This is a genomic window from Actinoplanes sp. NPDC051405, assembly GCF_055586185.1.
The window spans coordinates 113,814-224,027 of sequence record NZ_JBVJIR010000010.1 but is presented as its reverse complement, the minus strand read 5'-3'; the positions used below and the strand labels follow the sequence as shown (position 1 = coordinate 224,027).

The 110,214-nt window shown below is 72.0% G+C and carries 103 protein-coding genes, 1 tRNA gene and 3 pseudogenes (2 of these 107 running past the window's edge); 58 read left to right on the top strand and 49 right to left on the bottom strand.

All coding sequences use genetic code 11. The features are described from left to right. A protein-coding gene (locus tag ACZ6S4_RS22665) for a diguanylate cyclase domain-containing protein (RefSeq protein WP_465476826.1) crosses the window boundary here: on the top strand, nucleotides 1-1,222 show its 3' portion. The gene continues 629 nt to the left of window position 1, outside the view; 1,222 of the gene's 1,851 nt are visible here — the last part of the coding sequence; the start codon falls outside the window, past its left edge; its stop codon occupies nucleotides 1,220-1,222. Here ACZ6S4_RS22665 and ACZ6S4_RS22660 read toward each other — a convergent pair. Next, nucleotides 1,197-2,003, bottom strand: a complete 807-nt coding sequence (locus tag ACZ6S4_RS22660; protein WP_465476825.1) for an S-methyl-5'-thioadenosine phosphorylase — start codon at nucleotides 2,001-2,003, stop codon at nucleotides 1,197-1,199. The two genes, ACZ6S4_RS22665 and ACZ6S4_RS22660, sit on opposite strands and share 26 nt — an antisense overlap. A gap of 125 nt (nucleotides 2,004-2,128) precedes the next feature. On the opposite strand from ACZ6S4_RS22660, the gene ACZ6S4_RS22655 reads away from it, so the two are divergent. The 3 genes from ACZ6S4_RS22655 (at nucleotide 2,129) to ACZ6S4_RS22645 (ending at nucleotide 3,610) form a co-directional block, all read left to right on the top strand. Next, on the top strand, nucleotides 2,129-2,686 hold the full coding sequence (locus ACZ6S4_RS22655) for a YqgE/AlgH family protein (protein ID WP_212992554.1): 558 nt from the start codon (nucleotides 2,129-2,131) through the stop codon (nucleotides 2,684-2,686). A gap of 84 nt (nucleotides 2,687-2,770) precedes the next feature. Next, a tRNA-Ala gene (locus tag ACZ6S4_RS22650) sits at nucleotides 2,771-2,843 on the top strand. Nucleotides 2,844-3,148: 305 nt separating this feature from the next. Next, the gene (locus tag ACZ6S4_RS22645) at nucleotides 3,149-3,610 is read left to right on the top strand and encodes a DUF6232 family protein (protein ID WP_465476824.1); all 462 of its coding nucleotides are present in this window, start codon (nucleotides 3,149-3,151) and stop codon (nucleotides 3,608-3,610) included. A gap of 20 nt (nucleotides 3,611-3,630) precedes the next feature. Here ACZ6S4_RS22645 and ACZ6S4_RS22640 read toward each other — a convergent pair whose 3' ends face one another. Next, nucleotides 3,631-4,506, bottom strand: a complete 876-nt coding sequence (locus ACZ6S4_RS22640; protein ID WP_465476823.1) for a helix-turn-helix domain-containing protein — start codon at nucleotides 4,504-4,506, stop codon at nucleotides 3,631-3,633. A 176-nt stretch (nucleotides 4,507-4,682) separates the two neighbouring features. On the opposite strand from ACZ6S4_RS22640, the gene ACZ6S4_RS22635 reads away from it, so the two are divergent. Continuing rightward, on the top strand, nucleotides 4,683-5,045 hold the full coding sequence (locus ACZ6S4_RS22635) for a DUF397 domain-containing protein (protein ID WP_465476822.1): 363 nt from the start codon (nucleotides 4,683-4,685) through the stop codon (nucleotides 5,043-5,045). Here the strand turns inward: ACZ6S4_RS22635 and ACZ6S4_RS22630 are convergent. The 4 genes from ACZ6S4_RS22630 to ACZ6S4_RS22615 form a co-directional block, all read right to left on the bottom strand. Then, a complete protein-coding gene (locus tag ACZ6S4_RS22630) occupies nucleotides 5,042-5,653 on the bottom strand; it encodes a Scr1 family TA system antitoxin-like transcriptional regulator (protein WP_465476821.1) in 612 nt (203 codons plus the stop codon). The genes ACZ6S4_RS22635 and ACZ6S4_RS22630 overlap by 4 nt on opposite strands. 198 nt (nucleotides 5,654-5,851) lie before the next feature. Beyond that, on the bottom strand, nucleotides 5,852-6,346 hold the full coding sequence (locus ACZ6S4_RS22625; protein WP_465476820.1) for a GNAT family N-acetyltransferase: 495 nt from the start codon (nucleotides 6,344-6,346) through the stop codon (nucleotides 5,852-5,854). Next, nucleotides 6,346-7,305 (bottom strand): helix-turn-helix domain-containing protein, encoded by a 960-nt coding sequence (locus ACZ6S4_RS22620; RefSeq protein WP_465476819.1) that lies wholly within the window; start codon nucleotides 7,303-7,305, stop codon nucleotides 6,346-6,348. The genes ACZ6S4_RS22625 and ACZ6S4_RS22620 overlap by 1 nt, the downstream gene beginning before the upstream one ends. A 9-nt stretch (nucleotides 7,306-7,314) precedes the next feature. Beyond that, on the bottom strand, nucleotides 7,315-8,295 hold the full coding sequence (locus ACZ6S4_RS22615) for an alpha/beta hydrolase (protein WP_465476818.1): 981 nt from the start codon (nucleotides 8,293-8,295) through the stop codon (nucleotides 7,315-7,317). A 182-nt stretch (nucleotides 8,296-8,477) separates the two neighbouring features. On the opposite strand from ACZ6S4_RS22615, the gene ACZ6S4_RS22610 reads away from it, so the two are divergent. Beyond that, nucleotides 8,478-9,383, top strand: coding sequence for an LLM class flavin-dependent oxidoreductase (locus ACZ6S4_RS22610; protein ID WP_465476817.1), 906 nt, complete (start codon nucleotides 8,478-8,480; stop codon nucleotides 9,381-9,383). Nucleotides 9,384-9,385: 2 nt separating this feature from the next. On the opposite strand, the gene ACZ6S4_RS22605 is transcribed toward ACZ6S4_RS22610, so the two are convergent. Next, nucleotides 9,386-10,036 (bottom strand): GntR family transcriptional regulator, encoded by a 651-nt coding sequence (locus ACZ6S4_RS22605; protein WP_465476816.1) that lies wholly within the window; start codon nucleotides 10,034-10,036, stop codon nucleotides 9,386-9,388. Between the two features lie 74 nt (nucleotides 10,037-10,110). On the opposite strand from ACZ6S4_RS22605, the gene ACZ6S4_RS22600 reads away from it, so the two are divergent. Then, complete coding sequence (locus tag ACZ6S4_RS22600) at nucleotides 10,111-11,406, top strand: PQQ-binding-like beta-propeller repeat protein (RefSeq protein ID WP_465476815.1); 1,296 nt, start codon at nucleotides 10,111-10,113, stop codon at nucleotides 11,404-11,406. Nucleotides 11,407-11,452: 46 nt separating this feature from the next. After that, on the top strand, nucleotides 11,453-12,022 hold the full coding sequence (locus ACZ6S4_RS22595; RefSeq protein WP_465476814.1) for a MerR family transcriptional regulator: 570 nt from the start codon (nucleotides 11,453-11,455) through the stop codon (nucleotides 12,020-12,022). 57 nt (nucleotides 12,023-12,079) lie between these two features. Here the strand turns inward: ACZ6S4_RS22595 and ACZ6S4_RS22590 are convergent, their stop codons facing one another. From ACZ6S4_RS22590 to ACZ6S4_RS22540, 11 genes are all read right to left on the bottom strand, one after another. Then, nucleotides 12,080-12,706 (bottom strand): PulJ/GspJ family protein, encoded by a 627-nt coding sequence (locus tag ACZ6S4_RS22590; RefSeq protein WP_465476813.1) that lies wholly within the window; start codon nucleotides 12,704-12,706, stop codon nucleotides 12,080-12,082. Beyond that, nucleotides 12,703-13,131 (bottom strand): type IV pilus modification PilV family protein, encoded by a 429-nt coding sequence (locus ACZ6S4_RS22585; protein ID WP_465476812.1) that lies wholly within the window; start codon nucleotides 13,129-13,131, stop codon nucleotides 12,703-12,705. The genes ACZ6S4_RS22590 and ACZ6S4_RS22585 overlap by 4 nt, the downstream gene beginning before the upstream one ends. A 12-nt stretch (nucleotides 13,132-13,143) precedes the next feature. Next, nucleotides 13,144-13,752, bottom strand: a complete 609-nt coding sequence (gene pilO / locus ACZ6S4_RS22580) for a type 4a pilus biogenesis protein PilO (RefSeq protein ID WP_465476811.1) — start codon at nucleotides 13,750-13,752, stop codon at nucleotides 13,144-13,146. Beyond that, nucleotides 13,752-14,453 carry a hypothetical protein gene (locus ACZ6S4_RS22575; RefSeq protein WP_465476810.1) on the bottom strand — a complete coding sequence of 234 codons (702 nt, stop codon included), beginning with the start codon at nucleotides 14,451-14,453 and terminating at the stop codon, nucleotides 13,752-13,754. Before ACZ6S4_RS22575 ends, pilO begins: the two co-directional genes overlap by 1 nt. Continuing rightward, a complete protein-coding gene (gene pilM, locus ACZ6S4_RS22570) occupies nucleotides 14,453-15,478 on the bottom strand; it encodes a type IV pilus assembly protein PilM (protein WP_465476809.1) in 1,026 nt (341 codons plus the stop codon). Before pilM ends, ACZ6S4_RS22575 begins: the two co-directional genes overlap by 1 nt. 16 nt (nucleotides 15,479-15,494) lie before the next feature. Continuing rightward, entirely contained in the window at nucleotides 15,495-16,277 is a 783-nt protein-coding gene (locus ACZ6S4_RS22565; RefSeq protein ID WP_465476808.1) for a prepilin peptidase, read from the bottom strand. 87 nt (nucleotides 16,278-16,364) lie between these two features. Further along, entirely contained in the window at nucleotides 16,365-16,814 is a 450-nt protein-coding gene (locus ACZ6S4_RS22560; RefSeq protein ID WP_465476807.1) for a type II secretion system protein, read from the bottom strand. Nucleotides 16,815-16,941: 127 nt separating this feature from the next. Next, entirely contained in the window at nucleotides 16,942-18,174 is a 1,233-nt protein-coding gene (locus ACZ6S4_RS22555; RefSeq protein WP_465476806.1) for a type II secretion system F family protein, read from the bottom strand. Between the two features lies 1 nt (nucleotide 18,175). Continuing rightward, nucleotides 18,176-19,312, bottom strand: a complete 1,137-nt coding sequence (locus ACZ6S4_RS22550; RefSeq protein WP_465476930.1) for a type IV pilus twitching motility protein PilT — start codon at nucleotides 19,310-19,312, stop codon at nucleotides 18,176-18,178. A gap of 131 nt (nucleotides 19,313-19,443) precedes the next feature. Further along, complete coding sequence (locus ACZ6S4_RS22545) at nucleotides 19,444-21,108, bottom strand: GspE/PulE family protein (RefSeq protein ID WP_465476805.1); 1,665 nt, start codon at nucleotides 21,106-21,108, stop codon at nucleotides 19,444-19,446. 76 nt (nucleotides 21,109-21,184) lie between these two features. After that, nucleotides 21,185-22,150, bottom strand: coding sequence for a GlxA family transcriptional regulator (locus ACZ6S4_RS22540; RefSeq protein WP_465476804.1), 966 nt, complete (start codon nucleotides 22,148-22,150; stop codon nucleotides 21,185-21,187). A 70-nt stretch (nucleotides 22,151-22,220) separates the two neighbouring features. Between ACZ6S4_RS22540 and ACZ6S4_RS22535 the strand changes: the two genes are divergently transcribed. The 4 genes and pseudogenes from ACZ6S4_RS22535 to ACZ6S4_RS22520 all read left to right on the top strand — a co-directional run. Next, complete coding sequence (locus tag ACZ6S4_RS22535; RefSeq protein ID WP_465476803.1) at nucleotides 22,221-23,546, top strand: MFS transporter; 1,326 nt, start codon at nucleotides 22,221-22,223, stop codon at nucleotides 23,544-23,546. A gap of 109 nt (nucleotides 23,547-23,655) precedes the next feature. Then, nucleotides 23,656-24,195 carry a snapalysin family zinc-dependent metalloprotease gene (locus ACZ6S4_RS22530; RefSeq protein ID WP_465476802.1) on the top strand — a complete coding sequence of 180 codons (540 nt, stop codon included), beginning with the start codon at nucleotides 23,656-23,658 and terminating at the stop codon, nucleotides 24,193-24,195. Nucleotides 24,196-24,397: 202 nt separating this feature from the next. Further along, on the top strand, nucleotides 24,398-24,709 hold the full coding sequence (locus ACZ6S4_RS22525) for a transposase (RefSeq protein ID WP_465476929.1): 312 nt from the start codon (nucleotides 24,398-24,400) through the stop codon (nucleotides 24,707-24,709). Next, nucleotides 24,666-25,171 (top strand): annotated as a pseudogene (locus tag ACZ6S4_RS22520) (IS30 family transposase); the annotation flags it as partial. The gene ACZ6S4_RS22525 and the pseudogene ACZ6S4_RS22520, both read left to right, overlap by 44 nt. 219 nt (nucleotides 25,172-25,390) lie before the next feature. Here the strand turns inward: ACZ6S4_RS22520 and ACZ6S4_RS22515 are convergent. Continuing rightward, the gene (locus tag ACZ6S4_RS22515; protein WP_451910909.1) at nucleotides 25,391-25,708 is read right to left on the bottom strand and encodes an STAS domain-containing protein; all 318 of its coding nucleotides are present in this window, start codon (nucleotides 25,706-25,708) and stop codon (nucleotides 25,391-25,393) included. A 104-nt stretch (nucleotides 25,709-25,812) separates the two neighbouring features. On the opposite strand from ACZ6S4_RS22515, the gene fxsT reads away from it, so the two are divergent. Then, a complete protein-coding gene (fxsT, locus tag ACZ6S4_RS22510) occupies nucleotides 25,813-28,233 on the top strand; it encodes an FxSxx-COOH system tetratricopeptide repeat protein (protein WP_465476801.1) in 2,421 nt (806 codons plus the stop codon). 3 nt (nucleotides 28,234-28,236) lie between these two features. On the opposite strand, the gene ACZ6S4_RS22505 is transcribed toward fxsT, so the two are convergent. From ACZ6S4_RS22505 to fxsA, 3 genes are all read right to left on the bottom strand, one after another. Continuing rightward, on the bottom strand, nucleotides 28,237-29,895 hold the full coding sequence (locus ACZ6S4_RS22505) for a putative bifunctional diguanylate cyclase/phosphodiesterase (RefSeq protein ID WP_465476800.1): 1,659 nt from the start codon (nucleotides 29,893-29,895) through the stop codon (nucleotides 28,237-28,239). A gap of 76 nt (nucleotides 29,896-29,971) precedes the next feature. Then, nucleotides 29,972-31,444 (bottom strand): aKG-HExxH-type peptide beta-hydroxylase, encoded by a 1,473-nt coding sequence (locus ACZ6S4_RS22500; RefSeq protein WP_465476799.1) that lies wholly within the window; start codon nucleotides 31,442-31,444, stop codon nucleotides 29,972-29,974. Between the two features lie 4 nt (nucleotides 31,445-31,448). Beyond that, nucleotides 31,449-31,661 (bottom strand): FxSxx-COOH cyclophane-containing RiPP peptide, encoded by a 213-nt coding sequence (fxsA, locus tag ACZ6S4_RS22495; RefSeq protein WP_465476798.1) that lies wholly within the window; start codon nucleotides 31,659-31,661, stop codon nucleotides 31,449-31,451. A gap of 184 nt (nucleotides 31,662-31,845) precedes the next feature. Between fxsA and ACZ6S4_RS22490 the strand changes: the two genes are divergently transcribed. The 3 genes from ACZ6S4_RS22490 to ACZ6S4_RS22480 all read left to right on the top strand — a co-directional run bounded on the left by ACZ6S4_RS22490 (nucleotide 31,846) and on the right by ACZ6S4_RS22480 (nucleotide 33,543). Further along, nucleotides 31,846-32,070 (top strand): hypothetical protein, encoded by a 225-nt coding sequence (locus ACZ6S4_RS22490; RefSeq protein WP_465476797.1) that lies wholly within the window; start codon nucleotides 31,846-31,848, stop codon nucleotides 32,068-32,070. Next, entirely contained in the window at nucleotides 32,060-32,455 is a 396-nt protein-coding gene (locus ACZ6S4_RS22485; RefSeq protein ID WP_360831411.1) for a hypothetical protein, read from the top strand. Before ACZ6S4_RS22490 ends, ACZ6S4_RS22485 begins: the two co-directional genes overlap by 11 nt. Nucleotides 32,456-32,571: 116 nt before the next feature. Beyond that, nucleotides 32,572-33,543: an IS481 family transposase gene (locus tag ACZ6S4_RS22480; protein WP_465476928.1), complete on the top strand. Its 972-nt coding sequence runs from the start codon at nucleotides 32,572-32,574 to the stop codon at nucleotides 33,541-33,543. A gap of 41 nt (nucleotides 33,544-33,584) precedes the next feature. Here the strand turns inward: ACZ6S4_RS22480 and ACZ6S4_RS22475 are convergent, their stop codons facing one another. Continuing rightward, entirely contained in the window at nucleotides 33,585-33,869 is a 285-nt protein-coding gene (locus ACZ6S4_RS22475; protein WP_360555289.1) for a DUF427 domain-containing protein, read from the bottom strand. Nucleotides 33,870-34,021: 152 nt separating this feature from the next. Between ACZ6S4_RS22475 and ACZ6S4_RS22470 the strand changes: the two genes are divergently transcribed. The 3 genes from ACZ6S4_RS22470 to ACZ6S4_RS22460 are packed head-to-tail and all read left to right on the top strand — an operon-like array spanning nucleotide 34,022 to nucleotide 37,133. Further along, complete coding sequence (locus ACZ6S4_RS22470) at nucleotides 34,022-34,606, top strand: hypothetical protein (RefSeq protein ID WP_465476796.1); 585 nt, start codon at nucleotides 34,022-34,024, stop codon at nucleotides 34,604-34,606. Beyond that, nucleotides 34,603-35,664: a hypothetical protein gene (locus tag ACZ6S4_RS22465; RefSeq protein ID WP_465476795.1), complete on the top strand. Its 1,062-nt coding sequence runs from the start codon at nucleotides 34,603-34,605 to the stop codon at nucleotides 35,662-35,664. Before ACZ6S4_RS22470 ends, ACZ6S4_RS22465 begins: the two co-directional genes overlap by 4 nt. Beyond that, nucleotides 35,661-37,133, top strand: coding sequence for a hypothetical protein (locus tag ACZ6S4_RS22460; protein WP_465476794.1), 1,473 nt, complete (start codon nucleotides 35,661-35,663; stop codon nucleotides 37,131-37,133). The genes ACZ6S4_RS22465 and ACZ6S4_RS22460 overlap by 4 nt, the downstream gene beginning before the upstream one ends. Here ACZ6S4_RS22460 and ACZ6S4_RS22455 read toward each other — a convergent pair. Both ACZ6S4_RS22455 and ACZ6S4_RS22450 read right to left on the bottom strand, forming a co-directional pair. Then, on the bottom strand, nucleotides 37,110-38,915 hold the full coding sequence (locus ACZ6S4_RS22455) for a SpoIIE family protein phosphatase (protein ID WP_465476793.1): 1,806 nt from the start codon (nucleotides 38,913-38,915) through the stop codon (nucleotides 37,110-37,112). The genes ACZ6S4_RS22460 and ACZ6S4_RS22455 overlap by 24 nt on opposite strands. Nucleotides 38,916-39,004: 89 nt before the next feature. Further along, nucleotides 39,005-39,862, bottom strand: a complete 858-nt coding sequence (locus tag ACZ6S4_RS22450; protein WP_465476792.1) for a bifunctional DNA primase/polymerase — start codon at nucleotides 39,860-39,862, stop codon at nucleotides 39,005-39,007. A 98-nt stretch (nucleotides 39,863-39,960) separates the two neighbouring features. Here ACZ6S4_RS22450 and ACZ6S4_RS22445 point away from each other — a divergent pair, with 98 nt between their 5' ends. After that, nucleotides 39,961-40,704, top strand: a complete 744-nt coding sequence (locus ACZ6S4_RS22445) for a hypothetical protein (protein WP_465476791.1) — start codon at nucleotides 39,961-39,963, stop codon at nucleotides 40,702-40,704. 8 nt (nucleotides 40,705-40,712) lie between these two features. Here ACZ6S4_RS22445 and ACZ6S4_RS22440 read toward each other — a convergent pair whose 3' ends face one another. After that, nucleotides 40,713-41,726 (bottom strand): beta family protein, encoded by a 1,014-nt coding sequence (locus ACZ6S4_RS22440; protein WP_465476790.1) that lies wholly within the window; start codon nucleotides 41,724-41,726, stop codon nucleotides 40,713-40,715. Nucleotides 41,727-41,835: 109 nt separating this feature from the next. On the opposite strand from ACZ6S4_RS22440, the gene ACZ6S4_RS22435 reads away from it, so the two are divergent. Continuing rightward, nucleotides 41,836-43,137 (top strand): AAA family ATPase, encoded by a 1,302-nt coding sequence (locus ACZ6S4_RS22435; RefSeq protein WP_465476927.1) that lies wholly within the window; start codon nucleotides 41,836-41,838, stop codon nucleotides 43,135-43,137. Here the strand turns inward: ACZ6S4_RS22435 and ACZ6S4_RS22430 are convergent. Beyond that, nucleotides 43,134-43,538, bottom strand: coding sequence for a nucleotide pyrophosphohydrolase (locus tag ACZ6S4_RS22430; RefSeq protein ID WP_465476926.1), 405 nt, complete (start codon nucleotides 43,536-43,538; stop codon nucleotides 43,134-43,136). The two genes, ACZ6S4_RS22435 and ACZ6S4_RS22430, sit on opposite strands and share 4 nt — an antisense overlap. A 63-nt stretch (nucleotides 43,539-43,601) precedes the next feature. On the opposite strand from ACZ6S4_RS22430, the gene ACZ6S4_RS22425 reads away from it, so the two are divergent. The 13 genes from ACZ6S4_RS22425 to ACZ6S4_RS22365 all read left to right on the top strand — a co-directional run bounded on the left by ACZ6S4_RS22425 (nucleotide 43,602) and on the right by ACZ6S4_RS22365 (nucleotide 55,748). After that, complete coding sequence (locus ACZ6S4_RS22425) at nucleotides 43,602-43,961, top strand: YbaB/EbfC family nucleoid-associated protein (protein WP_465476789.1); 360 nt, start codon at nucleotides 43,602-43,604, stop codon at nucleotides 43,959-43,961. After that, nucleotides 43,958-44,272 (top strand): type VII secretion target, encoded by a 315-nt coding sequence (locus ACZ6S4_RS22420; RefSeq protein WP_465476788.1) that lies wholly within the window; start codon nucleotides 43,958-43,960, stop codon nucleotides 44,270-44,272. Before ACZ6S4_RS22425 ends, ACZ6S4_RS22420 begins: the two co-directional genes overlap by 4 nt. A gap of 211 nt (nucleotides 44,273-44,483) precedes the next feature. Next, the gene (locus ACZ6S4_RS22415; RefSeq protein ID WP_465476787.1) at nucleotides 44,484-44,903 is read left to right on the top strand and encodes a hypothetical protein; all 420 of its coding nucleotides are present in this window, start codon (nucleotides 44,484-44,486) and stop codon (nucleotides 44,901-44,903) included. Further along, nucleotides 44,900-46,147, top strand: coding sequence for a WXG100 family type VII secretion target (locus ACZ6S4_RS22410; RefSeq protein ID WP_465476786.1), 1,248 nt, complete (start codon nucleotides 44,900-44,902; stop codon nucleotides 46,145-46,147). The genes ACZ6S4_RS22415 and ACZ6S4_RS22410 overlap by 4 nt, the downstream gene beginning before the upstream one ends. Further along, on the top strand, nucleotides 46,144-47,232 hold the full coding sequence (locus ACZ6S4_RS22405) for a S8 family serine peptidase (RefSeq protein ID WP_465476785.1): 1,089 nt from the start codon (nucleotides 46,144-46,146) through the stop codon (nucleotides 47,230-47,232). The genes ACZ6S4_RS22410 and ACZ6S4_RS22405 overlap by 4 nt, the downstream gene beginning before the upstream one ends. Nucleotides 47,233-48,218: 986 nt before the next feature. Continuing rightward, the gene (locus ACZ6S4_RS22400; RefSeq protein ID WP_360819712.1) at nucleotides 48,219-48,887 is read left to right on the top strand and encodes a hypothetical protein; all 669 of its coding nucleotides are present in this window, start codon (nucleotides 48,219-48,221) and stop codon (nucleotides 48,885-48,887) included. A gap of 137 nt (nucleotides 48,888-49,024) precedes the next feature. Then, on the top strand, nucleotides 49,025-49,750 hold the full coding sequence (locus ACZ6S4_RS22395; RefSeq protein ID WP_465476784.1) for a GntR family transcriptional regulator: 726 nt from the start codon (nucleotides 49,025-49,027) through the stop codon (nucleotides 49,748-49,750). A gap of 81 nt (nucleotides 49,751-49,831) precedes the next feature. Then, nucleotides 49,832-51,361: an NCS1 family nucleobase:cation symporter-1 gene (locus ACZ6S4_RS22390; RefSeq protein ID WP_465476783.1), complete on the top strand. Its 1,530-nt coding sequence runs from the start codon at nucleotides 49,832-49,834 to the stop codon at nucleotides 51,359-51,361. 2 nt (nucleotides 51,362-51,363) lie between these two features. Further along, the gene (locus ACZ6S4_RS22385) at nucleotides 51,364-52,125 is read left to right on the top strand and encodes an aspartate/glutamate racemase family protein (RefSeq protein ID WP_465476782.1); all 762 of its coding nucleotides are present in this window, start codon (nucleotides 51,364-51,366) and stop codon (nucleotides 52,123-52,125) included. Between the two features lie 9 nt (nucleotides 52,126-52,134). Next, a complete protein-coding gene (locus tag ACZ6S4_RS22380) occupies nucleotides 52,135-53,145 on the top strand; it encodes a 1-aminocyclopropane-1-carboxylate deaminase (RefSeq protein WP_465476781.1) in 1,011 nt (336 codons plus the stop codon). Nucleotides 53,146-53,190: 45 nt separating this feature from the next. After that, nucleotides 53,191-54,099 carry a hypothetical protein gene (locus ACZ6S4_RS22375; protein ID WP_465476780.1) on the top strand — a complete coding sequence of 303 codons (909 nt, stop codon included), beginning with the start codon at nucleotides 53,191-53,193 and terminating at the stop codon, nucleotides 54,097-54,099. 172 nt (nucleotides 54,100-54,271) lie between these two features. After that, a complete protein-coding gene (locus ACZ6S4_RS22370) occupies nucleotides 54,272-54,976 on the top strand; it encodes a hypothetical protein (protein WP_465476779.1) in 705 nt (234 codons plus the stop codon). A 4-nt stretch (nucleotides 54,977-54,980) separates the two neighbouring features. Beyond that, entirely contained in the window at nucleotides 54,981-55,748 is a 768-nt protein-coding gene (locus ACZ6S4_RS22365) for an SDR family NAD(P)-dependent oxidoreductase (RefSeq protein WP_465476778.1), read from the top strand. Here the strand turns inward: ACZ6S4_RS22365 and ACZ6S4_RS22360 are convergent, their stop codons facing one another. Next, the gene (locus ACZ6S4_RS22360; RefSeq protein ID WP_465476777.1) at nucleotides 55,749-56,681 is read right to left on the bottom strand and encodes a hypothetical protein; all 933 of its coding nucleotides are present in this window, start codon (nucleotides 56,679-56,681) and stop codon (nucleotides 55,749-55,751) included. A gap of 99 nt (nucleotides 56,682-56,780) precedes the next feature. On the opposite strand from ACZ6S4_RS22360, the gene ACZ6S4_RS22355 reads away from it, so the two are divergent. Continuing rightward, entirely contained in the window at nucleotides 56,781-61,073 is a 4,293-nt protein-coding gene (locus ACZ6S4_RS22355) for an AAA domain-containing protein (protein ID WP_465476776.1), read from the top strand. Here ACZ6S4_RS22355 and ACZ6S4_RS22350 read toward each other — a convergent pair. Beyond that, nucleotides 60,991-61,959: a GlxA family transcriptional regulator gene (locus ACZ6S4_RS22350; protein ID WP_465476775.1), complete on the bottom strand. Its 969-nt coding sequence runs from the start codon at nucleotides 61,957-61,959 to the stop codon at nucleotides 60,991-60,993. The genes ACZ6S4_RS22355 and ACZ6S4_RS22350 overlap by 83 nt on opposite strands. A gap of 52 nt (nucleotides 61,960-62,011) precedes the next feature. On the opposite strand from ACZ6S4_RS22350, the gene ACZ6S4_RS22345 reads away from it, so the two are divergent. Beyond that, the gene (locus ACZ6S4_RS22345; protein ID WP_465476774.1) at nucleotides 62,012-62,395 is read left to right on the top strand and encodes a cupin domain-containing protein; all 384 of its coding nucleotides are present in this window, start codon (nucleotides 62,012-62,014) and stop codon (nucleotides 62,393-62,395) included. On the opposite strand, the gene ACZ6S4_RS22340 is transcribed toward ACZ6S4_RS22345, so the two are convergent. Continuing rightward, complete coding sequence (locus ACZ6S4_RS22340) at nucleotides 62,392-63,975, bottom strand: restriction endonuclease (RefSeq protein ID WP_465476773.1); 1,584 nt, start codon at nucleotides 63,973-63,975, stop codon at nucleotides 62,392-62,394. The genes ACZ6S4_RS22345 and ACZ6S4_RS22340 overlap by 4 nt on opposite strands. A 379-nt stretch (nucleotides 63,976-64,354) precedes the next feature. On the opposite strand from ACZ6S4_RS22340, the gene ACZ6S4_RS22335 reads away from it, so the two are divergent. From ACZ6S4_RS22335 to ACZ6S4_RS22325, 3 genes are all read left to right on the top strand, one after another. After that, on the top strand, nucleotides 64,355-66,121 hold the full coding sequence (locus tag ACZ6S4_RS22335; RefSeq protein WP_465476772.1) for a GGDEF domain-containing phosphodiesterase: 1,767 nt from the start codon (nucleotides 64,355-64,357) through the stop codon (nucleotides 66,119-66,121). A gap of 18 nt (nucleotides 66,122-66,139) precedes the next feature. Then, a complete protein-coding gene (locus ACZ6S4_RS22330) occupies nucleotides 66,140-66,529 on the top strand; it encodes a cupin domain-containing protein (RefSeq protein ID WP_465476771.1) in 390 nt (129 codons plus the stop codon). Between the two features lie 554 nt (nucleotides 66,530-67,083). Then, nucleotides 67,084-67,557 (top strand): MarR family winged helix-turn-helix transcriptional regulator, encoded by a 474-nt coding sequence (locus tag ACZ6S4_RS22325; protein WP_465476770.1) that lies wholly within the window; start codon nucleotides 67,084-67,086, stop codon nucleotides 67,555-67,557. Between the two features lie 291 nt (nucleotides 67,558-67,848). On the opposite strand, the gene ACZ6S4_RS22320 is transcribed toward ACZ6S4_RS22325, so the two are convergent. Next, nucleotides 67,849-69,867, bottom strand: coding sequence for a TPM domain-containing protein (locus tag ACZ6S4_RS22320; RefSeq protein WP_465476769.1), 2,019 nt, complete (start codon nucleotides 69,865-69,867; stop codon nucleotides 67,849-67,851). 65 nt (nucleotides 69,868-69,932) lie between these two features. Here ACZ6S4_RS22320 and ACZ6S4_RS22315 point away from each other — a divergent pair, with 65 nt between their 5' ends. Both ACZ6S4_RS22315 and ACZ6S4_RS22310 read left to right on the top strand, forming a co-directional pair. Continuing rightward, complete coding sequence (locus tag ACZ6S4_RS22315) at nucleotides 69,933-71,021, top strand: S-(hydroxymethyl)mycothiol dehydrogenase (protein ID WP_465476768.1); 1,089 nt, start codon at nucleotides 69,933-69,935, stop codon at nucleotides 71,019-71,021. Then, nucleotides 71,018-71,611 carry an MBL fold metallo-hydrolase gene (locus ACZ6S4_RS22310; RefSeq protein WP_465476767.1) on the top strand — a complete coding sequence of 198 codons (594 nt, stop codon included), beginning with the start codon at nucleotides 71,018-71,020 and terminating at the stop codon, nucleotides 71,609-71,611. Before ACZ6S4_RS22315 ends, ACZ6S4_RS22310 begins: the two co-directional genes overlap by 4 nt. Before the next feature lie 4 nt (nucleotides 71,612-71,615). Here ACZ6S4_RS22310 and ACZ6S4_RS22305 read toward each other — a convergent pair whose 3' ends face one another. Together ACZ6S4_RS22305 and ACZ6S4_RS22300 are read right to left on the bottom strand one after the other, a co-directional pair. Next, nucleotides 71,616-72,962, bottom strand: a complete 1,347-nt coding sequence (locus ACZ6S4_RS22305; RefSeq protein ID WP_465476766.1) for an MGH1-like glycoside hydrolase domain-containing protein — start codon at nucleotides 72,960-72,962, stop codon at nucleotides 71,616-71,618. 131 nt (nucleotides 72,963-73,093) lie between these two features. Next, nucleotides 73,094-74,164, bottom strand: a complete 1,071-nt coding sequence (locus ACZ6S4_RS22300; protein ID WP_465476765.1) for a DNA polymerase ligase N-terminal domain-containing protein — start codon at nucleotides 74,162-74,164, stop codon at nucleotides 73,094-73,096. A 74-nt stretch (nucleotides 74,165-74,238) separates the two neighbouring features. Here ACZ6S4_RS22300 and ACZ6S4_RS22295 point away from each other — a divergent pair, with 74 nt between their 5' ends. The 3 genes from ACZ6S4_RS22295 to ctaD all read left to right on the top strand — a co-directional run bounded on the left by ACZ6S4_RS22295 (nucleotide 74,239) and on the right by ctaD (nucleotide 78,024). Then, nucleotides 74,239-74,904, top strand: a complete 666-nt coding sequence (locus ACZ6S4_RS22295; protein WP_465476764.1) for a helix-turn-helix transcriptional regulator — start codon at nucleotides 74,239-74,241, stop codon at nucleotides 74,902-74,904. A gap of 132 nt (nucleotides 74,905-75,036) precedes the next feature. Then, nucleotides 75,037-76,146, top strand: a complete 1,110-nt coding sequence (locus ACZ6S4_RS22290; protein ID WP_465476763.1) for an FAD-dependent monooxygenase — start codon at nucleotides 75,037-75,039, stop codon at nucleotides 76,144-76,146. Nucleotides 76,147-76,269: 123 nt separating this feature from the next. Continuing rightward, entirely contained in the window at nucleotides 76,270-78,024 is a 1,755-nt protein-coding gene (gene ctaD, locus ACZ6S4_RS22285) for an aa3-type cytochrome oxidase subunit I (protein WP_465476762.1), read from the top strand. A 1,484-nt stretch (nucleotides 78,025-79,508) separates the two neighbouring features. Here the strand turns inward: ctaD and ACZ6S4_RS22280 are convergent. The 4 genes from ACZ6S4_RS22280 to ACZ6S4_RS22265 all read right to left on the bottom strand — a co-directional run bounded on the left by ACZ6S4_RS22280 (nucleotide 79,509) and on the right by ACZ6S4_RS22265 (nucleotide 85,403). Beyond that, the gene (locus tag ACZ6S4_RS22280) at nucleotides 79,509-80,807 is read right to left on the bottom strand and encodes an MFS transporter (protein WP_465476761.1); all 1,299 of its coding nucleotides are present in this window, start codon (nucleotides 80,805-80,807) and stop codon (nucleotides 79,509-79,511) included. Nucleotides 80,808-80,875: 68 nt separating this feature from the next. Next, entirely contained in the window at nucleotides 80,876-81,445 is a 570-nt protein-coding gene (locus tag ACZ6S4_RS22275) for an isochorismatase family protein (RefSeq protein ID WP_465476760.1), read from the bottom strand. 11 nt (nucleotides 81,446-81,456) lie between these two features. Continuing rightward, entirely contained in the window at nucleotides 81,457-82,743 is a 1,287-nt protein-coding gene (locus ACZ6S4_RS22270; protein WP_465476759.1) for a nicotinate phosphoribosyltransferase, read from the bottom strand. A 68-nt stretch (nucleotides 82,744-82,811) separates the two neighbouring features. Next, complete coding sequence (locus ACZ6S4_RS22265) at nucleotides 82,812-85,403, bottom strand: LuxR C-terminal-related transcriptional regulator (RefSeq protein ID WP_465476758.1); 2,592 nt, start codon at nucleotides 85,401-85,403, stop codon at nucleotides 82,812-82,814. A gap of 328 nt (nucleotides 85,404-85,731) precedes the next feature. On the opposite strand from ACZ6S4_RS22265, the gene clpS reads away from it, so the two are divergent. Both clpS and ACZ6S4_RS22255 read left to right on the top strand, forming a co-directional pair. Further along, on the top strand, nucleotides 85,732-86,022 hold the full coding sequence (clpS, locus tag ACZ6S4_RS22260) for an ATP-dependent Clp protease adapter ClpS (RefSeq protein WP_212992473.1): 291 nt from the start codon (nucleotides 85,732-85,734) through the stop codon (nucleotides 86,020-86,022). A gap of 20 nt (nucleotides 86,023-86,042) precedes the next feature. Then, the gene (locus ACZ6S4_RS22255) at nucleotides 86,043-86,552 is read left to right on the top strand and encodes a DUF2017 domain-containing protein (protein ID WP_451910864.1); all 510 of its coding nucleotides are present in this window, start codon (nucleotides 86,043-86,045) and stop codon (nucleotides 86,550-86,552) included. Here ACZ6S4_RS22255 and ACZ6S4_RS22250 read toward each other — a convergent pair. Continuing rightward, nucleotides 86,549-87,351: pseudogene (locus tag ACZ6S4_RS22250) on the bottom strand (aldo/keto reductase). The gene ACZ6S4_RS22255 and the pseudogene ACZ6S4_RS22250 overlap by 4 nt on opposite strands. 148 nt (nucleotides 87,352-87,499) lie before the next feature. On the opposite strand from ACZ6S4_RS22250, the pseudogene ACZ6S4_RS22245 reads away from it, so the two are divergent. The 3 genes and pseudogenes from ACZ6S4_RS22245 (at nucleotide 87,500) to ACZ6S4_RS22235 (ending at nucleotide 89,355) form a co-directional block, all read left to right on the top strand. Then, nucleotides 87,500-88,002: pseudogene (locus tag ACZ6S4_RS22245) on the top strand (M67 family metallopeptidase). A gap of 67 nt (nucleotides 88,003-88,069) precedes the next feature. Further along, nucleotides 88,070-88,384 (top strand): MoaD/ThiS family protein, encoded by a 315-nt coding sequence (locus ACZ6S4_RS22240; RefSeq protein WP_360828883.1) that lies wholly within the window; start codon nucleotides 88,070-88,072, stop codon nucleotides 88,382-88,384. A 5-nt stretch (nucleotides 88,385-88,389) separates the two neighbouring features. Next, nucleotides 88,390-89,355, top strand: coding sequence for a PLP-dependent cysteine synthase family protein (locus tag ACZ6S4_RS22235; RefSeq protein WP_360555206.1), 966 nt, complete (start codon nucleotides 88,390-88,392; stop codon nucleotides 89,353-89,355). Nucleotides 89,356-89,475: 120 nt separating this feature from the next. Here the strand turns inward: ACZ6S4_RS22235 and ACZ6S4_RS22230 are convergent, their stop codons facing one another. Further along, nucleotides 89,476-89,865, bottom strand: a complete 390-nt coding sequence (locus tag ACZ6S4_RS22230) for a hypothetical protein (protein ID WP_465476757.1) — start codon at nucleotides 89,863-89,865, stop codon at nucleotides 89,476-89,478. 333 nt (nucleotides 89,866-90,198) lie between these two features. On the opposite strand from ACZ6S4_RS22230, the gene ACZ6S4_RS22225 reads away from it, so the two are divergent. The 5 genes from ACZ6S4_RS22225 (at nucleotide 90,199) to ACZ6S4_RS22205 (ending at nucleotide 94,973) form a co-directional block, all read left to right on the top strand. Then, nucleotides 90,199-90,945, top strand: a complete 747-nt coding sequence (locus ACZ6S4_RS22225; RefSeq protein WP_360555203.1) for an MBL fold metallo-hydrolase — start codon at nucleotides 90,199-90,201, stop codon at nucleotides 90,943-90,945. Nucleotides 90,946-91,006: 61 nt separating this feature from the next. Next, nucleotides 91,007-92,263, top strand: a complete 1,257-nt coding sequence (locus ACZ6S4_RS22220) for a glycosyltransferase (protein ID WP_465476756.1) — start codon at nucleotides 91,007-91,009, stop codon at nucleotides 92,261-92,263. Between the two features lie 24 nt (nucleotides 92,264-92,287). Beyond that, nucleotides 92,288-93,016, top strand: coding sequence for a ribonuclease PH (rph, locus tag ACZ6S4_RS22215; RefSeq protein ID WP_465476755.1), 729 nt, complete (start codon nucleotides 92,288-92,290; stop codon nucleotides 93,014-93,016). Further along, the gene (rdgB, locus tag ACZ6S4_RS22210; protein ID WP_465476754.1) at nucleotides 93,013-93,627 is read left to right on the top strand and encodes an RdgB/HAM1 family non-canonical purine NTP pyrophosphatase; all 615 of its coding nucleotides are present in this window, start codon (nucleotides 93,013-93,015) and stop codon (nucleotides 93,625-93,627) included. Before rph ends, rdgB begins: the two co-directional genes overlap by 4 nt. A gap of 86 nt (nucleotides 93,628-93,713) precedes the next feature. Further along, on the top strand, nucleotides 93,714-94,973 hold the full coding sequence (locus ACZ6S4_RS22205) for an NHL repeat-containing protein (protein ID WP_465476753.1): 1,260 nt from the start codon (nucleotides 93,714-93,716) through the stop codon (nucleotides 94,971-94,973). On the opposite strand, the gene ACZ6S4_RS22200 is transcribed toward ACZ6S4_RS22205, so the two are convergent. From ACZ6S4_RS22200 to ACZ6S4_RS22160, 9 genes are all read right to left on the bottom strand, one after another. Continuing rightward, complete coding sequence (locus tag ACZ6S4_RS22200) at nucleotides 94,970-96,283, bottom strand: FAD-dependent oxidoreductase (protein ID WP_465476752.1); 1,314 nt, start codon at nucleotides 96,281-96,283, stop codon at nucleotides 94,970-94,972. The genes ACZ6S4_RS22205 and ACZ6S4_RS22200 overlap by 4 nt on opposite strands. 10 nt (nucleotides 96,284-96,293) lie before the next feature. After that, nucleotides 96,294-97,829 (bottom strand): histidine ammonia-lyase, encoded by a 1,536-nt coding sequence (gene hutH, locus ACZ6S4_RS22195; RefSeq protein WP_465476751.1) that lies wholly within the window; start codon nucleotides 97,827-97,829, stop codon nucleotides 96,294-96,296. Next, nucleotides 97,826-98,974 carry an imidazolonepropionase gene (gene hutI, locus ACZ6S4_RS22190; protein WP_465476925.1) on the bottom strand — a complete coding sequence of 383 codons (1,149 nt, stop codon included), beginning with the start codon at nucleotides 98,972-98,974 and terminating at the stop codon, nucleotides 97,826-97,828. The genes hutH and hutI overlap by 4 nt, the downstream gene beginning before the upstream one ends. A gap of 44 nt (nucleotides 98,975-99,018) precedes the next feature. Further along, nucleotides 99,019-100,302: a formimidoylglutamate deiminase gene (locus ACZ6S4_RS22185; protein WP_465476750.1), complete on the bottom strand. Its 1,284-nt coding sequence runs from the start codon at nucleotides 100,300-100,302 to the stop codon at nucleotides 99,019-99,021. Then, nucleotides 100,299-101,477: an allantoate amidohydrolase gene (locus tag ACZ6S4_RS22180; protein WP_465476749.1), complete on the bottom strand. Its 1,179-nt coding sequence runs from the start codon at nucleotides 101,475-101,477 to the stop codon at nucleotides 100,299-100,301. Before ACZ6S4_RS22180 ends, ACZ6S4_RS22185 begins: the two co-directional genes overlap by 4 nt. Continuing rightward, a complete protein-coding gene (hutU, locus tag ACZ6S4_RS22175) occupies nucleotides 101,474-103,153 on the bottom strand; it encodes a urocanate hydratase (RefSeq protein ID WP_465476748.1) in 1,680 nt (559 codons plus the stop codon). Before hutU ends, ACZ6S4_RS22180 begins: the two co-directional genes overlap by 4 nt. Nucleotides 103,154-103,164: 11 nt before the next feature. After that, nucleotides 103,165-104,013: a MurR/RpiR family transcriptional regulator gene (locus ACZ6S4_RS22170; protein ID WP_465476747.1), complete on the bottom strand. Its 849-nt coding sequence runs from the start codon at nucleotides 104,011-104,013 to the stop codon at nucleotides 103,165-103,167. An 82-nt stretch (nucleotides 104,014-104,095) separates the two neighbouring features. Beyond that, nucleotides 104,096-104,725 carry a hypothetical protein gene (locus ACZ6S4_RS22165; RefSeq protein WP_465476746.1) on the bottom strand — a complete coding sequence of 210 codons (630 nt, stop codon included), beginning with the start codon at nucleotides 104,723-104,725 and terminating at the stop codon, nucleotides 104,096-104,098. Nucleotides 104,726-104,892: 167 nt separating this feature from the next. Then, nucleotides 104,893-105,528 (bottom strand): outer membrane protein assembly factor BamB family protein, encoded by a 636-nt coding sequence (locus tag ACZ6S4_RS22160; RefSeq protein ID WP_465476745.1) that lies wholly within the window; start codon nucleotides 105,526-105,528, stop codon nucleotides 104,893-104,895. Nucleotides 105,529-105,563: 35 nt separating this feature from the next. On the opposite strand from ACZ6S4_RS22160, the gene ACZ6S4_RS22155 reads away from it, so the two are divergent. After that, nucleotides 105,564-106,394, top strand: a complete 831-nt coding sequence (locus ACZ6S4_RS22155; RefSeq protein ID WP_465476744.1) for an AAA family ATPase — start codon at nucleotides 105,564-105,566, stop codon at nucleotides 106,392-106,394. Here the strand turns inward: ACZ6S4_RS22155 and ACZ6S4_RS22150 are convergent. Further along, nucleotides 106,382-107,794 carry an aminotransferase-like domain-containing protein gene (locus ACZ6S4_RS22150; protein WP_465476743.1) on the bottom strand — a complete coding sequence of 471 codons (1,413 nt, stop codon included), beginning with the start codon at nucleotides 107,792-107,794 and terminating at the stop codon, nucleotides 106,382-106,384. The genes ACZ6S4_RS22155 and ACZ6S4_RS22150 overlap by 13 nt on opposite strands. On the opposite strand from ACZ6S4_RS22150, the gene ACZ6S4_RS22145 reads away from it, so the two are divergent. The 3 genes in view from ACZ6S4_RS22145 to ACZ6S4_RS22135 are tightly spaced (at most 43 nt apart) and all read left to right on the top strand, a layout consistent with a single transcriptional unit that may run on beyond the window. After that, the gene (locus ACZ6S4_RS22145) at nucleotides 107,793-108,698 is read left to right on the top strand and encodes a DMT family transporter (RefSeq protein ID WP_465476742.1); all 906 of its coding nucleotides are present in this window, start codon (nucleotides 107,793-107,795) and stop codon (nucleotides 108,696-108,698) included. The genes ACZ6S4_RS22150 and ACZ6S4_RS22145 overlap by 2 nt on opposite strands. Nucleotides 108,699-108,737: 39 nt before the next feature. Continuing rightward, on the top strand, nucleotides 108,738-109,541 hold the full coding sequence (locus ACZ6S4_RS22140) for an MOSC domain-containing protein (protein ID WP_465476741.1): 804 nt from the start codon (nucleotides 108,738-108,740) through the stop codon (nucleotides 109,539-109,541). Nucleotides 109,542-109,584: 43 nt separating this feature from the next. Continuing rightward, a protein-coding gene (locus ACZ6S4_RS22135) for an expansin EXLX1 family cellulose-binding protein (protein ID WP_465476740.1) crosses the window boundary here: on the top strand, nucleotides 109,585-110,214 show its 5' portion. 306 nt of this gene lie beyond the right edge of the window; the window shows 630 of its 936 coding nt (coding positions 1-630); its start codon is at nucleotides 109,585-109,587; its stop codon lies beyond the right edge, outside the window.

The window sequence follows — 110,214 nt, the reverse complement described above, 5'->3', positions numbered from 1 at the left end:
GGCCGGCATCCAGGGGCTCGCCACCGCCGTCCTGCCCGGCACCGGCCCGTCCGGGTCGCTGTCGTGGCAGCTCATCCTGCTCGTGACGCCGGCGATCCTGTTCATGGTCGGGCCGCGGATCCAGGCCCGGCAGGTGCAGCGTGACCCCGGGATGTTCCAGCGGCCCGGGTCACGCCGCTACAGCGTCCTGCCGTACTCGGCCACCCTGGTGACCTTCGTCGCGCTGATCGCGGTGCTGCTCGACAGCGGCCTGGGCTACCAGGCCTGGGGAGCGCTGGCCGGGCTGGTGCTCAACGTCGCGCTGGTTGTCGTACGGCAGGTGCTCGCCCTCGCCGAGAACGCCGTCCTGCTGGACAAGCTCGACGAGAGCCTGCTGGAGATCACCCTGCGCGAGCGCCGGCTGGACTCGCTGGTCCGGCACTCGTCCGACATCACCTCGATCACGGACCGGGCCGGGCGCCTGGCGTACGCGAGCCCGGCCCTGCACCGGACGCTGGGCTACGACGTGGCGGACATCCTCGGCCGGCCCATGATCGCCTTTCTGCACCCGGACGACCTGCACGAGATCCGCCCGCGGCTCAGCCACCTGCTGGCCACCACCGGCGCCACGCTGACGTACCAGACCCGCTTCGCGCACGCCGACGGCTCCTGGCGCTGGCTCGAGGTGATCGCCACCAACCTGGTCGGCGAACCCGGTATCGACGGGGTGGTGGCCAACGCCCGCGACGTCACCGAGACGCGCGAGCTGCACGAACAGCTGCGCCACCAGGCCGGCCACGACCCGCTGACCGGGCTGGCCAACCGGCGGCTGTTCGCGGAACGGATGCGCGACGCGCCCGACTGCCGGGCGGCGGTGCTGCTCATCGACCTGGACGGCTTCAAGGCGGTCAACGACACGTACGGGCACCACACCGGCGACGAGGTGCTCCACTTCGTCGCCGCGCGGCTGCGGGAGGCGGCCGGTGCGGACGATCTCGTGGCGCGGCTCGGTGGCGACGAGTTCGCCGTACTCGTGGCGGCCGGTGACGAACTCGCGGCCCGCCGCTTCGCGGACCGCTTCCTCGACCTGATCGCGCAGCCCGCGCTCATCGACGGCCGGATGATCGCGGTACGCGCCAGCGTCGGCCTGGTCGCCGGCAACGCCGCCGACGACCTCATCCACGCGGCCGACCTCAAGATGTACGAGGCCAAGCGGCTCAGGGCAGCGCGAAGGGAAGCTTGATCCCGTCCAGGGCGCTGCCGCAGGCGCAGGTGCGCTCGGTGGGGAGCGCCTGCACCGCGTCGAGCAGCACCTCGCGCAGCCGCGCCGTGTTCTCGGCGAAGACGGAGAAGACCTCCTCCTGGGTGACCCCGTGGTCGCCTTCCACCCCGGCGTCCAGATCCGTCACCAGCGCGATCGCCGTGTAGCAGAGGGCCAGCTCGCGGGCCAGCACCGCCTCCGGATGCCCGGTCATGTTGACCACCGTGCCGCCGATCGCGGTGAACCAGCGCGACTCCGCCCGGGTCGAGAACCGCGGCCCCTCGACCACGACCATCGTGCCGCCGTCGATCGGATCGATCCGCGCGCCGGCCCGCAAGACGGCCTGCCGGCCGTCGGGGCAGTACGGATCGGCGAACGACACGTGCACCGCGCCGGAGTCGTAGAACGTCTGCGCGCGGCCGCTGGTCCGGTCGATGAGCTGGTCAGGGACCACAAAGGTGCCGGGACCGAGCTCCGGCCGCAGCCCGCCGACGGCACAGGGCGCGATGATCTGGCGTACGCCCAGCGACCGCAACGCCCACAGATTGGCCCGGTAGGGGATCTTGTGCGGCGGGAACCGGTGATCCCGGCCGTGCCGCGGCAGGAACGCCACCCGGCGCCCGCCGACCTCGGCCACGGTGACCGGATCCGACGGCGGACCGTAGGGCGTGGACACCTGATGCTCGGTCGCGCCGTCGAGGAGGGCGTAGAGGCCCGATCCGCCGATGACGCCGATCTCCGCCTCCGCGGGTGGCTCGTTCATGCGCCAGACCTTATCGGTGGCCGGAAACGCAGGCTAATGTCCAAGCATGGCGTTGACCGAAGGCCTCCTGGGGCGAAGGTGGGGCTGCCGTGTTCAGTGAAGAGCAGCGCATCGGAGGTCGCTCGATGGAGTCGATGACCGGTCAGCTTCTGGTCGCGACCCCGACCCTGAAAGACCCGAACTTCGACCGCACCGTGGTGCTGCTGGTGGCCCACGAGACCGGCGGCGCGCTGGGCGTGGTGCTGAACAGGGCGACCGAGGTCCCGGTGGCAGACGTGCTGGGCAACTGGGGCGAGTTGGCCGGTGACCCGGCAGTGCTGTTCGAGGGCGGCCCGGTGCAGCCCGAATCGGCGATCTGCCTGGCCCGCACCCGCCCCCAGGTGAAGAAGCGGGTGTCCGGCTTCCACCAGGTGGCCGGCGCGCTCGGCACGGTGGACCTGTCGGCGGACCCGGATCGCCTGCGCGAGAGCGTGGCGGGCATCCGGGTCTTCGCGGGCTACTCGGGCTGGTCCCCGGGCCAGCTGGAGGAGGAGATCGCGGCGGGCTCCTGGTTCGTCTTCGACGCCCTCCCGGGAGACCCGTTCGTCAGCCGCCCGGACGACCTGTGGGCCATGGTCCTGCGCCGCCAGGGCGACATCCTGGCCGCGGTGGCCCACTTCCCGCCGGACGTCTCACTGAACTGACACGCATGCCGCCCCCTCCGCACGAGGGGGCCCGGGAGGTGTGTACTATTCCGTGAGTGCCCGGGGGATCCCGGGGACAGGCAAGGGGCTGTGGCGCAGCTGGTAGCGCACCACACTGGCAGTGTGGGGGTCAGGGGTTCGAGTCCCCTCAGCTCCACCCTTGCGTAAGGCCCGGACTGACGTCCGGGCCTTTTTGTTGATCGGCCGACGCTCCCTCGCAGTTGCACCTTAGTGCTCGTTCAGTCGTTAAAAAGGATATTTCCAGCACTCCGGACTTAACGCTTGGTCAATAAGTGCGGTTGGCGAAGAAAACCGCGATTCTTATGATGTGAGACCTCGCAAAGCCCTCATAACTTCTAATCTGCAGTCTGCAGACGGCGGTTCGCCGTCCGCAGTCGGACACCAGCGCTTGCCATAGAAGGCTCCTCCCGCGACCATCGATTCAGAGGGTTGGAGGCAGTCATGGCAGTCGACCGAGGGCTACACACCCCGGATCAGAGCGGTGGTTGGGCGGTTTTCTACCCGGGTCCCGGGATCGTGGTGACCACCTGGTGGGTGGACACAGCCGAAGGTCGTTACCCGGTAGCTCAGCTCTCGGACGTCACCCGGATCGAGGTGCACAGGCATCCGGCCACGGCTGCCGCGGCCTACACCGCCGCCGTAGAACTGCTGATCGCTCTTCCGTTCGCCGTTTTCGGAGGATCCGCACTCATGGTCTTGGCCGGCCTTCTGGCGGCAGTCGGTGTCGGTCTCGGAGTGCTCGTGGACAGTCGCCGAAATCCGCGCTGGATGGCGCTTCGAGCGATACACCACGGCCGCGAGGTCGAGCTCTTCAGTACCACTCAGCGTGCGAAATTCGAACGGGTCCGCCTGGCGGTGACCCGCGCGGTGGAGGCCGGCCGGGACCTCCGGCCGTATCGCTGACTCGGCGGACCGGCGAGACCTCAGGCCGCGAACGAAGTGCGGATGCCCCTGATCAGGTCGAGTGCCGCCTCGCCGGTCAGGGACACGTCGAGCAGTTCGGCCATGACGTCCCGGAAGAACCTGGTCGTCACTCTGTCCCGCCGAAGATCGTCCGTCGAAGCCGCGGCCTCGACGAACAGCACGTCCGGGTGAGTCCCATCGAACTGCAGCAGCTCGAACGTGCCGGCCAGTCCGGGGTTGCGAGCCAGTCCGAGCGGCATCACCGCGATTGTGTTCGCCGTGGTGTCCTTGCCCGCCTCGAGGAGGTGGTCGAGCTGCCGGACGAAAATGTCCGAGCCGCCGATCGGCCGGCGTAGCGCCGACTCGTCGATCACAGCGATCAGCCGGGGAGGCGCCGCTCCGCGCTGGCGCTTCAGTAAAGCGCGCTGCCGATCGAGCCGGAGGTCCACGCGGGCCTCCACGTCTTCGTGGTCGGGACTTTTCCTGGTGGCCAGTGAGCTGGCGGCGCGCGCGTATTCCGGGGTCTGGAGCAGGCCTGGGATGAACAATACCTGCCAGATATTGATGCGCGATGCCTCGGCCTCGAATGCAACATATTTCTGATAGTCGCCATTGAGTTTGTGGCGGCTGTACCACTGCCGGGTCCGCGAGGTGCGAGCCAGATCGACGAGCGACTCCACTTCGGAACCGTCATGGACGCCATAGAATGCCAGCAATGCCCGTACCTCGAGCGGCTGTACCGTGACGTCGCTCTTCTCGATTCTGCTCAGCTTTGAGGGCGACCACTCCATGGCGGTCGCGACGTCGCTCGTGCTCAAGCCGCTGTCGGCGCGGAGCTGCTGCAAACGCAGACTGAGACGTTCGCGCGCGACGATCGGCCCGATCTGCTCAGCCATCATCCTCAGCTCGCACTATCGATCGCGCCGGGGCGCATTGCCCGGTTTGTAGAGTATGTGAAGTTGATCTGCGATTTGCAGGTAGCAGAAGTCCACCAGCAAGAGCCTACCCGATATTGCTGCCAAGAGTATGTCCCGCCAGTTGGTGAGGCATCGCAAATCAACTTCTCGGGTCCATGCAGGACGTTGGATCTCAGGTACATTGTGATCCGATCGGCCCCGATGAAGCGGCAGTTTCAGCACCGGCACAACCGCGTAGCGGTTGGTGCCACCTATCGACGATGAGCGGGGTCGAAGGCGGGCAAACTTCGCTCGCCCGAGGCCGCACGGGAGGCACAATGGCCGGCCGGAACGACCTTGTCTGGCGCAAGAGCGTCAGAAGTAGTTCAGGAAACTGCGTCGAGATAGCCGTCGAGCCGGGCACCAGGACGGTCCTGATGCGCGACTCCCATGACCCGGATGGCCCAATGCTCGCGTTCGAGCCGGAGGTCTTCGACGAGTTCCTGCATTGGGTGAAGGGCGAGCGGTCCCGGGCTTAGTCCTCGAATTGCGCGAGCGCCTTGTCGTCCACCCGGTAAGCGGTCAACAGCGACGTCGCCTGGTCCCGGTACTTGCGGCCGACCGCTGGATCGGTGGTGATCTCGTCAGCTGAATCGGGGGACTCGAAGAAGGTTGCCGTGCTCGAGTCCTGCCGCTCGAAGACCTCGCACGTCCGTGTCTCGACATAGCCCGCCTCGCGCAGTGAGGTCACTGCCACCTGCAGAGACGGATGAGCGATGAGAACCTGTCGCAGGTGAGTGATCTGCGCACGCACGACGTTCTTGTCCGGCAAGGTGAGAGCTTTCCGGTCCAGGACGACCCCGAAAGCAGGAGGGCTCGCGGACTCCAGGCGCCGGCGGAAAGCCTCTGCCCGGACCATCCTCAGCTTGACGCGCTCCTCCACGTCCGGATCGTCAGGCTTTTTGCCGGAGAGCGCGGCCAGCGTTGCCGCGGCGTACTCAGGGACCTGCAGGACGCCCGGCACGTGCCACGGCTGAATCTGCAGTATGTGGGGTGCCGTCTGCTCGAGCTCCAGGACCTCTGCGAACGCCTCGGAGACCGTGAAGTGCCGCATCTGTTCGACGGCCGTCTTGACGGACCCCAGCATCGCGTACCTCCGTGGTTCGCTGATTTGATCTTAAGTCGTGTGGAAAACGCCATCAGCTGAATGCAGATTCCTGGAGCAGGCTACACGCGTCAGTACGGCAGCGGATCGGCGACAGGCAGTGAGATGTCAGCCATGCGGACGGTGTCCGGCCGGACGCCCGGAGTCCCGAGGCCCGCGCGGACGGCAGCCACGCCGCAGTTACGGACCCGGTGAGGGCCGCAGATCGAGCACGTGGCGGATGCCGGAGCGGCCGGGCAACGACACCTCGCCGACCGGCCGGAAACCGGTACGGTGCAGCACTTTCAGTGACCCGGCATTGTCTCGCGCCGCGTCCGCGATCAGCCTGCTCAGGCCGTACTCGCCGGCCGCCAGCTCACAGATCCGGCGCACCCCGTCCGTGGCCACACCGCGCCCCGCGACCCGCTGCGCCACCCGGAAGCCCAGCTCCGCGACCCCGTCCACCGCGTCCACCAGGTTGAACCGGCCGACCACAGCCCCCTCCTGGTCCACCGCAACGTGGAAGTGGCACAGCCCGGTCGCCAGTTCCGCCAGCAGCGCCGCGTGGCGGGCCGGGAACTCCGTGAAGTAGTCGTCGCCGCGGTCCGAGATCGAGCGGGTGAACCATTCCCTGTTCTCCCGCTCGAAGCGCAGCAGCTCAGCCTCGTGCCGCTCGGTCAGGCGCTGGAGCTCCATCACGGGTGCCTGTGCAATCGCCGCAGGGCCAGCGCCAGCTGGAGGCGCAGGCGGCCTTGCGGGGAGCGGACGTTCCAGCCCAGCAGGTGCTCCGCGTGGGTGATTCTGTCCTGCAGCGTCGAGTGGTGCAGCCGCAGTGTCGTCGCCGCCGCGCGCAGGCTGACGCTTGTCGCCATGGTGTGCAGGGTGGTCAGCATCCAGGGCGCCGCCGCGGCCGCGTGGTCCAGCGCTCGTACGTCCGGGGTGTTCGACTGGTCGCCCACCTCCGCCAGCAGGGCCAGGGCGCCCAGTTCCTCGGCGTGGACCACCTGGGAGCCCGGGTCCTCGTCGGTGCCTTCCGCGGCGAAGCGCAGGGCCACCTTCGCCGCTGCCCAGGACGCCGGGAGGTCCAGGATCGTCGTCGCCGGGCCGATTCCGGTCCGGCCCGGCAGGTTCGGCAAGGGTCCGGACCGCACCTCGATCTCTGCCGGCCGGGCGATCGCGTACGCCGGTTCCGTCAGCCCCAGGCGGCGGGCGGCTTGCCGGCGTACGTCCGCCGGAGCCGACGCGTCCACGATCAGCTCGGCCGACGCCGGGTCGGCCGCCGGTGCGCGGCCCCGGGTCCGGTCCAGGACCGCCCGGGCCGCGCCCGCCGCCCGTTCCAGGATCATCGCCTCCACCGGGCCCGGCGGGCCGGCGCGTTCCAACCAAAGCGTCGCCGAGCCCGCCCCGGTGGTCATCCAGTCCGGCGCCGGGGGATCGTCCTGCCAGGCGTTCACGCCGGCCGCGGTGACTCGGATCCGCACCCGGCGTTCGTCGTCGCGCAGGCGGGCCGGGCAGTCGGCCAGCACCGCCGCGCCCCGCACGATCGACTGGAGGCCGGCGCGGGACTCCACCAGGCTGTCGAAGTACGAGATGACCCGCAGCGCCGCGCCCGCGTCGGCGTCGAGCGCGGCCAGCCGGACGGCGAGGTCCTTCATGCTCCGAGGCTAGACGTCCAGCAGACGGTGCAGCCAGCGCACTCTTGCGGCGCGGGCCTCCTGGGAGATGCCGGCCTGCGGCACCGTCGCGTCGAAGCCGTGGAAGGCGCCCGGCCAGACGTGCAGCTCGGCGCGGCCGCCGGCCTGCCAGATGCGGTTGGCGTAGGCCACGTCCTCGTCGCGGAACGTCTCGGCCGAGCCCACGTCGATGAAGGCCGGCGGCAGGTTGGACAGGTCCGTCTCCCGGGCCGGTGCCGCGTACGGGGACACGTCCGGCCCGCCCCGCGCCGAGCCGAGCAGAGCCGTCCAGCCGGTGTCGTTGGCAGTGCTGTCCCAGATGCCGCGGCCGGCCATCTGGCGCGACGAGTACGTGTCGTTGCGGTCGTCCAGCATCGGGTAGATCAGCATCTGGCCGGCCAGCGCCGGTCCGCCCTTGTCCCGGGCCATCAGGGCCAGCGCCGCGGCCAGCCCGCCGCCCGCGCTGCCGCCCGCCACGATCAGCCGGCCGGGCTCGTAGCCCAGCTCGTCGGCGTGGTCGGCGGTCCAGGTGAGGCCGGCGTAGCAGTCGTTGATCGGGCCCGGGTGCGGCGTCTCGGGGGCCAGCCGGTATTCCACCGACACCACGACCAGGCCGAACTCCTCGGCCCAGTCCAGGGCCTCGAGCACGCCGGTGCGGTTGTCGCCGATGATCATGCCGCCGCCGTGGGTGAAGTAGACGCAGCCCAGGGTGTCGGTGGCGGCGGTCGGGCGCAGGATGAGCAGCGAGATGTCCGGGTCGCCGTCGAGGCCCGGGACCGTGCGCTCCGCGAGGGTGAACTTGCCGTCGCGGCGCAGGTCGTCGTCGGTCGGGGCGCCCAGGGGACCGCCGCTCCGCATAGCGGGGATCAGGTCCGCGGTCAGCGCGGCGGGCATCATCTCGGTGATGGCCGGCAGGGCCGCGCCGAGCTCCGGGTCGAACGGTGGTGGCGTCATCTCCACGGACAGCGTCATGAGCAGGCCTCCTGGTTTCGAGGAGATCACAAGCGTGTGATCGCTGTCCTCAGCTTGGGTGGTCCCGGCCGCGGCGACGGGCGCCAACTGGCGGAAAGTCCCCGCCATCCGGCGGGTACGCCGACAGCGAAACCGGCGGCCGCGGGCGGGCACCGCGGCCCGGGCGGGACCAGAATCGCGCCATGGCCGACTTCGCGCTCCAGGCTCAGCCCACCGACGCCGCCGACTGGCTCGACCTCGCCCGCCGCGCGGAGGCGGCCGGTTTCGACACCCTGCTCGCCGCCGACCACCCCGGCTCCTGCGCGGCGCCGTTCGTGGCGCTGGCCGCGGCGGCCGCCGTCACCACGACCCTCAAGCTGGGGTCGTACGTCTCCAACGCCGCGGTCCGGGAGCCGATCCTGCTGGCGACCGACGTGGCGACGCTGGACGTGGTCTCCGGCGGGCGCGCGCTGCTCGGCCTCGGCGCCGGGCACACGCCGGCCGAGTGGGACGCGATCGGCCAGATCCGCCCGGACGTGCGCGGCCGCGTCGACCGGTGCATCGCCGTCGCCGAGGCGACCACCCGGCTGCTGGCGGGGGAGAAGGTCACCGTGGACACGCCCGGGCTGACCATGCTCAACGCGCTGCTGGAGCAGCCGCGCCCGGTGCAGGACCGGATCCCGCTGCTGATCGGCACAGCCAATTCGCGGCTGCTGCGCTGGGCCGGCGAGCACGCCGACATCGTCGGCCTGACCGGTTTCGGCCGCACCAAGCCCGACGGGCACCAGCACGAGGCCCGCTGGCGGCCGGCCGACATCGACGCGCAGGTGGCGCTGGCGCGGGCGGGCGGCCACGCCGCGCTGGAGGCGCTCGTGCAGCTGGTCGAGGTCACCGACGACGCGGCGGGCTTCCTCGCCGAGCACGCCGAGCGGCTGGCGATGAGCGTCGACGAGCTGCGTCAGGTGCCGTTCCTGCTGGTGGGCACGGCCGAGGAGATCGTCGCGGCGGTGCGGTCGCACCGCGAGCGGTGGGGGATCACCCGCTATGCCGTACGCCGGGCCGGCCTGGACGTGCTCGGCCCGCTGCTGCCTCAGCTGGCCCAGGCGTAGCCCTACTCCGAGAAGAGGACCTGCTCGACCTTGGCGCGGTACTCGACGTATATGTGGCGGTAGCGCGCCAGGGCCGCCGCGGAGTCGCCGGCCTCCAGGTGTTGCAGGATCTCCTCGTGGCCGGCGATCCAGACGTCCCAGAGGTTGCTCTCCGCACCCATCGCCAGGATGCGCAGCGTGCGCGCCACCACCAGGTCGACCATGGACTGGAGCTCACGGTTTCCACTGGCCAGGATCACGATGGTGCTGAAGTCGGCGCCCGCGGCCCCGGCGGCCAGCACGTTGCCGGTGCGCAGTCCCTCGACGAACTCCTTCTGCCGCTGGCGCATCAGGTCGATATGGGTGCTGGTCAGGTTTTCCACGCCCCACTCGAAGCCCGCGCAGGCCAGCACGCCCATCACATCGATGAGCTCGAGCGCGTTCTTCTGCGTCATCTTGGTGACGTGCCGGGTGCGGTTCGGGGCGATGTCGATCAGGCCCTCGACCGAGAGCTGGGCGATGGCCTCGCGCACCGGCGTGATGCTGACGCCGAGCCGGGCGGCCAGCTCGGCGTCCTTGATGAGCGTCCCGGGCGGTAACTCACCGGTGACGATCTCGTTACGGAGCTGTTGGACGACCGCGGCCGTGCGGGTCGGCGGCACCGTGTAAGACATACCGGCAGCCTACCCACAGTGATGAGTGACAGCGGACCGTACCCATGGTCGCTTCTTCCCGTCATGCTGAACGCGTGGCTGACGCCGTACCGCTCATAGATCTCGACGTGTCTCCGCGCGCCGAGCCCGGCACGGCCGCACCACGTCCCCGGCTCAGCGCGCCGCGCCCGGTCCTGATCCTCGTGGTGCTGGTCGCCGCGCTGCTCACACTGACCGCGGCGGCACCGCCGGCGCGGACCATGCAGCCGATCCTGGCGGCCGGGGGTACGGCGGCCGCCGCGTTCACCCTCGGCCCGGACGCGCTCTACACCGCCACTTTCGGCGCGAACCCCAACAGCGAGTCGGGCATCCGCCGGTACGCCCTGCCCGGCGGCGAGCAGTTGTGGGCGACCTCGCTGCCGCAGAACGTGCAGAACCTGACGCTCGACGGCAGCGTGCTGCTGGCCCGCTCGGGCAGCGCCCCGCGGATGTCGTTCCTCGACGCCACCGAGGGCAAGGTGCTGTGGACCCTGACCGAGCCGAACGCCACGGTGGTCACCCTGAGCGGCGGGCGCGCGCTGCTGCGCATCGACACCGACGACGGGGGTACGGAGCTCCGGCTCGCCTCCGCGCGTACCGGTGCGACGATCTGGAGCCGGATGGTCGCCGGGGTCGGCGAGATCCTCAACGACGACCTGTTCGCCGACCGCCCCGACCGGATCGTGGTGCTCGGGATCGACGGGCAGGTCACCACGCTGCAGTTCGCCGACGGGTCGGTGCTCGGCCAGGGTGAGCTGGGCGTACGGCTGCCGGCGGAGTCGGACGGCACGCTGTCGGCCGACTTCGTCGGTGTCACGGTGTCCGGTGACCAGTTGTACCTGTCGCGGCGTGAGCAGGGGCGGGCTTCGCTGGCCGCGTACCGGTTGCCGCAACTGACCCGGCGGTGGCGCACCGAGGGCGGCCCGACCGGGTTCGTGCACGACTGCGGGCCGGTGCTGTGCATCGCGGACACCGGCCGGGTGAGCGGGCTGGACCCCAGCGACGGCTCGGTGCGCTGGTCGGACCCGGCCTGGCGGAACGCGTTCCGGCTCGGCGAGGGCACTCTGCTCGCGTACGACCAGCAGGAGAGCCCGGAGTCGGCGGTCCTCGACGCGCGCACCGGGGCGGTGCGGCGCGAGCTCGGCCGTACGCTCTCGGTCGGCGGCCTGGAGCTGCGCGAGGACAGCAGGCTCGCGGGCCGGACCTGGGTGGCGGTCGCGGACGGCGGCGACGGCACCGTGCACACCGTCGGCTCGATGCAGACCGCGGCGCCGTACGGCTGCATGGTCCGCCGCCCGTACCTGGCCTGCCCGACCTCCGCCGGGCCGACCACCGTCTGGCAGATCCCGTGACCGCGGGCTTGCTCCTCACGTAACGGAAGGACCTAGCGTCTCCGCCATGGGCACCTGGAGCGTCGGCGAGCTGGCCACAGCCACCGGCCTCACCGTGCGCACCCTGCACCACTACGACGAGATCGGCCTGGCCCGGCCCTCCCTGCGCAGCCCGGCCGGGCATCGGCGGTACACCGACGCCGATGTCCGCCGGCTGCACCGGATCGTCGCGTTGCGCGGCTTCGGCTTCGCCCTGGCCGAGATCGGGGCGCTGCTGGACGGCTCCGGGCCCGAGGCCCGCGAGCTGGTGCGCAGCCAGCTGGACCAGGTCCGCGACCGGATCGCCCGGGCGACGCGGCTGCGGGACCGGCTCGAGGTGGTGCTGGGACAGTTCGACGCCGCGGGCACCCCGTCCGCGGCGGTCCTGGTGACGTTGATCGAGGAGATGACCGCGGTGGAACACACCTACACACCCGAGGAGCTGCGGGAGCTGGCGGCACGGCGGCAGGCGCTGGCCGCCCAGCTCAGCCCGGAGGAGCTGGCCGAGATGTCGGAACGCCGGCGGCGGGCGTGCGAGAGCATGACCCCGGAGCAACTGGCCGAGCTGCACCGCAGCCGTCCGCCCCTGCCGCACTGACGGGCAGCCGGAGCCGGCCGTCGACCTGGTGGTCGCTCGGCCGGCCCGGGCGGCGGGTCAGTGCGTGCAGGGCCGGTTGTAGTTGGCGCGCGACAGGGTGTTCATCGCGGTGAACTGCAGGTCGTACTCGCGCAGGCCCTGTTTGGTCTTGTCCGCCCCGACCACGCTGTTGACCTTGACGTTCAGCCGGTCCAGGTCGCTGCCGCCGTCGCCGCTGGCCTCGAGGACGAACGGGTTGATCATCTGCTTCGGCGTGCCGTTGTCCAGCCGGGCCGAGATCAGGTTGTTGGCGACCGCGGTGGCCGGTCCGGAGATGGCGTCCGGCCACGGCCACTGCCGGCGCTTGAGGGTGCCGCCGGCGCGGGGCAGGCTCAGTTGCACGCACTGGTTGTTGCCGGCGTCGTCGATGAAGACGTAGTCGATGTACCAGTTCGTGGTGTCGGAGTAGCTCTCGTTGACCCGGTAGGCGTACCGGACCTCGCGGTCCAGCTTGTTGAACGCCGCCTGCAGCTCGACCTGGGCCGTCGCCGAGGCCTCGGCCGTGTCCGTGGTGTGGAACATCCCGTAGAAGCCGGTGCTGGCGATGGCCATGACGACGGACATCACCGCCATGCTGACCAGCACCTCGGCCATCGAGAAGCCGGCGTCGCCGGCGGCCCGGAGCCGGTCGCCGAGGCGGGTCATGAGCCGGTCGCCGAGTTGAAGAGCGGCTCGAGCGCGGACGTGCTGATCTGGGTGCTGGTCGCGTACGAGCAGCCGGCGGCGGGGCAGGTGCGGCCCTTCCAGACGATCTTGATCGTGACGTTGAGCAGGGCGCTGACGGTGACCGAGGACGTCCACTGCCGGGTGTAGCGGATGGAGTTGACCACGACCTCCGGGGTGCCGGACTGGGTACCGAGCCAGGTGGTCACGTCCGCGGCCGGCACCTGGCGCAGCTGCTCCATCGAGTCGGCGGCGACCTGGATCGCCGCCTGCCGGGCCCCCTGCACGTCGATCGTCACCATCGAGCGCACGAAGAACGTGGTGACCGCGCTCAGCACGACGCCGATGACGGCGAGCGAGGTCAGCACCTCCACCAGGGTGAAGCCGTCGTCTTTGCTTGCTGCCATGGCCACTTCCGCTCAGTCCGTGGTGACGGTCGGCGCGCCGGAGCCGACCGGCGGGGCCACGAAGGCCTTGACCGCGAGGCTGACGCTCATCTTGTCCGCCTTATCGGTGCTGGACTCGCTGACTTGAGCGGAAGTGAGGTTGGCCGACTCGATCAGCACCGCGCGCTTCTGGCCGGTGCCCTGCAGCTCCTGCATGAAGGTGCTCAGGTTCTTGGCCGAGCCCTCGGCGGTGAGCTGGATCGGCAGCGCCCAGACGCCGGGCAGGTTCTCGACCTCGGACGGGGTGTTCACGGTCACGCCGCTCACGTCCACATCCAGGTCGGTGCCCGCGGCCTGCAACTGGCGCAGGAAGGCCGGCACGCCGGAGTCGGCGGGCAGCGCGTCCTGGTAGCCGGCCAGCGTGGCCTTGAGCTGGGCCAGGTTCGCCTTCTGCTTCTTGAGCGTGACGATGCGCTTGCGCATGTCCACGGCCTGGGTGCGCGCGGTCTCGGTCTGGTCCCGGAAATCGGCCGCCTCGGTCTTTTGCGGGTTGATCAGCAGGAACCAGCTCACGACCGCGAGCAGGACGACGACGGCGGCACCGGCGACCATCCAGAGCCGGTCGGCGTGACGGGCACCCATCACTTGCCTCCCGTCTCGCACTTGTCGCCGAAGCGGCCGCAGAGGGCGGCGCTGGTGATGTCGACCCGCAGGGTCCAGCTCACGGCGTTCTCCTCCGTGGTCACGTTGGTCACGTACGCGTTGGCCAGCACCGACTGCTTGCCGAGGGCGTCGACGTAGGCCGCGACGGCCCGCTTGTCCGGCCCGGTGCCGGTGACGACGGCCGAGCCGATCGGCGCCGACGTGGTGGTGCTGGGCAGAGAGTTGCCGGACGAGGAGCTGCCGGCATCCTGCAGAGCGCCGTTGATCCCGACCACGGTCACCCCGGCCGACTCGCCGACGCTGCGCAGCTGGTCCAGCAGCGACGCCCAGTCGAGGTCGTTGGCCATGGCCGTCTTGAGCTGCTTGGACAGCGTCGTCGTGTCGTTCTGCACGTCGACCACGTCGCCGTACGCCCGCTGCGAGCGCTGCAGGTCGGTGACCTCGGTGTTGGCCGCGTTGAGCTCGTCCTCGGCGGCCCGGGTCTCCTGGCGTTCCAGGACGAACCAGCCGGTGAGCAGGCAGGCCACGAGGATGACGAAGACGATCACCCAGCCACGGGTACGGCGGGCCCGCCGCCCGGCGATGATCTCCTCGGGCAGCAGGCTCGCCGAGATGGTCAGCAGCCGGGTCACCCGCTGCGGGGAGACCGCGGGGTCCAGGGGCATGAGGGTGGTGGCCATCAGGCTGCCGCTCCCAGGGTCAGGCCGATCGACACCGCGGCCGACGGCAGGAAACTGTCGAAGCCGCGCTGGCGGGCCCGGCGGGTGTCGCGCAGCCGGCCGGCGCTGTCGGCGTACATCACCTGGACGCCGAGGTGCTGCTGGATGTGCTCGGCCAGGCCGGGCATCAGCGCACTGCCGCCGCACAGCGAGACGCGGGTGACCTGCTTCTGCCGTTCGCCCGAGGCGAGATAGGTGAACGAGCTGCGCAGCTCGTTGATCAGCGGGCGGATCGCGTCGGCGGCGGCGGTGTCACCGTCCGGGCGGCCGTCGCCGTGCAGGCCGTACCGGCACTTGAGTGCTTCCGCCTCGGGGGCGGTGATGCCCAGCCGGGTGGCGATGCTCTCGGTGATCTCGGCGCCGCCGCGGGGGACGGTCCGGACGATCAGCGGCTCGCCGTCGGCGTGCACGACCACGCTGGTGACCTCGGCACCGATGTCGACGATGGCCTCCACCTGGGCGTCCAGCCGGGACGCGGCGCGCAGCAGAGCGAAGGAGGCCAGGTCGACGTTGACGACGTGCAGGCCGGCCTTCTCGACCGCCTGGACGAGCGCCATGACGGCGTCCTTGGGCATGGCGATCAGCAGGCCGCGCACGGTCGGGTTGTCACCGGGCTCCTCGAGCGGGCGGAAGTCGAGCAGCGAGCGGTCCACCGCCAGCGGCAGCATGTCGCGCACCTGGAACGGCAGCGACTTGCGCATCTCCTTGGCGGGCAGGTTGGAGACGGCCATCTCGCGGACCACGAGCTGCGGGTTGGTGACCCCGAGCAGCACCTGCTTGGTGTCGAACTTGCAGGCGGCCCAGAGCTGCTTGAGCGCCGAGGTGACCGCCACCGGCTCGGTGAGGATGCCGGCCTGGACGGTGCCGGGCGGCAGCGGCACCTGACCGAAGTTGGTCAAGGTGTACTCGTCCTTCGCGCGGCGCACTTCCACGGCGCGAATGGACGACGAGCCGATGTCCAGCCCGATCGGATTGACGCTAGCCATCGGTTTCCTTCCTCGATCAGGCGGTGGGGATGAGCAGGGCGGTGTACCAGTCGGCGATCGGCGCCGCGGCGAAGACCGCCAGGAAGGCGCCGGCCAGCAGGTACGGGCCGAACGGGATCCGGGTCTTGCGACGGGCCACCCGCAGCGCGATGAGAACCACGCCGACGAGCCCGCCGAGCAGGAACGCCGCGAACATGCCGACCGCGACCCAGCTCCAGCCGAGCCAGCCGAGGTAGAGGCCGAGCAGCGGGGCGAGCTTGACGTCGCCGCGGCCCATCCCGAACCGGCTGATGACCTCGAACAGGACCCAGAGCACGCCGGCGGCGAGCAGGGCCCGGGCGGCGGTGTCCCAGTCGCCCCGGGCGATCACCGCGGGGACGAACAGGGCCGCTGTCACGACGTACGACGGCAGGACGATTTGGTCGGGTAGGCGCAGCACGTCCAGGTCGATCGCGGCGAGCGCGATCGCGACGGCCGCGAGATACAGGTACGCGGGCAGCTCCCAGGTCCAGCCGAACCGGGCGGCCACGGCGACGAAGAGCACCGCGGTGCCGGCCTCGACCAGTGGGTACCGCGCGCTGATCGGCGCCCGGCAGTCGGCGCACCGGCCGCGCAGCAGCAGCCAGCCGAACACCGGGATGTTGTGCCGGTTGCGGACCTCGTTACCGCAGTGCGGGCAGTGCGAGCCCGGGTGCACCAGCGACTCGCCGCGGGGAACCCGGTGGATCACGACGTTCAGGAACGATCCGACGGCGAGACCGAGCAGGCCGACGATGCTGAGCAGCAGCGGCTGCGGCATGGCGGGTCCTCCTCGATCTCGTCGGCGGGGTGGGAGCGGGTGGTGCCGCCGTCGGCGACACCACCCGGGTCGGAGCTGGGCAACGCGTCAGGGCTTGCAGGTCTCGATCTTGACCGCCGGCGTCGGCACACTGACCGAGCCGCCCTTGGTGCTGTCGTACAGGTAGACCTTGCCGCTGCCGCCGGTGTTGGTCGCGCAGACCAGGTACGAGCTGGCGGTACCCACGTACGTCATCTCCGTCTTGTCGGAGAGGGTGACGAGGTTGGTCGCGCTGTTGGTGGCAGTGGCCGAGCCGAGGTTGAAGCTGTCGGTCTGCTTCGCCGAGGGCAGCGTGGCGTACGCGTTGCCGTTGTCGGTGTAGTACTGCTCGATCGCGCTGACGGCGCCGCGCACGTCGGACTGGGCCGACTTGTCGGCCGCGCCCTGGCGGTAGTTCAGGTACACCGGGACGGCGATGGCGACCAGCACGCCGATGATGACCACGACGACCAGGAGCTCGATGAGGGTGAAGCCCTCGTCCTGCTTCTTGGCGCGCATGCGAGCGATGATGTCCTGCATTGGGGGTGCCTCCAGTGTGGCGTCAGGGGTGGGGCGGGGATGGGTGGTTCCGGGCTCGGGTGCCCGACTCCGCGACCGGAGACCGGTCGTTTCCTGCTCCTGGGCGTCAGTTGCCCTGGATGTTCTGGTAGATGGTGAACATCGGTAGGTACAGACAGATCACCATTCCGCCGACCACAGCTCCCATGACGAGCACCATGATCGGTTCGATCGAAGCGGTCAGGGATTCGGCGGCGCTGTCGACTTCCCTGTCATAGAAATCGGCAACCTTGTCGAGCATCTGACTGATTTGACCGCTTTCTTCGCCCACTTCGATCATCTGAGTGACCATCTCGGGGAAGACCTTGTGGTTGCGCAGCGCGGACGACATCGGCTGGCCGTCGCGTACGGCCGACTGCACGTCGCGCATGGCCGCGTTGATCACCTCGTTGCCCGTGGTCTCGCCGACGACGTGCAGCGCCTGCATGACGGGCACGCCGACGTTGAGCAGCAGGCCGAGGTTGCGCGAGAACCGGCTCATCGCCAGCTTGCGGAAGAGCGAGCCGAAGACCGGCATCCGCAGTTTCAGCCGGTCCACCTTCAGGCGGAAGTCCTGGCTCTGGCGGACCTGGCGCTTGTAGAGGATCGTCGAGGTGATGCCGATGGTCAGCACCAGCGGGCCGATCCACCACATGTTGTGGCTGGCGTCGACCAGGAACTGGGTGATGGCCGGCAGTTCGCCGCCGAGATTCTTGAACATCGCCTCGAAGATCGGGACGATGAAGATCAGCACGGCCGCGATCAGCACGAAGGTGAAGGCCAGCACGATCGCCGGGTAGGTCAGCGCACTCTTGATCTTGCCGCGGAGCGCGGTGTCCTTCTCCAGGCTGTCCGCGATCTGCTCCAGAGCGCGGTCGATCATGCCGCCCGCCTCGCCGGCGCGGATCATGGCGATCATCAGGCGGGGGAAGACCTTGTCGTGCTTGGCCATCGCCGAGGACAGCGACACGCCGCCGGCGACATCCGTACGGACCTCGGCGGTCGCCTTCTTCAGCGACGTCGCGGTGGTCTGCTCCTCCAGGATCGACAGCGAACGCAGCAGCGACATGCCCGAGGCGGTCATCGTGGAGAACTGCCGCGCGAAGACCGCCAGGTCCTTGAGCTTGGTCCGGTTGCCCAGGCCCGGGATCTTCAGGTCCCGGTTGAGGCCCTGGCCGGCCTGGCTCAGCTCGAGCGGGACCTCGCCGCGCTGGCGCAGCAGGTGCGTCGCCGCGGTCTCGTTGGCCGCCTCCACCGTGCCCTTGGTCTTGCGCCCGTGCGCGTCGATGCTGTTGTAGTGGAACGTCTTCGTCGCCGGCATGTCACATCCGTCCGATCAGGCGCTTGAGCTCTTCTTGCGAGTGGCAGATCTCGAGGGCGGCCTGCATCGAGACCAGGCCCTCCCGGACGCGTTCGGCCAGGTGCTGGTCGAAGGCCAACATGCCGTCGTTGCCACCGGCCTGCATAAAGGACGGGATCTGGTGCGACTTGCCCTCCCGGATCAGGCTCCGGATGGCCGGCGTGGCGGTGAGGATCTCGCAGATCACCATCCGGCCCTTGCCGTCGGCCCGCGGCGCCAGCGCCTGCGTCACGACGCCCTGCAGGCTCGCCGCCAGCTGAGCGCGGATCTGCAACTGCTGGTGCGGCGGGAAGATGTCGATGACGCGGTCGATGGTCTGGGTGGCGCTCTGCGTGTGCAGGGTGGCCAGCACCAGGTGACCGGTCTCGGCGGCGGTGAGCGCGGTGGCGGTGGTCTCCAGGTCGCGCAGCTCGCCGACCAGGATGATGTCGGGGTCCTGGCGCAGCGCGTGCTTGAGCGCCTGCGGGAAGGTCTCCGTGTCGGAGCCGACCTCCCGCTGGTTGACCAGGCTGCGCTTGTGCGGGTGCAGGAACTCGATCGGATCCTCGATGGTGATGATGTGCGCCGAGCGGCTGCGGTTGGCCAGGTCCAGCACCGAGGCCAGGGTGGTGGTCTTGCCGGAACCGGTCGGCCCGGTCACCAGCACCAGGCCGCGGGGCAGGTGGGCGAAGCGGGCCACCGAGTCGGGCATGCCCAGCTCGTCCAGCGGCTTGATGGTGTGCGGGATGGCCCGGAAGACCGCGCCGCACGAGTTGCGCTGGATGTAGAGGTTGCCGCGGAACCGCGAGACGCCGGTGATGCTGTGCGCGAAGTCCATCTCCTGCTCGCGCTCGAACGTCTCCCACTGCTGGGCGGAGACGGCGGCGCGGGCCAGCAGGACGGTGTCGGCCGAGTTGAGCTTGCCGTAGCCGGGCAGCGGCCGCAGCGTGCCGTCGACCCGGATCATCGGCGGGGAGCCGACGGTCAGGTGCAGGTCCGAGCCGCGGGCCTCGACGAGCGAGATCAGCATCTGGTCCAGCACGGCCAGGTCGTCCGGGCCGGGAGCGGCCGGGTCAACCGGTGCCGCCTGGAGCGGTACCTCGTGGTCGAGCGTGTACATGAGCTGCACCGACAATCTCGTCGTGAAGTCTGACGCCCCCTAATTCGGCATCCCGGCAGGCGGCTTTAGGACCAGGTCCGGCGGAAATGTCCGCAGCCGCGGCCGGCGAGGTACCCTGCCGCCGCGCACGCTCAGATGGCGACGCGCGAGACCTCACGCAGCGACGTCAGCCCGCCCGCCGCCTTGGCCAGGCCGTCCGAGCGCAGCTCGTACATGCCCTGCTCGAGGGCGACCTCGCGGATCTCGTTGGAGGAGGCGCGGCGGATGGTCAGCGACTCGATCTCCGGCGAGATGGGCATCACCTCGTGCAGCGCGATCCGGCCGCGGTAGCCGGTGTTGGCGCAGTTGCGGCAGCCCACCGGCTTGTAGAGCGCGTCCGGGATCTTCAGGTCCTGCATCGGCCAGCGGGCCCCCTCGAGCTCCTCCGCGCTCGGCAGGTACGCCTCCTTGCACCAGTCGCACAGCCGCCGGGCGAGCCGCTGGGCCAGTACGCAGTCCAGCGACGAGCCGACCAGGAAGGGCTCGATGCCCATCTCGGTGAGCCGGGTGACCGCGCCGGGGGCGTCGTTGGTGTGCAGGGTGGAGAGCACCAGGTGGCCGGTGAGCGACGCCTCGACGGCGATCTGGGCGGTGTGGCTGTCCCGGATCTCACCGATCAGCACGACGTCCGGGTCCGAGCGCAGGATCGCCGGGAGCACGGCCGCGAAGGTCAGGCCGGCCTTCGTGTTCACCTGCACCTGGTTGACCCCGCGCAGCCGGTACTCGACCGGGTCCTCGACGGTGATCACGTTGATCTCCGGCTTGCTGATCCGGCCCAGGGTCGCGTACAGGGTGGTGCTCTTGCCGGAACCGGTGGGACCGGTGACCAGGACCATGCCGTGCGGCTTGCTGAACGACTCCGCGAAGCGGGTCAGGTTGTGCTGGGTGAAACCCAGCTTGTTCATGTCCAGGTCGATGCCGCCGGTGTCGAGCACCCGCAGCACGATTTTCTCCCCCCACACCGTCGGCAGGGTCGCGGTCCGCAGGTCGACCTGGCGGTCGCGGATCAGCGCGGTGATCCGGCCGTTCTGCGGAATCCGCTTCTCGGTGATGTCGACGCCTGACATGATCTTGAGGCGGGAGGTCAGCGCGGCCATCACGCCGCGCGGCACCGTGTCCAGCTCGTGCAGCACGCCGTCGATCCGGTAGCGCACCCGCATGTCGTCCTCGGTCGGCTCCAGGTGCAGGTCGGAGGCCCGGTTCTGGACGGCCTGCTCGATCAGGTTGTTGACGTAGCGCACGATCGGCGCGTCGTCGGCGCTCTGCGCCTGGGCCGTCATCAGCTGGTCGTCCAGCGAGGTGTCGGCCAGGTCGCCCAGGTCGCTGTCCTCGCGCTGGAGCCGCTCGATGATCCGGCGGACCTCGCTGCGGGCCACCACCACCGGGCGGATCGTCATGCCGGTGGAGGCGCGGACGTCGTCGAGCGCGACCACGTCCCCGGGGTCGGTGACGCCCACGACCAGTTCGCCGTCGTGCATCGCCAGGCCGAGCACCCGGTGCCGCAGCACCACGGGCAGCGGGATGCGCTTGAGCGCGGCCGGGTCGGGGGAGTAGCCGACCAGGTCCAGGGTGTTGATGCCGAAGGCCGCCGCGGCCGCCTCGGTGAGCTGCTCCTCGGTGACGACCTGGTCGTTGATCAGGACCGCCCGCACCGACCGGCCGCTGCGCTGGGCCTCGTCGGCCGCGGCGTCCACCGCGACCGGGTCGATGCCGATCTGCTTGAGCGCGTCGAGCAGCGGGCGGAAGGTCTGGTCCATGACATCCTCAGGGAAGCGGTACGTACACCGGTACGTCCGTCCCATCGGACACTTCCGACTTTTCCTGAGGCCCTGGTTACGTCTGACGAAATGCCCGCCGGTAGGCCGAGGGCGCCACTCCGATCGTCGCTCGCAGGTGCTGGCGCAGGGCTGTCGCGCTGCCCAGCCCGGCCCGCCGGGCGACCACGTCGATGCTGAGATCGGTCGACTCCAGCAGCAGCCGGGCGTGGGCCATCCGCTGCTGGAGCAGCCACTGCAGCGGGCTGAGCCCGGTCTCGTCGCGGAACCGGCGGGTGAACGTGCGCACGCTCATCCGGGCGTGCCCGGCCAGCTCCTCCAGGCTCAGCTGCTCGGCCAGCCGGCTCAGCGCCCAGGCCCGGGCCGGTTCCGTGCCGGAGCCCGCCACCGCCGGCACCGGCTGCTCGATGTACTGGGCCTGGCCGCCGTCGCGCCACGGGGCCACCACGCAACGCCGGGCCGCCTGGTTGGCCACCGAGCTGCCGTGGTCCTGGCGGATCACGTGCAGGCACAGGTCCACGCCGGCGGCCACCCCGGCCGAGGTGAGCACGTCGCCGTCGTCCACGAACAGCACGTCGAAGTCCCAGTCGACCTGCGGGTACAGCCGGGTCAGCCGCTTGGCCCAGGCCCAGTGGCTGGCGGCGGTGCGCCCGTCGAGCAGGCCGGCCGCGGCCAGCACCGAGGCGCCGGTGCAGATGGAGATGATCCGGGCGCCGCGCGCGTGGGCGGCGCGCAGGGCCTCGGTGACGGCCGGCGAGACCTTGCCGTCGGTCATCGTGCTGCCGCCGCTGACCCCGGGCACGAGCACGGTGTCGGCGGTGGCCAGCGGGGTCAGGTCGTGGTCCGGGACGATCTGGAAGCCGCCGCGTTCGGGGCGTACCGGGCCGGGGCCGTCGCCGCAGGTGGTCACCGAGTAGAGGAAACGGTTGTCGGCATCCCGGGCCGCGCCGAAGACCTGCGGGGGGACACCGAGGTCGAAACCGACCACGCCGTCGAGGGCGAGCATCGCCACGGAATGCACCATGGCCCGATTCTTGCGCATCATGGCCTCCCGGCCACTCGTCCGTCCGTCTCCACCTCCGCAGAATGATCGGGTGACCCTTCGCCGTCTTCATCCCGCCTGGCTCGTCGCCGCTGTCGCCTTCATCGCGCTGGTCGGCGCGGCCGGCTTCCGCGCCACCCCGTCGGTGATGCTGCAACCGCTGCACGACGAGTTCGGCTGGTCGCTGGGCACGATCTCCGCGGCGGTCTCGGTCAACCTCCTGCTGTACGGCCTCACCGCCCCCTTCGCCGCGGCGCTGATGGAAAAGCTCGGCATCCGCCGGGTGGTGGCCGGCGCGCTGGTGCTCGTCTCGGCGGGCAGCGGCCTGACCGTCTTCATGCAGCAGAGCTGGCAGCTGATCCTCTGCTGGGGCGTGCTGGTCGGGCTCGGCACCGGCTCGATGGCGCTGGGCTTCGTGGCGGTCGTGGCCAACCGCTGGTTCGTGGCCCGGCGCGGGCTGGTCGTGGGCGTGCTGACCGCCGGTGGTGCGGCCGGGCAACTGGTCTTCCTGCCGCTGCTGGCCCGGCTCACCGGCGCACACGGCTGGCGGGTCGCCGCGCTGACCGTGGCGGCGGTCGCACTGTCGGTGGTGCCGCTGGTCTGGTGGCGGCTGCGGGACCGGCCGACCGACCTCGGGGTGACCGCGTACGGCGCCGGACCCGACGACGTGGCCTCGCTGCCCGCCGTGGCGCCCGGCGGTGCGGTGCGCGTCGCGTTGCGTTCCCTGAGCCAGGCCGCCCGGACCCGGCCGTTCTGGCTGCTCGCGGGAGGCTTCGCGATCTGCGGGGCGACCACCAACGGGCTGATCGGCACCCACTTCATCCCGGCCGCGCACGACCACGGGATGGCCCCGACCACCGCGGCGAGCCTGCTCGCGCTGGTCGGCCTCTTCGACATCATCGGCACCATCGCCTCCGGCTGGCTCACCGACCGGGTGGACAGCCGCTGGCTGCTGGCCGGCTACTACGCGCTGCGCGGGCTGTCCCTGCTGGTGCTGCCGTCACTGTTCGCCGCGACCGCGCACCCCTCGATGGTGGTGTTCATCCTGTTCTACGGGCTGGACTGGGTGGCCACGGTGCCGCCGACGGTCGCCCTGTGCCGGGAGTACTTCGGTGCCAGTGGCGCGGTGGTCTTCGGCTGGGTCTTCGCCTCGCACCAGTTCGGCGCGGCGATCGCGGCCACCTCGGCCGGCCTGGTCCGCGACCAGCTCGGCAACTACGACGCGGCCTGGTACGGCGCGGGCGCGCTGGCCCTGCTGGCCTCGCTGCTCTCGCTGATGCTGCTGCTGGGCAAGCGCCGCAAGGACGTGGGCCCGGCCGGTCCCGGCATCGGCCTGGCGTTCCCGGCGGCCACTACCTCGGCGGCGCCGGCCTCGTAGCCATCACACGGCGAGAGGCGGCAACCGGTATGGCCGCCATGCATCGACAATCGTCTCTTTCTGGCTACGGTGTGGACACCCCGTCCCACACCCCCAGGGAGGACCCCCGATGCTGCGCAAGAGACTGTTCGCCGCGCTGGCGGCCGTCGCGATGCTGGTCGGCCTACAGGTCGGCACCGCCGGGCCGGCCGCCGCGGCACCCCGCATCCTGTACTACGACGCGAGCCAGGCCCAGGAGTTCATCGCGGTCGTCAACCAGGGCGCCCAGATCTGGAACAGCCGGGTCACCAACGTCCAGCTCCAGCCGGTGCCGGCCGGTCGGACCCCCAACATCCGGGTGTACGCGGACAACGGCTGGCCGCGCGCCTACACGACCTCACTGGGCAACGGCCGCTGGTACATGGGCCGCGAGGCAGTCAACGACGGCTACTACCAGCCGCGGATCGCTGCCCACGAGTTCGGCCACCTCCTGGGCCTGCCGGACCGCCGTACCGGTCTGTGCACCGACCTGATGTCCGGCAGCAGCGCCCCGGTCTCCTGCCGCAACCCCAACCCGAACACCACCGAGGCCAACACGGTGAACAACAACTTCCGCTCAGCGGCGGTGGCGGCGTCGATCCCGGCCCGCGAGTTCGTCTGGGTCGGCTGACCCTGCTCCCATCGGGCGCGGGCCGTCAGGCTCGCGCCCGATCCAGTTCTGCCGGCCCGCAGCTGGCACCTCACCCAGGACGTCGCGTCGAGGACGCTCCCCACGAGATCTTGGTAATTCTGGCCGCTATGGCGGGCTCAACCGGTGGTTGCAACACCCCTGTCTGAGTTGGTGGGGTGGGCTGGTGGCGGCGCGGTTATCGATGGTGGAGCGGGAGTTGATCGGGTTGGGTCGGGCGGCGGGTGAGTCGATCCGGCAGATCGCGCGGTGTTTGGGGCGGGCGCCGTCGACGGTGAGCCGTGAGGTGAGCCGGTTCGAGAGGTATCAGGTGGCCCATGTGCCTTCGCAGCCCGATTACGGGTCTTGGTTACGGCATCGCCGGCCGAAACGCCCGGCCCGGTTGGCGACGGATCTGGTGTTTCGTGAGGCTGTGCTGGACGGGTTGCGCCGGCGGTGGTCGCCGCAGCAGGTCGCGGCCCGGTTATGTTGCGGTACCCGGGCATGGGGAAGGTGACCTGCTGGAAGGCACCCGCCGCGGCGGCGCCAACTCGGCCATCGCGACGCTGGTCGAACGCGCCACCCGGTTCGTGATCCTCATCGCGTTGCCGGAGGGCAAACTGTCTGAGCATGTCGCCGTGCAGCTGGCTACCGCGATGGCGTGGCTCCCGGCGCGGTTACGGGCCTCGTTGACGTGGGGCCAGGGCCGGAGATGGCCGCGCACCGGCAGTTCAGCATCGCGGCCGGCTGCCCGGTCTATTTCTGCGACCCGCACCACCCCTGGCAACGCGGCAGCAATGAGAACACCAACGGCCTGCTCCGGCAGTACTTCCCGAAAGGCCGCTTCGACTTCACCACCATCGATCAGACCGACCGACCACGTTGCCGACGAACTCAACGGCCGCCCCGGCACACCTTGAACTGGGCCACCCCAGCCGAGAAGATGACCGAACTACTCGGTGTTGCAACGACACCTTGAGACCGCCTATGGCGGCCACTTTTTACCAAGATCTCGTCGCTGCGCGTGTACCGCGAAGCGGGCCGCGCCGCCCGTGGGGTGGAGGCGTAGCCGGGGGGTGCCCGCCGGGCGGGCGAGGGTGAGTGGTCCCGCACATGGCAGGGAGCGCAGCGACCGCTCTCGGCGGGAGCGACGGTCAGTTATCCGCACGGACCTACGACATGAAGCTCCTGATCCTCGTCACTCGGTCAGCGTGACGACTTCCAGCACCCCGCTCAGCACCAGGATCTGCCGCACGCCGCGGCTCGGATGGGCCAGCTGGAACTCCACGCCCTGGTCCCGGGCCCGCTGGAAGCCGAAGATGATCGCGCCCAGGCCGGTCGAGTCGATGAAGGACAGCTCGGCCAGGTCGACCACGATCGTGCCCGGCCGGCTCTCCAGCGCCTCCACCAGACAGACGCGCACCTGGTCGACGTTCAGGACGTCGATCTCGCCGTGCAGGCGCACGGTGACCACGTCGGCGTCGCGGTCGAGACTGGTTACGGGTTCTTCGGACACCGGGGCCTTTCCGTTCGGCGCAAGCTTCCGCTGTGGTGATGATTCCACGTACGGTAATCGGCACAACGACAGTAGATGGCCGAGTCACCAGTGGGGAGGGCGGCGTGCCGATCCGGGGTGGCCTGCCGCCGCGCAATTCGCGTTTTGTCGGCCGGGAGAGCCTGCTCGCCGACGTGCGCGGGCTGCTCGGCAACGGCCCGGTGGTGCTGCTGCCCGCGGCCGAGCATCAGCTCGGTGGCACCGGGCGCACCCAGCTCGCCGTCGAGTACGCCTATCGCTACGCCGACACCTATGACCTGGTCTGGTGGATCCCGGCCGAGCAGACCGCCGGGATGCGCGCCGCGCTGGTCGGGCTGGCCAGTGAACTGAAGCTGCCCGAGGCCCGCGACATCAACCGCACGCTGGGCGCGGTCCGGGACGCGCTGAGCCGCGGCGAGCCGTACCGCAACTGGCTGGTCGTCTTCGAGAACGCGAACCGGCCCGAGGACATCAAGCCCTACCTGCCCAGCGGCGCCGGGCACGTGCTGGTCACGTCCCGTAATCCGCGGTGGACGTCCGAGGTGGCGCAGGCCGTGCCCGTGCCGGTGTTCGACCGTACGGACAGCGTCGACTTCCTGCGCCGGCGCACCGCGGAGCTGTCCACCGACGACGCCGAGCGGCTGGCCGAGCGGCTCGACGACGTGCCCATGGCGCTCGATCTGGCCGCCGCGGTCCGCACGGCGACGGGCTGGAGCGTCGGTGACTATCTGCGGCACTACGACGAGCGGGCCGCCGAGCTCGCCTTCCCGACGCCGATCCGGGTGGCGTGGGGGCTGGCCGCCGACTCTCTGCGGGACGCCTCGCCCGCCGCCTCGGAGCTGCTGGAGCTTTGCGCCTTCCTGGCCAGCGCACCCGTGTCGTGGGAGCTGCTCTGGGCGGCCCGCGGCCTGGTGTCGCCGGAGCTGGCCCCCACGGTGCGCATCGAACGCCGGCTCAAGGCCGCGCTGCGCCTGATCGGCCGGCACGGGCTGGGCGAGCTCGACCCGCCCGGCGACAGTCTGCTGGTGCATCCGCTGGTCCGGGGCATGCTCGGCCAGCAGCTCAGCTCGGAGCGGCACGCCATCCTGCTGCGCACGGTCCGGGCCATGCTCGCGGCCGCGGACCCGGGCGACCCGGACAACCCCACCCACTGGCCCCGGTACGCGGCCATCGTCCCGCACCTGGTGCACTCCGACGTGCTCGGCGGCGACGCCGAGGAGATCCGCCAGCTCGTGATCAACTGCGTCCGTTTCCTGTACGCCCGCGGCGACTGGGACTCCAGCCGGGATCTGGCGGCGCAGGCGGTGGCGCGCTGGCGCGACAGTCTCGGCGAGACCGACGAGCAGACCCTGCTGGCCTCGTTCCACCTGGCCAATGCGTTGCGGGCGGTGGGCCGCACGGCGGACGCCCGGGCCCTGAACGCGCAGACCCTGCGCTCGCAGCGGGAGGCGCTGGGCGGCGACGACGAGACGACCCTCGCCACGGCCAACAGCGTCGGTGCCGATCTGCGGATGCAGGGCCACTTCAGCCAGGCCCGCCAGCTCGACGCGGACAACCTGGTCCGCTACCGCCGGTTGTTCGGCGAGAGCTTCCCGACCGCGTTGCGCTGCGCCAACAACCTGGCCGTGGACCTGCGGCTGCTCGGCGACTTCCGGGGAGCGCGGGCGCTGGACGAGCAGGTGCTGCGGCACCGGCAGATGATCTTCGTGGAGGGCCATCCCGAGACCCTGTCGTCCCGGGCCGGGCTGGCGTTCGACCTGTTCGGTCTCGGTGACTACGCGGGCGCCACCGCGCTGCTGTCCAACGGGCACGCCGAAGCGCTCGGCGCCGACCATCCGATGGCGTTGTGGGCCGGGCGGTTCGCGGCCATCGCGGCGCGCCGGCGCGGGCTGCCGCAGGCCCGTGAGCTGGCCGCGACCAACGTGGAGCTGTACAGGCAGAAGTTCGGCGACCTGAACGTGGAGACGCTCGGCGCGCTGGTCTCGCTGGCCAACTGCGCCCGTGAGGACGGCGACCTGGAGGAGGCGCACCGGCTGCTGGAACGCGCGGTGGTCCGCTATCACGCGGTGCTGGGCGACGAGCATCCGTTCACGCTGGCCGCGGCGGCGGACCTGGCCGGGGTCGTGCGGGCCGGTGGCCGGTTCGCCGAGGCGCGCACGATCGACACCGAGGCGCTGGGCGGGCTGCGGCGCAGCGTCGGCGCCGACCATCCGTTCACGCTGAGCTGCGCGAACGGCCTCGCCGCCGACCTGCTGGCCACGGGCGACGCGCAGCAGGCCCGCGAGATCGCCCTGGACACGGTGTCCCGGTCGCGGACGCTGCGCGGAGCCTCGCATCCGGACACGCTGGCCTGCGCGTTCAACGTGGCGCTGGACGCCGGCGACGAGCCGTCGATGCACGCCGCCGTCGAGGAGCTGCAGAAGGCGTACGGCGAGGGCCACCCGTTGCTGGCCCGGGCCCTGGCCGGGGTCCGGCTGGAGACCGAGATCGAGCCCCCGCCGCTGTAAGGGCTAGGCCGACAGCGCGGACTGCCTGGTCAGCAGGGAGGTCAGGTCGTCGGCCGGCATCGGGCGGGCGAAGTGGTAGCCCTGGGCCTGGGCGCAGTCCAGCTCGCGCAGCCGGCTGGCCTGGGTGGCGTCCTCGACGCCCTCGGCGACCGGCGCCAGGTTGAACGTACGGGCGATCTGCAGCACCGCCTCGGCCACCGAAGCGCCGTTGCCCTCCTGCATGGCCTGCACAAACGACTTGTCGATCTTCACCACGTCGACGGGCAGCGTGCCCAGGTGGCTCAGCGACGAGAAGCCGGTGCCGAAGTCGTCCAGCGCGATCCGCACACCGAGGCTCTTGAGCGCGCCCAGCACCCGGGCCGACTCGATCAGGTCGACCAGCGCGACCGACTCGGTCAGCTCCAGCACCAGCAGCGCGGGCGGCAGACCGGTGCGCTCCAGCACCGCGCGGACCTCGTCGACCAGCGCGGGATCGCCGAGCTGGCTGGCCGACAGGTTGACGTTGAGCTCGAAGCCGGGCTCCTGCGCCTGCCACACCGCGGCCTGCCGGCAGGCCTCCTCGAGCACCCAGCCTCCCAGCCGCGGGAGCAGGCCCAGCGTCTCGGCCAGGTCCAGAAAGGCGATCGGGGGCAACAGCCCGCGCTCGGGGTGGTTCCAGCGGACCAGCGCCTCGACGCCGACCGTACGCTCGCCGTCCAGGTCGACGATCGGCTGGTAGTGCACCTCGAACTCGCCGTCGTCGAGCGCGCGGCGCAGGTCCGCCTCCTCCTGCCGGCGCTGCTCGGCCACCGCGAACTGGGCCGGGTCGAAGCGCCGGGCGACGCCCTTGCCGTCGGCCTTGGCCTGGTACAACGCCAGGTCGGCCTCGCGCATCACGTCGTCGACGGCCACGCCGCTGCCCCGGGTCAGGGCGATGCCGGCGCTGGCCGGGATGGTCAGCACGGTGTCGCCGATGACCAGCGGCTGGCTGAGGTCGCGCAGGATCCGGTTGGCCACGGTGTCGGCGATCCGGTCGTCGACCAGGCGGGGGAGCAGCACCACGAACTCGTCGCCGCCGAGGCGGGACACGGTGTCGTTGGTCCGCACGTTCGCGGTGAGCCGTTCCGCCGCGGTACGCAGCAGCTCGTCCCCGGTGGCGTGCCCGTACGTGTCGTTGACCTCCTTGAACCCGTCCAGGTCGAACAGGATCACGGCGGTCATCGTGTCGTCGGCGTCCGCGAGGGCGTCGGTGGCGTGGTCCATGAACAGCTTGCGGTTGCCGAGCTCGGTCAGCGGGTCGCGGAACGCCTGCCGGGCGAGCTGGGCGCGCTGCCGGGTGAGGTCCCGGACCAGGCCCTCGTTGGTGCGCGCGCCGAGGAACTGCCGGACCAGGATGATCGCCGCGACGGCGATGACGAGCCAGCTCAGGCCCGGGCTGATGGTGCCGCTGCGGGCGAGCCCGGCCGCGGCCGTCAGGACGGCGACGGCCACGGGGGCGTACTGCACCAGCGGCCACCGCTCGGCCAGCACGAGCACGCCCAGGCCGAGGAGCCCGACCGCGCCGAGGCCGATGAGCACACCGGCGGCACCGCGCGACTGTCCGCCGACCATCAGCGGCCACGCGAGCAGCAGCAGCGACGTGAAGATCATGGTGCCGTCGACAACCCGACGCACACGATCCATGGTCTTCCCGGTCCGACCCATGCCTCACCTCCGACAGGGCCTTCATCGGTGGGCCGGGCGCGTACCTGAGCGAACCTCAGGAAGAAAGCCAACCGGCCAGGGCCAGCGGATCGACGGCCGGGTCACCCAGCGTGCGGTGCACGGCGGCGACCACCTCCGGTGCGTCGCGCAGGGCGCCCCCGGCCCCGCTGAGCGCGAGACCGGTCCAGGCCGCGTCGTCCCCCGGGTCCGTGCCGACCCTTTTCCGGTACGCCCGCAGCGCCGCCGCCGCATCACCGCGCACGTAGGCGAGATCACCGTCGGTCGTACCGGCCGGCGCCGGCTCTCCGCGCAGCGTGGCGTGGATGAGGTCAAGGCGGCCGCTGGCCTCCAGGGCTCGGCGCGGCGCCGGACGCAGCTCGGACTCGACCCGGGGAGCCGGCCGGCCCTGCACCCAGGCGTCCGCGAGCAGCCGGGCGTCCCGTGGCTGCACGTGGCGGTTGCGCAGCCGCCAGCGCAGGTAGTGGTCGGAGTTGGCGGCGGTGGCGAGCCGGGCGACTTCCGCCGGGACCTCGTCGGCGAGCCACGACTGCACCTCGGCGCGCAGCGCGGTCACGAAGCGGGTGCCGGCCGCGGTCAGCGTGCCGCCGGCGAGCAGCCCGTCCGCCGCGCTCAGCACGGCCGCCCGCCACCGGGCGAACTCGAACGCCGCCAGCGGCTCCGCGCGCCGGGCCCGCCAGAACCGGGTGACCGTGAGGTAGGCGTAGGCGCCGTGCAGAATGCCGGCGGCGGGACGGGGATCGTCCCGCCAGGGGGAGTAGCCCAGGGCGTCCGGCTCGTGGTGCAGGTCGAAGAGGTACAGCACCGCGTTCAGCAGGCTGTGCTGGGTCTCGTGCAACAGGCCGACCGCGAGGGCGGTGGCGTCGGCCGGCTCGGACATGGCCACCGCGCCGAACGCGTCCGCGGAGGTGGCGCTGATCCCGCGGGCAGCCGGATCGGGCTCGACGGGCACGATGCAGTCCAGCACCGTGGCCAGCACTTCGGCGTCCGGGCGCAGCTGCTCGACGAGCCGGCACCAGGCCTCGGCGAGGAGCCGCTGCCACCGGTCCAGCTCGGCGGGGGTCAGCGTGGGGGCCGGCGGGAGCCCCAGGCCGGCGCGCAGCGGGTCGCTGTCCTCGATCCGTACCGTGATCGACTGACCGTCGTGGGTCGCGGTGAGCTGCCGGTCGGCCGGTCGGGTGCCGGCCGTCAGGGTGGCCAGGTAGTCCAGCGGGGCCTGCGGCGGCGTACCGGTCCGCAGGGCGGTCAGGCAGCGGGTGGCCCATACGCCGACCAGCGGGCGGGCCAGCAGGGCGCGGACCCGAGCGGGATCCTCGCGTTCGGCCGCGACCAGTTCGGCGTACCCCGGGACCGGTGCGTCCGCGACCAGCTCACGCAGCAGGAGCAGATGCTTGCTGAGCTGGGACCGGCGCAGCTCGTCGAGGGTGGCGGCATCCGGGCGGCCCGCGGCGAGCGCGGCGAACGCCGGGTCGCTGAGCCGGTGCACCGGCAGGGTGGCAGTGGGACCCACGGGCTCAGAGGGCCGAGTTGAAGCCGGCGATCGGCTCGCCCGGCCGGGCCAGGTCATCGGCCAGCCGGCGCAGGCAGTGCGCCAGCACCGAGTCGTCGGTCTCCGCCGGCGCGCCCGCACCGGCGAGCTCCGCCAGGGACAGCCCGGAGACGTCCACCATGGCGGACCGCCACTCGGGTGTCGCACCGGTGGTGCTCGTACCCCCGTCCACGGGCACCTACCCTCACCTCAGGGCCGGCGCTGCTTGCCGACCGGCAACGATCAATGTATTGCCGCCACATTACGGCGGTCGCCGGGTCGGGTGATGTCCGGGCGTTACCGGACGCTGCGCTCGCCGGGGTTGACGCGGCGTGATCTCATAGGACGCCAACACAGCAAAAGTCGGCAACGGAGGACAAACTGTGCTGGGACGGAACGTGGAGGGTGCGACGAGCTCGGAGGACGAGGTGCAGGATCAGATCGACGCCGCGGTCGAGGAGGCCCCAGACGCCGAGGGCAGTCCTGAGCAGCCGGACGCTCCGGTGATGCCGGCACCGCCGTTCCCCACCTTCTCCAGCCGGCCCACCCTGCCGCACCAGGTGCCGGGCGTGGGTTTCGAGAGCGGACGGGACAGCCGTGCCCGCTGAGGACTCCCGGCCGCAGCTGCCGCGCCGTGGCCCCGCGCCGCCCGTCGACCGGATGGACAACGCCGAGCTGGCCCGGCTGGTCGAGGCGGAGCACCCGTACCGGGGCAAGGCGCTCTTCGAGCTCTCGGACCGGATCGCGGTCGACGACGACGCGGCGACCAAGGTGGCGATGCTGAGCCGGCTGACCTCGTTGCGGACCGCGCGGCTCTTCGACCGGGTCTCGCTGGCCTGGTCGGCGATCATCGCGCTGCTGGCGGCGGAGACGCCGCACTCGCGCTCCTCGGCCTACGAGGCGTTCTACGCCCTCGGCGAGGCCGAGCAGCGCGACATGCTGGACTATCTGGAGGTCACGGCGATCGAGGACGCGCACCCCCGGATCGGCTAGCTCTGGATCGGCTAGTTGTAGTGCCCATGAGCGTTGTTGACGGCGTGTCGGCTTGAGATGTGAGAAGACCTCCGGCGAGGTGGAAGTTGCGACGCTTCACCGAACCGGAGGTCTCTATGGCCCACCGTAACGCCCGCCTGACCCTGCACGGCCGACGGCTGCTCATCGCGCGTGTCGTCACCGATCGACGCCCGGTCGCCCATGTCGTCAAAGAACTCGGCGTGTCCCGCGCCACCGGCTACAAATGGCTGGCCCGGTGGCGCGCCGAAGGCGACGCCGGACTCCACGACCGGCCCAGCACCGCCCATCACATCCCGGCCAGGACCACCGCCGAACTCGAGGCCCGCGTCTGCGCCCTGCGCACCAGCCTCAAACGTGGCCCCCGCCGCCTCGCACCGCTGCTGGGCATGCCGGCCTCAACGGTGCACGCCGTGCTGACCCGTCACGGCCTGCACCGCCTCGCCTGGCTCGACCGACCCACCGGACAACCCATCCGCCGCTACGAACGCCAGCGACCCGGCGAACTCGTCCACGTCGACGTCAAGAAGATCGGCCGGCTCCGCGACGGCGGAGGCTGGCGCGCCCACGGCCGCGACAGCGACGCCCACCGCCGCGCCCGCACCAGCCCCCGCGTCGGCTACGAATACGTCCATGCCGCGATCGATGACCACACCCGGCTGGCCTACGCCGAAATCCACCCCGACGAAACCAGCGCCACCAGCGCTGCGTTCCTACGCCGCGCGGCCGCCTACTTCGCCCAGCTCGGCATCCCGGCCATCGAACGCATCATGACCGACAACGCCCTGGCCTACCGACGCGGCCACGCCTGGCGCGACGCCCTGGCCGACCTCGGCGCCCAGCCCCGCTTCACCCGCCACTACCGGCCCCAAACCAACGGCAAAGCAGAACGCTTCAACCGCACCATGTGCGACGAATGGATCTACTCCCGACCCTTCACCAGCAACCAAGACCGCGCCGACGCCCTACCCGGCTGGCTACACACCTACAACCACCACCGCGCACACACCGCACTCGCAGGCCAACCACCCATCACCCGCGTCAACAACGGTCCTGGTCCCTACAGCTAGTTGGCGCGGACCCCTGGGGAGCCCGCGCCGTTGAGTGGTCCTCAGGCCTCGACCTTGACGCCCTTCCAGAAGGCGACCCGGTCCCGTACGGCCTTGGCGTCGGGCTTCGGCTCCGGGTAGAACCAGACCGCGTCCTGCGTGACGTGCTCACCTGACTCGAGCGTGTAGTACGACGCCTTGCCCTTCCAGGGGCAGACGGTGTGCGTGTCCGAGGGGCGCAGCACGTCCTCGCGCACCGAGGAGCGCGGGAAGTAGTAGACGCCCTCGACTACCACGGTGTCGTCGCTCTCAGCGATGATCTCGTCGTTCCAGATGGCCTTCGGCATACCCCGAACGTAGCGCGCCACCGGGGGACTGTCCGATACGCGCGGCTTATTCGCCTCCCGTGGGTGAAACGTGGTGAGACGTCCGCACATTGCCCGGGCGCTGTACGAAGATCTAGAGTCGATCCGCCAGCCCCCCGACGGAAGCGGCCGCCATGACCCGCCTGAGCACGCTGCCGAGCACCCGCGAGCAGGCCCGCCGGGCCCTGCTGCTGATCGGCGCCCCGGCCTCGTCCCGGCTCGTCGTCGACGTGCACGGCGCGCTGTTCGACGGCGACCTGACCGTGACGGCGCTGGTGGCGCTGCTGCGCGACGAGGAGCGCGCCCGCCCGGCCGGCGACTCGTCCGCGTACCGCATCTGCCCTGCTCTGCAGCCGGATCTGACCGCCGCCCGCGGCCTGCTCACGCTCTCCACCTGGCCGGTCGAGGGCCGGGTCGCGGCCCCGCGGGCCGACCTGTTCGCGGCGATCGTCCGGATCGCCGAATTCATCGCGATGCGTGAGGTCGCCGGCGCGGCCGCCGCGGCCCTGCTGCGCCGCCTCGCCGACGAGGTGCCCGGCGGCCCGGAGGCGTACGCGGTGCAGCAGCCCGCCGCGCTGGCCGACGCGGCCCGGGTGGCCCTCGCCGCCGTCCCGGTCGCGCCGCTGCCGGCCGAGACCGTGCGGCGCTGGGAAGGCCTCGACGAACAGCAGCGGCTCTTCGGCCTGCCGCGGATGCCGCAGCAGCGGGGCCGCGCGTGACCGCGGGACTCGACCGGCTGCGCGGAGCCACCCCGCCGAAGCGGCACAACGCCCGGACGATCGCCGCGCTGACCGGCAATCCCGGCTGCACCCGCCGGGCCGTGCTGGACGCCGCCGGGGTCGACAAGCCCAAGCTCGCCCAGCGGATCGGCTTCCCGGGCAGCTTCGGGCAGTCCCGGTTCGCGCTGGCCCGGGGCAACGGCTTCGAGGCGCTGCTCAAGGCGGACGACTGCGCGCTGCTGCGGGAGGTGCTGGCCGGGTGCCTGCGGCTGGACGCCTCCGGGGCGTACGACGACCTGGGTGAGGACGCCGACGACACGCTCACGGCCCGGCACGGGCGCACCCGCGAGCTGCTCGCCGAGTCGGCCGGTGCCGCCCTCATCGACCACCCGCTGCTCACCCTCGACGTCGCCGGTCAGCGGGTCTTCCTCGAGCCCGACCTGATCGCGTTCCAGGCCGGGGGCCGCCTGCACGTGGTCGAGATCAAGTCGTTCGCGATCGTGGACGGGCAGGCCGACAGCGCCAAGGTCTCGGCCGCGGCGGTCCAGGCGGCGGTCTACGTGCTCGCCCTGCGCCGGCTGCTGGAGGAGCTCGGTCACGACCCGGCGCTGGTCAGCCACGACGTCGTGCTGGTCTGCACCGAGAACTTCTCGCTCCAGCCGGTCGCGGTGGTCCTCGACGTGCGCAAGCAGCTCTCCACCCTCAAGCGCCAGCTGACCCGGCTGGCCTCGGTGTCGTCGCTGGCCGCCGAGCTGCCGGAGTCCGTCAGCTTCGACGTCGCGCTCGCGCCCGCCGACCTGATCGCGGCGTTGGGTCACGTCGAGGCCCGCTACGCCCCCGAGTGCCTCTCGACCTGCGAGCTGGCGGTCTACTGCCGGCACGAGGCGGCCGGCAGCACGGCGGCGCTGGGCCGCCCGGTCCGCGACGCGCTCGGCGGGGTGGACACGGTGGCCGAGGCGCTCGCGCTGGCCGCGGGCACTGCCACGCCCACCGAGGAGCAGGCCGAGGCCGCGGCGCTGCTCCAGGCCGCTGCCCGCCTGCGGGCCGAGATCCTATGAGTACGCTCACCGCCCTCGCCCGGGCGCAGGCCCTGGTCGCGGGCCGGGCCCAGCCCATCGCCACCGTCCGCCACCTGCACGTCCACTCCCGCCCGTTGGTGCTGATCCCGCTGGCCATGGCCGGTGAGGCGAACGCCCCGCTGGCCGCGATGGCCGGCACCGACCGCTCGGCGCCCCGGCTGCTGGTCGTCGCGCAGCCCCGCAACCGCAGCCACCGCTTCGCCTTCGCCGCCGAGCTGGCCGAGGTCCTCGTGCCCTACGTGGACAGCTTCACCTCCGAGACCGAGGCGGTGGCGGTGGACCGCGGCCGCGACGTGCGGCACAGGTTCACCGACGCGCCGCAGCTGTGGGTGCCGAACACCGGCGGCGTCGACTTCCTGCGCCTGTTCGGCCGGTCCACGCGTTTCCGCAGCACCGAGGGCGAATACGCGGTGCCGCCGTCGGTGCCGTTGCTCGGGCGCTGGCTCACGTTCTTCGCCAACGCCGCCGAGGTGGCCGGGTCGTCGCTGCTGCTCAACGCCGTACAGGCTCTCGGTCTGCACTGGGCGAGCGGGCAGAGCAGCGCGGAGGACGCCCAGCTCGCCGCCCTGCTCGGCTGGATCTCCCCGCCGCCGGGGCGCACCGGCGCCGAGGCCGCGCTGGCGGCCGAGGACCCGGAGCTGTGCCCGCCCGCCGGGCCGGCCACCGACCCGGTCTTCGACAACCACGTGCTGGCGCCGCTGCTGTCCACGGCCGACCCGGACGTCGCGGCCCTCACCGAGGTGCTGCGCGCCCAGTTGCTGCCGACCTGGGAGCTGATGTGGCGCACCCTCGACCTGCTGCGTGAGCTGCCACCGGGCGCCCGGGTGGCCGGCCGGTGGGACAGCGACCGCGACACCTACTCCGGCTTCGTGCAGCACCTCGCCGAGGGTGGACCGCCGCAGCCCCGCCGCGACGGCGCGGTGGCCGCCGCCGCCCGCCTGCACCGCCTGGAGAACGCGGCCACCCGGTACGCGGTCCAGCGGGCCTTCGACGACCCGCTGGTGATGGCCGAGTACCGGCTCACCGGCGCGGCGTTCGTGGGCGACGTGACCCTGGCCAAGGCCGATCGGATCGACGACAGCGGCAAGCGCCCGGTGCTGCGCCCACGGATCATGGTGGTGACCACCGAGACGGTCCGGGTCGAGCCGGGCGCCGTCCTGTCCTCGCCGCAGCGGCCCGGCCAGAAGGCGCTGGTGATCTCGGTGACGGCGGTCGACGAGAAGACCGAGGTGCTGCTGGAGCTCTCCGGCGGGATGGGCCGCAAGCTGGTGGCCGAGCCCGGCAGCGTGCCCGAGGTGGGCGAGCGGTTGCTGCTGACGACGCTGAGCGAGGCGTACCGGCCGGGCGGCGCCTTCCCGGAGCCGGACCAGACGCCCTGGACCCACGGTGGTCCGCCCGTTGCTTTCGAGGCGCCCGAAGCCGGCTCAGAGCAGGCGGATCAGCAGTAACGCGATGTCGTCAGCGCGGCGGCTCGCCGCCTCGATGAGCCGCTCGCACAGCTCGTCCCCGGGCAGGCCCGCGTTGTCCCGCAGCGCCTGCTCCACCAGGGCGATGCCGTCGTCGAGCAGCCGCCCCGGCGTCTCCACCAGCCCGTCGGTGTAGAGCACCAGCGTGGACCCGGGCGGGACCGTACGGGTGTGGGTGGCGCGGTCGTTGCGCGAGACCAGCCCCAGCAGCGGCTCCGGCGTGGTCCACCAGGTCTCCACCGTGCCGTCCGGGAACAGCAGCAGCGGCGGCGGGTGACCCGCGTTGGAGTACGACAGCGTGTACCGGTCGGCTTCGCGGCGCAGCCGGGCCAGCACGACGGTCGCGGCGGCCGGGACCCGCAGCCCGCGCAGCGCCTTGTCGAGCTGGCTGAGTAGCGGCCCGGCCTCGTCGTCGCGGCCGAACGCGTCCCCGCGGACCAGATTGCGCAGCTGGCCCATGGTCGCGGCGGCCTCGATGTCGTGCCCGGAGACGTCACCGACCGCCAGCATCACCGAGCCGTCCGGCTGGGCGAACGCGTCGTACCAGTCGCCGCCGACCGCCGCGCCGTCCTGGGCCGGCAGGTAGCGGGCGTGCAGCTCGATGCCGTCGATCGTGGGCAGCTCGGTGAGCATGCTCTGCTGCAGCACCTCGGCGACGTGCCGCTGCTGGCGGTAGAGCCGGCTGTTGTCGATGGCCAGGCCGGCCCGGCGGCCGATGTCCGTCCCGGTGCGCTCGTCGGCGTCGCTGAACGCCGGCCGGGACAGCCCGTTGACCAGTGTGATCGTGCCGAGGACCTGGTGGCTCACCGGTGCGGTGATCGGCACGACCAGGAACGACGCGTAGCCCAGCCGCTCCGCGATGGTCGCCAGCTCCGTGTCGGTGGTGCGTTCCAGGATGTTGGCCGCGCTCTCGCCGTCGCGGCGGATCGGCCGGCCGGTGCCCTGGACCGCGAGCACGATGGACTTGGCGTTGAGGCCGGTGGCCATCAGCTCGGCGAAGCGGGCCACGTCTTCGGCGCGCTCCGGGTCGCGATGGGCGGTGGAGACCTGCCGGGGCATGCCGTCCGGGCCGATCAGCGAGATCAGGCACCAGTCGGCCAGCCGCGGGGTCAGCGCCCGGCCCAGCGAACCCAGCGCATTGTCGATGTCGGTGGTCGCGGCCAGGGTCTCGGTCAGCTCGGCCAGCATGGCGAGCTGATCGTGCGCGTTCTCGGCGTGCCTGCGGGCCTCCTCGGCGAGCTCCCGGGAGATGCGCAGCCGCAGCTCCGAGGAGCACGCCTCGGACAGGTCGCGCAGGGTCGCCAGCTCCGCCTCGGTCCAGGCCCGCGGCTTGGTGTCGATCGCGCAGAGCGAGCCCAGGGTGCGGCCGTCCGCGTCGGTCAGCGGCATGCCGGCATAGGCCACCACGCCCAGCTCGGGGATGGCCAGATTGTCGCGGACCTGCGCGTAGATCCGCGCGTCCGGGAAAACCTTGGCCTCGCCCTCGACGACCACGTGCTGGCAGAACGAGTGGGACAGCGGGGTCTCCCGCTTGGTGAGCCACGGCTCGGCCAGACCGACCTGGCCGGGAAAGAACTGACGCTGGTCGTCGACCAGCGAGACCAGCGCCACCGGGACGTCGAGCAGCCGCTTGACCAGGCTCGCGAAGCGGTCGAAGGCCTCATCCGGCTCGGCGCCGACACAGACGCGCTGCAACGAACGAAGGCGCGCGGGATCGGCCAGACTGCCCGCGTGTGCCGCGGCAGCCTCGACGTCCTCGGCCATGCGCCCTCCAACCGTCGCCCCCCGGCGGTCCGACAAGCCAGGTTACCCGGCACCGGCCGGGTTGCCAGGGCGGCGCCGTCACCGCTTGATCACGCCACGTCGCGCCGCCCCGGGTCGAGCGGCTGACGGCGCCCGGCGCTCAGACCCGAGCGGATCGTGCGGATCGTCTCGGTGCGGCCGAGCCCGGCCCAGCGAGCCGCCGCCGACAGCTCCTCGGTCACCAGCGCGGGCTCCAGCAGACCCGCCCCGACCAGCCGGCCCAGCGCGAACGCCGCCCGGTTGAGGGTGTCGTTGCGGGTGCCCACCGGCGCGCGGGCCACCCGGTCGGTCTCGGCGGCCAGGGCCACGGACGCGTAACGATCCGGGTGGGCGATCCGCTCCGGGCCGGTGCCGCCGCGCCGGGACGGTGGTTCCGGGCCGGCGATGAGCTCACGCAGGGCGGGCGGGGCCTCGGGTGGTTCCGCGCCCGGGCCGGTTGTCCAGTAGTACGTGGTGCGGTCGGCGTGCCGGGACGGGGGTGCGACCACGTACCCGCCGGCGCCCCGCCAGTCGACGCCCGGCAGCAGGTTGACGCGATTGCCGTACCCCAGCGGGCGGAACCAGAAGTGCCAGCCGCCGCCGCCCGTGCGGACCTGGGGACCCACCGGCATCGCGTCGCCGAGCAGGTGGCGCAGGCCGTGCCAGCCGCCCGGCGAGTCGACGTCGGCGACGTCCATCACGATGCCGGTGCGCAAACCGATGTTCGCCGCCGGCCAGCGCGTCCACCACATCTCGATCCGGCGCGGGTCGACGCTGGCATCGGTCAGGCCGTGACGCAGCCGCGGATGCTTGCCGGGCCGCTCGCAACCGGGCCGCTCGCAGGAGCAGGAGCCGTCGGCCGCAGGCGAGTGCACCGGCAGGACGGGAATCCCGTGCCGGGCGTACGCGAGAGCGGCATCGAGCAGCATTGGCACAAGTGTACGAAGAAAGCTGGGACTGCGGCAGTGAACGGCGGCCTCTATGCTGCGCTCGCACCACTCACCACCGTTCGAGGAGATCCACCGCCGTGACGAAGGAGCCGCACGCCGAGCCCGCGCCTGCGGAGATGGCGCCGGTCGACCAGCCGCCCCCGCCGGCCGACGACACCGTGCCGGCGCAGCTGAAGCCGGTCGTGATCGGGCGCCCGCGCACCCGTGGGACGCTCTCCCGCCGGCTCGTCACCGCCTACTTCGCGGTCGGTCTGGTCCTGCTGCTGGCCGGCACCGCCGCCGTGGTCTACCTGGCGGCCGGCATCTACGACCGGGCCGCGACAGAGCTCAACGCGGCGTCGCCGGCCCCTCGCGCCTCCGGGCGGGTGACCGCGCCCGGGCTGATCGAGCCGTCCGGACCACTGCTGGAACGCATCGGGCCGCAACGGCTGGCCAACGGCGAGAAGTTCGTCGTCGAGGGCGAGCGCGGGGTGCGGTTCGAGGTCACCGTGCGCACCGGCAAGTTCCGTAAGACCGGCTGCGATTCGTACGCCCGCAAGCCGGAGAACGGCGGTTACCTGCCCACCGAGCTGCGGGTGAAGGTGCTGGCCGGCGAGCCGGACGTGACCGACTACGCGTTCCGCTTCCAGCAGCGCGACGGCACCTGGCTGAACTCGGCGTACGGCAGCAACTGCGACAAGAACTACGGCGCGTTCGTCCGGCGGCTCGTGGCGGGCCGCACCTACAAGACGACCATCGTCTTCGACGTGCCGAACACCAAGGGCGACATCGTCTTCGTCTGGCCGACCATCGACGTCATCGCCACCTGGCACCTCGGCTAGGGCAAGCCCTACGCGCCTTCCTGGGGGAGGGCCCGCAGGATGTGGGCGATGTGGTGGGACGTGCTCCAGGCGATCCAGTTGGCCGAGCTGCCGCCGCCGCGCGCGCTGCGGGCCTGCCGGGCGATCTGCGCGTCACCCCAGGAGAAGCGGGCGCCCGCGGCCGGCCACTGGGCCGAGTCGACCAGGGTTCGGCACAGGTCGTGGCAGCGGTCGTCGCTGCGGGCGCCGCGCCGGGCCCACCGGTAGATCCACCAGTCGCGGTCGGTGGTGTAGCGCAGGGTGGGCAGCTGGCGGTGGTTGATGCCGAGGCGCCGTACCGGTGAGGTCACGCCGTAGTCGGCATAGCCGACGCCGGGCTCCGACAGCCGCGCCCACACCTGGGCGTCCAGGCGCCCGACCGGGACCGCCTCGTCGGTGGGCAGGGCGTCCAGGTTCGGCGGCATCGCGCCGGCGGCGACGGTGACCGAGCGCCACGGCGACGACCGCGCCCAGCGCAGCACGTGCCGGGCCCGTTCTTCGAACCTGTTCGCGTGCGCGGCGCAGGCCGTCTCGGCCAGGTCGATGACCAGGTCGACCCGTTCGGCCTCGAGGCCGGCCCCGGCGAGCAGCCGGTCGGTGGTCTCGGTCGCGGTGGCCGGATTGCGCGCGTCGCGGTGCGGCTGCAGCCGCAGGACGGCCCGCCCGAGGTGCATGCGAGCGGCCAGGCCGTGCTCCACCAGCCGGCGACGGCTGTCGTACGCCCGCAGCACCGGCAACATGGCCACACCGACCTCGGCCAGTTCCTCGGCGAGCTCCAGCGGCGGTGAGTCGAGCGGGTCCTCGGGCTCGTCGACCGCGCTCAGGTCGACGGCGATGGCGCCGGTCCGGGGTGGCATCTGCCGCACGAGCTGGGGCAGGCGGTCGCCGGGGGAGAGCTCGATGATCGGCATGACCCGGCCGGCGGTGGCGGCGTCCAGGTGGTGCAGGGCGGCGAGTTCACCGCGCCGGGGCCGCAGGATCGGACGGTATACCCCATCGGTCATTCACTCAAAGTAGCGTCAGATATCCGACGAGTGACATTGTGGAGACTTTTCCTCACCCCAGGCGAGGATCCCGGCCGCCGGCGTCACGGGATACGGTGCCTCGGTGACCATGTCCCTGGACTCCCCGGCCGCGGCGGCCGCCCACGTCGTCGACGCGGTGCTGCGGGACCTCGCGACCTCCGAGCAGCGCGGCGTGGTGGTCGACTCACCGCCCGGCGCGGGCAAGAGCACCCTGGTGGTACGCGCGGCCGGCGTCCTCGCCGCGACCGGCACCTCCCTGATGATCGTGGCGCAGACCAACGAACAGGTGGACGACCTGATCGAGCGCCTCGGCGTGAAACACCCGGCGCTGGGGGTGGGCCGGCTGTCCGCGGTGGACTACACGGCCTCGGAACGCGTCCGCGACCACCCGGCGTGCCGCGTCGGCGCGAAGGTCCCGGACCTGGGCGGCCCGCCGGTCACGATCGGCACAGCGGCGAAGTGGGCCACGGTCACCGAGGGCACCTGGCCCTGGGCGATCGTGGACGAGGCGTACCAGATGCGTTCGGACGCCCTGCTGCGCGTGGCCCCCCGCTTCGAACGCGCCCTGTTCGTCGGGGACCCCGGCCAGCTCGACCCGTTCTCGACGGTGGAGGTCGACCGCTGGACGGGTCTGAGCTGGGACCCGATGCAGAGCGCGGTGGCCGTGCTGCTGCGCCACAACCCGACGCTGCCGGTTCACCGCCTCCCGGTGTCGTGGCGTCTGCCGGCCTCGGCGGCGCCGGTGGTCGCGGCCGCGTTCTACCCGTTCACCGGCTTCCGCTCGGGCACCGGTCCTGAGGACCGCCGGCTGACGTTCACCGAACCGGCGTCGACCGACGTGGACCGGGTCCTCGACGTGGCGGCGGCCACCGGCTGGGGCCTGCACGAACTCCCGGCCCGCTTCACGGTCCGCACAGACGCCGAGGCGGCGGCAGCATGCGCCCTGATCGCGGCCCGGGCCCTGGCCCGCGGCGCGCTGGCCGTGTCGGAGACCGGCGAGACCCCGCTGACGGCGGACCGCATCGCGATCGGGGCGGCCCACCGCGACCAGGTTGCGGCGATCAGGTCGTTCCTGCCGGCCCACGCCCGGGAGATCACCGTGGACACGGCCAACCGTCTGCAGGGCCGCGAGTACGACCTGACGGTGGTCCTGCACCCGCTGTCGGGCCGCCGCGACGCGACCGCGTTCCACCTGGAATCAGGGCGGCTGTGCGTGCTGACCTCGCGGCACCGGCATGCGTGCGTGGTGGTGGCGCGGGCGGGAATCGCGGAACTGCTGGACGCCCACCCGTCGACGGAACCGGTGCATCTCGGCGTACCGGTGAAGTTCCCGGACGGGTGGGAGGCGAACCAGTCGATGCTGGCCCACCTGGCCGGTCTTGCACCCTAATCGACCTTGTCGCGCGCTTCGGTCTTGTCTCGCGGTTCGGCTTCGTTGTGCGTTTCGGCTTTGTCGCGCGCCTTTGCCGCGGAGCCGCGGGCCTGGTGGGCCGGGTAGCGGCGGGCTGAATCGGCGAGCTTGTCCAGGGCAGCGGCCACCAGGTCGATGCCCAGTACGTCGGCGAGCCGGACGAGGTAGATGGTGACGTCGCCGAGCTCGGCCCGTACCCGTGGACCCAGCTCCGGGTCCGCCATGACGGCGGCGGACTGATCGGCCGTGAGCCACTGGAACTCGGCGACCAGCTCGCCGACCTCCCCGGTCAACGCCATGGCCAGGTTCTTGGGCGTGTGGAACTGCTGCCAGTCCCGCTCGTCCGCGAAGGCCCGGACGCGGGCGGTCAGCTCCTGGATCGATGACGTGGTCACCGGCCGAGATTAGAGCGCTCTGTCGCACCCCGGCACTACGGTGGATCCATGTTCGAGGGACCGGACCTGGACGCGGCCGAGCGCCGCGTCGACGACTGGCAAGCCGGATTCGAGCAGCGGGCCGCGCAGGCCCGCGAGCTCGCCGCCCGGCTCGCCCAGCTCAGCGGCGCGGCCCGCAGCGACGACGGCCTGGTCACGGTGACCGTCGGGGCCGGCGGGGCGCTGACCGGGCTGGAGCTGGAGGAAGGGATCCGCCGGCAGCCGGCGACGGAAACGGCCCGGCAGATACTGGCGACCCTGGCGGCGGCGCAGGCGGATCTGACTGCGAAGGCGACGGTGGTCACCGACGAGACCGTCGGCGCCGACTCGGAGACGGGCAAGGCCGTGATCGCCTCGCTCACGCGATGACAGACCAGTTCGAGGTACGCCCGCAAGAGCTGGTGACCCACGCCGGCCACGTGGAGACGATCGCGGGCCGGGTGACGACGGCGGCGGAGGCTGGGGCGGCGGTCCGGCCGGGCTCCGACGCGTACGGGAAGTTGTGCGTGATGGTCCCGGTGATGCTGGGTGCTCTGCAGGACGTGGTGGTCGACGGCATCGGGGCGGCGGCAGAGGCGCTGGAGGGCACGGGCGCGCGCCTGCGGGCAACGGCGGAGTCATATGCGGCCATCGACGAGAGCCGCCGGCAGAGACTGCTGGAGATCCAGGACGGCATGTGACCGACATCCCGGCGGCGACGCCGCAGCGCTTGATCTCCTCCAGCAATTGGTGGACCTCACGTATCGGGAGGATTGAGGTCCGCGGTGAACCGGACCGGGTCCGGGGGACGTGTTGCTGGCGGATGGGGGTTGTGAGCGCGGGCTGACGGACGTCGGCCGGTGTCGGTATTTCCCTGCGGGGTCCGCGCCCGGGACGACACGGGAGGCAGCGATGAGCGACAGCTCGATACACCTGGAAACGGGCGGCCTGGTCGAGTTCGCCGGTGGCGTGCGGTTCTATGCCGAGAAGGTCGACCCGGTCGACGTGGCCCGGTCCCGGCAGTCGTTCTCCGCGGGCATCACCTTCGGCACCACCAATACCAGCAACGCCGTGTTGCGGGCCAAGGAAAGTTACGCCGAGGCGCTGGCCCACTCGCTGACCAATCTGACCCGCTTCGTCGAGGCGGCGAGGATTCTCGCTGATGCTGCCGAGCAGGCGGCCAAGGACTTCCGTGCTGTTGATGATCAGTCGTCCCGCAGCCTGCACAACATCAACTACATGCTGACGGTCGCCGCGGACCGGGAGCAGGCGGCCCGGTATCCCGGTGGTCGGCCGGTGACGGACGCTCGACATGACGAGGAGGCGCCGTGAGTGACGGCACCTTCCTTCCGAGCGGCGTGACGCCGTGGTCTTCCTACAACACGCCCCGGATCTGGGCGATGGTCGCGAACGAGGACGACCCGGAAGCCTGGCGGCAGGTGGCCGCCCTGGGGTCGATGGCCGGTCTGTTGAAGGATCAGCGTTCGCGGCTCGAGGCCGCCAAGCAGAAGCTGATCGACGCCTGGCCACCGGAGCAGAACAAAGCTGCCCGCGCGTTCGTCGACGAGATGGATGAGCTGCTGTTCACCATGCAGGCGAACAAGGACATCGCCGACTCCAACGCCGGCGCGCTGGGCCAGATTCTTGAGGCGTTGCGGCAGGCGAAGGAGAAGATCGCGCCGCTCTACCGGTCTTATCTCGACAAGAGTGACGACTGGGTGCCCGGCTGGTGGGACCACGCCGAGGAAGAGCTGGACGAGCAGGCGCGCCAGCACATGCGCGAGGCCGAGGCGTGGGTGGCGCATCCGGGCAACGCCATCACCGCGCCGGCGATCTACGAGTTCCAGCCCGACGAGACCCGCACCCGGCCGGGCGACGAATCAGGTGGTGACCGGCCCGGTGGCCGGCCGGCAGCCGGTATCGGCGCTGCGGACAGCATCGCGGTTCCGCACGACCCACCGCCTCCCGTGCCTGGCCAGGAGCCGGCCGGCCCTACTGCGCCGGGCACCCCGGCCGGACCCTCGCTGGCGGAGGTGAGCACCCCTGCGCCGACCATCCCGGCGCCGAGCGTGGTGGCGCCGTCCACCGCTGCTGGCGGGGCGCCGCAGCTGCCGGGACTTGTCATCGGTGGCGGAGCGAGCCAAGGCATGACCGGCACCCCGCCCGGTGGTGGGGCGGGCCGCGGCCTGACCGGCGTCCCACTCGGTGACAGAGCAGGCCGGGGCCCTACCGGCACCCCTCTGGGCGGCGCGACGCAGCGCGGACTGCCGCCGGGTGCGGTCATCGGCAACGGCGTGGCGGGCCGGGGTCCAGCCGGACCGGTCAAGCCGACGCCACCCTCCTGGCTACCACCGGCATCAGGGCAGGCCCCGCGAGCAGGCACGGGTACAGCGGGGTCGTCGGCCATGCCGATGAGCGGAAGTCACCGTCCGGACGCCGACGATCCGGATACGGAGATCACCTTGGACGCGGACAGCCGATGGGTGACCTCGCAGGGCGTCTCTCCGGTCATCGAGCCGTCCCGCAAGACGTACCGTCACGATCCGGGTCCCGGGGTCATCGGGTGGCACGGGTGAAGCGGTCCGTGATGCTTCGGGGCGTCGCCACGGTTGTCGCGGCGGCCCTGCTCATGCCCGTGCTGAGTGGACTGCCGGCCCGGGCCGACCAGCGCCGGGACGCGCAGTGGTATCTGAAGCGGCTCGACATCGCGGCTGCTCACCGGGTCTCCGAAGGAGCCGGCATCACTGTCGCCGTCATCGACACGGGCGTCCAGGCCGATCGGGCCGACCTGAAGGGCGCCGTGCTGCCCGGCTTCGACGTGACGGCTTCCGGCGACGGACGTCAGGACGAGCTGGGGCACGGTACGGCCATGGCGGGCATCATCGCCGCCCGCGGCCACGGCGGCGATCGTGGCCTGCTCGGCATCGCCCCGCGCGCCCGGGTTCTGCCGATCAGGCCCGCGAGCGGCCCGCTCGTCGTCGCGAAAGCGATCGAGTGGGCGGTGGACCACGACGCCAAGGTGATCAACATGTCGTTCGCCGTCGGGGGCGGTGATGACCTGACCGCAGCCGTCGACGCCGCTGCCAGATCCGACGTGGTGCTGGTGGCGGCCACGGGTAACGACGGTGAGGAGGGCATCGACGGCGACTATCCCGCGGCCTGTCCGGAGGTTCTCGCTGTCGGGGCCAGCGGACACAAAGGCGAGGCAACAAAGTTCTCGCACCGGGGGCCGCAGCTGGACCTGGTGGCCCCTGGCGTCGACATTCCGGTGATCGGCGGCAAGCTGGATCGCGAGTACCGGGTGGTCGAGGGCACCAGCGCTTCGGCGGCGATCGTGTCCGGGGCGGCTGCTCTGATCAGGTCGAAGTATCCGAGGCTGTCGGCCGCCGACGTCGTATCCGTTCTCGAGTCGACCGCCACGGACAGGGGCGCGCCCGGGCGGGATGACAGCTACGGGCACGGGGAGCTCAATCTGGTCGCCGCGCTGCAGGCTGCTGCTCGGCCTTCGCGGCCGGCGCCGGCCACATCGGCCCAAGTCATCACCGGTACGGGTGACGACGATGACCGTCTGCCAATCCTGGCGATCGGTGGGGTCGGCATCCTCGTCCTCACCGGAGCCGTCATCGCGCTGGTTGTCGGGGTGCGGCGGCGTCGGGCTTGAGCCACGACAAGATCTTCGGCTCGGCAGGCGTTCTGCACCTGGTCCCACGGCATCTCCAGCGTCCCCTCGGCCGCCTCCACCGGCGGTTCGCCTCGGCGGGCCCCCGCCGTGAAGAACGCCGGCCTCCTCGGTTCGCCGTGCCGCCGCGCGTCCGCCATCAGTTCGTACGACCGCACCGCCCGGTCACCAGTCTCCAGCCATTCGGTACGGGCCGAGATGACGTCACCCGCCGGCACGTACGTCTCGGGCGTCCGCGGGCAGGCCGGCGCCGAAAAGCGCACCCGGATCTGGATGTCCGCCGTCCACCGTGGTCCCGTCCGCACGTTGCGGGTACGGGGCAGCCAGCCCGAGACGCGCAGCCCGCGCGGGTTCGCGTACAGGCGGGTCAGGTCGCCGGACAGTGCCGGGTCGACGCCGCTCAGCCATCCGCTTCGGTCCCCGCGCAGCAGCGCGGCGCCCGGCCGGTCGAGGGTCGCGCGGATCGCCCGCTCGACCTGCTGCGCCCGGCCGGCGGTGACCCGGCTGCGCGCCACGCTGAAGCCGAAGACGCCGCCGCACACCAGCGTCAGCACGCCGAACAGGGCCAGCCAGCGGCCGTCCGCCGGGTCGGCGGCGCTGTGGTGCCGGCCGGGTCGATCACCGCCGGGCGCGTTACCGGCTCCGCGAGCCGGCGACGAGCCTTGATCACTGTCCGTTGATGTTCGCGTGACGGTCATCGGCTCGAAATATGGGAGGAGTTCACTGTCGGATAGAGGACTGATTCGCGAGCCGGCCTGCAACTTGCACAGCGGTTCGCCATGCAAGTTGCATGTTTCGCGAGTCGCGGACCTGCTGCTCCAACGTCGCCGCAACGGTTTGACCGTCCTGCCGGTTTTCATTCATGGATGTTTTTGAGATCGGCGATGATTGGTCTTCCAGTCGATCTCCGTGAGTGGAACTGTTCTACCCAGACGTAGCGCCAGCGACACGGACGGTGGTGGTACCGCATGCGCCCAGACGTTCTCGTCGGTCCCAGTGAGTGGGTGGTCGAGCAGTTCGGCGACAAGGTTGCCGCAGAGCTCTGGACCCGAGTTCCCGAAGCTTTGAGCACGGCGATCGACCGCGAGGTCCATGCTCATCCCGCTATGACGACGACCACGGAACGAGTGCTCACCAATCCTCGGTGGCCCCTGCCGTACGAGGAGTTGGTCCTTTTTCTCGGCACGCTGCCGGGAGCCGAGATCATCAGCGTCCCCCGGTCCGTCTACCAGCTCGTGGTCATCAACGGCCACGTCGTGGTGCCCTGGTGCTACGGCCAGTCGGCGCGGATGTCCATGGCGGATGCCGAGGTCGGCCGCTCCTTCGGCCGGCTGGCCCGCGAGTTGCTGCGCCGGTTCGGGCCGCCGTGGCGCCGCTCGCAGGCGGAGGCGCCGCTCCCGCTCGACGCGGTCGACGAGCGCGAGGTCTCGAAGATCTGCGCGGCGATCGCGCAGCTCGATCCGACACCCGAGGTGGTCATCGCCGGCTACGCCGGTGCCCCGAACCTCGGCCTGCTGCGGGCCTGCCTGGGCGAGATCAAGTCGACCGACAACGGCTCGCTCAACTGGAGTCATCTGGCCGACCTGCCGCTGCCGCCCCCGGTGATCCCGCGGCCGCGCCGCATGCAGTTCCCCTAGAGCACGTCCCCCTCCGTCCGCCGCCCGGCACACGCCGCAGGCGGCGGAGGTCTGTGTCAGCCGGCGGAGCAGCCGCAACACAGCGATAACGTGGCGGGAATAGGGTCAGGGCCACATCCTCGGTCCGAGGAGGGGCGATGCCCAACCCGCGCGTCCGCTCGGTGCTGCTGTCCCGGCTGGCCAACCGCCCGCACGGCAGCTCCCAGCGCGAGATCCTCGACGAGTTGCGCCGCTGCATCCTCGACGGCGAGGTGCCGCCCGGGTCGCTGATCCCGGTGGACGGCGTGGCCGCCTCCTTCGGGGTGAGCCGCATCCCGGTCCGCGAGGCGCTGATGACGCTGATCGGCGAGGGGCTGGTCGACCACCGGGCGCGCACCGGCTACCGGGTGGCCCGGATGACCATGGCCGAGTTCGGCGAGATCTACCTGGTCCGGGAGGCGCTGGAGACCGCCGCGCTGCGGGTCGCCGTGGCGCTGGCCGGAGCCGAGGACGACGAGCAGGCCCGGGCCGCGCACGCCGCGCTGGAGGCCGCCGTCATCGCCGGTGACGGCCGCGCCCACCACCGGGAGAGCCGGCGTTTCCACCTCGCGCTGATCCGCGCCTGCCGGATGCGCCGGCTGCTGCACATGCTCAGCACGGCGTGGAACATGACCGAGCCGTTGCAGCCGATGTCGCACCTCGACGCCGCCGAGCGGGCCCTGCTGCACCAGGACCACGCGGCGATGCTGGCCGCCTTCACCGCCCGGGACACCGACGGGCTCATCGCGGTCTGCGCGGCACACCACCAGCGCCTGCAGGCCTGCATCGCCCACCTGCCCCAGGACACCGGGCTTTTCATCGAGGGCGAGCGAAGCCCGGGATAGATATATCTCTCCGCTCATCACCGCGAAACAGCCCGTTCCTAGCGTGAGCCGCAACGAAGCCGCTCGACCCCAGGAGTGGGCATGGCCGAGACCACTGTCGCCAAGAGTTCCGATCTCGTCGAAGCCGCCGGCATGCCGGTCGGTTCGGGAGAGATCAAGCCCGGGTACGACCCCCGGCTCACCAACGAGGACCTCGCCCCGCTGCGCAAGCAGAGCTGGGGCTCGTACAACATCTTCGCGTTCTGGATGTCCGATGTGCACAGCGTCGGCGGGTACGTCACCGCCGGCAGCCTCTTCGCGCTGGGCCTGTCCAGCTGGCAGGTGCTCGTCTCGTTGCTGGTCGGCATCTCGATCGTCTACTTCTTCTGCAACCTGGTCGCCAAGCCGTCGCAGCTGACCGGGGTGCCGTACCCGGTGATCTGCCGCACTGTCTTCGGGGTCCTCGGCGCGAACGTGCCGGCCATCATCCGCGGCGCGATCGCCGTCGCCTGGTACGGCATCCAGACCTACCTCGCCTCGGCGGCGCTGGACGTCGTGGTGCTCAAGCTCTTCCCCGATCTGATGCCGTACGCGGACGTCAACCAGTACGGCTTCCTCGGGCTGCCGCTGCTCGGCTGGTGCACCTACGCCGTGCTCTGGGTCCTGCAGGCGGCGGTCTTCTGGACCGGCATGGAGACGATCCGCAAGTTCATCGACTTCTGCGGGCCGGCCGTCTACGTCGTCATGATCGTGCTGACCGGCTATCTCATCTACCAGGCCGGCTGGGGTGCCATCAACCTGAACCTGGGTGAGGTCAAGTACAGCGGGGCCAGTGCCATCCCGGTCATGCTGGGCGCGATCGCCCTGGTGGTCTCGTACTTCTCCGGGCCGATGCTCAACTTCGGCGACTTCTCCCGGTACGGCCGGTCGTTCCGGGCGGTCAAGCGGGGCAACCTGCTCGGCCTGCCGGTGAACTTCCTGGCCTTCTCGATCCTGGTCGTGGTCACCTCGTCGCTGACCATCCCGGTCTTCGGCGAGCTCATCACCGACCCGGTGGCCACCGTGGCCCGCATCGACAGCACCTTCGCCATCGTGCTCGGCGCGCTGACCTTCACCATCGCGACCATCGGCATCAACATCGTCGCGAACTTCATCTCGCCGGCGTTCGACTTCTCCAACGTCAGCCCGCAGCGGATCAGCTGGCGCGCCGGCGGCATGATCGCCGCCGTCGGCTCGGTGCTCATCACGCCGTGGAACCTCTACAACAACCCCGATGTCATCCACTACACGCTGGAGACGCTGGGCGCCTTCATCGGCCCGCTGTTCGGGGTGCTGATCGCCGACTTCTACCTGGTCCGCAAGCAGCAGGTCGTGGTCGACGACATGTTCACCATGGCGCCCGAGGGCCGCTACTTCTACCACAAGGGCTACAACCCGCCGGCCGTCATCGCGACGGCGATCGGCGCGGTCGTGGCCATGGTGCCGGTGCTGTGGACGGGCGGGCCGGGCATGCACACCACCGCCCAGTACAGCTGGTTCATCGGGATGGCCCTCGGCTTCCTGGTCTACCTGGGGCTGGCCCGGCGGATGCGGGTGCGGGAACGCAGCCGGGTGCTCGAAGAGGTCGCCTGACCATGCACATCCGGGTCATCAACCCCAACACCACCGTGGCGATGACCGAGACGATCGAGCTGAGTGCCCGGGCCGTGATCGGCCCGGGCACCCGCCTCGACGCGGTCACCCCGGCGCTGGGCCCGGCGTCGATCGAGAGCCACTACGACGAGGCGCTCAGCGTCCCCGGCATCCTGACCGAGGTCGCCGCCGGGGAACGGGCAGGCGTCGACGGGTACGTCATCGCCTGCTTCGGGGATCCGGGCCTGGATGCGGCGCGGGAGCTGGCGGCCGGGCCGGTGGTCGGCATCGCCGAGGCCGCGATGCACGCGGCGACGCTGCTCGGCCGCGGTTTCAGCGTGGTGACCACGCTGGACCGGACCCGCGGCCGGGCCTGGGAGCTGGCCGCGCGCTACGGCGCGGGACGGGCTTGCCGAGGCGTGTACGGGTGTGCCATCCCGGTCCTGGAGCTCGAGACTGACCCGGACACCGTCGAACGCGTGATCGCCGTGGGCCGGGCCGCCCTGGAACGCGACGACTCGGACGTCATCGTGCTGGGCTGCGCGGGCATGGCCGACCTCTGCGCGCGGGTGTCCGCCGAACTGGGCGTCCCGGTGGTGGACGGCGTGGCCGCCGCGACGGTGTTCGTGCAGTCGCTGGTGACGCTGGGCTTGCGGACCTCACCGCGTACCGAATATGCGGCGCCGCCGCCGAAGCACTACACCGGCCTTCTCGCCGGGTTCACCCGGCCTGACCTGGCAGGATGGTCGGCAGGACCCGACTGAGGAGCTGCCATGCCGCTGGACGACTTCGACCGGTACCCGCTGCTGTTCGGGCCCTCGCCCGTGCACCGCCTGGACCGGCTCACCCGGCACCTCGGCGGCGCCGCGGTGTGGGCGAAGCGCGAGGACTGCAACTCCGGCATCGCGTACGGCGGCAACAAGACCCGCAAGCTCGAATACCTCGTGGCCGACGCGCTGGCCCAGGGCTGCGACACGCTTGTCTCGATCGGCGGCGTGCAGTCCAACCACACCCGGCAGGTCGCCGCCGTGGCCGCGTACGCGGGACTGAAGTGCGTGCTGATCCAGGAGAGCTGGGTCGACTGGCCGGACAGCGTCTACGACAAGGTCGGCAACATCCTGCTCAGCCGGCTCGCCGGGGCCGACGTACGGCTGGTCAAGGCCGGCTTCGGGATCGGCTTCAAGGAGAGCTGGGACCAGGCCATCGCGGAGGTGGAGGCGCGCGGCGGGAAGCCGTACGCGATCCCGGCCGGCGCCTCCGACCACCGGCTCGGCGGTCTGGGCTTCGCGAACTGGGCGCGCGAGGTGGCCGACCAGGAGGCCCAGCTCGGGGTCTTCTTCGACACGGTGGTGGTCTGCTCGGTGACCGGCAGCACCCAGGCCGGGATGATCGCGGGCTTCGCGGCGCTCGGCGACGACCGGCCGCGGCGGGTGCTGGGCATCGACGGCTCGGCCAAGCCGGCGGAGACCTGGGACCAGGTGGCCCGGATCGCCCGCAACACGGCCGAGCTGATCGGTCTGGGCCGCGACCTGCGCGACGACGAGATCCTGCTGGACGACCGCTACCACGCCGGCATCTACGGCATCCCGGACGAGACGACCCTGGAAGCGATGCGGCTGGCCGCCCGGACCGAGGGCATGATCACCGACCCGGTGTACGAGGGCAAGTCCATGGCCGGCCTGATCGACCTGGTCACCCGGGGCGAGATCAGCAAGGACGCGACGGTCCTGTACGCCCACCTCGGCGGCCAGCCGGCCCTGAACGCATACAGCGCCATCGTCTGAAAATCAGCGGACGGCCGGCCGTGCCGGGGCCCACACTGCCTGGCGATGACTTTTTATGAACCGTCCCGGACCATCGCCGGGCAGGTGCAGCGCGGCCTCGGCCGGGGCGCCCACGAGGTGAGCGACGCCGAGACCGTGTACGCGTGCGTCCGCCGTGACTACCGCTGGTGGTGGAGCATCGACGAGCGCGCCGTCTACCTGGCCCGGCTGATCCGTGACCTCGGACTGAGCGCCGGGCCTCTCACCGAACGCCTGCACACCGCGGATCCTGACGAAGACAACAATGAGTTCACCAACACGCTGGAGGTTCTCGAAGTTCTGGGCCGGGCCGGTGTGGACGGCGTGGTGGACGAGGTGCGCCGCTACGTGACCGAAGGCTCCCGCGGGCGGGAGGTGCTGCAGGTGGTGTCGCGGGAGTGGCCCGTCGAGTACTGGGAGGACCTGCGGCCACCGGTGGACGGCCCGGCCGCGCACAAACCGGCCGTCCCGCCGGGCGATCAGGAGCGGAACACGGCCGGCCCGGACCGCTGGAACAGGTTGCTCTTCGCCGCGGCCCACGGCGATGAGTCCGATGTGCCGCTGCTGCTCGACGGCATCGCGTGGCTCGATGCCCGCGCTGGCGACCGTTGCGGCTACGACCGCCTCGTCGACGGACTGGCGCGCATCGGCGGACCGGGCACGGCCGGCGTCCCGAAGCTGCTGCGCCGGTTGTGGTTCACCCCGCACAGCTACGAACGCGCGAGCTATCTGCGGGCGTACCTTGCGCTGGATCCGGACGGCGCCGAGAGCGGCCTGCGGGAAGGGCTGTGGGACTGCGAGGGGGACGTCCGCTTGCTGGCCGTGCAGCGGGTGCGGCTCTCCTCCTGGATCCGGGAACGCCTGGTCTACCTGCGCGACGATCCGATCGAGACCCCCGAGGTCCGTGACGCGGCGGCGGCGCGGCTGGCGCCGTGATGGACTGCGACCCCCCGGACACCGTCGCGGGGCAGTTGCAGCGGGGGCTCGGCCGGGGCGCGGGATTGCCGAGGTTGTCGACGGCGTCCGGGACTACATCGTGCGTGGGCCGGGCGGAACCGAGGTCCTTGAGCAGGTGGCCTGCTCCTGGCCCAGCTCCTGGTGGGAGGACTTGGCTCGGGACCGGGAGCCGCCGGCGCAGCGGAGTGCGCCGCCGTCGTCGTACCGGACCTGGTCGAGCGGCGAGTTGCTGGCCGTGCTGCGCGATCCGGCACCCCGGTGGCTGCACCGTTCGGCGCTGCGTGAACTGGCCCGGCGCCCGGGCGAGCCGGAGCTGCTCGACGTGCTGACCACAATGGACGCCGCCGGGCTCGGTGGTGCCATCGCCCGGGCCATCGCACCCCTGGGCAGTACGGCGGTGCCGGCCGCCCGGCGCTGGGCCGCAGCCGAGGGCCCGCTGCGGGAAGCGGCCATCTCCACGCTCGCTGCCCACGGCGACGAGGCCGACGTACCGGTGCTGCTGGCCGAGATCGCCTGGCTCGACAGCACGCCGGACCAGCTCTGCGGGTACGACGAGCTGGTCACCGGCCTCGCCCGGATCGGTGGCCCGGTCGTCGCGATCCTTGGACGGGTCTGGCTCACCCCGCACAGCTACGAACGCGCGAGCTATCTGCGGGCGTACCGGATCGCTGACCCGGCGGTCGCAGAAAGCCTGCTGGTCGAAGGGTTGTGGGACTGCGAGGAGGGCGTTCGCCGGTTGGCCGCCGAGCACGTCGCGCTTGATGCCGAGACCCGCGAGCGGCTGAGCCACCTGCGTGACGACCCGATGGAGGACGCCGGTGTGCGCGGCGCGGCAGCCGCCCGGCTGGAAAGCTGAGGGCATGGCTTCCTACGTGGTGACCGGCGGTGGACGCGGTGTCGGCCGGGCCGTGGCCGAGCGGCTGGCCGGCGAGCACGACACCGTGGCCGTGCTCGAATTCGACCCGGCGGCACTGGATTGGGTCGGTGATCATCCGGCAGCCGGACGGATCCTGCCGGTCATCGGTGATGCCGCCGACCCGGCGGTTGCCGAGCAGGCCGCCGCCGTGGCCGCGGCGGCCGGACCGCTCACCGGCTGGGTCAACAACGCCGCCGTGTTCCGCGACGCGTGGCTGCACGAGGTGCCGCCGGCGGAGCTGATCGCGCTGGTCGGCCGCAACCTCGATCCGGTGGTGGTCGGCAGCGCGGCGGCGGTCCGGCACTTCCTGCCGCGGGGCACCGGAGCGATCGTCAACGTCTCGTCCCACCAGGCCCAACGCCCGGTCCGGGGCGCACTGGCCTACGCCACCGCCAAGGCGGCGATCGAGGGGCTGACCCGGGCGCTGGCCGTCGACTATGGACCCCGCGGCATCCGGGTGAACGCGGTTGCGCTGGGCTCGATCGCCACCGAACGGTCCGACGGCTACGTGGCCGGGCTGGACGAGGCCGGGGCCGAGCATTTCGCGCGGGAGATCCGGCTGCTGCATCCCGTCGGGCGGCTCGGCCGGGTGACCGAGGTGGCCGACGCGGTGGCGTTCCTGCTGTCGCCGGCGGCCTCCTTCGTCAACGGGGCGGTGCTCCCGGTCGACGGGGGCCGCGCCGCTCAGGGGCGCGACCCGGAAGAGGCCTGATCAGGCGGCGCCGGGCAGCAGGCTCGCCGTGGTGAACGGCTCGCGGCGGGCGCGCATGTCGGCGTACGTGGTCACCAGCAGCGGGGCCAGGATCACGTAGCTCACCACGTAGTACGCCGTCTGGAGCAGCGTGTTGATCACCGTGGCCGTGCTGTTCGGGGTGGTGTAGCTGCCGCCGAGCGTCACGTCGACCAGCGTGGTGACCAGCGCCAGGAGCAGGCCTCCACCCACGCTCAGCCCGAAGATCGTCGCGATGCGGGCCACCGAGACGCCGATGCTCGCGTGGAACAGCTGGAAGCAGCGGCCGATGCCGTTGCCGCGTTCCAGCAGGACCACCACCGGCAGCACCGTCAGGGCCGCGCCCACGTAGAACACCGGGAAGAAGCACAGCACCGTCGCGACGATCAGCACCGGGATCGCCAGCAGATACCAGCCGAGCAGCGCCGGGAGGCGTTTCGCCGCGGCCAGCAGGGCCGGGCCCACCAGGTTGCCGGTGCGGCCGGTGGCGGTGAACACCACCACCTGCTGGTTGGCCAGCTGGCCGAGCATGTAGAAGAGGCCGGCCACAGCGGCGGCCGGCAGCAGGACGGTCAGCCCGGCGAAGAACAGGGAGAAGTCCGGCTGGGTGCCGGCGTCGACCGACGCCTGCAGGCTCTCCTGCGCGACCCGCTGCTCGTCCTGGAAGGCCAGCATGGCCGGGAGCAGCAGCACCAGCGTCGGGACGGCGACGATCAGCTGGATCACCGCCATCGGCCGCCACGCCGCCTTGAGCAGCCGGAAGCTGCGCTGCCACCAGCCGTTGAAGTCGTTGCTGACCAGCGGGTCGGCCGGATCGAAGCCGACCTGCTGCGGGTAGGGGTAGGGATAGGGGTACGGCTGCTGGGGCTGCGCGTCCCAGCCCTGCCAGTCGCCTTGCGGCGGGTCCTGCGACATGATCTCCCCCGAAGCGTCGAGCCGGCCGCGAAACCATAGCCGTGCCGGCGCCCTCCGCGCCGCCCCTGATGGCTGCGGACATCGGATAACCTGCGAAGAATGTCCGCGCCGCATGTTGAGTCGCCCACCGTCATCCGGGACCGGGCCGTCTCCGTCGCGGATTACCTGCTCGCTGTCCGCGCACATATGGAACGCCCCGCGCGGACGCTGCCCGCTGACGCGTACCGGATGGATGCCCTGCCGGAGCACCCCGCGTGCTCGATCGGGCCGGTCGCGGACGGCACCGGCTGGCTGCGGGTCGGCCTGCCGGACCCGCCGGCTCCGGTCGCGGTGCCCGCCGAGCTGCGCCGCCGGCTCAACGAGATCAGCCCGACCGACGAGCCCAAGGCCGACGGCGAGGAGTTCGAGACCTGGCGGGACGAGGTGTGGCGGCCCTGGTCGATCGCCAGCGCCGAGGCGGAACGGGCCCGGGTGCTGCACCGGCAGCTGTTCGACCTCATGCACCAGGTCGACATGGCCGCCGCCAGCACCGAGCTGGTCTGGGGCCACGGCATCCTGGACACCGTCATCGCCGGCCACCGGGTGCGGTATCCGCTGGTCGCGACGCCGGTGCTGATCGAGTACGACCCCGACCGCTCGCTGATCACCGTCTCGCCGCAGGGCCCGTCCCGGTTGCAGACCGACGCGCTGGCCGGCCTGGACGAGCGCTACCTCGGGCAGCTCCTGGGGCTGGCCGGGCCGGCCGGCACCCTGGAGGTCGACCTCTGGGACGACCTGGAACGCCGTGAGCTGTTCGAGCGGGCCCTGGGCCGGCTCGGCTACGACCGGCGGGTCGTCGCGCCGGGTGAGGTCGCCACCGGCTCGCACATCGTCGACACCGGCGTGCTGTTCGCCCGGCCGCGGCAGCGGCTGCTGCGCGGCTTTCTGGAGAGCCTGCGCGACCGGCTGCTGGCCGGCGACACCACCAGCATCGGCGCGCTGGCCGCGATCGTCGCGCACGAGCCCAGCAAGCTGCGGATGCCCGACGACCGGCCGGAGGACTGGCACCGGGTGGGGGAGCGGCTGCTCATGCCGTTGCCGACCAACGAGGCCCAGGAGTCGATCGCCCGCCGGCTCGCCCTGCACCGCAACGTGGCCGTGCAGGGCCCGCCCGGCACCGGCAAGACCCACACGATCCGCAACCTGATCTGCCATCTGATGGCCAACGGCAAGCGGGTGCTGGTCGTCGCGCAGAAGGAGGACCCGCTGCGGGTGCTCCGCGACGGGCTGCCGGCCGAGGTGCAGGCGCTCTGCCTGGCCGTGCTGGGCCGCACCACGGACCAGCTCGTGCAGCTCCAGCTGGCCGCCCGGGAGCTGTCCGATCGGGCCGCCACCCTCGACCAGCAGGCCGAGGAGGGCCGGGTGCAACGGCTCACCCGGCGGCTCGAGGACGCCGAGCAGGATCTGGCGGCGGCGCTGGGTGGGCTGCGGGCGATCGCGGAGAACGAGGCTGCGACGTACCGGATCGACGACGTGCGGCTCTCGCCCGCCGAGGTCGGCGCCTGGCTGCGGGAGCGGGCCGCCGCGCACGGCGGCATTCCCGACCCGGTCTCGCCGGCCGACCGGCCGCCGCTGTCCGCGGACGAGTTCGCCGCCCTGCTCCAGCTCGCCGCGCGGCTCTCGCCGGCCGACCGGGCGGCCGCGCTGCGCCCGCTGCCGGAGGTCGCGGCGCTGCCGGACGCGGCGACCGCAAGACAGGCGCGGGCCGAGCGGGAGTCGGCCGCCGACCGCGTCGCCCGCCTGGAGGCGGCCGGCGTCGACACCGATGCGGTACGCACCCAGGGCGCGAGTGCCGTCGCTGAGCTGCTCGACGGCCTGCGTGACGCGGTCGCGTGGCTGCACCGCCGGGAGGGCACCTGGACGGACCGGCTCGGCCGGCTGCTGTCCGACCCGCACTGGGCGACCCTGTGGACCGACCACGTGAGCGCGACCGAGGAGCTGCAGCGCACCCTGGCCGAGCTGGCCCGCGCCCTCGGCGGGCACCGGGTCACCGCCTCGGAAGCGCTGGCCGCGGAGCCGAAGAGGCTGCTGATCGGCCTCGGCGAGCTGCGCGAACGGTTCGCCGCGGGCCGGGGGGTCAACCGGATCCTGCAGGCCGGCCTGTGGCGCGTCGCCGATGAGGTCCGGGTCGACGGTGAGGCACTGCGCACGGTCGAGGACGTCGACCTGGCAGCCGCTTGGGTGCGGCGGGGGCAGGCCCGGCGCCGGCTCGGCGAGCACTGGGGCGAATGGATCCAGCGGCTGGCCATCCCGCAACGACCCGGCGACCCGGAGGTGTGGGCCGGCACGCTGCTGGCCGAGGCCGCCCAGTCGCTGGGCTGGGACGCCCGGGAGTGGCCCGAGCTGTCCGCTCGGCTGCGGGTCCTCGTACCCCAGGAGGAGCTGGACCTCGACGCGGCCCGGCTGGCCGAGGTCTCCGCCCTGCTCGACGCCCCGTCCAACCACCCCGCCACCACCCTTGACCGGCCTGAAGGCGGCCTCCTGGTGGTTTTCAACCTTGATGAGCTGGAGGCCGCGGACCGCGCGGTCGCGGACGCGCTGGTGCCGTGGCCGCCGCTGGCCGCGGCCTGGTTCGCGCCCGGCCTGGAGGAATGGGACGCGCTGGTCGCCGAGGCGCGCCGGCTCACGGCGCTGCGGCCCGACGTGCAGCGGTACGTGGACCTGCGTGACCAGCTGGCGGAGGTGGCCCCGGAGTGGGCCGCCCAGATCGACGCCGGGCTGGTGCCGGCCGTGTCCGGCACTCTCTGCCTGCGGGCCTGGCAGTGGCGGCAGGCTCAGACGTGGTTCGACCAGGTCGTCGGCAGCGTCGACCCGGCCGTGCTGAACCGCCGGGTCGAGCTGGCCCGCGACAAGATCCGGCGGCTCACCGGGGACCTCGTCGTCGCGTCCGCCTGGCTCGAGGTCTCCCGCGCCCTCGACGACCGGCGGCGGGCCGCGCTGGCCGACTGGACCACCGCCTTGCGCAAGATCGGCAAGGGTACGGGCCGCAGCGCCGCAGCCTGGCAGGCGCACGCCCAGCGGGCCATGGAGTCCGCCGTCGAGGCCGTGCCGGTCTGGGTCATGTCGGTCGACCGCGCGATCGAGCAGTTCGCCGGGGGCGCGCACTTCGACGTGGTGATCGTGGACGAGGCATCGCAGGCCGACCTGTTCGCGCTGCCGGTGCTGTCGCTGGCCGAGCGGGCCGTGGTGGTCGGCGACGACCAGCAGATCGGCCCTCAGCTCGGCTTCGTCGGCTCGGTCGCCGGGCTCATCCACAGCCACCTGGACGACGTGCCGTCGGCCGAGCACTTCGACCCGGAATCCTCGCTCTACGACCACGCGGTGCGGCGCTCGCCGGAACGGATCCTGCTCACCGAGCACTTCCGCTGCGTGCCGCAGATCATCGAGTTCTCGTCCCGGCACTACTACGACGGCAAGATCCAGCCGCTGCGCGCGGACCGGGCGGTGCATTCCCCGGTGCGGCCGATTTTCGTTCCGGACGGGACCCGGCAGCCGCTGCCGCCTTACGGAGACGTCAACGTCGCCGAGGCTGAGGCCTTGGTGGCGCAGGTGTCCGCTCTGGTGGCCGATCCGTCGTATGCCGGTAGGACGATCGGCGTGATCAGCCTGCTCAGCACCAGCGGACAGGCCACCTACCTCCTGTCGCGGATCCGCGAGGCGATCGGCGAGGACGAGATGGAGGCCCGGCGGCTGCGGGTCGGCGACGCGTACACGTTCCAGGGCGACGAACGCGACGTCGTGCTGGTGTCCATGGTGGTCTCCGACAACGACGGCCGGCCCTCAGCGTTCACCAAACGGGAGTACCACCGCCGGGTCAACGTGGCCGCCTCCCGCGCCCGGGACCAGCTCTGGATCTTCTACTCGGTCCGGCCGTCGTCGCTGCTGGCCGACGACGCGCGGGCGCTGCTGCTGAACTACGCGCTGAACCTGCCGGTGCAGACCACCGCACCGGACCTGGAACTGCTCTGCGAGAGCGACTTCGAACGCGAGGTGCTGCGCCGGCTGGTCAAGCGCGGCTACCGGCCGACCCCGCAGTTCCGGATCGGCGGCTACCGCATCGACTTCGTGCTCAACGCCCCGGACGGGCGCCGCCTGGCCATCGAGTGCGACGGGGACGCGTACCACGGGCCGGAGCAGTGGGAGAGCGACATGCGCCGGCAGGCGGTGCTGGAACGGGTCGGCAACTGCGTCTTCGTCCGGATCCGCGGCAGCATCTTCGCCCGCGAGCCGGAAGCCGCCCTGCGCCCCCTCTGGCAGCGCATCGAGGACCTCAACGTGACACCGCTCCGAAGCGACGGCGGTACTCCGTCGGGGTCAGACCCGTCTCCCGGCGCAGCAGAGCCCGCAGGTTAGTCGCGGTGCCCAGGCCCGTGCGCCGGGCCACCACCTCGGAGCGGGACTCGCCGCGTTCGATCAGCCGGCAGGCCAGGGCGACGCGTTCGCCGGTCAGCCAGGCCAGCGGCGTCGTGCCCAGCTCGGCGCGGAACCGGCGGTGCAGGGTCGCCTGGCTGATCGCCGCGTGCCCGGCCAGGTCGGCCACGGTCAGCGGCTGGTCCAGGTGCTCCTGCACCCAGGCCAGCAGCGGCGCGAGGGACTCGTCGCGGATCGCCGGCACCGGGCGTTCCACGAACTGGCGCTGGCCGCCGTCGCGGTGGGCGGCGAAGACCAGGCGGCGGCTGACCGCGTTGGCGACCTCGGCGCCGAAGTCGCGCCGGACCACGTGCAGGCCCAGATCCAGCGCCGCCGCGCTGCCCGCGGCCGTGAGGATGTCACCGTCGTCGACGAACAGGACGTCCGGCTCGAGGGTCACGGCCGGGAAACGGGCGCGGAAGTCGTCGGCCCACTGCCAGTGCGCGGTGGCCCGGCGCCCGTCCAGCACACCCGCCTCGGCCAGCGTGAAGGCCCCGCTGCAGAAGCCGATCAGGCGGGCGCCGCGGGCGTGGGCACGGCGGATCGCCGCCAGGACCGCCGGGCGCCGGGGCACCTCGACGTCGGGACGGTTCGGGACGATCAAGGTGTCCGCCTGCTCGGCCGCCGCCAGCCCGGCCACCCCGGTCAGCGTGTAGAAGCCGTCGCGCATCGGCGTGCGCGGGGTGGGGGAGCAGAGGCGGAAGTCGTACAGGTCGCGGCCCAGCTCGGGGCGGCGCAGGCCGAAGATCTCGGTCGCGCAGCCCAGCTCGAACGGGTTGGAGTTGTCGTCCACGACGACCACGACCCGGTGCAAGGATTCTTGCGTCATCTGCGATTCCTAGCACTCCCGGGCCCGGTCGGCCAGCGGCGAGGATGAGCTGATGAGCGACGAACCGATCTCCCTGAGTGCGGCCCTGGCCTCTTTCGACGCCCTGTGGAGCCCGCGCATCGTGACCCGGGTCAACGACTACGACGTACGCGTGGCCAAGGTCCAGGGCGAGCATCTCTGGCACACCCACGACAACACCGACGAGTTCTTCCTCGTGCTGGACGGCGAGCTGCAGATCGCTCTCCGGGACCGTACGGTCGTGCTGCGCCAGGGTGACGTCTTCACCGTGCCGCGGGGCACCGAGCACAAGCCGAGCTCGCCCGGCGGCGCCCAGATCATGATGTTCGAGCCGACCGGGACGCCGACCGTCGGCGACCGGCACGAGGAGGTCCCCGACCACGTGGACGCCACCACCGGCCACCAGCTCGGCGGTTAGACAGGCTCGATGCGGGCCTTCACCCCCGAGTGCTCGGCGAGCAGGTTGAGCAGGGCGGAGCCGTCCAGCAGCTCGACCGGGCGGCCCGCCACCGCCTCGTACGCCTCGACCTCGTACCCGTCGATGGCGACCAGGATGCCCTTGGTGGCTCCCGCGGCCGCGACCTCCTCGGCGAGGCCGGCGGCCGTGGCCGCGCTGACCGGCTTGCCGCGTACGGCATAGATCACGACCGCGCCCCCGAACAGTGGCCGGGGATCCGTGGCCAGCCAGCGCGGGCCCTCGGCCGCCGGGCCCATCTCCAGTCCCATGTTGCCGAACAGGTCGCAGAGCAGCTGCTCGTACTCCGCGGCGGCCAGCGTGGCCAGGTTGGGCCGCTCGTCGATGTCGGCCAGCACGTTGAACTCGCCGGTGAAGTCCTGCCCGGCCTCCCGATCGAAGTCGATCATCGGGGTCACGCCGTCGAGCTGGTCCGGCTGGGCGGACAGGCCGGACTGCAGGTGCTTGACGCAGGCGATCGGGTCGACGCGGCGCAGCTTGATCGCGGCGAAGGTGTCCCGCTCGGCCCGTACCGACACCAGGCAGGGCCGCACGAACTGGCCGGTGCGCCGGTCGATCGTGTCGACGATGCCGTTGAACAGCACCTCACCCACCAGGCCGCCGCGGTCGGCCTCGATGATCTCGTGGATGGTCCGCAGCGCCACCATGGAGATGATCTCCGTGTATCGGCGGCGGATCTCACCCTCGTCGCGCGGCACCGCCATCAGGTCGTCCCGGACCCGGTCGTAGCGGTACTCCTTGACGACGGGGATCACCTCGACCGGTGGCAGGTGGTACTCGACCAGCAGCCGGCGCTGCTTGGCCTGGTACGCCAGCCGGAAATGCTGCGGGAAGTCGTCCGGATACACCGAGTTGCCCAGCACCATCGCGAAGTACTCGACCACGGACGCCGGATCGGCCCCCGCCACGGCTGACGCGAAACGGTCCACCTCGGCGTTGTACGAGATGAGCTTCGCCTCGTACCGGCTGCGGTTCTCCTCGTACTGGAGCTCCCGGGCCGCGAGCTGGCGCAGCCGGCGGGTCTCCGCATCGATCCAGCGCGCCCGCGCGTCCTGGTACGCCCGTTTCGCGGCATCTATCTGCTGCTGGTGAATCCGCTCACCACCGAGGATCTTGCCCACCCCGCGCGGCTCCGGCGGGGCGAAGCTCTCCCACACCGGCTCCGGCAGCGGCCGGCCGAGCTTGCCCGGGTCGAACGGCGGCACCCGCACCGGCTTCTTGAACCGGTCCAGGTCGATGTGGTCGTCGACATCCAGGGTGGACAGCAGCAATGAGTCGAGCTCGGACAGCCGGGCCCGGATGTCCGCGTTCGCCGCTGCCGCCTCGGCCGTGCGGGCCTCCGCGTACAACCGGCGGTGTTCGCGTTGCTGCTCCGCGTCGGCGGCCGCCCGTTGCGCGGCCGCGGCGGCCAGGTCGGCGTTACGCCTGATCAGCTGGCGCTGCTGCTCGGCGGCAGTCTGTGCCCGCTGCTCGGCGGCAGTCTGGGTCGCGTGCGCCCGCTGCATGTCCCGAATGATGCCCATGCGTCGTCGTCCTCGCTCACGTGTCCGAACAGCCACCATATCCACCGTCTCCGGATCTCGTTACGCGGCGCATGCTTGTCGCGCCTATGCGTGCATGTTGATCGTGGAGAGCGGGTAGGGGTCGCACAAGGTTCCACAGTAAGCACAGCAAGTAACTGTCTGTCATGGATCTGACCGTGACCGGGCTCTCGCGGAGCGCGGCGGCAGGGTCGACCGATCGGCCAAATTACGGCCCTGAACGGTGGAGAACGTGCAGTTCGTTGTTTTGTTGGGCCAGCTGCGAAAACATTGTCGTGGGTGCCCACTGTTACATCGACCTGTGACGGGTCGTAATAGGTCAGGGGCAACGGTTGACCTGGGAGGGAGGTAGCGACGGCGCATGACGGCACCCGAAGAACGCTTTCCGCGTCCCCGCGCGTTGCGCGACCGCCTCTCCCGCCGCCCCCGGCTCACCCCCAATCAGGGCCACCAGCTGCCGCTGCCCGAGCCTCGCACGGCCCCCGACGACGAGGCCTGGTTCACGTACCTGGCCGCCGGCGAGGAGATCGTCTGGTCCGACGCGCTCGCCGGCCTGCTCGGCCGGCCGCCGGGCGGCAAACAGCTGAGCCAGCAGATCCTGGCCCGGCACGTGCATGTCGACGACCACGCCAAGGCCCTCGGTGCGATCACCCGCGCCTGGTCGGCGCGCGAGCCGGTGCGCACGACGGTACGGCTGATGCGCGACGATGGTGGCTGGTTCGACGTGGACTGCCGGCTCGAACCGATCATCGGCCCGGACAACGCCGTGGTCGGCATCCACGGCTCCCTGCGTGACGTCTCCGCCCGCGAACGCGCCCGCCGCGAAGTGGCCCGGCTGAGCCGCCGCGGCGAGACAGTGCAGGCGTCGGTCGTCGAGAAGGACCCGGCCACCGGCCTGCTGACCCGCGCCCGTTTCGCCGACGAGGTGGACCGGGCGCAGCGCCGCGGTGGCGGGGCGGTGCTGGTCGTGCGGGTCGAGCCGGACCGGGCCGAGGGGGTCAGCGCCGACCGGCACGCCGATCTGCTGCAGCGGGCTGCCCGCGTACTCGAAGGTCTGGCCCGTCCCGACGACCTGCTGGGCCGGGCGGGCCCGAACGAGATCGCCGTCCTGCTGCCCGGCGCCTCCTGGGTGATGGCCCGCCGCCAGGCCGACCTGTTCGTCGAGGCCCTGCGCTCGCAGCCGTTCGTGCTGCCCGACGCCTGGCTGCGCGCCCGGGTGTGGGGCGGCCTGGTGCGGTTCCGCGCCGAGGGCGAGGCGGACAGCCACGATCTGCTGATCGACGCCGAGCAGGCGTGGCGGCAGGCCCGCGACGCGGAACGGCCGCTGACCCTGGTCTCCGACCCGGTGCCGGCCCGTGACCGGCAGGACACCTACCGCGACCGGGTCGCCGACGCGCTGGGCACCGACCGGTTCACGCTGTTCGCCCAGCCGATCCTGGAGCTCCAGACCAACCGGGTGCTCCGGCACGAGCTGCTGCTGCGCGTCCTCGACGAGGCCGACAACCCGCAGTCGCCCGAGCAGGTGCTGCAGATCGCCGAACGCCTCGACACGATCTACGACATCGATCTGTGGGTGGTCGAGCGGGCGATGCAGCTCGCGGCCGAACGCACCGACCTCTGCCTGCAGATCAACCTCTCCGGCCGGTCGGTGGGCGACCCCCGGCTGACCGCCGAGGTCGAAGCGCTGATCGAGCGGTACGCGGTGAACCCGGAACAACTGACGTTCGAGATCACCGAGACGGCCCTGATCGGCAACCTGAGCGAGGCCCGCCACTTCGCCGACCGGATCCGCGACCTGGGCTGCCAGCTGGCCCTGGACGACTTCGGCTCGGGCTACGCGTCGTTCCGCTACCTGCGGCTCTTCCCGATCGACCTGGTCAAGATCGACGGCGAGTACGTGGTCGATCTGGTCCGCAACCCGGAGGACCAGGTGCTGGTCCGGGCGCTGGTGCAGGTCTGTCAGGCGTACGGCATCCACACGGTGGCCGAGTACGTGCAGGACGAAGCCACCATGCGGATGCTGCGCGAGATGGGCGTCGACTTCGTGCAGGGCTACCTGATCGGCCGGCCGGCGCCGGTGGAGGAGCTGCGACCGGCCACCCGGCTGCGGCGTTCAAAATCTCAGTGATCCGGGTACGTGGGTGGCATGGAGCACTACACGATCGCCACCGTTGCCGAGAAGAACCCGGACTTCCGCCGCGTGCTGTGGACGGGCAAACACACCCAGCTCGTGATCATGACGATCCCGCCGGGCGGCGAGATCGGTGAAGAGATCCACGAGGTGGACCAGATCCTCACCTTCGTGAGCGGTGTGGGTGAGGCCAAGGTCAGCGGCCAGACCCGCAAGGTCAGCCAGGGCGACCTGGTGGTGGTGCCGGCCGGGCACAAGCACAACTTCACCAACGAAGGCCCGAACCCGCTCGTGCTGTACACGGTCTACGGGCCGCCGGAGCACGCTGAGGGTGCGGTGCACAAGACCAAGGAAGAGGCGGATGCGCTGGAAGAGGCGGGGAAGGACGAGCCGCCGGCTTCCTGAGCTCGCCGCCCTTCGGGGCGTGTAGCTCGTGCATCTGGTGGAGAGACGGCCGCGCTCAGCGTGACGCGCAGGCCGTCTCTTGCCGTGCCTGCTGCCTTGGGTCTTCGAGCGCTCCGCGGGTCCACGGAACGGCCGGTCACGAGAAGCGACCCATGGGCAGATACCGCTGGCGGACCACGCTGCGCTCGGCCCTGCCCGCTTGGTGCATGACTTGCTGCCCAAGGGGAGCCGCGACTGTGACCACGACTGGTACAAGAGCGCCGAAGCCCACCACCGGGCCCGGTTCGACTGCTTCGTTTCGCACGGCAGCGTGGCCCAAGGAGGCGGACGGCCGGGGCGACACAGCGCCGGGGCCGGCCGAGGCCCCCCAGCCAGCCGGTCCCGGCGCCGTGCCGGAAGGGTAAAGTCTCCGCGCACCTTACCCTTGAGGCTTCAATGAAGTCGATCGACCTGCCCGAATGTTCTCGCCTCGTTTCCCGAAGATTGGGGCGCGACGGGCGCGGATCCAGGCCCCGGGGGACCTTGCTGGGAACCCCGTTAACTAATCTGCTGCCATGGACGAGCCACGGTGGTTGACCGACGAGGAACAGCAGGCGTGGCGCCGGTTCATCGAGGTGCTCGTCAAGCTGCCGGCCGCGCTCGAGGGTCAGTTGCAGCGGGACGCGGGCCTGACCCATATGGGATATCTGGTGCTCGCCACACTGTCCGAGCGGGACGACCGCCGCCTGGCGATGAGCCGCCTGGCGCGCAAGGCCAGCGCCTCACTGTCCCGCCTGTCGCACGTGGTCGCCCGCCTGGAGGCGCAGGGCCTGGTTCGTCGCGAGCGTGACCCCGAGGACGGCCGCGTGCAGATTGCGGTGCTGACCGACGAGGGCTTCGCGAAGATCGTCGGGGCGGCGCCCGGTCACGTGGATGCTGTGCGGCACCTGGTCTTCGACCGGCTGACCCCGGCGCAGATCCGCCAGCTCAGCAAGCTCTGCGACGCCCTGCTGGAAACCCCTGCCCCCGCCGAGAAGCCCTGCTCCTGAGCCGAGATCAACGCCCGGCAGCAAGCCCGCCCTGGCAGCAAGCCCGCCCTGGCAGTGAGCCCGGCCCGGCAGTGAGCCCGGCCTCGCAGTGAGCCCGGCGCGGCAGTGAGCGCGGCCCGGCAGTGAGCCCGCCCGGCAGTGAGCCCGCCAAGCAGTGAGCCCGGCCCGGCAGCAAGCCCGCCCGGCAACTGAGCCCGGCCCGGCAGTGAGCCCGGCCCGGAAGCCAGCCCCGGCCAGGGGAGTAAGCCCGGCTAGGGAGTGAGCCCGGCTAGGAGTGAGCCGGGCCCCCGGTCAGAAGCGGCCGCCACCACCTCGGCGTCCACCGCCGCCACCTCCGCCGCCGGATCGCCGGCCCCGGCTGGCGCTACCGCCGAAGCCCCCGCCACCCCAGCCGCCGCCGCCGAAGCCGCCACCACCGCCCCGCCCGAAGCCGCCGCCGAACCCGCCTCCGCCGCCGGACAGGATCCCGCCGAGCACCGCGCCCGCGAAAGCCTCGTCGAAGCCGCCGCGGTTGCCATAACCCCCGCCCCAGCTCTGCACATCCGCCCGCGCAGCCTGCCCGGCACTCGCCGCCAGCTGCTGCGCCTGCTGGGCCTCACCCAGAGCCGCCACCGGATCGGACCCGGCCAGACTCTCGGCCAACGCCAAGTGCCGCTGAGCCTCAGACAGCGACGCCCGCGCCCCCGCATCGACCGCCCCGCGCCGGGTGGTGATGAAGTCGCCCGCCGCCGCAACCTCGGCCCGCGCCACCGGTAACGCCTGGGCCAGCAGCCCCCGCGCCCGTGCCGCACGCTCGGCAGCGTCCTGCGCCTCGGCAAGCGCCCGATCCAGCGCCGCGTCGGCGGCCTGCAGCGTCGCGACCGCAGTCACGGGGTCAGTCTTCGATTCGGAAAGCTGCCGGCGCACCTCAGCCACGGCCTGCTCGGCGCCCGTCACCGCAGCCCCGAGCCCGGCCGGCACCGCACTGCCTCCAGCCAGTGCCGCCCGCCCGGTCGCGATCTCCGCGTCCAGCTCGACGATCAGAGCGTCCGCGGCCGAACGCGCGGTCGCCAGCTCGGCCCCGGCCCGCTGAACAGCCGCGACCAACTGCTCGGCCTGCCCGACAGCCTGCTCACCGGCCCGCAAGGCCAGCGCAGCCTCGGCCCGGCCCCCGCCCACCGGCCCGGCCCCGGCAGGAACCCCACCCGAGCCGGCCGGACTCCCGGCCAGAGCAGCGCGAGCCCGCCCCACCGCCTCGCCCGTGAACCGGACCCGCTCCCGAGCCTGATCGAGATTCGCTGAGATCCCAGTGACCGTCGGTCCCGCGTACCGGTGGGTCAGGTCTTGCAGTGCCTCAGCCGCCGCCGGCAAGGCGGCCTCGACCGCCGCCCGGCGCCGGTCCACCTCGTTGGCCACCTGCTCCGCCCGGCCCTCCAGGTCGCGCAGCCGGTCGAATGCCTCGGACTCCGCGTCCAGCCGCTCGTCGGCGGCCCGGCACTTCGCGATGATCTCGCCGAGCGTGCGGCGGCGGGTCTCCTCGTCCGGGGCGGGCTCCTCTTCGAGCGTCATCCGCAGCCGGAACGCCTCAGCGACGTCCTGCCGGGACGCGTCCAGCGCAGCCCGGAACGGCGCCGTCGCCTCCGGGCCGTATTGCGCGGCGGCCAGCGCCAGCTCGCTCTCGCTGGCCCGCAGGTCGTCGTCGAGCTCGATGAGCAGGGCGTTGGCCGTGGCCGTCAGTTCCTCGGTCGGCGGGCCGGTGACCTGCGGGGGTGCCGGCCGGGCGCGACGGCGGCGGCGCAGCAGCACCCAGATCAGCGCGCCCGCGATGATCACCGCGAGCAGGATCAGCACCCAGGTCAGTGACCCGCTCGAGCCCGCGGCCGCCGCCGAATAGCCCTCGGCGGCGGCGATCACCGCGCCGGACCAGTCGCCACGGGACAGGGCCGGCTCGATGTCGTTGCTCGCCACGTCGGCGAGCTCAGCGTTGGAGAAGCGGGAGTCGTCGGGGAACGAATACGCGTACGCGCGGTCGCGGGTCGCCACCGCGAGCAGCGCGTCGCGCTCGCCCAGGTCGCTCAGCCGGGCTGTCTCGTCTGTCCAGGTCTGGGCCGGCGTGCCGTCGAACGACTCCACGAACACCACGAAGAGCTGCATGCCGGTGTCGGACTGCAGCCGGGCCAGCGCCGTGTCGACTGCTGCCGCGCGGCTGCCCAGTGCGCCCGCCTCGTCGGTCACCTGGGTGGGCACCCGCATCGGTGCGTCCGCCCGGGCGGGTGTGGGCACCAGGAGCAGGGCCAGGACGGCGATCAGCGTGCGGCGCAGGACGGTCACCACCTCAACTTAGATCCTGGGTCCGACAACCCGCGCGGTGAGCCGGAGGTGAGAAGGTGGGAACCATGAGTCAGCGAGTCAACGGAGTCATCGCCCGGGCCAAGGGCGCGCCGGTCGAGGTGACCACGATCATCGTGCCGGATCCCGGTCCCGGCGAGGCCGTGGTCAAGATCCAGGCCTGCGGGGTCTGTCACACGGACCTGCACTACCGCGAGGGCGGCATCAACGACGACTTCCCGTTCCTGCTCGGCCACGAGGCCGCCGGGATCGTGGAGTCCGTCGGTGCCGGGGTCACCGACGTCGCCCCGGGTGACTTCGTCGTGCTGAACTGGCGGGCCGTCTGCGGCGACTGCCGGGCCTGCCGCAAGGGCAAGCCGTGGTACTGCTTCAACACGCACAACGCGACGCAGAAGATGACGCTCGAGGACGGCACCGAGCTGTCCCCGGCGCTGGGCATCGGCGCGTTCGTGGAGAAGACACTCGTGCACGCCGGCCAGTGCACCAAGGTCGACCCGCGGGCCCGGCCGGCCGCCGTCGGCCTGCTCGGCTGCGGCGTGATGGCCGGCATCGGCGCGGCGATCAACACCGGCGGCGTCACCCGCGGCGACTCGGTGGCCGTGATCGGCTGCGGTGGGGTCGGCGACGGCGCGATCGTCGGTTCCGCGCTGGCCGGGGCGACGACGATCATCGCGGTCGACACCGACCCGCAGAAGCTGGAATGGGCCCGCAAGTTCGGCGCGACGCACACCGTCAACGCGCGCGAGCAGGACGTGGTCACCGCCGTGCAGGAGCTGACCGGCGGCAACGGGGCCGACGTGGTGGTCGAGGCGGTGGGCCGCCCGGAGACGTACAAGCAGGCGTTCTACGCCCGCGACCTGGCCGGGACCGTCGTCCTGGTCGGCGTGCCGACCCCGGAGATGACCGTCGAGCTGCCGCTGCTGGACATCTTCGGCCGCGGCGGGGCGCTCAAGAGCAGCTGGTACGGCGACTGCCTGCCGACCCGCGACTTCCCCATGCTGACCGAGCTCTACCTGCAGGGCCGGCTCGACCTGGACGCCTTCGTGACCGAGGAGATCCGCCTCGACCAGGTCGAGGATGCCTTCACCAAGATGCACCAGGGCGGCGTGCTGCGTTCGGTGGTGCTCTTCTCATGAGGGTCGACCACGCGGTGACGCACGGCACGTTCTCGCTGGACGGTGAGACCTTCGACGTCGACAACAACGTCTGGGTGGTCGGCGACGACGAGGAGTGCGTGGTGATCGACGCCCCGCACGACGTCCGGACCATCCTCGACACGGCCGGGGGCCGGCGGATCGTCGCGATCGTGCTCACCCACGCGCACGACGACCACGTCCGGGTCGCTCCCCAGCTGGCCCGGCAGACCGGCGCCCCGCTGCTGCTGCACCCGGCGGACGAGGTGCTCTGGAAGCTGGTGCACCCCAGCGAGCCGATGCCCGCGCCGCTGGCCGACGGTGACGAGATCGCCGTCGCCGGTGAGGTGCTGCGGGTGCTGCACACGCCCGGGCACAGCCCAGGCGCCGTCTGCCTCTACGCGCCGGCGCTGGGCTGCGTCTTCACCGGCGACACCCTGTTCCAGGGCGGTCCGGGTGCGACCGGCCGCTCGCACAGCGACCGGCCGACGATCGAACGTTCCATCCGCGAGCGCCTGCTCACCCTGCCGCCGGACACAGTTGTGCACACGGGCCACGGCGCCGACACGACCGTGCGGGCGGAGGAGTTCTGAGCGCTCAGGCGGCCCGGGCGTAGGCGGGCACGCTGCGGTCGGCGAGCAGGTCGAGGGCGAGGGCGGCGGTCCAGCTGAACGTCGGGGCGCCGATCCCCGCCCCGGTCCGCGGGTGGTAGTACTCGAAGTGCCCGGAGGTGTGCACCAGCCGGATCATCGCCAGCCGCAGGTCCTCGGCCTCGTCGAGGTAGCCGTGTACGAGCATGCCGCGCCGCAGCAGCCAGTTGATGTTGATCCAGACCGGTCCGCGCCAGTACCGCAGCGGGTCGAAATCAGGCGCGGTCCGGTCGTAGCTCGGCACCGGCAGCCCGGTCTGCGCGGGCAGGCCGAATCGCGGCGAGCTCGCCTCGGCCATGATCGCCTCGACCTGCCCGCCGGGCAGGTCGGGCAACAGCAGCGGCACCAGGCCGTTGACACACCGGGCCGGGCTGAGGGTACGGGTACGCACGTCGCGCGACCGGAACGTACGGGTTTCCGGGTCGAACAGGTGCTCGGAGATCGCCCGGGTGATCCGCTGCGCGCGCTGCCGGTGCCGCGCGGGATCCGCCCCGACCACCGCGGCGATGTGGGCCAGGGCCAGCTCGGCCGCCGCGAGGATCGTGTTGAACGACGGGCACTCCACCACGAACCCGTGCCGGTGGGCCAGCTCGACGTCCGAGTAGCCGCCGTCGCGGTAGTCGACCACCAGGCCGACGTACCGGGCGTAGTCGGCGTCGGTGGGCCGGTGCGCCGCGTCCGCGTTCTCGATGTCCCGCCGCCGGAAGCGCTGGAGCAGCGTCAGATCGGCCGGCACGGCCGCCAGGGCGGCATCCCACGACGGGCTGTTGTCCAGGCCCGACTCCCACGGGTGCACGATGCTGGCCAGCCCGTCACCGCCGGCGTCACGGCGCCCGGTCAGGTATTCCTGCTGCGCGACCAGCCGCGGATAGATCCAGGCGAGCTGATCGCCGGCCTCGCGGGCGCAGGCCACGCCGTGCGACGCGGCGCGCCGGTAGACCTCCCAGGCGGCGAGCGCGTGCAGCGGCGGCTGCACCAGGCCGGTGCTGCCGCGGGCCGGGCGGCCACCGTACGCGGGCACGTTCCAGAAGCCCGGCCCCGGGAAGTAGTCGTCCTCCGCCGTGCGCGGGTCGAAGACGATGTGTGGCACCCGGCCGTCGGGCCACTGCGCCTCGAACAGGCTCCGCAGGTCGCGCCAGGCGCGCGTCGGGTTGACGTAGGCGAGACCGACCGCGATGAACGCGGCGTCCCAGCTCCACTGGTGGGGGTAGAGGCCCCGTGAGGGGACCATGTGATCGGTGGACCAGTTGGTGTCGAGGACGTGAGCGGCGGAGTTCCAGAGATCTGCAGACATATCCGAATTCACAGCGGTGGGCGGCTCGAGCTTCGGGCAACGCATTCAGGTATAGCCCTTTCCGTCGCCGGGACCGGTAAACCCCTTCATCGGGTGCGCCCGGCTCGGATCAAGGAAAAACCGAGTCGCGTTCAGTCGGCGTCGATGGCCAGCCACAACCGGCTGCGCCGGCCCGGCAGGTACGGCGAGTCGAGCCGTTTCGCGACGACGCCGGTCAGCCCCTGGGCCCGGGCGGTGTCGAGCGCGAAGGTTCCGCCACCCGGAAAGTACGGCGGGGTCTGCCAGTTGTCGCCGCTCACGTTCAGCCCGTCGAGCAGTTCCCGCCGTTCCGCATAGCGCACCAGCTCCACCGTGGAATGGCCCTCCAGCCACAGCAGGTCGTAGGCCAGGAACTGCACCGGCGTGCGTTCCGCGGCGCGGCGGGCGGCCGCTGAGTCGCGCGGTGGCTTGCGGCGTTCCAGCAGCTCCGGCGCGATCCGGGGCCCGTCGAAAGCCACGATCTCCCCGTCCAGGACGGCCTCCAGCGGGGCCAGCGCCTCGCCCAGCGGGCGCAACTCCGGGTACCACGAGGTCACGTCCGTGCCGTCCGCCGTGGCGAGCCGGACCCGGCCACCGGACACGTGGATCAGGGTGCGGCGGCCGGCCCAGCTCAGCTCGTACCCCCAGTCCTCGTCGTCGGGTGGCAGCCCGGCGGCCCGGGCAGCGAGCATGGGCTCGACGGCCTCGGGCATGCTCTGCCAGCCCGGCTCGGCCGGGTCCATCCGGCGGACCATCCAGTCGTTGCCGCCGGTCTGGAAGAAGACGTAGCGGCCGCTGGTGCGTTCGCCGTGAAAAGTGACGCCTATCTCGTCGTCGCGCCACTTGTCGGACTCGTAGGTGCCGTGATCATGGATCGACATCCGGCCGCCGCCGTACTCGCCGGCCGGGATCTCGCCGGCGAAGGTGAGGTATTCCAACGGGTGGTCCTCGGTGTGTTTGGCCAGGTTGTTGCGGCCGCGGTCGCGGGGCAGCCCGCGCGGCACGGCGAAGGAGACCAGCACGCCGTCGCGTTCGAGCCGCACGTCCCAGTGCAGGCTGCGGGCGTGGTGCTGCTGGATCACGAACCTGTTTCTGCTGGTCGGCCGGGGCCGGCCGCGGGGCACGGGCTCGGGGGTACGGCGGGCGTCGCGCTTGCGCCGGTATTCGTCCAGCTGGTCGGTCACCACCCAATTGTCCGCCGGAGTTACACGGTTGTCATTCGGAGAACTTGTCGCACCCCCGTGCCAAGGTCTGGGGCATGTACGTCGAATGGGCCGCGAAGCTTCCGCACGTGATCGCGTGGCGCAGCACGGTCCCGCCGGGCTGCCCGCCGACCCGGATCCTGCCGGACGGCTGCATGGACCTGATCTGGCACGACGGTGCCGTCTTCATCGCCGGCCCGGACACCACCGCCCAGCTCGGCACGGCCGCGGCCGGCAGCCGCTTCTTCGCCCTGCGCTTCGCCGTCGGCACCGGGCCCGGCGTGCTGGGCATCCCGGCCGACGAGTTCACCGACCAGCAGGTGCCGCTCGACGCGGTGTGCCCCGCGACCGAGCTGCGCCGGCTGTCCGAGGCCGCCGACCCCCTCGCCGCCCTCGAGGACTTCGCGCGGCATCGCTGGCAGGAGCCGGATCCGGCGATGGTCGCGGTGGCGGCCGGCGCCCGGGCCGGGCGCCCGGTCGGCGCGATCGCCGACCGGTGCGGCCTGAGCCCGCGCCACCTGCAGCGAAAATGCCGGAGCACCTTCGGGTACGGCCCCAAGACGCTCGCCCGGATCCTGCGGTTGCAGACGGCGGTGGCGCTGGCCCGGGCCGGCCGTCCGTTCGCCGACGTCTCCGTGTCCGCGGGCTATGCCGACCAGGCCCACCTCTCCCGGGATGTCAAGGCGCTGGCGGGTGTGCCCCTGCGCGAGCTGGTGGCCTGACGTGCCGGCCCGGGCGCTCCGCTGTCTCCCACAAAACGGACACAAGCATGATCGTGGCTTTCGCGCTCCAGTGGCGGCCTGTAGTGTCTTGGCTCCGACGCGTATCGACCACCCCTCGGAGGCGTTGTTGCGATGACCTTGCGCATCCTCGTCGTGGGCGCCGGCATCAGCGGCCTCGCGGCGGCCCGAGGGCTCAGAGTCGCCGGCTTCCGGCCCGACGTGGTCGAGGAGCTGCCGGCCAGCACAATCCCCGGCGCCGGCATCTTCCTGCCCGGCAACGCGTCGCGCGCGATGCGGCAGCTCGGCCTCGACGCACCGCTGCGCCCGCTCGGCGACCTCATCTTCCGGCAGGTCTTCCACGACTCCAGCGGTGACCAGCTCTTCGAGGTCGACCTGGCCGCGCTCTGGGCGGGCGTCGGCGAGAGCCGCGCGCTGTCCCGGGCTGACCTGCAGCAGGTGCTGCTCACCAGCGTCGGCGGCGAGGTGCGCTACGAGACCGCCGTGCGCGACCTGGAGATCGTCGACGGCGGGGCCAAGGTCGAGTTCGGCAACGGCGCCATCGCCGAGTACGACCTGGTCGTGGGCGCCGACGGGCGGCGCTCCATGATCCGGGCCAAGGCGGGGCTCGGCGGCGCCGCGGTCCCGACCGGCCAGATCGTCTACCGCAGCGTGGTCAGCGGCGGGCCGTCGCTCAGCGACTGGACCTGCCTGCTGGGCGAGCGCTCCCAGTTTGTCGTGATGCCGATGGGCGGCCGGCGGCTCTACGTCCACGCGGACGAGACGGTCGAGGCGGGCACACCCAACCCGGAGGACCCACGCGCCCGCGTCCGTGAGCTGTTCGGCGGTTTCGGCGGGCCGGTCCCGGCCGTCCTCGCCGCGCTGGAGAAGGTCCAGGTCGCCCGCACCGACGAGGTCGTGCTGGACGGCTGGACGACGGGCCCGGTGCTGCTGGTCGGCGACGCGGCCCACGCCACCGCCCCGACCCTGGCCCAGGGCGCCGCGATGGCGCTCGAGGACGCCGTGGTGCTCGGCGAAGTGCTCAAGGCCACCCCGGACGACGTGCCGGCCGCGCTGCGGGCCTTTGAGCAGCGCAGACACGATCGCTGCGCCCAGGTGCGCGAGCACACCCGCCAGCGCGACCAGACCCGTGACGTCGCCCCGGCGGAGCGCGACCCTATGCTGCGCAGGCGGGGTCAACGGATCTTCGCCGATCAGTACCGGGGACTCGTCGAGCCGTTCTGAGACCTGGGTGCTCTTTGGTCACCCCGCGCCCGCCGGGGGTCGGCGGGGGACTATTCTGCCTGCGAGGTACGCCTTCGAACTCGGGTGTACGCAGTGGGACGAACGAGACACCGGAGGCTATCCGTGACGACCGTTGCGCCTAAGCCGATCGTGACCCGGCCCTGGCCGGTGCGACAGCAGGTGAAGGGCTCAGCCCTCGCGCGGGTCCTGCGGACGACGGACGCGAAGCAGATCGGGATCATGTACATGATCACCGCCTTCGTGTTCTACATCCTCGGCGGCTTCATGGCGCTGCTCATGCGCACCGAGCTGGCCCGCCCGGGCATGCAGGTCCTGTCGCCGGAGCAGTACAACCAGCTGTTCACCATGCACGGCACGATCATGCTGCTGTTCTTCGCGACGCCGATCGTGTTCGCCTTCGCCAACTTCGTGGTGCCGATCCAGATCGGCGCGCCCGACGTGTCGTTCCCGCGGCTCAACGCCTTCGCCTACTGGCTGTACCTGTTCGGCGGCACGATCACCATCAGCGGCTTCCTGACCCCGGGTGGGGCGGCCGACTTCGGCTGGTTCGCGTACACCCCGCTCAGCAACTCGCTGCACTCGCCGGGCGTCGGCGGCAACATGTGGGTCGTCGGCCTGGCGCTCTCCGGCCTCGGCACGATCCTCGGTGGCGTCAACATCATCACCACGATCATCACGCTGCGCGCCCCCGGCATGACGATGTTCCGGATGCCGATCTTCACGTGGAACATCCTGGTCACCAGCCTCCTGGTGATCATGGTCTTCCCGTTCCTGGCCGCGGCGCTGTTCGCACTGGCCGCCGACCGCGTGCTCGGCGCGCACGTCTTCGACGTGGACACCGGCGGCCCGATGCTGTGGCAGCACCTGTTCTGGTTCTTCGGCCACCCCGAGGTCTACATCGTGGCGCTGCCGTTCTTCGGCATCATCACCGAGGTCATCCCGGTCTTCAGCCGCAAGCCGGTGTTCGGCTACAAGGGCCTGGTCGGCGCGACCCTGCTGATCGCGGCGCTGTCGATGAGCGTGTGGGCGCACCACATGTTCGTCACCGGCCAGGTGCTGCTGCCGTTCTTCAGCTTCCTGAGCTTCCTGATCGCGGTCCCGACGGGCATGAAGTTCTTCGTCTGGATCGGCACGATGTGGCGCGGGCAGATCAGCTTCGAGACGCCCATGATGTTCGCCATCGGCTTCCTCGTGACGTTCCTGTTCGGTGGCCTGTCCGGCGTGCTGCTGGCGGCTCCGCCGATCGACTTCCACGTCTCGGACTCGTACTTCGTCATCGCGCACTTCCACTACGTGCTGTTCGGCACGATCGTGTTCGCGGTGTTCTCCGGCATCTACTTCTGGTTCCCGAAGATGTTCGGCCGAATGCTCGACGACCGCCTAGGAAAGATCCACTTCTGGCTGACCTTCCTCGGCTTCCACGCCACGTTCCTGGTCCAGCACTGGCTGGGCGCGGAAGGCATGCCCCGGCGGTACGCGGACTACCTGCCGAGCGACGGCTTCACCTTCCTGAACACGTTCTCGACCATCGGCTCGTTCGTCCTCGGCGCCTCGACCCTGCCGTTCATCTACAACGTGTGGAAGTCCTACAAGGTCGGCCAACTGGTAACCGTCGACGACCCCTGGGGCGCCGGCAACTCCCTGGAATGGGCGACCTCGTCGCCGCCGCCGCTGCGCAACTTCGACAAGATGCCCCGGATCCGCTCCGAGCGGCCGGCCTTCGACGCGAAGTTCCCGGAGCTGGCGGCCGGCGCCCAGTCGCTGGCAGGCCCGCCGGAAGGCGGCGCCCGCCCCCTGACCAGCGAATCCGACGGCGGCGCGACGTACCAGGAAGACGTCAGCGACCGCAAGCACTGACCGGTACCTGCTGAGCGGCCCGTCCCTTTCCGGGGGCGGGCCGCTTCGCATTTGCGCGGCGGTTCCGTCACGGGCCTTACCGCACCGGGGCTCCTCTCGGGGCCTTGACCGTGGATCCGAGCGCAGCTTCGGGCGGCGGGCGTCGGGGTGGATGCGCTGAACGTTGCGGCCGTGGTGGAGGCCGCCGCTGGCCACGGCCCGCTGCAGGCGGTCGCCGTCGGTGAGCTTGCGGCTGCGTTGCATCCCGTAGTCGCCGTCAGCAGAACCGTCAGCATGGGGCCTTGCCGCTGGCAGCGGGCAGTCGGCGGCGAGCAGCGCCGCTGTCCATGCCTGCTCTGCTTGCGCTGCCTGGTCCTGCGCTGCTCGTCTGCCTGGACCGTGCCTGGGCCCGCGCCTGGCTGCCCGTGCCTGGGCCCGCGCCTGGCTGCCGGCGCCTGGGAGCCTGGGCTGCCCGCGCCCTGGGCTGGTCCGCGGTGCCTGCGCCTGCGCTGGCTGCACCCGCGCTGCCCGCACCCGGGCTGCCGCGTTGCCTGTGCCTGGTGTTCGCGCCCGCGCGGCTAGCGTCTGCGCTGGACTCGGTGGCTGCGCCAGCGTCCGCGGCTCGCGCCCGCGCGGCTCGCGCCCCGCGCCTACGCTGCCGGCGGCCCAGCTGCCCGTCCCTTGCTGGCTGCCCGTGCCCCGCGCTGCCCGTGCCCCGCGCTGCGCGTGCCCCGCGCTGCGCGTGCCCCGCGCTGCGCGTGCCCCGCGCTGTCCGTGCTGCTCGTGCCCCGCGCTGTCCGTGCTGCTCGTGCCCCGCGCTGTCCGTGCTGCTCGTGCCCCGCGCTGTCCGTGCCCGCGCTGCCCGTGCCCCGCGCTGCTGGCGCTCGGGCTGCCCCCACCCACGCTGCGCGTGTCCCGCGCTGCCTGCGCTGCGCGTGCCCCGCGCTGCGCGTGCCCCGTGCTGCCCGTGCCCTGCGCTGCCCGCGCTGCCCGTGCTGCCCGTGCCCCGCGCTGCCCCCGCCCGCGCTGGCCGCGGTGCCTGTGCCTATAGCTGCGCTGCCCTGCTCCCGTGCCGCTCGCGCCCGCGCCTACGCTGCCGGCGGCCCACCTGCCGGTCCCCTTGCTGACTGCGGTGCATGTGCCTGCGACCCGTTGCCGGGCCTGCCGAGCCCGCCAGGCCTGCCAGGCCTGCCCGCGCTGCGAGCGACTCCCTGCTTGCGCGGCCCGCAGCGCCTGCGCCCGGGCTGCCCGCGCCGGCGCGATCGACCGCGGCAATCCCCGGCCTACATCGGCTTGATCGGATCCGCTCCAGACCAAGCCAGAAGCCCGCCACCCAACCCGCCGCACCCGGCCGCTCAGATCAACCCAGACCCGACCCCAAACACCGACCCAGCTCCATCCCGGCCCAGATCACCGCCCGCCCGAGCCACGCCTGAAGCCCAACCCCAACGAGCAAGGCGAGCAACCCCACAGCGCCACCAACGCCCGCGAACGGGGCACCCGCCTCACCGACTAGGCGCCGCCGCATCAGGCGCCGGGAACTCCGCCGCCGGCCCGGCCACACCCGACCCCAGCGAATCCCCAGAACCCTGCCCCACCTCACTGTCCAACCCGCCATCAACCTGCCGTGCCACCTCCTGCCGCCGGCGCAGCTCGGCCGGCAGGGCCAGCACAGCCACCACCACCCCAACCCCACCCACCGCAGCAAACCCCCAGGCAGGCGACCACGTATCCATCACCACACCAGCCAACGGCGCCCCCAGCGCCACCCCCACCGTCAGCGACGAGTTGTGCAACCCCATCGCCTCGCCGCGGGCCGACGCCGGGGTCATCCTGCTCACCGCGTCCGCCGTCGCCGTGATCGTCGGGGCGCACAGTGCGCCCGCCGGCAGGAGCAGCAATGCCAGCAGCCACCAATGACCACCCGCCAGCCCGACCGGGATCGTCAGCAGAGCCATCGGGGCAAACAACGCCAACGGCGACAGCCCACGCTTCACCGTGCCGTACGCGAACCCGCCCACCAGCGAATAAGCCGCCCACATGCCCAGCACCGCCCCGGTCCACTCGACCTCCCCGGAGCTCTGCAACACAGCCACCACCGCCACGTCCGTGCCGCTCAGGACGATGGTTGCCGCGCTTGTGATCGCCAGGATCGCGACCAGGCGGGGCTTGAGCCAGGTGCTGCGGGGGACACGTTCGCCCGCGGAGATCGGCTTTTCGTCCTTGCCGCGGATCGGCGGGTTCAGCACGTACAGCCCTATGCCGGACAGCAGGATGCCCGTGCCGACCGCCAGCATCGCCACGCGGGCGCCTGCTGTTGTGCTGACCAGGACGCCCAGCGCGGGGCCGGCCATGAAGGACAGCTCTGTGGTGATCGAGTCCAGGGCGAAGGCCGGCAGGCGGTGCGACTCCGGCGCCAGCGCGGCGATCGACTGCCGGGCGACCGCGAACGCCGGCAGGGTCAGGAAGCCGCCCACCAGCGCGGCCATCAGCAACGCCCAGTACGGCATCGCCTGTGCCGTCGTCCAGAACGTCACCTCGGCCACCGTGGTCAGCACCAGCACCGGGCGCAGGCCCTTGCGGTCGGTGACCCGGCCCAGCACCGGCGCGCCGAGGGAGCTGCCGACGGTGAAGGCCGCCCCGACCAGGCCCGCGGCGCCGTAGCCGAGGTGCAGGTCCTGGGTCACGTGCAGGGTCAGCGTGACCGTGCCGGCCGTGATCGGGATGCGGGCGAGCGTCGCCACGATGAGCAGCGAACGGATCCCGCGCAGCGCGAGGGTCTCCCGGTAAGGCGTGAGTGTCATGGCGGTCCTAACCTCCGCCGGACAGTCAACAGCAGGGGTACGACAACTCCCAATCGATTAGACAGAGGTCACGCGACGACCGGCGTGCCTGTCGTTTCGACCGCGGCCTCCTCGAACTGCGCCAGCGCCGCGGTTGTCGTCGCGGCGGCCACCCCGGCCGTCAGGTCCAGCAGCACCGTCGTGGCGAAACCCGCCTGCTTCGCGTCGAGCGCTGTTGCCCGTACGCAATGGTCTGTGGCGATGCCCACCACCTCGACCTCCGTCACCGACCTGGCCCGCAGCCAGTCCGCCAGCCCTTCGCCCTCGCGGGTGTGTCCCTCGAAGCCCGAGTACGCCGCCTTGTGCTCGCCCTTGTGGAACACCGCTTCCACCCGTTCCGTCTCCAGCGCCGGGTGGAAGGACGCGCCTTCCGTGCCGACCACGCAGTGGGCCGGCCACGAGTCGACGAAGTCGGGGTGCTCGCTGAAGTGCGCGCCCGGGTCGATGTGGTAGTCCTTCGTCGCCACGACGTGGTCCCAGCTGCCCGACTTCAGGGCCGCCGAGATGCCCGCGGCCACGCCCGCGCCGCCCGGCACGGCCAGGGAGCCGCCCTCGCAGAAGTCGTTCTGGACGTCGACGATGATCAGTGCGCGTGACATGGTCACACCTTTCAGGCGGTGGGGACGACGGTGACCGGGATCGCCGGGTCGCCGGCGGAGAGCTTGAGGCCCTCCCACGGGATCGAGATGAGGCCCTGGCGCAGGTGGTCGCGGGACTCGGCCAGGGTCGGCAGCGGTGCCACCTCGCCGCCCACGACGAACGAGCGCTGCAGCAGCCGGTCGTTGGTGTTGTGATCCGGCACGCCCTGGGACACGATGATCTCCTCGGTGGCCGTACCCGTGGGCTTGTGCCGCCGGACGGCGGTTTTGCGGCCGCCGACCGTCGCTTTGTTCTCCGAGCGCTTCACCACGGCCCGGCCTTCGACCTCGACCAGCTTGTAGACCAGGCCCGCGGTCGGCGCGCCGGAGCCGGTGACCACCGCCGTGCCCGCGCCGTACATGTCGACCGGCTCCGCGGCCAGCGTCGCGATCGAGTATTCGTCCATGTCGCCGGAGACGATGATCTTCGTCTCCGTGGCGCCGAGGGAGTCGAGCAGCTCGCGGGAGTGCTGCGCCAGCACCGACAGGTCACCCGAGTCGATGCGGATCGCGCGCAGGTCGGGCCCGGCCACGGCGATCGCGTTGCGGATGCCCTGGGCGATGTCGTAGGTGTCCACCAGCAGCGTCGTGTTCTTGCCCAGCGCCGCCACCTGCGAGGCGAACGCGGCCGGCTCGTCGTCGTGCAGCAGCGTGAACGCGTGCGCCGACGTGCCGGTCGTGGGGATGCCGTAGCGGCCGCCGGCCGCGAGATTCGAGGTCGAGGCGAAACCGGCGAGATAGGCCGCCCGGGCCGCGGCCACGGCGGCTTCCTCATGGGTACGGCGTGAGCCCATCTCGATGATCGGCCGGCCCCGGGCGGCGGTGACCATCCGGGCCGCTCCCGCCGCGATCGCGCAGTCGTGGTTGAGCACCGACAGGATCAGCGTCTCCAGCACCACGCACTCGGCGAAGCTGCCGGACACGGTCAGGATCGGTGAGCCGGGGAAGAACAGCTCGCCCTCGGCGTACCCGTCGATGTCGCCGGTGAAGCGGTAGTCCGCGAGCCATGCCGCGGTGGTCTCGTCGACGACCCCGGAGCGGCGCAGGAAGTCGATGTCGGCGTCGGTGAAGCAGAAGTCGCGGATGAGCTCCATGAGCCGGCCCTGACCGGCGGCGACACCGTAGCGGCGCCCGGACGGCAGGCGCCGGGCGAACACCTCGAAGACGCTGCGGCGGTTCGCCGTCCCGTCCTTGAGGGCGGCACTGACCATGGTCAGCTCGTACTGGTCGGTCAGCAGCGCGGGCGCGAAGTCGGTCACAGATCCACCTTAGGCGTCCTCTCCTGGCCCTCGCTGCGCTCGGTGCAGTCGGTCACGCCGCGCCTACCTTATTGCGGGAGCAGGCGCAGTGCCGGAGCAAGCTCCAGCCTGCCGTTGACTCCCAGCTTGGTATAGACGCGCTGTAGATGGTTCTCCACCGTGCGTGGTGACAGATACAGCCGGTCGGCAATCTCGCGGCTCCGGACCCCCTCGGCGGCCAGCTCGGCCACCTGGCGTTCGCGGACCGTCAGGGCCGGCTGGACCGCCAGCAGCGCCGGTGTCCGCAGCGGACCGCAGCGGCTCAGCACATCGGCCATCAGCGTGCTGGCCGCCAGCGCCCGCGGATCCCGGGCCGTGCGGAAGACCCGGACCGCGCCGGCCGCGGCCTCGGCGGCGAAGAGCTGGTAGCCCAGCACGGCGAACTCCCGGGCGACCGCGAACAGGTCCTCGCCGGCCTCCGCCGCGGCGGCCGCGGCATGCCGGACCACCAGCGCCGCCGCCGGGCCGCCGACCAGCGGCGCCAGCTCCCCGAGCCGGGCGGCGGCCAGCTGCGGCTGCCCGATCCGGACCAGGTCGTAGAGGGCGAGCAGCTCCTGACCGTACAGGTGGTCGGCCCGCAGCCGGGTCACCGCGCGCTGCACCACGCGTACGGCGGCAGCCGGCTCGCCCTGGCACACCAGCGTCCACGCCCGGGCCTGCTCCTGCCACGGGTAGTAGAGGCTGACGGCGGTGCCCGCGGCCGCCTCGGCGGTGGCCAGGGACTCGGTGGCGATCGTGCTCTCGCCGCGCAGCGCCGCCACGTTGGCCCGGGCGAAGTGGGCGCTGCCGTCGTACACCCGGGCCGGGGCCAGCGAAGCGCAGGCCTGCTCGGTGGCGTGCAGGGCCTCGCCGGTCTGCCCGCGCAGCAGGCTCGCCTGGGCCTGCAGCAGCGACACCCAGCCCGAGCCGAAGCCGAAGCCGCCCGCCTGAGCCAGGTGGGCGAACTCCGCCGCCAGGATCCGGTCGATGGCGGGCAGGTCGAGGGCCACGCTGACCCGGGTGCCCTCGGCCATCTGCAGGGCGTACTGCAGGGTCGGGGTGTCGCGCCGCCAGTCCGCCGTGTCGGCCTCGACCGCCGCGATGAGCTCGGCGCTGCCGTCCGGGTCGCCGCCGGCGGCCAGCAGGTAGGCCAGCACGCAGCGGGCCAGCGCCCGGGTGGCGATCCCGGCCGCCGGTTCGTCGAGCACGCCGCGGGCCAGGCTCCGGGCTGCCGGCAGCTCGTCGAGCTGAAGCCGGATGAACGCTTCGAACGCCCGCACCCGGGCCCGCTCGGCCGGGTCGGCCGGCTGCGCCGCCGCCAGCGTGTCCGCCGCCTCGGCCCGGCCCAGCCCGAAGAACTCCACGGCGGCCCGTGCGGTGAGCCGGCGGGCGCTGTCGTCCGGATCCGCGCCCAGGACCGTCAGCGCCTCCTCCGGGCAGTCGGCGAAGAGCAGCACCGTGGCCAGCAGCTCGGCAGCGGCCCAGCCGGCTCCGGCGTCGCGGGCCGCTGCGGCGAGGCGCCGGGCGAGGTCGATGTCGAAGCGGTTGAAAGCCTGGCGGGCCGCGTCCAGCAGCAGCGTGCCGTCCTGCGCCGTACCGGAGTCGAGCCGCCAGACCGCGACCCGCAGCAGGTCGTCCCGGCGCCGGGCGCCGGCCCCTTCGACCAGGTCGGCCAGCGTGGCGAGCAGCCGCCGGGACCGGGTGACCGGGCAGCCACGGCGGACCACCTCGCCGTAGAGCGGGTGGGCCAGCCGCGCGTCGCGGCGGCGCTCGTCGACGACGATCCGGATCAGCCCGCGCTCCTCGGCGGCTTCCACGTCGGCGGCCGCGGCGGCCCGCATCAGCAGCGTGAGGCCGACCGGCTCGCCGAACGAGACCATCTCGAGCACGTCGCGCACGCCGGGGGTGAGCCCGCCGATCCGGGCGCCGACCAGATCGGCCAGGCTCGGCGCCAGGGTGAGCCGGCCGGTCCAGCGCCAGAAGCCGTACGTCTCGGACAGCTCACCACCGCTCAGCGCGGCGAGCACCAGCTCGCGCAGCAGCAGCGGGTTGCCGCCGCCGAGCCGGATGAGCCGCTGCGCGGAGCCCGGCTCGACCGGCCCACGCACCAGCGCGGTCAGCAGCTGGCGGGACTCGTCGTCGGTCAGCGGATCGAGCTCGGCGTGGCTGAGCAGCCCCTCGGTCCACAGCGCGCTGATCGGGGACGGCACCGGCTCGGCCGTGCGCAGCGTGCCGAGCAGGGTCGCGCCCTCGCGGACCAGCAGGTGGGTCAGGGCGGCGGACGGCGGGTCCAGCAGGTGGGCGTCGTCGATGGCGAGCACCATCGGCCGGTCGCCGGACTCGGCGTGCAGCCCGTCGACCGCCCAGCGCAGCAGCCCGGCGGGGGACAGCCCGGCCGGCGGGTCGGCGGGCAGGATCTGGGCCAGGCCGCCGAACGGCAGCCCGGAACTCGCTATGTTCGCCGAGGCGCAGTGGACGGCGTAGTGCTCGTCCGGCAGCCCCGCGACGGCTTCGCGCAGCAGGCGGCTCTTGCCGACGCCCGCGCTGCCGCTCAGGATGAGACCCCGGTCGGAATCCCGGGTGGCGACGGTCGTGAGCCGGGTCAACTCGTCGGCGCGACCGACGAATCCCCAGTGCTCCACCGGGTCAGCATATCGAGATCCGTCACCTTCACATCACCGCCCGTACCACGTTCGAGAATGAGTAAGAGTGCATGAAACGGTGAGTAATCAGGCATCTGTCCGCCCCCGCCGCCGTCCCATACGGTTCGGCGGTACCGGCGTGACTGCCCGGGCCCGGCCTGGCGGGGCGGGTCCGGGCGCCCCACCGGTTCCACCGGCTGTTCGCGCTGGTGAGCGGCTTTTCCCGCGGGCGCGGCGCAGGCTCGGGGCTGCGCCATCCCACCCCTCCCGGCGCGCCTGGCGTGCTCGGTTCGACTCCCGCCCGAATCGGCGTGGCACGATGGGGGGCATGGCGTTGCCTCAGGTCGCTCCCGCAGAGACGCCGCAGATCGAGGAGGTACCGGCTGATGACCGGCCGTGGGTGACCATCGTCTGGGACGATCCGGTCAATCTCATGTCGTACGTGACCTGGGTCTTCCAGAAGATCTTCGGGTACAGCCACGACAAGGCCGAGCAGCTGATGATGGACGTGCACAACAAGGGCAAGGCGGTCGTGTCCAGCGGCGCGCGTGAACGGATGGAAATGGACGCTGCGCAGCTCCACGGCTACGGCCTGTGGGCGACGGTGGACCGCGGTTGAGTGGGCGGGTGAGCTGAACGATGTTCCGACGCAACGGGAACCAGTGCGTGGCCACCTTCGCCATCGACGAGGTGCGCGTGCTGCGCAAGGTCGCCGGTGAGGTCGTGGGCCTGCTCATGGACGGTTTCGACCACACCGACCCGGTGGTCGGCCGGCTCTTCCCGGACATCTACCCGGACCGGCCCGACGACTCGGCCGAGTTCCGCCTCTACACCGAGGGTGACCTCAAGACGGGCAAGATCGACCAGGCCGGGGCCATCCTCGCCGCCCTGCCCGACGACGGCCCCGGCGAGGTGCGCCTGGACGGCGAGGAGGCCGAGGCCTGGCTGCGGGCGATCAACGACGCCCGGCTGGCCATGGGGACCCGGCTCGACATCCAGGGCGACACCGACCTCGGTGACGAGCTCGATGAGGCCGTGGTGCGCGACCCCGCGTCGAGCCGGGTCTTCCAGCTCTCCGTCTACGCGTACCTGGGCTACCTCCAGGAGTCGCTGCTCAATGCCCTCCCGGAGATCGAGGAACGGCCTTAGGCGGCCTGGTCCAGCCGGGCCAGCTCCTCGTCGGTGAGGGTCAGCTCGGCCGCCCGTACCGAGTCGGTGATCGACTCGGGACGGCTCGCGCCGGGGATCGGGATCACGTGCTCGCTCTTGGCCAGCTCCCAGGCCAGGGTGACCTGCTGCGGGCTGACCCCGTGAGCCTCGGCCACCTGGGCGAACTCAGCGAAGTGGCTGCCCAGCTCGCCGGCCTTGGCGATCCCGCCCAGCGGCGACCACGGCAGGAAGGCGATGCCGAGCTCGTCGCAGAGCCGCAGCTCGTCCTCCGAGGAGCGGAACGCGGGCGAGAACTGGTTCTGCACCGAGACCAGCCGGCCGCCGAGGATCTCCTGGGCCTGGCGGATCTGCTCGACGTTCGCGTTGGAGATGCCGGCCAGCCGGATCTTGCCCTCGTCGAGCAGCTCGCGCAGGTGCCGACGGAGTCCGCGTACGGGACCTTGGGGTCGGGCCGGTGGAACTGGTAGAGGCCGATGGCGTCCACACCGAGACGCTTGAGCGAGCCCTCGACGGCTTCCCGCAGGTGCGCGGGGGAGCCGTCGACGGTCCAGGAGCCGTCGCCGGGACGCAGGTGACCGCCCTTGGTGGCGACCAGCACGCCGGAGGTGTCACCGCTCCAGCTCGCCAGCGCCTGGGCGATCAGGCTCTCGTTGTGCCCGACCTCGTCGGCGTGCAGGTGGTACGCGTCGGCCGTGTCGATCAGGGTCACGCCGGCGTCGAGCGCGGCGTGGATGGTCCGGACCGAGCGGTCGGTGTCGGGCCGCCCCTCGATGGACATCGGCATGCCGCCGAGCCCGATGGCGCTGACCTGGACGTTTCCGATTGATCGCTGCTTCATGTCCCCACCCCTACCCCACGTGATGATCCGTACGCGCGTGAGCACTGCCACGCCCGGTCCGCCGCCGCGCCACGGTAATGTGAACAGCGTGCTGACCATCGACAGCGCGATCGTCGACGCGATCGTCGCCCACGCCCGCCGGGACCACCCCGACGAGGCCTGTGGTGTCGTCGCCGGGCCCATCGGCAGCGACCTGCCGACGCGGCACATCGCGATGGACAACGCGGCCCGGTCCATGACGTTCTACGAGTTCGACTCGATGGAGCAGTTGCGGGTCTGGCGTGAGATGGACGACAACGACGAGGAACCCGTCGTGATCTACCACTCGCACACCGCGACCGAGGCGTATCCGTCTCGCACCGACATCTCGTTCGCGGGGGAGCCGGGCGCGCATTACATGCTGGTCTCGACCCGCGAGCCGGATTCCGAGGAGATTCGCTCGTTCCGTATCGTGGACGGTGTGGTGACCGAAGAAGAGGTCAACATCGTGGATGCGACGGTGGACGCGTGAGTGGGAGTGCGGACGGCTACGCCGTCCAGTCGTACATGTTCGGGCAGAGCCCCGCGTCGGTCTACTACGAGTGTCGCTGACGCGCGGCCTCAGCAGACCCCTGCCCTCGAACTCTCTCGACTTCTCTTTCCTAGGAGCATCACAGTCATGGCTATCGAAGTTCGCGTTCCCACCATCCTGCGCAGCTACACCGGCGGCTCGAAGGTCGTCGAGGGCTCCGGTGCGACGCTCTCCGGCCTGATCGACGACCTGGACACCAAGCACTCGGGTCTCAAGGGCCGGCTGCTCACGCCCGAGGGTGGCCTGCACCGCTTCGTCAACGTGTACGTCAACGACGAGGACGTCCGCTTCCTGGGCGCGCTCGACGCCCCGCTGAACGACGGCGACTCCGTCACCATCCTGCCGGCCGTGGCCGGCGGCGCGCTGGGCTTCGCCGCCGCAGCGGCCCTGCTCGGTAGGTAGAAGCCGTGGCTCGCTACGAGAGCCTGCTGGACGCTTGCGGGGGCACGCCGTTGGTCGGCCTGCCCCGGCTGTCGCCGACGGTGCCCGAGGGGGCGCCGCCGGTGCGGCTCTGGGCCAAGCTGGAGGACCGCAACCCGACCGGCAGCATCAAGGACCGCCCGGCGCTGTACATGGTGCGTGAGGCGGAGGAGTCCGGGCGGCTCCGTCCCGGCGACACCATCCTCGAGCCGACCAGCGGCAACACCGGCATCTCCCTGGCCATGGTGGCCAAGCTGCGCGGCTACCGGCTGGTCTGCGTGATGCCGGAGAACGTCTCCTCCGAGCGGGTCCAGCTGCTCCGGATGTACGGCGCGGAGATCATCTTCTCGCCGGCCGCCGGTGGCTCCAACCAGGCGGTCGCGACGGCCAAGCAGATCGCGGCCGAGCACCCCGACTGGGTCATGCTGTTCCAGTACGGCAATGCGGGCAACGCCCGGGCGCACTACGAGACGACCGGTCCGGAGCTGCTGCACGACCTGCCGACCATCACCCATTTCGTGGCGGGCCTGGGCACCACGGGCACGCTGATGGGCACGGGCCGTTACCTGCGGGAAAAGGTCGAGGGCATCCAGATCGTCGCGGCCGAGCCGCGCTACGGCGAGCTGGTCTACGGCCTGCGCAACATCGACGAGGGCTACGTCCCGGAGCTCTACGACGCGACCGTGCTGAGCCGGCGCTTCTCGGTCGGCACCCGCGACGCGGTGCTGCGCACCCGGCAGCTCGTCGAGGTCGAGGGCATCTTCGCCGGCTTCTCCAGCGGCGCGATCCTGCACGCGGCACTGGCCGTGGCGCACGAGGCGGTCAAGGCCGGTCAGCGCGCCGACGTGGCCTTCGTGGTCTGCGACGGCGGCTGGAAGTACCTCTCCACCGGTGCCTACGGCGGCACGCTGGCCGAGGCGGAGGACGCCCTCGAGGGTCAGCTCTGGGCTTGAGCAAGCGGCGGGGCGGCCCGGCCGCCCCGCCCGCTCAGCCTTGGCCAAGCCGGCGGACGCCGTGGGAAGCCGGGCGGGCGCCGCGCGGCAGCGGCGGGCGCCGCAGGGGAGCGGTCGAGCTCAGTAGGCCACGGCGAGCATGATGTCCGCGATCAGCGGCAGGGCCGCGGCCAGCAGCAGCAGCCATGGCAGCACCCGCCGGTGGATGGAGAGGAACGCGCCCACCGACAGGGCCACGCTGACCATGCCGAGGAAGGCCAGCACCGGCACGTACCAGCCGGGCACCCCGCCGCCGATCTGCGAGACCAGGCCGCGGATGCCGATACCGACGCCGGCCAGGCCCAGCAGCGACGCGTAGAGGGACATCGCCAGCAGCCGCCGCGTGCCCGGTGCCGGGTCGTCCGGGGTGGGGAAGCGGAAGTAGACCTCGCCGTCGATGTCGTCCATCTGGTCGGCCGGACCCGGTTCCCAGCCGAACGGGACCAGGTCCGGCGCCGGAGAGTCCTGCACCGGGACACGAGTCCGTCTCGGCTCCTGCACGCCCGTCGTCGCCACTGCACTCCTCCGTTTGGCCCTGTGGTCCTTCACGGTGTGCAACGAATACGACTCACGTGGCGTAACGGATGGGATAATGATGCAGGTCACGACCGGTGTGACCTGCGTTGTCGATTTCGCGACAAATCGATCAGACATTTAGCCGACGTGCTGGCCCCGGCGTAGGCTGCGCAGCGTGATTGACTGGTCTGCCGTCTCGGCCAAGGACCGTTTCCTGGGGGCAAAGGACTTTCAAGGAGCATGGGTCTTGGCCGAGTGGACGACCGAGCGTGAACCAGAGGAACCCGCATGCGACTGACCGTTCTCGGCTGCGCCGGCAGTTTTCCCGGCCCCGAGTCGGCTTGTTCGGCCTACCTCGTGGAGGCGGAAGGGTTCCGGCTGCTGATCGACTTCGGGTCCGGCTCCCTGTCGGCCCTGCAGCGGTATGCGGGCATCGGAGCCGTCGACGCGATCATGCTGACCCACCTGCACTGCGACCACATGCTGGACGCCTGCACCTACGTGGTGGTGCGCCGCTACGCCCCGGGCGGCCCGCTCCCGCCGCTGCCCGTCTACGCCCCGATGGGCGCCGCCGAGCGCATCTCAGCCGCCTACAGCGCCGAGAACGAGCCGGTCGACGACGTGTACACGTTCTACGGTCTGCAGCCGGGCACGTTCCCGATCGGCCCGTTCACTGTGACCGCCGACCGCGTCAACCATCCGATCGAGACGTACGGCGTCCGCGTCGAGCACAACGGCCGGGTGCTGGCGTACTCGTCGGACACCGCGCCGTGCGACGCCCTGCTGCGCCTGGCCCAGGGCGCGGACCTGTTCCTGTGTGAGGCGAGTTACCTCGACGGCGTGGTCAACCCGCCCGACCTGCACCTCACCGGAGGCGAGGCGGGGGAGGCGGCGACCAAGGCGGACGTCGGCAAACTGCTGCTGACCCATCTGGTTCCCGCCTGGGGCAGCGAGGCCTCTACTGTGGAGGCCGCGTCCGCCGCGTTCGTGGGTCCGGTGGAGGTCGTGCGACCCGGTTCCCGCTACGATCTCTGAGCTTGCCGAGGGGACGGCACGAGCGGACCACCGACCTCGAAGTGACCTTGGAGTGCCTTGCATGACCGGTCGATCAGTGGGTGAACGCAAGCTGCGTATCGTCCGACTGGCGAACTTCGTCTCACCTCGTTCGGGCGGGCTGCGCACCGCGCTGCGCAACCTCGGCGAGGGTTACCTGCGGGCCGGCCACGAGCCGATCCTGATCGTGCCGGGGCGGGAGCGCTCCGACGAGATGACCGAGCAGGGCCGGGTCATCACGCTCCCCGGCCACCGGGTGCCCCGCACCGGGGGCTACCGCGTGCTGGCCGGCCGGCGCGAGCTGACCGGGCTGCTGGACGGGCTGCGGCCGGACCGCATCGAGGTCTCCGACCGGGCCACGCTGCGCTGGACCGGCCGCTGGGCCCGGGAGCGCGGGGTGGGCTCGATGATGGTCTCCCACGAGTCCCTGGCCGGCCTGCTGGGTGTCTGGGGCATGCCGCACCGCGACTCGCTCGCCGACCGGCTCAACCGGCGTACGGCCGAGGTCTTCGACCAGATCGTCTGTACGACCGCCTTCGCGGCGGCGGAGTTCCGCCGCCTCGGCGTGCCGAACCTCGTCGAGGTGCCGCTCGGCGTCAACCTGCGTCAGTTCCACCCGAGCCGAGCCGACGCCGCCGTCCGCGCCCGTTATGCCCGCCCGGAGGAGCTCCTGGTCGTCTACTGCAGCCGGCTGTCCGCCGACAAGCGACCCGAGCTGGCCGTCGACACCATCGCCGCGCTGCGCGCCGCCAAGGTGCCCGCCGTGCTGGCGCTGGCCGGCGACGGCTCCCGCCGGGCCGCGCTGGCCTATCGGGCGGCCCGGCTGCCGGTGCGGTTCGCCGGGCACATCTCCGACCGCGACGACGTCGCCGCGCTGCTGGCCAGCGCGGACGTCGCCGTGGCGCCCGGTCCGGTGGAGACCTTCGGGCTCGCCGCGCTGGAGGCGCTGGCCTGCGGCACGCCCGTGGTGGTCAACGCGGCCAGCGCGCTGCCCGAGGTCGTCGGCGACGCCGGTGTGGCCGTGCGCGGCACCCCGGAGGCGTTCGCCGAGGGTGTGCGCAGCCTGATGGAGCGTCCCGAGGACGAGCGCCGGGCGGCCGCCCGGGCCCGCGCCGAGCTGTTCGGCTGGCCGCAGGCCGTCGACGGTTTCCTGCGGGCCCACGGCGCCCTGCCGCAGGCGCGCAGCTCAGCGGTCCTGGCCCGGCAGCCGATGCCGGAGCGGGCGCTGCGACCGGCCGTGCCGGCGGTCGCCGCCGTCGCCTCCAGTGCCTGGGCGACGGCACCCGGCGACGCGCTGTAGCGGCGATCAGCCTAGGCTCTTGGCATGGCGCGACCCGACGGCCGAGAGCCCGGCCAACTCCGACCCGTGACCCTCACCCGCCGGTGGAGCATTCATCCCGAGGGATCGGTGCTCGTCGAATTCGGCGACACCCGGGTGCTCTGCACCGCCAGCGTGACCGAGGGCGTGCCGCGCTGGCGCAAGGGCTCCGGTCTGGGCTGGGTGACCGCCGAATACGCCATGCTGCCCCGCGCGACGAACACCCGCGGCGACCGGGAGAGCGTCAAGGGCAAGGTCGGCGGCCGCACCCAGGAGATCTCCCGGCTGATCGGGCGCAGCCTGCGGGCCTGCATCGACCTCAAGGCCCTGGGTGAGAATTCCATCGTGCTCGACTGTGACGTGCTGCAGGCCGACGGCGGCACCCGCACGGCGGCCATCACCGGCGCCTACGTCGCGCTGCACGACGCGGTCAACTGGCTGGCCGAGCGCAAGTCGCTGGCCGGCAAGGTCGAGAAGGTGATGCACCGCTCGATCCAGGCGGTCAGCGTCGGCGTCATCGACGGCGAGCCGCGCCTCGACCTGATGTATCTCGAGGACGTCGCCGCGGAGGTGGACATGAACGTGGTCTGCACCGGCGACGGCGACTTCGTGGAGGTGCAGGGCACCGGCGAGGCCAACGTGTTCCGCCGGGATCAGCTCGACGCGCTGCTCGACCTGGGCGTGCTGGGCTGTGCGGAGCTGGCGCTGGCCCAGCAGAAGGCGCTGGCGTCGTGAGCGCCCGCCTGCTGCTCGCCACGGCGAACCCGAAGAAGCTGGTGGAGCTCCAGCGCATCCTCGACAACGCGCTCGGCTCCGGCGGCATCGACCTGGTCGGGCTCGGCGACTTCCCGGACTACCCGGACGTGCCCGAGACCGGCCTGACCTTCGGCGAGAACGCGCTCATCAAGGCCCGCGAGGGCGCCTCGCGCACCGGCCTGCCGACGGTGGCGGACGACTCAGGGCTGGCCGTGGACGCGCTCAACGGCATGCCCGGGGTCTTCAGCGCCCGCTGGGCCGGTGGCCACGGCGACGACCAGGCCAACCTCGATCTGGTGCTGGCCCAGATCGGCGACGTCCCGGACGAGCACCGCGGCGGCGCCTTCGTCTGCGCGGCCGTGCTGGTGCTGCCCAACGGCCGCGAGCACCTGGTCGAGGGCAAGCAGCGTGGCCAGATCCTGCGCTCGCGGCGCGGCACCGGCGGTTTCGGCTACGACCCGATCTTCCTCGGCGAGGGCCAGAGCCGGACCAACGCCGAGCTCAGCGCCGAGGAGAAGGACGCGATCAGCCACCGCGGCAAGGCGTTCCGCGAACTGGCCAAGGTCATCGCCAAGGAGCTACCCCGCTAGGGGGTTCGGCTCGCGCCGCGAAGCGGAAGCTGGGCCCGCCGCAGGCCGTCATGACCCACGAGAAACCCCTGCCCTACGATGCCGCCGTGACCAAACGGGGGATGGGTGTCGCGGCCGCACTGGTGCTGGCCGCTGCGGGGTGCACGCCGGGCAGCACGGCGGCGCAGACGGTGGAGCTGGTGGCCGGTGGCGGCGAGGCCGACGGTGGCCCGGCCGCGGACGCGTTCATCGACGGCCGGCTCGTGGACATGACGATCGACCGGGCCGGGACGCTGCGGGTGCTGACCGAGACCAACGCGGTCGCCACCATGTGGACGGTGCAGGACGGCAAGCTGTCCCATGTGGCGGTGCCCGGTTTCCGAGCCGAGTACGTGAGCCAGCTGACGACCGGCCCGGACGGTGCCGTCTACGTCGCCCTGTGGAACGGCGAGGGCGGCGTCTGGCAGATCACGCCGGAGGGCAAGGCCACCCAGCGGCTGGGCATCGACCGCGACACCTACCGGGGTGACCGCAAGCCGCCGGCCGACGGTGCCGCGGCGGACGGCGCCTACCTGCGGTATCTGCACGGTGTCGCGGTCGGGCCGGACAACCGGATGTACTTCGCCGAGGAACGCAACGACCCGACGACCCACCAGCTGGTCCGTACGGTCGACGGCGGCAAGATCAAAACAGTGCTGGGGCGGGACCTGGCCGGGCTCACCGCGCGGCAGTGGCGCTCCGCGCGTACCCGGGAGGGCGGTTTCCCGGACGGCACCCCGGCCACGCAGATCGCCCTGGAGGGCGGCCTCAACGACCCGATCGCGATCGGCACCGACGGCACCCTCTACGCCGGGCCCGGCCGGCGCAGCGTCGTCGCGGTCCGCGCGGACGGTTCCGCGCACGAGCTGATCGGCAACGTCGCCGGCGGCGGCCTCGACGGTGCCGTCGACGATCCGGAGAAGCCGTTCGCCGACCGCGGCCAGGCGGCGCAGGCGTCGGTCTGGCTCCGGGGCAGCCGCACCGGCCAGCGCGGCGAGAGCAACGCCAGCCTGGTGACCGACGAGCGCGGCAACGTGTACGTGACCAGCTTCCGCACCGGCGCGGACGACCTGCCGAGCAGGTTCGACTGGACCGGCGACGCCACCGGCCGGCAGCGTGACCTGCTGGTCCAGTCCCGGAAGCGGCGCGACATCGGCGCCGGCACGACCGAGGTGCTGCAGATCCGCCCGGACGGGTCGCTGGCCACCGCGGCCGGTCACGCCGACGCGGCCGCGGTGCACGGCGACTGGCTCTACCTGGCGCGGGCCTTCACCGACGACGAGAGCACCGACCGGGTGCTGGTGGTCCGCACGGCCATCCCGCGCTAACGAGCGCGCCGGCCGCCGAGCCGCAGCGCCCGGATGACCACGCCCGGGCGCAGCAACTCGCTCGGCGGCATGAGCAGCTGTTGCACGCCGAGGTAGATCCGGCTGAGCTCGGGCGATGACTGGGAAGCGACGGCGAGCCGCTTGGAGTACCAGTTGGTGAGGCGGACACCGTGCGGCCGCGGCCCAGCGGTCTGCGGGTACGCGAAGTCGTTGCCGACCGCGAACCGCCACGGGACCGCGATCAACTCCGCGGCGGTCCGGTAGTAGTCGCGGGCGGCGGCGGTCGTCGCGGCGCCATGCCGGTCCAGGGTCTCGCCGAGCGCGCCGGCCGCCATCGCGGCGACCGTCATGCCCTGCCCGTAGATCGGGTTGAAGCTGCACACGGCGTCGCCCACGGTCAGGTATCCGGCCGGGAGCCGGTCCAGCTCCTCGAAGAGCCGGCGGCGGCTGGACCGGAACCGGAACGGAAGAGGCTCCCCGAGCGGCTCAGCCCGCGCGATCAGGTCGGCGACGATCGGGTCGGGCAGGCTCCGGGCGTAGGCCTCGAAGCTCGCCACGTCGCTGGGCACCGGGTCGACATGCCAGCCGCCGACCGCGACCAGCCACCGGTCGTCCTCGATCGGCAGCACCAGCCCGGCCTTCTTCTCGTGCGGCGGCTCGGGCAGCACGAGCGCCGCCTCCCAGCCTTCCAGCTGGCCCGGCCCGCGCCGATAGACCCGGGTGGTGTAGGCGACGCCGATCTCCACCTCGAGCTGTCGTGGTGCCGGCAGGCCGAGCTCGCCGAGCCACCGGTCCGAGCGGCTGTTGCGTCCGGAGCAGTCGACGACGAGGTCGGCGGCGATGCTCTCGCCGGTGTCCAGCACCACCCCGGTGACCGCATCGGCGGCTCCGATCAGGGCGGTCACCGCCACCCCCTCGCGGATGGTCACGGTCGGCTCGGTGGCGACCCGCGCGCGGATCACCGCCTCCAGCAGGGGCCGGCTCACCGAGGTCAGGTCCTGACCCGCCGGCGCGGGGGTGCGGCGGCGGCCGAACCGGTAGTTGCACAGACCGGTCCCGAGGTCGAAGCGCCTGGCGCCGCGGGAGATCAGCTCCTCGCCGACGCCGGGGAACAGCTCGGTCAGCACCCGCAGCCCGGAGATCAGCAGGATGTGCCCGTGCGCGCTCTGCGGGACCCCACGCCGCGGCACCCCGTCGGCCGGCAGCAGGTCCCGGTCGAGGACCGTGACCTGCGCGTACCGCCGGCTCAGCACCCGCGCGACGGTGAGCCCGCCGATGCCCGCCCCGATGACCACCGCTGTGCCGTCCATGGTGGAGAGCCTAGAGCAGCGGCCCGATCGCCTCCTCGATCGCGGCGCGCAGGGCCCGGTCCCCGACGACCGCGCGGGTCTGCTCGATCACCGGGGCCAGGAAGACGTCCGGCCCCGGTTGCCCGGCGAAGCCCTCCAGGGCGGCGACCGCCGCACGGCCGGCCGGTGACGGGCTCAGCGGCGCCCGCAACTGCAGGCCCCGCGTCGCGGCCAGCAGCTCGACGGCGAGCAGGCTGGTCAGGTTGTCCAGGACCGTACGCAGCTTCTTCGCCGCGGCCCAGCCCATCGACACGTGGTCCTCCTGCATGCCGCTGGTGGGCAGGGAGTCCACCGAGGCGGGCGCCGCGAGCCGCCGGTTCTCCGCGACGATCCCGGCCGCCGTGTACTGGGCGATCATCAGGCCCGAGTTGACCCCCGCGTCCGGGGTCAGGAACGGCGGCAGCGTGCGGTTGCGGGTCACGTCGAGCAGCCGGTCGACCCGGCGCTCGGCGATCGCCCCGACCTCAGCGGCGGCGATGGCCAGGAAGTCGGCGGCGAAGCCGAGCGGCGCGCCGTGGAAGTTGCCGGTGGACTCCACCCGGCCGTCCTGCAGCACGACCGGGTTGTCGACCACGGACCGCAGCTCGCGGCCAGCGGTGGTCCACGCGAACTCCAGCGTGTCCCGGGCGGCCCCGGCGACCTGCGGCGCGCAGCGCATCGAGTACGCGTCCTGCACGGCGTGGGCCAGGTCGTCGCGGTGCGAGTCCATGATCGCCGAGTCCTGCAGCAGCCGGTGGATGTTGGCGGCCGAGTCGGACTGCCCGGGGTGCGGCCGGATCGCGTGCAGCTCCGGCAGGAACGGCCGCTCCGAGCCGAGCATCGCCTCGATCGCCAGCGCCGCCGTCACGTCTGCCATGGTGAACAGGTGCCGGGCGTCCTCGATGGCCAGCAGCAGCATGCCGAGCATGCCGTCGGTGCCGTTGATCAGCGCGAGGCCCTCCTTGGCGGCCAGCGTCAGCGGCTGCAGGCCGGTGCCGTGCAGGGCGTCGGCGGCGGCCATCCGGGAGCCGTCCTTGCCCAGCACCCAGCCCTCGCCGAGCAGCACCAGCGCGCAGTGGGCCAGCGGCGCCAGGTCACCGGAGGCGCCCAGCGAGCCGTGCTCGGGGACCCACGGGGTGATGTCGTTGTTGAGCAGGTCGACGAGTCCCTGGGCGAGCAGCGGCCGTACCCCGGACAGGCCCAGGGCCAGCGAGCGCACCCGCAGCAGCATCATCGCCCGCACCACCTCGCGGGGCATGGGGGCGCCGATGCCGGCGGCGTGCGAGCGGATCAGCGCGTGCTGCAGCTCGGCCCGGCGCTCCGGGGCGATGGAGGTGTTGGCCAGCGCGCCGAAGCCGGTCGAGACGCCGTACACCGGGCGGCCGGAGGCCTCGATGGTGTCGACGATGGCCCGGCTGCGGGCCATGGCCGCGTAGGTGGCCTCGGAGAGCTCGACCCGGGCGTCGTGCCGGGCGACGGCGAGGACATCGGCGGCGGTGATTCCGGTGGGTTCGACTGAGACGATCATTGGGGCACTCCGTTGTGCAGCACTGTGCTGATGAGGGGAACACCCGGCCGGTAGGCCAGGTGCAGATACGAGGGCGCGTCGAGGACGGCCAGGTCGGCGCGGGCGCCGGGGCGCAGCACGCCGACGTCGTCGCGGCGCAGGGCCCGGGCGCCGCCCGCGGTCGCGGCCCAGAGGGCCTCGGCGGGCGTCATGCGCATTTCCCGTACGGCGAGAGCCAGGCAGAAGGGCATCGACGACGTGTACGACGACCCGGGGTTGCAGTCGGTCGCCAGCGCCACGGTCACCCCGGCGTCGAGCAGCCGGCGGGCATCCGGGTACGGCGACCGGGTCGAGAACTCGGCCCCGGGCAGCAGCGTCGCCACCGTCCCGGAACCGGCGAGGGCGTCCACGTCAGCGTCGCTCAGATGCGTGCAGTGGTCGGCACTGGCGGCACCGAGCTCGACCGCCAGCCGCACGCCCGGCCCGGCGGTGAGCTGGTTGGCGTGCACGCGCAGCCCCAGCCCGGCCTTCGCGCCCGCGGTCAGCACCGCCCGGGCCTGGTCACCGTCGAAGGCGCCCCGGTCGCAGAACACGTCGATCCACCGGGCGTACGGTGCGGCGGCGGTCAGCATCGGGCCGCTGACCAGGTCCACGTAGCCGTCCGGGTCGTCGGCGTACTCGGCCGGGACGACGTGCGCGCCCAGGAACGTCGTCTCGTCGGTCAGGTGCCGGGCGATCCGCAGGGTGCGGGCCTCGTCGGCGACGCTGAGGCCGTACCCGCTCTTGATCTCGATGGTGGTCGTGCCCTGCCGCCGCGCCTCTGCGACCAGCCGGCTCGCCGCGGCCAGCAGGGTGCCGTCATCGGCCGCGCGGGTGGCGGCGACCGTGGTGCGGATGCCGCCGCCGGTGTACGGCTCGCCGTTCATCCGGGCCGCGAACTCCCCGGCCCGGTCGCCGGCGAAGACCAGGTGGGCGTGGCTGTCCACGAAGCCCGGGATGACCGCGGCGCCGTCGGTGTCGAGGCGCTCGTCGGCCGCGGGCGCGTCGCGCATCGGGCCCACCCAGGCGATCCGGTCGCCCTCGACGACCACCGCCGCGTCCGCCAGGACACCCAGCTCGGGATCGTTGGTGACGAGTTCACCGATGCCGCCGATCAGCAGGCTCATGTCGGGCTCGCCGGCCCGAGTCTGCTCGCTTCCGGTGCAGTCGGTCATGCCAAGGCCTCCCGCAGCGCGGCCGGGACGTCGAACGCGGTGTGCCGGCCGCCGTCCACGATGAGGCGGCCGTCCGCGACCACGTGGGTCACGTCGGCCGCGGTGGCCGCGAAGACCAGGCCGGCCGGGTCGACGCCCGCGGTGCGCACGCTCTCCAGCGACACCGCGACCAGGTCGGCGCGCCGGCCGGCCGCGATCGTGCCGGCGTCGTCCCAGCCCAGCGCCGCGTGACCGGTGGCCGTCGCGGCGGTCAGCAGCTCAGCGGCGGTGAAGTGACCGCGGCGCTCGGTGGCGAGCCGCTCGTCGAGCTCGACGCCGCGGGCCTCCTCGAAGAGGTCGATGACCGCCTGGCTGTCGCTGCCCAGGCTGAGCCGGGCGCCCGCGTCGGCCAGCGCCCGGGCCGGGCCGATGCCGTCGGCCAGATCACGTTCGGTGCTCGGGCACAGGCAGACGTGCTGCCCGGCGAGGATCCGCAGGTCGGCGGGGGACAGGTGGGTGGCGTGCACCGCGGTCGTCATGGGCTGCCAGACGCCCGTGCTGTCGAGCAGTTCGGTGGGCGAACAGCCGTGCACGGCCTGGCACTGCTCGTTCTCGGCGCGCTGCTCCGAGAGGTGGACGTGCACCGGCAGCCCGTCGGTGCGGTGCGCGAACGTCGCCATCCCGTCGACCGGCGCCGCCCGTACCGAGTGCAGGGCCGCGCCGATCTTCACGCCCGCGCTCGCGCGCAGCCCGTCGAAACGCGTGGCCCAGCCGTCGTAGTCGCCGTCACCGAAGCGCCGCTGGACGCCTTCGAGCGGCTTACCGTCCACGCCGGACGTCAGATAGACAGTGTCCAGCAGAGTGATCCGGATGCCGGCTTCCCGGGCCGCCTCGATCAGCGCGTGGCCCATCGCGTTCGGGTCGGCGTAGGGCGTGCCGTCCGGGCCGTGGTGCAGGTAGTGGAACTCGCCCACGCAGGTGATCCCGGCCAGGGCCATCTCGCCGTAGACCGCCCGGGCCAGGGCGAAGTAGCTGTCCGGGTCGAGCCGGCCGGCCACCTCGTACATCAGCTCGCGCCAGGTCCAGAAACTGCCGCGGTCACCGTGGGTGCGACCGCGCAGAGCCCGGTGGAACGCGTGCGAGTGCGCGTTGGCCAGCCCGGGCAGCACGAGCCCGGGCAACAGGGTGCCGGTGGGGGCCGCGCCCGGGGTGACGGTGGCGAAGCGCCCGTCCTCGATCTCGATGCGGACATCGCGCGCGACCGTCCCGCCGACCCAGGCGTACTGCGCGAAGTACGTCATGCCGCGAGCTCCCCGAGCACGGTGGCCAGCGCCTCGACGCCGGCCGTGCAGTCGGCGTCGGTGGCGTGCTCGGCCGGGGAGTGCGAGACGCCGGTCGGGTTGCGGACGAACAGCATCGCGGTCGGCACGTGCGCGGACAGCACCCCGGCGTCGTGACCGGCGCCGGTCGGCAGGATCGGTGCGTCACCCAGCAACGTGGACAGCCGCGTCGCCAGCGTGGTGTCGAAGGCCACCTCGGGGGAGGCTGATTCGGGTTCGACGCTGACCTGCGTACCGTCGTCGGCCGCGCGCCCGACCGCCCGCTTGACGATGGTCTCGACCAGCCGGTCCATGGTGGCGGTGTCCGCCGCCCGGGCGTCCAGCCAGGCGCGGACCAGCGACGGGATCGCGTTGGTGGCGTTGGGCTGCACCGAGACGCGGGCGATGGTGGCCAGCGCCCCGGCCAGCCGGGCCTCCTCGTTGGCCGCCAGTACGGTGGCCGCGAAGGTCAGCATCGGGTCGTGCCGGTCGGCCATCCGGGTGGTGCCGGCGTGGTCGCCGTGGCCGGTGAAGTCCAGCCGCCAGCGGCCGTGCGGCCAGATCGCGCTCGCGACACCGACCGGCACCTCCAGCGCCCGGCCCTGCTCGATGTGCAGCTCCACGACGGCGCCGACCCGGCTCGCCAGCGCGGGCAGCGCCCCGGCCGGGCGGCCACCCAGCGCCTCGCCGAAGGTCACCCCGTCGGCGTCACACAGCGCGGCGGCGGCGTCCGGGTCGATCGCGCCGGTCAGCAGCCGGGAACCGAGGCAGGGCAGGCCGAAGCGGCCACCCTCCTCCTCGACGAACGCGGCCACGCCGATCGGTCGGGCCGGGGTCACGCCGGCGGCCCGGAGCCGGTCGACGGCCAGGAACGCGCTGACGATGCCGAGCGGGCCGTCGTATCCGCCGCCGTGCGGGACCGAGTCGAAGTGCGAGCCGGTCAGCACGGTGCCGGGACCCCACTGGCGGCCCCACCAGGCGAACAGGTTGCCGTTGCCGTCGTCGGTGACCGTCATGTCGCGGCGGTCGGCCTGGTTGCGGAACCAGTCGCGCAGGATCAGCTCGGGGTCGCTGAGGGCGTACCGCAGATAACCGCCGGTCCGGTCGCGGCCGATGGGCGCGATCTCGGCCCAGAGCCGCGGGAAGGCCGCGGTCATTGTTGGTTTCCCTTCGGTTTTCCGCCGCGGGTCGGCTCTGCCTTGTCTCCGTCCCGCATGGGGATGTGCACGGAGGCCGCGGCGGCGGACTCGTAGCCGGCGTCGACGTGCCGGATCACGCCCATGCCCGGGTCGTTGGTGAGCACGCGTTCGATCTTCTGCCCGGCCAGGGCGGTGCCGTCGGCGACGCAGACCTGCCCGGCGTGGATCGACCGGCCGATGCCGACGCCGCCGCCGTGATGGATGGACACCCAGCTCGCCCCGCTCGCCGTGTTGATCATCGCGTTCAGCAGCGGCCAGTCGGCGATCGCGTCCGAGCCGTCCAGCATCGCCTCGGTCTCCCGGTACGGCGAGGCCACCGACCCGGCGTCGAGGTGGTCGCGCCCGATGACCAGCGGCGCGGAGACCTCGCCGCGCGTCACCATGTCGTTGAACCGCACCCCGGCCTTGTCCCGTTCGCCGTAGCCGAGCCAGCAGATCCGCGCCGGCAGCCCCTGGAAGGCGACCCGCTCGCCGGCCAGCCTGATCCACCGGGCCAGCGGCTCGTTGTCCGGGAACAGCTCCAGCACGGCCCGGTCGGTGGCGGCGATGTCGGCCGGGTCGCCGGACAGCGCGGCCCAGCGGAACGGCCCCTTGCCCTCGGCGAACAACGGCCGGATGTACGCGGGCACGAACCCGGGGAACGCGAACGCCCGGTCGTACCCGCCGAGCTGGGCCTCGCCGCGGATGGAGTTGCCGTAGTCGAACACCTCGGCGCCGGCGTCGAGGAAGCCGACCATCGCCTCGACGTGCCGGGCCATGCTCTCCCGGGCCCGGTCGGTGAACTCCTCGGGCTTGGCGGCCGCGTAGTCGGCGGCGTCACCCGGGTCGATGCCGATCGGCACGTAGCTCAGCGGGTCGTGCGCGCTGGTCTGGTCGGTGACGATGTCGATCGCCACGCCCCGGCGCAGCAGCTCGGGGAATACCTCGGCGGCGTTGCCGGCGACCCCGATGCTGACCGCCTTGCGGTCCCGTTTGGCCGCCTCGGCCTGCCGGACGGCGTCGTCCAGGTCGGCCGCCACCGTGTCCAGGTAGCGGTCCTTGACCCGGCGCCGCAGCCGCGACTCGTCGACGTCCACGATCAGGCAGACGCCGCCGTTCATGGTGACCGCGAGCGGCTGGGCGCCACCCATGCCGCCGCAGCCGGCGGTCAGCGTCAACGTGCCGGCGAGGTCGCCGCCGAACCGCTTCGCCGCCACGGCCGCGAACGTCTCGTAGGTGCCCTGCAGGATGCCCTGGGTGCCGATGTAGATCCAGGAGCCGGCGGTCATCTGGCCGTACATGGTCAGGCCGAGCTGCTCGAGGCGGCGGAACTCCGGCCAGGTCGCCCAGTCGCCGACGAGGTTGGAGTTGGCCAGCAGCACCCGCGGCGCCCACTCGTGGGTGCGGAACACCCCGACCGGCTTGCCCGACTGCACCAGCAGCGTCTCGTCGTCGGCCAGCACGTCCAGCTCCCGGACGATCGCGTGCAACGACGGCCAGTTCCGGGCGGCGCGCCCGGTGCCGCCGTAGACGACCAGGTCGTCGGGGCGCTCGGCCACGTCGGGGTCGAGGTTGTTGAGCAACATCCGCTTGGCGGCCTCCTGCGGCCACCCCTTGGCGGTACGGGTGGTGCCCCGTGGCGCTCGCACTGACATACCGAACTCCTTCACGCTTCGAAGATGTGGCGGCGGGAGGCGATCGCCTCGAACTCCTCCAGGCGGCGCTGGGCCTGCTCGGGCGCGGCGTCGCACATCGCCTGGAGCAGCACCATGGCCATGGCCATCGGCCCGGTGTGCAGGTCGAACACCAGCTGGGTGCCGACCGGGGCGGGCAGCACCACGTCGGCGTGCGCGGCGGCCGGGCTCACCGCCGAGTCGGTGAGCGCGACGACGGCCAGACCGGCGGCCCCGGCCTCGCGGATGACGTCGAGGGTCTCCCGCGGATAGCGCGGCAGCACAATCGCCAGCATCGCGGTCGCACCGGCCGCGCGGGCCTGATCGAGCCGATCCAGCAGCATCGTGCCGCCGTCGTCGAGCACCCGGACGTCCGGCTGCACCTTGGCGGCGAAATACCCGAAATACGCTGCCAGCGGCCCGGCGGCGCGCAGCCCCAGCACCGGCAGGGGACGGCTGGCCGCGAGCAGCCGGGCGGCCTGCTGGACGGCGTCGAGGCTGCTCAACTGGTCGGCCATGCGTTCCAGATGCTGGGTCTCGGCCCGCAGGGCCCGCTGCACGGGGTTGTCCCCGCTGTCGGCGGGGGCGGTGCCGACCCCGACCAGGGCGCGCAGCTCGCGCCGCAGTGCGGGATAGCCGGCGTAGCCCAGGGCCATGGCGAACCGGGTGACCGACGGCTGGCTCACCCCGGCCAGCTCAGCGACCTCGGCGGCGGAGAGATAGGCGGCGGAGGGCGCGTGCTGCACGAGGCTGTGCGCGATCCGCCGCTGCGTCGGGGTGAGCCGGGCGCCCTGGAAGAGATCCACCACCCGCTCGGCCGTCCTGGCCGCTCCGTCATTCACCCCAGCAGCCTATGCATGAAAACTTTCAGAGCGCTACCCCTGTCGCCGATCCGGCTGGTTCGCCACACCGGCGCCGGCCGCGTCAGCTGCCGAGAGGTGCGCTGATCTGCAGACGCCTGTCCACCGCATCAACGAGCAGATCAGCCGGCCGGGGGTCGAGGTCATGCGCCCAGGGACGCATGGCGGCCAGGAAACCGGCGAGATCCTCCTGCACCGCACCCAGCAATGTCGGCAAGGCATCGCGTGGCACGTCGATATGTGGTTTGCCGGGGTCCGGCCGCTGCCCTGAAGGAAGGTGACCACCGTCCTGCCACAGCCGGACCACGGAACCGCGGTGCTCCATCAGAACGTCGGGGTCGTGCCCGAGATCGATCACCTCACCGCCGGCGATGCGCAGCCAGTCGCGCCACTCGTCGAGGCCGACGCAGCAACCGGGATCGATGACGACGTCGCCGGCACCGACCCGTAGGCCACCAGGCGCGTAGTCCTCGTCCTCGACGGCCAGATACGCTTCGAGTGCCTCGGTGGCATCCCTCGCAGTGATCGACAAGTCATCCGCGGTGACGCTGCGTCCGATCAGTGCCCACATCACCGTGCCCACCTGCCGAGGCGTCGGCCGGGCCGGGACCGGGAGAAGGTAATCGGTCGGATCAACCGGCCAGAACGGGCAGTCGGCAGCCCATCGCTCCAACATCGGCGTCAGCGTGATCATCCTCAGAGGCTAGTGACCCGGGGTGACGACTGCGCCGGCACCGATCCGCTCGGGCCTTCGGGCCGGGCCTTCCGCCTGGGCCTTCCGCCTAGGCCTTCCGCCTGGGCCTTCCGCCCGGGCCTTCCGGCCGGGCCTTCCTGCCCAGGCCGCACGCCCGGTCGCAGCGGCTACACCAGCCGGCGGATCTCGCCGTACGCCCGGTAGAAGCCGCCGCGGCTCGCCTCGCGGATCCCGGTCACGACGTAGCGGCTGCCGTGCTCGCGGATGCCCTTCGGGAACTGGACCTGCCAGTCGCGGTGGTAGCCCGACGACACGACCCGGATCCGCAGCCGCCCACCCTCGTCGACGCACTCGACCACCACACCGCCCGCCACGTCGTGGACGATCTCCACAGTGGTCGACGGAACGACCGCCGACATGCGCGGCGGCGCCTTCACGTCGACCATCTGCGGAACGCTGCCGCCGACCGCCGACCGGATCGCCTCCTCGCTCGCGTCGATGCACGCCAAGGAGCCGTCGGTGGTCACGATGTAGAGCCGCTCGTCGCGGTACTGCATCGAATACGCCGAGCCGCAGCCCGTGCCCAGCTTCCACAGCCTGGTCCCGGCGGCGTCGAAGCAGTAGATGGACGAGGCACTGTCACCGGCGAAGACGTAACGGCCGTCCGCGGCTGTGGCGCACGAATACACCGCCGCGTCACAGCGGTACGTCTGCCGGGCCGACCCGTCCTTGCCCAGCTCGACCACCTGCCGGGTGGCGGTGCCCGCGTAGAGGGTGTCGCGCTCCTGCCAGCCGAACAGCACCGCGCCGGTGCGGGTGTGCCAGAGCTCGCGCCCGGGTGGCGGTCGACCGGCTGCTGATGATCTGTCGCTGGGAGATGGCCCGCTTCGCCCGCCCGCCGGGGACAGCCGGGGCGTATCCCTTGCGGACCTTCTCACCGATCTTCTTCGCCGCCTCGGCCGTCGCCTTGTCCCGGCTGGTGAAGGACGACTGCCGGGAGCTGCCCCCGCTCATAGAACTTGTGGGCGCCGCCGCCTCGATTGAGGACCCGCGCTCGGCCGGGGCGCGGCGCGGGGAAAGACAAGACTGTTTCCCGGCCGGTCCCGTCGCTACCTTTCCGAGCGTGACCAGCGAAGTGACCATCCTGACCGGCCCGCCCGGCGCGGGGAAGACGACCGTGGCCGAGCTACTCGCCACCGACGCTGACGTCCCCACCGTTCATCTGGTGACCGACATGTTCTACCGCTCGATCCGCGCCGGCTTCGTGCTGCCGTTCCTGCCCGCCGCCCAGCGGCAGAACGAGGTGGTCATCGAAGCGACCGTCGGCACCGTCGGCACGTTCGCGCGCGGCGGTTACGACGTCGTGGTGGACGGGATCGTGGGGCCGTGGTTCCTGCCGCCGTTCCGCGCGCTCGTCGATCGTGCGCAGCTCAAGGTGTCCTATGTGGTCCTGCGGCCCGACCTGACCACGACCTTGGCGCGCGCCACCGCCCGGGCGGGCCACGAGCTGAAGGACGCCGACGCCGTCACCGGCCTGCACGCCGCCTTCGCGCAGCTCGGCAGCCTGGAGGGTCACGCCATCGACACGAGTGTTCTCGACGCGGCGCAGACGGCGGCAGCGGTCCGGCGGGCCGTCGTGTCCGGCGAGTACCGACTTCAGGTGAGCTGACCGGTCAGCGCCCGCCCGAGGATGCGCGCCCCCTCGGCGAAAGCAGCGGGGTTGGGACCCGCATAGTTCAGCCGCACGAACGGGCCGGTCGGTTCGGCCGGGAACCATTCGTTCCCGGGCGCGATGATGAGCCGGGCGGTCTCGCAGTCGGTCGCCAGCCGCCCGAGGTCCGTGCCGTCGGGCATCCGTAACCACAGGTTCAGCCCGCCGGCCGGCACGTGTTCGAGGTCCGCCCGCGGCACGTGTTCGCGGACGGCCGTCACCAGCAGATCGCGGCGGGCACCAAGTTGGTGCCGCAGCCCGCGCAGGTGGGTCTGCCAGGCCGGCTGCGTCACGATGTCGAGTGCCGCCGCCTGGAGCAGACTGCTGACGTACATCGACTCGGCGCCGCGGTCGGCCAGGATGCGGTCGCGGGCCGGGCCGCGGGCGATGACCGCGGCGACGCGGACGGCCGGCGACACGCTCTTGGTCAGCGACCGGAGATAGACGACGTGGCCGCCGTCGTCGCGGGCGGCGACCGGGGCCGCGGTGCCGGTGATGGCGAGGTCGTGGGCCCAGTCGTCTTCGACCAGGAACGCGCGGTGCTGCCGGACCACCTCCAGCACCTGGTCGTGCAGCGCCGCCGGCCACTGCCCGCCGGTCGGGTTGGCGTAGTTCGGCTGTGCATAGAACAGCCGGGCGGAGGTCTCCGCGAACGCCCGCGCGAGATCGTCCGGGTCCGGTCCGGCCGGGCCGCTGGGCACGGGCACGACCCGTACGCCGGCCTGCTGTGCGGCGATGATCGCGCCCCAGTACGTCGGCGACTCCAGCAGCACCGGCTGCCCGGGCCCCACCAGTGCGCGGAACACCGAGCTGAGGCCGCTCTGGCTGCCCGGGAGCACGATGACGTCACTCGGCACCGGCGGCGTGACACCGGCCGGGGTTGCGGCGCCGAGCTCCCGGGCGAACCAGGATTGCAGCTCCGGAAGGCCCGCGACCGGCGGCCGGGAGACGGTGGCGTCCGATCGTGCCGCCCGGGTCAGCGCCGCCCGCACCAGGCGTTCCGGCAGCAGCTCGCGGTCGGGATAGCCGGCGTGCAGGGCGATGACGTCGTGCGGGGTGCTGCGCAAAGCGCTGGAGATCGCCGGGATCCGCGCCCGCGGCGAGCCCAGGGCGGCGGTCTGCCAGCCGTAGTCGGCCGGCCGGGCGATCCGTACCGCCCGGACGAACGTGCCGGCGCCGGGCCGGCTCTCGATGAGTCCCTGGTCGAGCAGGGTGCGTAGCGCGCGCTGCACGGTCACCGGGCCGGCCTGGTGCCGGGCCACCAGCGTCCGGGTGGACGGCAGCCGGGCGCCCGGCGCCGCCGTGGCGATCCACTTCCGCAGATCGTCGACGATGCGCGAACTGCTACTGTCATTCATGAGTGAGCATAGTAGCGCTATCGTCCTTGTCCGCTCGCCGCTATCGGGGCTGTGGTGGGGACTGCTCGGCGTCGCGGCCTTCTCGTTCACCGTCCCGTTCACCCGGGTGGCGGTGGGTGGGCTCTCGCCGCTTTTCATCGGCTCGGGGCGGGCGGTGGTCGCGGCGGCCCTGGCGGCGGTCGCGCTGGTCGTCACCCGCCAGCGCCTGCCCCGCGGCGCGCAGTGGTGGCGGCTGGCGGTGGTCGGCGGCGGCGTCGTGGTGGGCTTCCCCCTGCTGACCTCGTACGCGCTCAGCACCGCCCCGGCCGGCCACAGCGCTGTGGTCATCGCCGTCCTGCCGGCCGCGACCGCGGCCCTGGCCGTGATCCGCGGCCACGAACGCCCACCGCCCGCCTTCTGGGCCGCCGCCGGTCTCGGCGCGGTCGCCGCGCTCGGCTTCGCCTCCGCGCAGAGCGGACTCGGCCGGCTGCACTGGAGCGACCTGCTCCTGTTCGGCGCGGTGCTGTCCGCTGCCATCGGGTACGCCGAAGGCGGCCTCCTGGCCCGCGAACTGGGCGCGTGGCAGACCGTCTCCTGGGCGCTCGTGGTCTGCGCACCGCTCATGCTCACGCTGGCCGTGCTCTCCGCCGTACGGCAAGCCCCGCAGGCGACACCGGTGCAGTGGGCGGCCTTCGCGTACCTGGCCGTGGTCAGCATGTTTCTCGGCTTCTTCGCCTGGTACCACGGGCTGGCCGTCGGACCGATGGCCCAGGTCAGCCAGGTCCAGCTCATCCAGCCCGTGCTGACCATCGCCTGGGCCGGCCTGCTGCTGCGCGAACACCTCTCCGCGGCCACGCTCGTCGGCGGCCTCGTCGTGGTGCTCTGCGCGGCGAGCGCGGTCCGCGTACGCCTCAGTGGCCGATGACGGGCGGCGCTCTCACGCAACCATGCCTACGCTGGGCGGATGCGGATCAGCTCGCTGCACACGTACCCCGTCAAGGGTTGTCACCGCCTCGACCACGACGCGGCGCGGGTGGAGCCGTGGGGCCTCGCCGGCGACCGCCGCTGGATGATCATCGACCCCGACGGGGTCGGCATCACCCAGCGCCAGGCCCCCGAACTCACCGGCCTGCACGCCGTCCCCCGCCCCGGCGGCCTGCTGCTCAACGGCTTCGACGTCGCCGAACCCGAGGACGGCCCCAAGGAGACCCTGCGCGTCTTCAGCTCCAAACCGCCGCTGACCGCCCGGCTCGCCCCGGCCGCCACCGACTTCATCTCCGACTTCCTCGGCCGCCCGGCCCGCCTCGCCTGGCTCGCCGACACCAGCGTGCGGCCGATCCAGACCCACGCCCAGCCCGGCGACCGGGTCAGCTTCGCCGACGGCTACCCGCTGCTGCTCACCAGCATCGCCTCCCTCGACGCCGTCAACGACTGGCTGCTCGAAGCCGGCGACGAACCCGTGCCGATGACCCGCTTCCGGCCCAACGTCGTCATCACCGGCGCCCGCCCCTGGGCCGAGGACAACTGGCTCGGCCACCGCGTCCAGCTCGGCGGCACCACCTTCCGCGCGGCCAAGTCGTGCAGCCGCTGCGTAGTCACCACCGTCGATCAGGAGACCGGCGAAGTGGGCCGGCAACCGCTGCGCGCCCTCGGCCGGCACCGCCGCTACGACGACGGCCTGCTCTTCGGCATCAACCTCATCCCCGACATCTCCCCAGGTGAGACCGAAGTCATCCGGGTGGGGGAGTCTTCCTTAGCTCTGTCTTAGGAGAGTTGCCCGCGGGTGCCGCACCCGCGAAGGATGCGTCAACGTGACTGCTCACCGTCTCCTCGCCCCCCGCTGGCTCGCCACCGGCGGCGCCGTGCTGCTCGCCGGCGTCCTCGGCGTCGCCCTGCTGCTGCAGCACAGCGACCCCGCGTGCGCGGCGCCGCCGAGCAGCGCCAAACACAGCGGCAAGGCGACGTTCTACGACCTCGCCGGCACCCAGGGCAACTGCTCGACCAGAACCCCGGCCGACGACCTGTACGTGGCCCTGGGCAAAGGCGAATACTCCGGCGCGGCGGCGTGCGGCAGCTACATCGACGTCACCGGCCCCAAGGGCAAGGTACGGGTCAAGGTCTTCGACTCCTGCCCCGAATGCCCGGTCGGTCACCTCGACCTGAGCCGCACAGCGTTCAAGAAGATCGGCAAGGAGATCGACGGCATCATCCCGATCACCTACAAGACCGTGCCGAACGCCCCCGCCCCCGGCCCGCTGAGCATCACCTTCGTCGAAGGCACGTCGCAGTACTACTGGGCGATCAGCATCGACAACCACTCCAACGCCATCAAGTCGGTGTCGGCCAAAGGCCCGGGCGGCAGCTTCAAAGCCGCGGCTCAGGAGGACTACAACGTCTGGATCATCGACGGCCGGATGGGCAACGGCCCGTTCCAGGTCAAG

What these genes read in the sequence shown, in the direction of transcription:
- ACZ6S4_RS22355 (WP_465476776.1), top strand. Translation starts at nt 56,781, where the DNA reads ATGTCCGCGCCGCATGTTGAGTCGCCCACCGTCATCCGGGACCGGGCC.
- ACZ6S4_RS22420 (WP_465476788.1), top strand. Translation starts at nt 43,958, where the DNA reads ATGACAGACCAGTTCGAGGTACGCCCGCAAGAGCTGGTGACCCACGCC.
- ACZ6S4_RS22575 (WP_465476810.1), bottom strand. Translation starts at nt 14,453, where the DNA reads ATGGCCACCACCCTCATGCCCCTGGACCCCGCGGTCTCCCCGCAGCGG.
- ACZ6S4_RS22315 (WP_465476768.1), top strand. Translation starts at nt 69,933, where the DNA reads ATGAGTCAGCGAGTCAACGGAGTCATCGCCCGGGCCAAGGGCGCGCCG.
- ACZ6S4_RS22625 (WP_465476820.1), bottom strand. Translation starts at nt 6,346, where the DNA reads ATGGAGCTCCAGCGCCTGACCGAGCGGCACGAGGCTGAGCTGCTGCGC.
- ACZ6S4_RS22330 (WP_465476771.1), top strand. Translation starts at nt 66,140, where the DNA reads ATGGAGCACTACACGATCGCCACCGTTGCCGAGAAGAACCCGGACTTC.
- ACZ6S4_RS22540 (WP_465476804.1), bottom strand. Translation starts at nt 22,150, where the DNA reads ATGGTGCATTCCGTGGCGATGCTCGCCCTCGACGGCGTGGTCGGTTTC.
- rph (WP_465476755.1), top strand. Translation starts at nt 92,288, where the DNA reads ATGGCGCGACCCGACGGCCGAGAGCCCGGCCAACTCCGACCCGTGACC.
- ACZ6S4_RS22150 (WP_465476743.1), bottom strand. Translation starts at nt 107,794, where the DNA reads ATGAATGACAGTAGCAGTTCGCGCATCGTCGACGATCTGCGGAAGTGG.
- ACZ6S4_RS22345 (WP_465476774.1), top strand. Translation starts at nt 62,012, where the DNA reads ATGAGCGACGAACCGATCTCCCTGAGTGCGGCCCTGGCCTCTTTCGAC.
- ACZ6S4_RS22585 (WP_465476812.1), bottom strand. Translation starts at nt 13,131, where the DNA reads ATGGCAGCAAGCAAAGACGACGGCTTCACCCTGGTGGAGGTGCTGACC.
- ACZ6S4_RS22455 (WP_465476793.1), bottom strand. Translation starts at nt 38,915, where the DNA reads ATGGCCGAGGACGTCGAGGCTGCCGCGGCACACGCGGGCAGTCTGGCC.
- ACZ6S4_RS22220 (WP_465476756.1), top strand. Translation starts at nt 91,007, where the DNA reads ATGACCGGTCGATCAGTGGGTGAACGCAAGCTGCGTATCGTCCGACTG.
- ACZ6S4_RS22325 (WP_465476770.1), top strand. Translation starts at nt 67,084, where the DNA reads ATGGACGAGCCACGGTGGTTGACCGACGAGGAACAGCAGGCGTGGCGC.
- ACZ6S4_RS22590 (WP_465476813.1), bottom strand. Translation starts at nt 12,706, where the DNA reads ATGACCCGCCTCGGCGACCGGCTCCGGGCCGCCGGCGACGCCGGCTTC.
- ACZ6S4_RS22390 (WP_465476783.1), top strand. Translation starts at nt 49,832, where the DNA reads ATGGCCGAGACCACTGTCGCCAAGAGTTCCGATCTCGTCGAAGCCGCC.
- ACZ6S4_RS22505 (WP_465476800.1), bottom strand. Translation starts at nt 29,895, where the DNA reads ATGGATCGTGTGCGTCGGGTTGTCGACGGCACCATGATCTTCACGTCG.
- ACZ6S4_RS22565 (WP_465476808.1), bottom strand. Translation starts at nt 16,277, where the DNA reads ATGCCGCAGCCGCTGCTGCTCAGCATCGTCGGCCTGCTCGGTCTCGCC.
- ACZ6S4_RS22255 (WP_451910864.1), top strand. Translation starts at nt 86,043, where the DNA reads ATGTTCCGACGCAACGGGAACCAGTGCGTGGCCACCTTCGCCATCGAC.
- ACZ6S4_RS22415 (WP_465476787.1), top strand. Translation starts at nt 44,484, where the DNA reads ATGAGCGACAGCTCGATACACCTGGAAACGGGCGGCCTGGTCGAGTTC.
- ACZ6S4_RS22305 (WP_465476766.1), bottom strand. Translation starts at nt 72,962, where the DNA reads ATGTCTGCAGATCTCTGGAACTCCGCCGCTCACGTCCTCGACACCAAC.
- ACZ6S4_RS22560 (WP_465476807.1), bottom strand. Translation starts at nt 16,814, where the DNA reads ATGCGCGCCAAGAAGCAGGACGAGGGCTTCACCCTCATCGAGCTCCTG.
- ACZ6S4_RS22275 (WP_465476760.1), bottom strand. Translation starts at nt 81,445, where the DNA reads ATGTCACGCGCACTGATCATCGTCGACGTCCAGAACGACTTCTGCGAG.
- ACZ6S4_RS22400 (WP_360819712.1), top strand. Translation starts at nt 48,219, where the DNA reads ATGCGCCCAGACGTTCTCGTCGGTCCCAGTGAGTGGGTGGTCGAGCAG.
- hutI (WP_465476925.1), bottom strand. Translation starts at nt 98,974, where the DNA reads ATGAGCCTGCTGATCGGCGGCATCGGTGAACTCGTCACCAACGATCCC.
- ACZ6S4_RS22475 (WP_360555289.1), bottom strand. Translation starts at nt 33,869, where the DNA reads ATGCCGAAGGCCATCTGGAACGACGAGATCATCGCTGAGAGCGACGAC.
- ACZ6S4_RS22145 (WP_465476742.1), top strand. Translation starts at nt 107,793, where the DNA reads ATGAGTGAGCATAGTAGCGCTATCGTCCTTGTCCGCTCGCCGCTATCG.
- hutH (WP_465476751.1), bottom strand. Translation starts at nt 97,829, where the DNA reads ATGATCGTCTCAGTCGAACCCACCGGAATCACCGCCGCCGATGTCCTC.
- ACZ6S4_RS22635 (WP_465476822.1), top strand. Translation starts at nt 4,683, where the DNA reads ATGCAGGACGTTGGATCTCAGGTACATTGTGATCCGATCGGCCCCGAT.
- ACZ6S4_RS22425 (WP_465476789.1), top strand. Translation starts at nt 43,602, where the DNA reads ATGTTCGAGGGACCGGACCTGGACGCGGCCGAGCGCCGCGTCGACGAC.
- ACZ6S4_RS22280 (WP_465476761.1), bottom strand. Translation starts at nt 80,807, where the DNA reads ATGACACTCACGCCTTACCGGGAGACCCTCGCGCTGCGCGGGATCCGT.
- ACZ6S4_RS22360 (WP_465476777.1), bottom strand. Translation starts at nt 56,681, where the DNA reads ATGTCGCAGGACCCGCCGCAAGGCGACTGGCAGGGCTGGGACGCGCAG.
- pilO (WP_465476811.1), bottom strand. Translation starts at nt 13,752, where the DNA reads ATGGGTGCCCGTCACGCCGACCGGCTCTGGATGGTCGCCGGTGCCGCC.
- ACZ6S4_RS22450 (WP_465476792.1), bottom strand. Translation starts at nt 39,862, where the DNA reads ATGCTGCTCGATGCCGCTCTCGCGTACGCCCGGCACGGGATTCCCGTC.
- ACZ6S4_RS22470 (WP_465476796.1), top strand. Translation starts at nt 34,022, where the DNA reads ATGACCCGCCTGAGCACGCTGCCGAGCACCCGCGAGCAGGCCCGCCGG.
- ACZ6S4_RS22605 (WP_465476816.1), bottom strand. Translation starts at nt 10,036, where the DNA reads ATGTCTTACACGGTGCCGCCGACCCGCACGGCCGCGGTCGTCCAACAG.
- ACZ6S4_RS22460 (WP_465476794.1), top strand. Translation starts at nt 35,661, where the DNA reads ATGAGTACGCTCACCGCCCTCGCCCGGGCGCAGGCCCTGGTCGCGGGC.
- ACZ6S4_RS22185 (WP_465476750.1), bottom strand. Translation starts at nt 100,302, where the DNA reads ATGACGTACTTCGCGCAGTACGCCTGGGTCGGCGGGACGGTCGCGCGC.
- ACZ6S4_RS22545 (WP_465476805.1), bottom strand. Translation starts at nt 21,108, where the DNA reads ATGGACCAGACCTTCCGCCCGCTGCTCGACGCGCTCAAGCAGATCGGC.
- ACZ6S4_RS22660 (WP_465476825.1), bottom strand. Translation starts at nt 2,003, where the DNA reads ATGAACGAGCCACCCGCGGAGGCGGAGATCGGCGTCATCGGCGGATCG.
- ACZ6S4_RS22350 (WP_465476775.1), bottom strand. Translation starts at nt 61,959, where the DNA reads ATGACGCAAGAATCCTTGCACCGGGTCGTGGTCGTCGTGGACGACAAC.
- ACZ6S4_RS22615 (WP_465476818.1), bottom strand. Translation starts at nt 8,295, where the DNA reads ATGACGCTGTCCGTGGAGATGACGCCACCACCGTTCGACCCGGAGCTC.
- ACZ6S4_RS22225 (WP_360555203.1), top strand. Translation starts at nt 90,199, where the DNA reads ATGCGACTGACCGTTCTCGGCTGCGCCGGCAGTTTTCCCGGCCCCGAG.
- ACZ6S4_RS22630 (WP_465476821.1), bottom strand. Translation starts at nt 5,653, where the DNA reads ATGCTGGGGTCCGTCAAGACGGCCGTCGAACAGATGCGGCACTTCACG.
- ACZ6S4_RS22610 (WP_465476817.1), top strand. Translation starts at nt 8,478, where the DNA reads ATGGCCGACTTCGCGCTCCAGGCTCAGCCCACCGACGCCGCCGACTGG.
- ACZ6S4_RS22550 (WP_465476930.1), bottom strand. Translation starts at nt 19,312, where the DNA reads ATGTACACGCTCGACCACGAGGTACCGCTCCAGGCGGCACCGGTTGAC.
- ACZ6S4_RS22440 (WP_465476790.1), bottom strand. Translation starts at nt 41,726, where the DNA reads ATGACCGATGGGGTATACCGTCCGATCCTGCGGCCCCGGCGCGGTGAA.
- pilM (WP_465476809.1), bottom strand. Translation starts at nt 15,478, where the DNA reads ATGGCTAGCGTCAATCCGATCGGGCTGGACATCGGCTCGTCGTCCATT.
- ACZ6S4_RS22290 (WP_465476763.1), top strand. Translation starts at nt 75,037, where the DNA reads ATGACCTTGCGCATCCTCGTCGTGGGCGCCGGCATCAGCGGCCTCGCG.
- ACZ6S4_RS22140 (WP_465476741.1), top strand. Translation starts at nt 108,738, where the DNA reads ATGCGGATCAGCTCGCTGCACACGTACCCCGTCAAGGGTTGTCACCGC.
- clpS (WP_212992473.1), top strand. Translation starts at nt 85,732, where the DNA reads ATGGCGTTGCCTCAGGTCGCTCCCGCAGAGACGCCGCAGATCGAGGAG.
- ACZ6S4_RS22435 (WP_465476927.1), top strand. Translation starts at nt 41,836, where the DNA reads ATGTCCCTGGACTCCCCGGCCGCGGCGGCCGCCCACGTCGTCGACGCG.
- ACZ6S4_RS22310 (WP_465476767.1), top strand. Translation starts at nt 71,018, where the DNA reads ATGAGGGTCGACCACGCGGTGACGCACGGCACGTTCTCGCTGGACGGT.
- ACZ6S4_RS22380 (WP_465476781.1), top strand. Translation starts at nt 52,135, where the DNA reads ATGCCGCTGGACGACTTCGACCGGTACCCGCTGCTGTTCGGGCCCTCG.
- ACZ6S4_RS22480 (WP_465476928.1), top strand. Translation starts at nt 32,572, where the DNA reads ATGGCCCACCGTAACGCCCGCCTGACCCTGCACGGCCGACGGCTGCTC.
- ACZ6S4_RS22395 (WP_465476784.1), top strand. Translation starts at nt 49,025, where the DNA reads ATGCCCAACCCGCGCGTCCGCTCGGTGCTGCTGTCCCGGCTGGCCAAC.
- ACZ6S4_RS22200 (WP_465476752.1), bottom strand. Translation starts at nt 96,283, where the DNA reads ATGGACGGCACAGCGGTGGTCATCGGGGCGGGCATCGGCGGGCTCACC.
- ACZ6S4_RS22555 (WP_465476806.1), bottom strand. Translation starts at nt 18,174, where the DNA reads ATGCCGGCGACGAAGACGTTCCACTACAACAGCATCGACGCGCACGGG.
- ACZ6S4_RS22340 (WP_465476773.1), bottom strand. Translation starts at nt 63,975, where the DNA reads ATGGGCATCATTCGGGACATGCAGCGGGCGCACGCGACCCAGACTGCC.
- ACZ6S4_RS22365 (WP_465476778.1), top strand. Translation starts at nt 54,981, where the DNA reads ATGGCTTCCTACGTGGTGACCGGCGGTGGACGCGGTGTCGGCCGGGCC.
- ACZ6S4_RS22295 (WP_465476764.1), top strand. Translation starts at nt 74,239, where the DNA reads ATGTACGTCGAATGGGCCGCGAAGCTTCCGCACGTGATCGCGTGGCGC.
- ACZ6S4_RS22655 (WP_212992554.1), top strand. Translation starts at nt 2,129, where the DNA reads ATGGAGTCGATGACCGGTCAGCTTCTGGTCGCGACCCCGACCCTGAAA.
- ACZ6S4_RS22645 (WP_465476824.1), top strand. Translation starts at nt 3,149, where the DNA reads ATGGCAGTCGACCGAGGGCTACACACCCCGGATCAGAGCGGTGGTTGG.
- ACZ6S4_RS22530 (WP_465476802.1), top strand. Translation starts at nt 23,656, where the DNA reads ATGCTGCGCAAGAGACTGTTCGCCGCGCTGGCGGCCGTCGCGATGCTG.
- ACZ6S4_RS22620 (WP_465476819.1), bottom strand. Translation starts at nt 7,305, where the DNA reads ATGAAGGACCTCGCCGTCCGGCTGGCCGCGCTCGACGCCGACGCGGGC.
- ACZ6S4_RS22595 (WP_465476814.1), top strand. Translation starts at nt 11,453, where the DNA reads ATGGGCACCTGGAGCGTCGGCGAGCTGGCCACAGCCACCGGCCTCACC.
- ACZ6S4_RS22375 (WP_465476780.1), top strand. Translation starts at nt 53,191, where the DNA reads ATGACTTTTTATGAACCGTCCCGGACCATCGCCGGGCAGGTGCAGCGC.
- hutU (WP_465476748.1), bottom strand. Translation starts at nt 103,153, where the DNA reads ATGTCAGTGCGAGCGCCACGGGGCACCACCCGTACCGCCAAGGGGTGG.
- ACZ6S4_RS22335 (WP_465476772.1), top strand. Translation starts at nt 64,355, where the DNA reads ATGACGGCACCCGAAGAACGCTTTCCGCGTCCCCGCGCGTTGCGCGAC.
- ACZ6S4_RS22385 (WP_465476782.1), top strand. Translation starts at nt 51,364, where the DNA reads ATGCACATCCGGGTCATCAACCCCAACACCACCGTGGCGATGACCGAG.
- ACZ6S4_RS22525 (WP_465476929.1), top strand. Translation starts at nt 24,398, where the DNA reads ATGGTGGAGCGGGAGTTGATCGGGTTGGGTCGGGCGGCGGGTGAGTCG.
- ACZ6S4_RS22165 (WP_465476746.1), bottom strand. Translation starts at nt 104,725, where the DNA reads ATGATCACGCTGACGCCGATGTTGGAGCGATGGGCTGCCGACTGCCCG.
- ACZ6S4_RS22640 (WP_465476823.1), bottom strand. Translation starts at nt 4,506, where the DNA reads ATGGCTGAGCAGATCGGGCCGATCGTCGCGCGCGAACGTCTCAGTCTG.
- ACZ6S4_RS22180 (WP_465476749.1), bottom strand. Translation starts at nt 101,477, where the DNA reads ATGACCGCGGCCTTCCCGCGGCTCTGGGCCGAGATCGCGCCCATCGGC.
- ACZ6S4_RS22240 (WP_360828883.1), top strand. Translation starts at nt 88,070, where the DNA reads ATGGCTATCGAAGTTCGCGTTCCCACCATCCTGCGCAGCTACACCGGC.